The organism is Streptomyces sp. NPDC001922, from assembly GCF_042891165.1.
GTDB lineage: Bacteria > Actinomycetota > Actinomycetes > Streptomycetales > Streptomycetaceae > Streptomyces.
In genome coordinates this window covers 1-113,902 of sequence record NZ_JBIASV010000013.1, presented here as the reverse complement: position 1 = coordinate 113,902, position 113,902 = coordinate 1, and the positions used below count along the sequence as shown (strand labels likewise).

Genomic DNA, 113,902 nt, shown 5'->3' with positions numbered 1-113,902 from the left:
CACGGAGAGCGCGATGCTCTCCCACTCGGGGCTGGCCCAGCGGGCGGTGAGCAGGTTCCTGGGCACCAGATCCTGGCACGGGCACCTCGCCACCGCCAGAAGCCTGTACCGCGATCGCCGCGACGCCATGCTCGACGAGCTGGCCGCTGTCATGCCGGACGGTGTGTCCTGGACGATTCCCGCCGGGGGATTCTTCGTCTGGCTGACCCTGCCGGCCGGACTCGACGCGCGGATGATGATGCCTCACGCGATCGAGGGCGGCGTGGCCTACGTGCCGGGCACCGGGTTCCACACCAGGGGCGGCGAGCGGCACCTGCGACTCTCCTACTCCTACCCCTCCGCCGGCCAGGTCCGGGAGGGAGTGCGACGGCTGTCCGACGTGATCCGGGCCGAGTGGGCCCACGGCGACGCGAGCCGACTGCAGGAAGCGGTGGGTCGATGAGCAGCCGTCGCGCCGCGGTCGACCATCCGTCCGTCACGGTCCGCGAAGCCCGAGACGCCGCCGAGCTGTTCGGTGAGGACGGCTACCAGCCCCGCCCCAGCCGATCGGCCTGCCCCGAAGGCTTCTCCCGGGGCGTCGACGAGGCGCCCCGAGCCACGGTCCTCCGCGGCGCCACACCTCCCGGAGCCGGCCCCGCGACGGCGCCCGGCCTTCAGTTCCCGCGCGCCGGCTCCGACGAGTCCGTGCCCTGCGCCCGGGCCGGACGACGAATGCGACGGTCATGATGCTCAAGCCCTGCCGAGTCCTGCTGCTGACCCACGACGCCGAACTGCTCCGTGCCGTCTCGGATGCCGGGCTCGAGGCCTGGACGCTCCGCCGCACCGGAGCGGACGGCCCGTCCCGGCAACACGGCCCGGTGCCGCCGGAACGGACCTTGACCACTGAGGACCCGGCCCGGACGCTGCGGGACCTGGCCTCGGGCGTCCGCGCCCACCACGGCATCGACTTCGTCATCGGCGGCGACGACGCCCATCCTGCCGTGCTCGACGTCCTGCGGACACTCGTCCCCGGCGGACGGACGGGGGTACGGCCGCCGGACAGGGCCGAGCTGCGGCGGCTCCTCGACGAGGGGCCGGCGCCGTGCCCCGCTCCGGCCGACGACGGCGCGGCGCTGCTGTGCCACGTCGACACGGTGACCGTGGGCGGCATGCACCTCCTTCTGGACATCTCCTGGCCGAACTCCCCGACGGGGTTCGGGGAGTCGGAGCGGGCGGGCGTGCGAGAGGCAGTGCGCCGGGTGCTGGATCTGATCGGGCACGAATCCGGAGGAATGCGAACATGCGTGGCGCTCACCACCACGGGACCCCGTCCGGTGGACCTGTCGGGAACGCCGTTCCTGGTCGCCTCCCTCGCGCCGGGAACGACGCGGTAACAGCCCGGGAACGCCCCCGTGCACTGTGTGATGCGTCAAGAGCGGGCCGGAACCCCGGGCCGCCGATCACAGCCCCTACACCTTCACAGGAGCGAGACATGAGCAAGAACCCGAGTGGGAACCCGGTCCGGACCGCACGCGGCGTCGTCGGCCTGATCGCGGCGCTCATGGTGATGGGGCCGGCGCTCACTGCGGTCGCCGGTCACGACCTGCCCGAGCGCGGCACGGCCGGGACGACGGAGGTGCTCGCCACCAACGCCGGCCCCGCCACGCCCCCCGTCAGCTCCTGACCGCCGTCCGGTGCCCCGCGTCCGCAGCGGACCGTCGGCTCAGGCCGGGACGGTCCGTTCGCTGCGGACACCCATGAACGCATGGAGACGGGCCGCCTCGGCGCGGTACCCGTCGGCGGCCTCCCTGTCGCCCAGGGACTCCGCGACCCGGGCGAGACCGGTGAGGGCGGACGCCTCCTCCGAGCGGAAGCACATCTGTACGGCGACCCGGTGGGCGCGGCGGTGCAGATCCAGGGCTGCCTCGTGGTCCCCCAGCCCGGATCGCAGCTGCCCGATGATGTTCTCCACCTCGACCAGCCGTACCGGTGTCGCTCCGGTACGCGCCAGCTCCAGCGCGCGTACCGCAAAGCCCTCGGCCTGTGCGGTCCTTCCCCGCGCGTGCGCAACCCGGGCGGACAGCGCAAGCACCAATCCGACGTCCCCCGGAGCCGTCCGCAGCTCGCTCAGCTGCCGTGCCTGCGCCAGGTTCTCGTCCGCCTCCTCCAGCTCTCCGAGACCCACCTGAGCGAAGGCCAGATCCGTCAGCGACATGATCAGGTTCCCGTGGTAGCCGATGGACCGGCTGATCTCCAGGGCCCGGCGGGCGGTCACGGCTGCCTCGGCGTACCGGCCCCACTTCTCGTACAGCGTGCTCAGCGTGGACAGGCCCTCCGCCTCGGCCCGGCTGGCGCCCAGCTCCGCGGACCGGGCAACGGCTTCGCTCAGCAGCGTCAGCGCCTCCTCGTACCGGCCGAGCATGAAGGTGAGGAGCCCGATGATCGATTCGCTGTGGGCCTCGATGTGCCGGTCGCCGAGGGCCAGGGCGAGTTCCATGGCCTCCTGCGCGGCCTCCAGGCCGCTCTCGAACCGGCCCACCTTCCAGCATGCCGCCCCCACGTTCGAAAGGGTGACGCAGAGCAGCTGGGGATCGTTCAGCCCCCGGGCGGCGGCCAGAGCGGTCCGGCAGACGTTCCACAGGTCGTCGAACTGTCCGCGCGCGTTCAGGTGAAAACTGAGGTTGCGGGTGAGGCAGACGGTGTGGCGATGGAGGCCGTGCAGCTCAGCCAGGGAGACGGCCGCCAGCAGTCCACCGTGCTCGCGGTCGAACCAGGCCCGAGCCGCCTCGGCGTCCGGCCAGCCGGGCAGACTGCCCTCGTGGGCCGGTATGCCGGTGCGACGCTGCTCACGGCCGGGAAAGAGGATCCGGCAAGCGACGTCCGTCGCCGTGAGGTAGTAGCCGAGCAGCCGCTCCACCGCCGCCGAATCCTGCTCCGCCGTCGACGGGCCGCACAGGCTCCGGGCAAAACTGCGCACCAGATCGTGCAGGGTGTAGATGCCGACCCCCGGTTGCTGCACCAGCCGCATGTCCAGCAGGATCTCCAGGATCGACTCGGCGTCGTGGACGTCGGTGTCGAGGAGGGCGGCCGCCGAGTGGACGTCGATGCCGGTACTGGGGTGGAGTCCGAGGGTGCGGAAGGCCACGCGCTGCTGCGCGGTCAGCGCCATGTAGGACAGGTGCAGCGTCGCGGCGACGCTGCGCTGCGGGGAGCGCAGCTCGTCGAGCCTGCGGGTCTCGTCGCGGAGCCGCTCGGCGAGGTAACGCAGAGTCCACGGGGGACGGTTGCGCAGCCGGGCGGTGGCGATGCGCAGGGCAAGGGGCAGATGGCCGCACAACTCCGCCAGCTCGGCCGCCGACTCGGGTTCGGCCGCGACCCGGTCCGCGCCGAGGGTCGCCGCGAGCAGGGCGGCGCTTTCCCGAGACGTCATCAGGCCGACGGACACCCAGCTGACGCCGTCGAGATCCAGGAGCCGGGAACGACTGGTGATCAGTACCAGGCAGCCCGGGGAGGCGGTCAGCAAGGGGGCCACCTGTTCGGCGTGGGCGGCGTTGTCCAGAAGCAGCAGCAGCCGGCGGCCGGTGACGGTGGCCCGCCACAGGTTGGCTCTGGCCTCCGTATCGCTGGGGATGCGATCGTCGCTGACGCCGAGCGACCGCAGCAGGTAATCGATGGCCGCGCCGGGCGACACCGGGGGCTGCTCACCCGGCGTGAATCCTCGCAGGTCCACATAGAGCTGCCCGTCGGGGAACCGGTCGGCGAGACGGTGGGCGGCCCACACCGCGAGCGAGGTCTTTCCGGAACCGCCCATTCCGTCGACAGCCACAACCCGGGTGGACCGGTCGTCGGCGTCGTCGGCCGTGTCGACACAGCCCAGCAGCTCGGCCAGTTCCTTGTCGCGGCCGGTGAAGTCGGGGAGCAGCTGAGGCAGGGTGCAGACCCCGGACGGCGCGACGGGCGGTCTCTCCTCGACGCCCGCGGAAGGCTGGGGCGGTACCAGCCCGGGATCGTCGCGCAGGATGTCCTGGTGGAGCCTGGCCAGCGGAGGCCCGGGGTCGACGCCGAGCTGGTCGGCGAGGAGCTCGCGGACCCGGGCGTACTCGTTCAGTGCCTCGGCCTTCCGCCCGTTGCGGTACAGGGCGAGCATGAGGTGGCCGTGAAAGGTCTCGCGCAGCGGATGCGCGGAGACGAGGGCTCGGAGATCGGCCACGAGTTCACCGCTGAGGCCGAGCCCCAGACGCAGGTCGAAGAGCTCTTCCGTGGCCACCAGCCGGCGTTCCTCCAGCGCCGTGGCCGCCGACGCAATGACCGAGCCGCCTTGCCCTGACAGGGCCGACCCGTGCCACAGGGCGAGCGCGGCCTCCAATTCCGCGGCGGCTTCCGGCCGCCGCTCCTCGCGGAGAGCCCGGTCGGCGGCCCGGATCCGGTCGTTGAATTCCAGCAGGTCGAGCTGCGCGGCTGTCACGGTGACGCGGTAGCCGCTGCCCTCGGTGGAGATGATGCCGTCGCCGGGCATGCGGCGCCGCAAGTCGGAGACGGCCTTACGGACCTGGTGGGATGCGGTCGCCGGCGGATCGTGCTCCCAGGCGGCCTCGACGAGGCGGGGCATGGGCACGACCAGGCCGGGCTCCAGGAGCAGAACGGACAGCACCCGCTCCTGCACCGCGCCGCCCAACGAAATCCTTTCCCCGTCGGCGGAGGCCTCCAGCGGTCCGAGGATCCGGAAGCGCAGATCTCGCGCTTCGGACATCACTTCTGTTTCCGTGCCCTGTGTATGCATGCCTCGCCCCGTGTGTGGACCGAACAAACCCCCTCGACAGGGGCACTTCAAAGTAAATGCTATTCCCCGTTGATCGGCCGTGACCCTCCGTTCCCGGTATCCGTGCACTCCGGTCACACGCCTACTGCCAGGACAAAGCGCCGCACACGGCGCAGCGACCACAGGACCGGGCCCGGACAGCCTCCGCGCTCAGCCCGTGCCGAACGCCCGCAGCCCCGCCCACAGCGCGACGGTGGCGAGCGCCAGCCCCGCGGGGACGGTCAGCAGGCCGAGCAGGGTGAAGCGGCGCAGGTCGGACTCGGTGCCGTGGTCGCGCAGGATGCGGCGCCACAGCAGGGTCGCGAGGGAGCCCGCATAGGTGAGATTGGGGCCGACGTTGACCCCGATCAGCACGGCGAGCACCGGTCCCGGCCCGCCCGCCGCGGCGACGGGGAGCAGGGCGAGCACCGCGGGCAGGTTGTTGATCAGGTTGGCCAGGAGGGCCGCGACCGCGGCCACGCTCAGCAGCTCGGGGAGGGACGCGCCGTCCGGGAGCACCGCTTCGACGGCGTCGCCCAGGCCGTTGTCGACGACCGCCCGGACCACCACCCCGAGGGCGAGGACGAACAGGCAGAACAGCGGGTCGGCCTCGCCGAGCAGCCGGCGCACGGTGGTCCGCTTCCGCAGCAGCGCGGGCACCGCCAGCGCCAGGGCACCGGCGAGCGCCGCCCACGCCGGGTTCACCCCGGCGAACGACGTCACGACGAAGCCCGCCAGCGTGAGCCCCAGCACCGTCAGGGCGAACACCGGCACCGGCGGCCGGTCCGCCTCCCCCGGCGCCGCGGCGGGCACCGCCAGGTCGGCACGGAAGAACGGGCGGAAGACGGCGTACTCGACGGCGATCGCCGCCAGCCACGGCAGCGCCATCAGCGCGGCGAACCGGGTGAACGACAGCCCGCTGACCGTGAACGCCAGCAGATTGGTCAGGTTGGAGACCGGCAGCAGCAGCGACGCGCTGTTCGAGAGATGGACGGTGGCGTACAGGTGGGGGCGCGCGGGCGCCCCCGCCCGGACGGCGGTCGCGAACACCACCGGGGTGAGCAGCACCACCGTCGCGTCCAGACTGAGCACCGCCGTGACCAGCGAGGCGATCGCGAACACCCCGCCCAGCAGCCGGTGCGGGCGGCCCCGGCAGGCCCGCGCCACCGCGTCCCCGGCCGCGGTGAACAGGCCCTCGTCGGCGCAGAGGTGGGCGAGGACCAGCACCGCGGCGAGGAACCCGACCACCGGCAGCAGGCTGTGCACCTCCTCCCAGGCCTGGGACGGCGACACCGCGCCGAGCGCCACGACCAGCACCGCCGCGGGCACGGCGGCCAGCGCCTCGGGCCTGCTGCCGGGCCGCAGTACGGCGAACGTGAGGACCGCCAGCAGCAGCACGACGGATACGGCCTCGGCGGCGGCGGTGCTCAGGACGGCTCCCGGGGTGTCTCGCCCGGCCCCGGCAAGCGGGGCGAGTGGCGGCTCGGTGGGTGCCCACGGGGTGGCCGGGTGCGGTGCGGGTGCGTACGCGGGGGCGCGCAGGCAGGTGCCGTGAGCCGTCGCCGGGAGTGTGGTGGGCGCGGGTCATCAGGATCGCATCCCGGGCGGGGGGTTCCGCCGGCCGCGTCCGCGGCGGGGTGGTTGCGTCGGATGCGCCCACCGGGTCGTTCCGTCGGCCGCGCCCGCCGGGGTTCCGCCGGACCCCGGCCCCCGGATGCCCCGCCCTCAGCCCCGGTGGGCGAGCACCGTCTCCACCGTGTCGGCCTCCGCGGCCGTCTTGTCCTCGCGGTAGCGCAGCACCCGCGCGAAGCGCAGGGTCACGCCCTCCGGGTAGCGGGTGGACCGCTGGACCCCGTCGAAGGCGATCTCCACGACGAGCTCCGGCCGGACGGTCACCCCCCAGCCGTGGTCGCTCACCGCCAGCTCCCGGAGCCGTTCGGTCTGCCAGTCGAGCAGGGCGTCCGTCAGGCCCTTGAAGGTCTTCCCGAGCATGGCGAACGTGCCGTCCGGCCGCCGCGCGCCGAGGTGCAGATTGGACAGCTTGCCGGTACGGCGGCCGTGCCCCCACTCGGCGGCGAGCACCACCAGGTCGAGGGTGTGGACCGGCTTGACCTTCAGCCAGGAGGCGCCGCGCCGGCCCGCGCTGTAGGCGGAGTCCAGGGCCTTGACGACGACCCCCTCGTGGCCCCGGGCCAGGGTCTCGGCCGTGAACTCCTCCGCCCGGGCGCGGGTGGCCGCGTCCGCCGGGTCCTCCGCCACCAGGCGGCGCACCCGCAGGGGTTCGGGCACCACCCGGGCGAGCTCGGCGTGCCGCTCGGCCGCGGAACGGGCCAGCAGGTCGCGCCCGTCCACGGAGAGCAGGTCGAAGAAGACCGGCGAGAGCGGCAGCGAGGACTGCGCGCCGGGGACGTCCAGCCGGGAGCCGACGCGGCCCGCGGTCTCCTGGAAGGGGCGCGGCCGCCGCTCCGTGTCCAGCGCGATGACCTCGCCGTCGAGCACGACTCGGTCCGCCGCCAGCCGCCGTGCCGCGGCGACGACTTCGGGCAGCCGGCCGGTGATCTCGTCCAGGGTGCGGGTCCAGACGCGGACGCTGTCGCCGTCCCGGTGCACCTGGATCCGGATGCCGTCGAGCTTCTCCTCCACGGCGGACGGGCCGAGCCGGTCCAGGGCCTCGCCGACGTCCCTGGCGGTGCGGGCCAGCATCGGCTGGACGGGGCGGCCCACTTCGAGCCGGAAGGCGCCGAGCGCCTCCGGCCCGCGGTCGAGCAGGGCCGCGGCGACGGCGCCGAGCGATCCGCCGAGCATCACCGCGCGCCGTACGGCGTCCGGCGCCGCCCCGGACGCGGCCGCCAGGGCCTCGACGGCGAGGGCGTCGAGGGCGCCCTGCCGCAGCTCGCCGCTGATCAGTCCGGTGAGGAAGTGCTGTTCCTCCTCGGTGGCGGCGGCCAGCAGTTCACGCACCAGCCGGCGCCGCTCCGCCTGGGCGCCCTGGCCGGACACGGCGGCGATGCGGCCGAACGCCCGGTCGACGGCGGCCACCGGGAGGCCCGCCACCGCCGCGGGCGGCACCGGTTCGCGGAGCGTGCTCCAGCCGACGCCGATCCTGCGCTGCGGCAGCCGGCCGGCGAGATACGTGATCACCACCGGCACCTCGGCGGGCTCCGCCCGGCGGAACAGCCCGGCCAGCAGGGCGGCCTTCTCCGTCCGGGAGGCGGTGGCCGCCACCTCGCGCGAGGTCCGGGCGACATCGGCCAGCAGCATGCGCCCATCCTCCCCCGGGCGGGCCGGTGCCGCAGCGGGATCGCGGCGGGGGCGCGCCCCGCGGTCCGGCCGCGGGTGGACGCGGAAGACGTGTGCCCGGCAGCCCCGGGGGAGCCGCCGACCCGGCACGGGCCCGCCGTCCGTACCGGCACAGCGCCCGGGAGGCACGCGTACGGGCGGAGACCGACGGCCGTACGACGAACCGGTGCCGGCCGCACCCACGAGAGCCGGCACCGTGCACCCGGACGCCCGACGCCCGGTCACTTGGCGTCGGCGTAGCACCCCACCACCGCCGTGGTGAACGGGAACCGCACCGGAGTGTCGCCGAAGGCGATCCGGCCGGCCCGGTCGCCCGCGGCGCGGATGGCCTCGGTCACCGCCTCCGCCTCCTCCGCCGGGCAGTGCACGATCACCTCGTCGTGCTGGAAGAACACCAGTTCGGCGCGGAGACCGGACCGCGCCAGGTCCTGCCGCAGCGTGGCGAGCACGATGAGCGCCCAGTCGGCGGCGCTGCCCTGGACGACGAAGTTACGGGTGAACCGGCCCCGGGCGCGGGCGTCCCGGGAGGCGTACCCGTACGGCGACCCGTCGCCGTCCCGCACCGGGTCCTCCTGGGGCAACCCGGCCTCGCCGTCGTCGCCCGCGGCCGCCGGCGGGCAGGTGCGGCCCAGCCAGGTGCGGACGAGCCGCCCCTCCTCACCGGCCCGCGCCGCGTCGTCGACGTACCCGACGGCGTCCGGGAAACGGCGGCGCAGATCGGCGAGATAGGTCAGGGCGTTGCCGGACGTCTGTCCGTACACCGCGCCGAGCAGGGCGAGTTTGGCCTGGTCCCGGTCGCCGGAGAAGGCCCGGTGGGAGAGCGCGGTGTAGAGGTCTCCGCGGTGGCCGGCGATCTCCATCAGGCCGCGGTCGCGGGAGACCGCGGCGAGCACCCGGGGCTCCATCTGGTCGGCGTCCGCGACCACGAGCCGCCACCCGGGGTCGGCGACGACGGCCCTCCGGATCACCTTGGGAATCTGCAGCGCCCCGCCGCCGTTGGCGGTCCACCGGCCCGAGACGGTGCCGCCGGGCAGGTACTCAGGCCGGAACCGTCCGTCCCGGACCCAGGACTGGAGCCAGGCCCAGCCGTGTGCGGTGTGCAGCCGGTAGAGCTTCTTGTACGTCAGCAGATGCGGCACCGCCGGGTGGTCGATCCGCTCGAGCTCCCAGGCGCGGGTGGAGGACAGGGCGATGCCCTCGCGGGCGAAGGCGCGGATGATGTCGCCGGGCAGGTCGGGGCGGACCCGGACGCCGCCGAACGCCCGTGACACCTCGTCCGCCAGCTCGGCCAGCCGCCGCGGTTCCTGAACTCCCGGGTAGCGCTCGCCCAGCAGCCCGGCCAGCAGCTCTCGGTGCACGTCCGCGCGCCAGGGGATGCCGGCGCGGGTCAGCTCGGTGGCGACGAGGGTGCCGGCGGACTCGGCCGCGGTGAGCAGCCGCAGCCTCCCCGGGTGCGCCGCCTCCCGGTGCCGTCGCTGCTGGTCGGCGTAGACCTCCAGGAGAGCGGTCAGGGGGTCGGTGCCGGGCGGCAGTGGCACCGGGCCCGGCTCGAAGAGCGAGGGCTGCTGCTCCGCGGTCCGTACGGGCGGGTCCGCGGGCACGGGCAGCCGGTGCAACCGGGCCCAGGCGGCGGCGACGGAGCGCGGCTCGCCCCAGTGGCCTTCGTGCCCGGTGAGGAGCGCCTCGGCGGCCTCGACGTCGTAGCAGCGCTCCACCCGGACCCCCGCGTCGAGCAGCCGGGGGTGGAGCGCGGCCGTCGACCGCCAGACCCAGCGGGTGTCCGCGGGCCGGGCGCGCACGGCCGCCGCCGGGTCGGGGGCGGTGACGACGCCGCCCGCGGGGCGGCCCTCGTCGTCGAGCGGCACCATCCGGGCGCCCCCGTCGGCGCCCTCGGCCACCGCCCAGCGCGCCCCCGGAGGGCCGCCGTCCGCCGCCGCTTGCGCGCCGGTCACCGGTGTCTCCCCGCCGTCGGCAGGGCAGCCCGCACCGGGCGGCGGTGCGGCACCGGGCAGGTGCGCGGCACCGGGCGGTCCGCGGCCCCGCGGTGACGGTCGCTGGTCATGCGGCGAGTGTCCCAGGGGGGTCCGACACCGGGGGTACGACGGGCGCTCAGCCGTCAGCCCCTCAGACCCGCCGCACCCGCAGCTCCCTGACCTCCCCCGTGCAGCGCGCCAGATGGGCCGCCTCCGCCTCCAGGCCGTCCGCCGGGACCTCATCGCTCTCCGCGAAGAGCTGCACGTCCACCGTGCCGTCCACGATGTCCCACACCCCGGCGACCCGGCCCCGGTGGACGACCACGGGGGCGATCCAGCCCGCCGTCCGGCTCACGGCCTTGCGGCGGGAGGCGGGGACGACGCGGGGGTCGGCGGTGCCCGGTCCCAGGACGTACTGGTCGAAGCCGGAGAGCAGTCGGACCGCCTTCGACGGCTTGGTGCGGGCCAGGGCGTCCGCGTCCTCGGTGCGGATCCACGCGGGTTCCCCGTCGACGTCGACGGAAGTCAGCAGGTCGCCGGCCGCGGCGAACAGGCTCCGCAGCACCGCCTTCCGCGACAGACCGCGGATCAGCCAGGCGTCGAACGCCTCGGCCGTCGCCGGGCCGTGGGCCCGCAGATAGGCCGGGATCGCGGTGCGGGCCGCCTCCTCGGGCTCGGGGATGCCGCTCCAGCCCGGCACGTGGGAGCGGGGCGTGACGAAGGTGGTCCGGTTCCCCCGGTTCGGTCCGTGGCACAGCCGCCCGGTCCAGGCCAGGGGTTTGAGGACGGTTCCCCAGCCGGAGGTGAGCTGTTCGCGCAGCTCCCCGAAGCCGGGCCGGGCGACGACCGCCTCGGTCAGCTCCTGCCGGGTGAGGGCGTCGTCCCCCAGGATCTCCTCGACGGCGTCGCCCAGCGCCGTCATCTGCGTCGGCGTCACCCCGAAGCTCCGCTGCCAGGAGGGCTTCTCCCAGGTGCGGGCCGCGGCCAGCAGCGACTGGAAGGCGGCCATCTGCTCCGGCAGCAGCAGATGGAGCGTGCCCCGCATGGACCAGGTGCGGACCACCGTGCGGTCCGCGAGCGCCCGCTCCACGGCGCCGGGCCGGGGCGCGCGCCGCCGGGTGCCGATCGCCAGCTCGGCCGCCGAGGCCACCTGGGCCTGCACCCCGGCCAGCCGCCCCACGAGCTGCCGCACCGTCGACGTCGTGCGGGGCTCCAGGCTCTGCTGCCGCAGCCGCCAGGCGAGCACCTGCTCCTGGGTGACCTTCACCGTGCACGCTCCCGGTTCGTCCTCGACGGCACGGACCGGGAGGCCACGGCCCGCGGTACGCCGTCGTCCGGGACCGCCGCCGGCCGCGACCGGCGGACCACTCCCGGCCCGCCTCTCGATCCGCCTCTCGATCCGCCTTTCAGTCTGCCTCGCGGACGGCCGTCCGGGCGTCCGCAACCGGGGCGGGTTCCGGCAGCGCCCGGGAGAAGCGGCGCAGCAGCAGGACCGCGGTGGCGGTGAGGCCGGTGAACAGGCCGAACCAGGTGCCGAGCGTGTCCAGCCCGGCGAGGGTGCCGAGCAGCCAGCCCGCGGGCAGACCGATCAGCCAGTAGCCGACGAGGGTGATCCGGAAGCCGCTCTTGGTGTCGTCGAGGCCCCGGAGGAGCCCGACGCCGATGTTCTGCGCGCAGTCCGCGAACTGCATGACGGCGGCGACGAACAGCAGCCCGGTGGCGATCTCCAGGGCCTTGCCGCCGTCGTCGAGGAAGGGGCGCAGCACCAGTTCCGGCACGGCGACGTAGACCGCCGCGACCACGGCCATCACCCCGGCGCCGCAGATCAGCGCCGTGCGGGCGATCCGGCGGGCGGAGCCGGTGCGCCCCTGGGCCAGCTCCCGGCTCACCCCGAGGGAGGCGGCGTGGGAGAGGCCCACGGAGACCTGGAAGACGATGTAGACGAGCTGGTTGACGGCGGTGTGGGCGGCCAGCGCGGCGCTGCCGAAGGTGCCGACCAGCAGCGCGACCACGGAGAAGAAGCCCGCCTCGGAGCCGTAGGTGGCGGCGATGGGGGTGCCGAGGTTGAGCAGCCTGCGGAGGGTGGCGGGCCGGGCGGTCCCCAGGCGCAGGGTGAGCATCGGGGCCAGCTCCGGGTCGCGCCGCGCGGAGGCGTACAGCGCGACGAAGGAGAGCAGGTAGACGGTGGAGGTGGCGACGCCGATGCCCGGGAGGCCGAGCTCCGGGAACACCCACAGGCCGTGGATGAGCGCCCAGTTGAGGGCGGCGTTGACGGCGACCGAGCCGAGGGTGATGCGCAGCAGGGCCTGCGGGCGGCGCATGCCGACGGTGAACTGCCGGATGGCCTGGAACCACAGGCAGGGGACGAGGCCGGGCGCCAGCGCCAGCAGCACCGGCCGCATCCGGTCGATGACGACCGGGTCCTGGCCGAGGAGCACCACCGCCTCGCCGATCAGCACCATCAGCACCGCGCCAACGACCCCGGCCAGGGTGGCCAGCGCCATGGCGGCCCGGACGAGATCCCGGACCTCCTCGCGGGATTCGTCCGGGTCGCTGTCCTTGCGGGCGGAGGCGGCCGCGACCTGGTTGCCGACGGCGGTGACCAGGCCGACGCCCATGGTGCGCAGCTGGTTGAAGATGACGACGGCGAGGCCGCCGGCCGCCAGGGCCTCCACCCCGAGCAGGCCCATCATCACGGTGTCGGTGGTGGTCAGGGCGACCTGGGCGAGCTGGGTGAGGGCGAGTGGCACGGCCAGGACGGCGAGTTCGCGGCTGTCGCGGCGCAGTGTGGCGAGGGGAGTGGAGGTGGGCATGGCGTTCAGTTCCCGCGGAGTTTGGTGAGCATTTCGTCGACCTCGCGCTCGACGGCGGGATCGATCAGGCTGCGCTGGTTCATCCAGGCGTCGTCGAAGACGGTGTCCAGGTACTTCTCCCCGCCGTCGTTGATCAGAGCGACCATCGTGGTGCCGGGCGGCAGCGAGGGCAGCCGGGTGAGCGCCTCGTGGACGACGCCGCCCGCGGAGCCGCCGATGAGCAGCCCGGTCCGGGCGGCGACCACCCGGGCGGTGGCGAACGCCTCGACGTCCCCGACCTTCACGCCCTCGTCGATGAGGTCGAAGTCGACCAGCGCGCCGATCGTGGCGCCCTCGGGGGTGCCGGTCCCCGACTGGTAGTAGTCGTGCGCGGGCCCGCCGAAGGCGATGGATCCCTTGGGCTCCACGCCGACCGTGGTCACGCCGGGGACCCGTTTCCGCAGCTCGCGTGCGGTGCCGCAGAGCCCGCCGCCGGTGCCGACCGCCCCGACCAGGACGTCGATCCGGCCGTCGAGGGCCTCGTCGAGCTCGTGGGCGACCGGGTAGTACCCGACGGCGTTGGCCGGGTTGTTGTGCTGTTCGGTGAAGACGGCGTTGCCGCTCTCCGCCGCCATGCGCTCCGCCAGCTCCTCGCGGGCGGCGGTGGCGAGCTCCTCGGTGCCGTCGTCCACGACGTACACCAGCTCGGTGCCGAGGGCCTTCATGCCGCGCAGCTTGTCCTGGCAGGCGTGGTGGTCGACGATGGCGGTGAAGCCGTAGCCGCGCTCGGCGGCGATCACGGCCAGTCCGAGGCCGGTGTTGCCGGAGGTGGACTCGATGATCCGGCCGCCCGGCCGGAGTTCGCCGCGTTCCTCGGCGTCGAGCACCATCTCCCGGGCCATCCGGATCTTGGCGGTGCCGGTCGGGTTGTACATCTCCAGCTTCAGCAGCAGCCGGCTGCCGGTCTCGGTGCGGCAGAGCTCGAACAGCGGGGTGTACCCGATGAGGTCGGAGACGCGGCTGACGACGGCGGGCCGGGCGAGCGCACGGCGTTCGGGGGTGGCTGACATGGGGAACTCCCGGGGGGTCAGGAGGACGGGTGCCGGTCGAGACGCCAGCGCGGGCGGTCCCCGCCGCGGTCGATCACGACCTTCGGCGGCAGGGGCAGGTCGTGGAAGGGGGATTCGTTGGAGTCCATCTGGTAGCCGGCGGTGTTGGGATAGACGAGAAGATCGCCGATCGCGGGCCGCGCGGGGAAGCCCACTTTGCGCCAGGTGAGCATGTCGGACTCCAGACAGCTCGCGCCGCCCACACAGGCCGGGAACGGGCCCTGGCCACCGATGCGTTCACTCCTGCCCGCACCGGGCACGAGCACCGGATCGGGCAGGAACTCGCTGTTGAACCACTGCTCGCTGAGGCTCAGGCTGGTGCCGTCCACGGTGACGATGCCGTACTCCCGCTCCTTGACGCCCTGGACGCGGAAGACCGTGCAGCCGGCCCCGTCCAGCAGCGCCCGGCCCGGCTCCAGCAGCAGCCTCACGCCCGCCGCCCGCAGCAGCGCGGCGAGCGGCTCCGACGCCCCGGCGGGCCGGGCGGCCAGCACCGCCCGCAGCGCGTCGGCCCCGGCAGTGGGCGAGTGGTACGGGTAGAAGTCGGCGAAGGTCTTGTCGGCGTGGAAGTGCTCGGGGCGCTGCTCGCGGGTGAAGCGGTCCCAGGCGTCGGCCGGCACATAGTCGACGGCGAAGCCGCCGCCGATGCTGATGCGGTCCGCGGGCAGGCCGAGTTCGCGCGCCCGGCGGCAGTGGCCGAGCAGCTCCCCGGCGAGGTCGGCGCGCGGCTGCACGGCGTATCCGGACAGATGGAAGCTGAAGCCCTCCATCCGCACCGCGCCGGCCGCGTCCCGGCAGCGGAGCAGCGCGGCGGCCAGCTCGCGGTCGTCGAGGCCGAACCGGCTGTCCGGCTGCGCCGGGGGTCGGCGGCGCAGCAGGAGCCGGGCCGGGCGCAGCGCGGCCCCGAGGCCGATGACGCGCTCCAGCTCGTCGGGTGCGTCGACGGCGATCAGGGAGCCCTGGAGGACGGCGGTGCGCAGGAGTTCGCCGGCCTTGGCGGGGCCGGTGACGACGATGTTCTCGCCGCGCACGCCGTGTCCGAGGGCCTCCCGCAGCTCACCGGCGCTGGCCACGTCCACCCCGGTGCCGGAGACCGCGCAGCGCTCGATCCAGGCGGCGGCCTTGTTGGCCTTCTTCGCGTAGTGGAGGTGACCGTCGGTGCCGGCCTCGTCGAGCACGGCCCGGAACGCGGCGGTGTTGGCGTCGAAGCGGTCCGGCAGCAGGACGTGGAACGGCCCGCCGAAGGCGTACGACAGCTCGTGCAGCAGGTCGCCGCCGAGCAGCGCGGTCAGCTGCGGGTCGTCGTGCGCGGGGAGGGAGAGCCCCGCGGCGGCGGTGGTCACTGCCACAGGGCCACCTCCGTGCCCAGGCCCTGGGCGATGGCCAGTTCGGCGAAGCGGTGGCCGAGGGCGATGTCGGTGACGACGAGTCCGCTGTTGTAGGCGAAGATCCGCTCGGCCGGGTCGGTGCGGCCCCGGGCGCGTCCGGCGATCACGGCGGGCAGTTCGGCGTGGACGTCGGGGAAGGCGCCGTCCGCGTCCGCCATGTCGGTGCCGGTGACCTTCATCTGCGCGGCGCTGGTCGCGACGACCCGGTCGGCCCGGTGCAGGGTGGACGGCTGGATGCCGTGCCCGACCAGGACGGTCAGCGCCCCGGGCTTCAGCCAGTCCGCCTCGATGGCGGCGGGCGTGGCGGGGCCGGCGGTGGCGAGGACGATGTCGGCCTCGGCCGCCGCGCCCCGCAGATCGGTGACGACCTCCAGCTCCCGGCCGGGGGCATGGGTTTCGAGCTGTTCGCGGACCGCGCGGATGCCGTCGGGGTGGGTGCCGGAGAGCAGCAGCCGGTCGAGGCCGGGCAGCGTGGTCAGCAGGAACGGCAGCGCGAGCCGCCCCTGCGTGCCGGTGCCCACGACCAGCGCGGTCCGGGCGTCCGGCGGGGCGCACTCGCGGGCCAGCAGCGCGGAGACCGCGGGGGTGCGCAGCGAGCCGATCCGGCCGCAGTCCATCATCGCGACGGGCAGCCCGGTGGTGTCGTCGTAGAGGGTGAGGGACGTGTAGTAGTGCTGCCGGTCGCGGTCGAGCTTCAGCCCGTGCTTGTAGGAGGTCTTGACGGCGACGACCTCGCGGGCGCCGTCGCGGCCGAGCATGGCGTACGCCACCGAACGGCCGTCGTCGGGTTTGACGGTGAGCTTGGGCGGGGTGACCGACGAGCCGTCGGCGAGGGCCCGGTAGGCCTCCTCGACCACGGAGACGACGTCGGTCAGACCTATCTCCAGGCCCGCGATGTCACTGGTGCTGAGGATGCGCAGGGTCCGGTCGGACTGCGGCACGGTGAACTCCTGACGGGAGGACGGCGGTCAGACGGGGGCGACGACGGCGGCCTGGCCGTAGCCGTGTTCGTGCTCTTCGGCGCCCGGGCGGGTACGGCGGCCGGGCACGCGGACCGAGGCCCGCTTGAGCCAGCGGTCGGTGCCGTCGTAGCGGGCGCGGAACGGCACCCGGCCGTGCACCACCACGTCGTTGTCCACGACGAGGATCTCGCCGGGCGACAGGCTCACCGGCACCGAGACCCGGGCCAGTTCCTCCTCCAGCCGGGCGTAGGCGGCGCGGTGCTCCTCCGGCGCGCGCTCGACGGGTGTGTAGGCGGGGTCGAAGCGCAGCGTCAGGCCGTCCTCGGAGCGGTACAGGGTGGGGACCTCCGGCGGCTCCTCGGTGCTGGCCTGCGCCTCCGTGTACGAGTCGTCGGGCAGGATCGGCAGCACGGGGCGGGCCAGCAGGTCGACGTCCCCGTCGGGGAGTTCGGTCCGGCGCACGCTGGCCGCGGTGGTGGCGATGTTGTCGTGGTTGCGCATGCAGCCGAGCATCAGCAGATGGGCGCGGCCGGGGTGGAAGGCGTCCTCGGTGTGCGGGCTGAGCAGCACGGTGCTGCTGGCGCCGGTCTGCTCCGCCTCGTGCCCGGGCGAGGGCACGATGTTGTGGACGAACCGGCCGTCCTGCTGCCCCTCCCAGGCGATCGGGCGGCCCATCACGGTGGCGAGCAGCAGCAGGGTGACGTCCCAGACCGCTCCGGCGTCGCCGGCGGTGGACCAGTGGGCGGGGGTGGGGCCGACCGTGTCGTCCTGCACGGTCAGGCCGCGCAGGACGTAGACCCCGTCGGGGGTGTCGCAGGGGCGGCAGAGCCGACGGATGCGCTCGCTGAGACCGGCGGCGCGTTCCGGCAGGCGTTCGAGGAGTCGGGGTGAGGTCGCGGAGCCGGACTCCGCGAGCAGTGCTTCCGCGGTACGGGTGAGTTCCGCGGCGGAGTCGGCATCCAGCTGACGTACGGGTGCGGCTCCCGTGTCCATGGCGAATCCGTCCGTTCGTTGGGGAGTTTGGGCGGCTGCGGACATGGCAAAGCCCACCTGCGGGGGTGCAGGCGGCGAGGTGGAGGGGAACATCGGCGGTCGACGGCTCGCCAGAACGTACCAATGTGCGAACCAGTTAGGCAAGGCTTGCCTAATATCCGGCGGAGCTGAGCTGATCAGTGTCGCATCAACTTTCCTGCCGTACAAGGAAATTGGACGATCACTTGCATGCTTGCCTGAAATTAGGATAGGCAACCCTCAGTGCACTGATGTACAGCGCGACCAGTGAGCGAGGACAGCGTGGATCTGACGAGGCGACAGATGCTTCTGGCCGGCGGCGGCATCGGTGCGGCGGCGCTGCTGAGCGCCTGCGAGGGCAGCGACCCGGCCCCCGGCGCGGCCGGCAAGGGCTCCGGCACCCCCAAGTCCGGCGGCACCCTCCGGGTCGGCGCGCTCGGCCGGGCCAACGCCATCACCCGTGACCCGCACGGCTCTCAGGCCAACGAGAGCGACTACCTCATCATCAGCCTGATCTACGACACCCTCACCGTGCCCGGCGCGACGACCAACACCGTCGACCGGCTCGCCAAGAGCTGGAAGGCCGACAAGGACCTCAGGACCTGGCGGTTCACCCTCGCCGAGGCCGCCACGTTCCACGACGGCACCCCGGTCACCGCCGAGGACGTCGTCTGGTCGCTGCGCCGGCTGCGCGGCACCCCGTCCGGCGCCTCCCGGCTCCCCGGCATCAAGGCCGAGAACATCCGGGCCGAGGGCAAGCACACCGTCGTCCTGGTCTCCGACTACGCCAACGCCGAACTGCCGCAGCTCACCCGGCTCACCACCTTCGTCCTCAAGAAGGGGACGAAGGAGAAGGAGCTGGCCGGGGCGCCCGGCACCGGACCGTTCAAGCTCGACTGGTTCCGCGGCGGCAGCGCCCGGCTGGTCCGCAACGACGACTGGTACGGCGGCCGGGTCCACCTCGACGCGATCGAGGTGAAGATCTTCGAGAGCCCGCAGGCGATGGCGAGCGCCCTGCTCGCCGGCCAGATCGACCTGGCCTCCAACGCCGGGGCCGTCGCCGCCCGCACCGCCGAGTCCCGCAAGGACATCACCGTCGTGCGCCGCCCCGACGACATGGCGATGCCCATCGTCATGCGCACCGCCGACGGCCCGTTCGCCGACCCGAAGGTGCGGGAGGCGCTGCGGCTCGCCGTCGACCGCAAGGCCATGGTCAAACAGGTGCTCAGCGGCTACGGCCGGGTGGCCAACGACGTCATGGGCACCGGCGACCCGGCCTACGCCAAGGACCTCCCGCAGCGCACCCGCGACCTCGCGAAGGCCAAGAAGCTGCTGAAGGAGGCGGACTTCGACCTCGGGAAGACCTACGTCCTGCACACCACCGAGGACGTGCCCGGCCTCGCCGAGACCGCGACGCTCTTCGCCTCCCAGGTGCGCGAGGCCGGGGTGAAGGTGAAGGTCGTGAAGCAGGAGTCGGCCGCGTTCTGGGACAAGACCTGGCTCAAGGGCGACCTGTACACGACCTACTGGGGCACCAACGACTCGGTGGTCTTCTTCGCCAGCAAGACCATGTACTCCGAGGCCGGCACCAACGAAGCGGGCTGGGACGACAAGGAGTTCGACGCCGCCTACAAGAAGGCCGTGCGCACCGCCGACGCACGCGACCGGGCGAAGGTCCTGCACGAACTCCAGGAGATCCAGCACGAGCGGTCCGGCTATCTGCTGTGGGGCGTGGCCGACGGCATCGACCTCGCCGCGCCCGCCGTCCGCGACCTGCCGAAGCTGCCCGGCTACGGCCGGGTCCAGCTCGAGCGGACATGGCTGGACCGCTGAGCGCCGACGCACCGGCCGGCGGCGCGGCCCTGCCGCCCCGCCCGGCCGGCCGGATCCTCGCGGGCGCCGCGCTGCGCTTCGGCGGACTCCTGGCGCGGCGGGCCCTGCTGCTCGCCGCGCTGCTCGCCGCGGTCTTCGCCGCCGTGGAACTGCTGCCCGGCGACGCCGCCGACGCGACCTCGGAACGCGGGGAGACCGCCGCCGACACCACCCGGCGGCGGGCGCTCCTCGGCCTGGACCGGCCGGTCGCCGAGCGCTTCCTCGACTGGATGACCGCGCTGCCCACCGGCGACCTCGGCACGTCCGCGCGCGGCGAGCGGGTCGCCGACCTGCTCGCCGGGCCGTTCCCCAACACCCTGCTGCTGGGCGGCCTGGCCCTGCTGCTCACCGTCGCCGTGTCGGTGGGGCTCGGCTGCTGGGCCGCGCTGCGGCCGGGCGGCGCGGTGGACCGCACGGTCTCCGCCACCGCCACCGGCATCCTCGCGCTGCCGGAGTTCGTGGTCGCGGTCGCCCTGGTGCTGGTCTTCGCCCTGTGGACGGGACTGCTGCCGGCCGTGACCACCGCGGACGCCGACGGGTCGCCCGCCACCGCCGCGATGCTGGTGCTGCCGGTCCTCGCGCTCGCCGTGCCGCAGATCGGCTGGAACACCCGGATCGTCCGCGCCGCCCTCGCCGACGAGGCGAAGGCCCCGCACGTGGAGACCGCCGTCCTGGACGGCCTGGCCCCGCGCCGGGTCCTCGTCCACCACCTGCTGCCGGGCGCCCTGCCCGCCATCGCCACCGGCTTCGCCACCTCGACGGGCATGCTGCTCGGCGGCGCCGTGGTGGTGGAGACGGTCTTCAACTACCCCGGGATCGGCGCCGTCCTGGCCGGCGCCGTCGGCGACCGGGACACCCCGGTCATCGCCGGTGTGGTGATGGTGACCGGCGCGGTGATCACCTGTGTACTGCTGCTCGCCGATCTGGTGCGGGCCCGAGCGGCCGGAGGACGCATATGACGGGGGAGTCCCGGGACGGGAGCCGGGCGGCGGCCGTGGATCCATCGGTCCCGGACGGGCCGGGGCCGGACGAGGCGGCTGCGGACGGGCCGGTCACGGACGGGTCGGTTGTGGACGGGCCGGCCACGGATGGGCTAGCCACGGAAGGGCCGGTCGCGGAGGGGGCGTTCACGGACGGGCCGTTCAAGGGCGGGCCGTTCGAGGGCGGGCCGGTGCCGCGCCCCGGCCGCGGGGCCGTCCGCCGTACCGTGCTGCGCACCGTCCCCGCCGTCCTGCTCACGGCTGTCGCCGTCGCGGGCCCGTGGCTAGCGCCGCACGCCACCGACCGGCCGGTCACCGCCCCGTACGCGCCGCCCGGCACCGACGGGGCGCTCCTCGGCGGCGACCAGCTCGGCCGGGACATCCTCAGCCGGCTGCTCGCCGGCGGCCGGGAACTGATCGGCACCTCCCTCGTCGTCGCCCTCCTGGTGACCGGGCTCGCGGCACTGCTCGGCACGGCCGGCGCCCTGCGCCCCGCCCTCGGGCGCGCCGTCGAGCGCACCGCCGACGTGCTGATGCTGCTGCCGGCCGTCCTCGGCATCCTGCTCATCACCCTGTCCTGGCCGGACGGCGGACGCAGCGCGGTGATCACCGCGGCGGTGGCGCTCGGCGTCCCGTACGCGGTGCGGCTCGTGGCCGGTGCGGCCGCGCCCGTCGCCGCCACCGGCTACGTCGAGGCGGCCGTGGCCGGCGGCGAACGGCTGTGGCACCTGGTGATCCGCGATGTGCTGCCCAACCTCCGCGCCACCCTGCTGGTGCTCTTCGGGCTCCGCTTCGTCGCCGCCGTCTACCTCGTCGCCACCGCCGGCTTCCTCCAGGTCGGCCCGCAGCCCCCGGCCGCCGACTGGGCCCTGATGATCCGGGAGAACGCCCCCGGGATCCTGCTCAACCCCTGGGCCGTCGTGGCCCCCAGCATCGCCATCGGACTCCTCGCGATGAGCGTCAACCTCGCCGCCGACGCCCTGGCGCCGCGGACCGGACGGAAGGCGGTGCCGGTCCTGTGACCCGTGGCGAGGCCGTGGACCTGACCGCGGAACCGGGGACGGCGGACGGCGCTCCGGACGTCGCCGTCGACGTCAGCGGGCTGACCGTGACCGCCGACAGCGGCGGCGTCCTGCTCACCGACGGCACCCTGCAGGCCCCGCCCGGCCGGGTGGTGGCGCTCACCGGCCCCTCGGGCTGCGGAAAGACCACCCTGCTGCGCGCCGTCGCCGGAGCCCTGCCCGCGGGGACGGCCCGGACGGCGGGCACCGTGCGGGTGCTCGGCCGGGACGTCCTGGACTGCTCCCCGGACCGGCTGCGCGACCTGCGCCGGCACCACATCGCCTACCTGGGGCAGGACCCGGCCTCGGGGCTCAACCCCCGGATGCGGGTGGGCGGGCTGCTCGCCGAGACCGCCCGGGACACCACCCGCCCCGCGCTGCTCGCCCTGCTCGACGAGGTGCGGCTGCCGGCCGTGCCGCAACTCCTCCGGCGCCGCCCGCGCGAGCTGTCCGGCGGCCAGCAGCGCCGGGTGGCCCTGGCCCGCGCGATCGGCCGCCGCCCACGGGTCCTGCTGCTCGACGAGCCGACCGCGGGCCTCGACGCCGCCCTCCGCGACGAGATCGCCGTGACCCTGCGCCGGCTGGCCGCCGACCACCGCCTCGCGGTGGTGCTCTCCTGCCACGACCCGGAGCTGGTCGGGCAGTTGGCGGACGACGTGGTGGAACTGGCGCCGCCGCCCGCCCGGACCGCGCTGCCCCGCACCGCGACAGCCTCCGCCGGGGGGCCGGGGGGTGTGGTGCCCTCGGCGGTCCCGTCCTCCGCAGCCGCCCCCGAAGCCTCCCCGGCCTCCTCCACCGACGCACCGTCCCTTGAGGCCTCGTCCTCTCACGTCCCGTCCTCCCAAGCCCCATCCGCCGAGTCCGCGTCGTCCGCGGCGTCCGCAGGCCCGGAGCCGACGCGTCGCGGCCTGTCCGCCCGCGGCCTGACGGCGCATCTGGGCGCCCGCCGGACCCCGGTGCTGCACGGGGTGGACCTGGAGGTGCCGCCCGGCGCGTCCGTGGGCGTGGTCGGTGCCTCCGGTGCGGGCAAGACGACCCTGCTGCGCACGCTCGTCGGGCTCCAGCGGGCGTCCGGCGGCTCCGTCCTGCTGGACGGCGACGAGCTGCCCGCGGGCGCCCGCGCCCGCACCCGGGAACAGCGCCGCCGCATCCAGCTCGTGCCCCAGGACCCGATGGGCGCGCTCAACCCCGCGGTCACGGTGTCGTCCGCCCTGGCCCGCCCGCTGCGGCTGCACCGGCGCTGCGAGCGCCGGGCCGTCCCGGGCCGGGTCGCCGAGCTGCTGGAACGGGTCGGCCTCGGGCCCGAGCACGCCCGCCGGCTGCCGCACGAGCTCTCCGGCGGGCAGCGCCAGCGGGTGTCGATCGCCCGCGCGCTGGCCGCCGAGCCGGACGTCCTGGTCTGCGACGAGGTGACCTCGGCGCTCGACCGGGACACCGCGGACGCGGTGATGGACCTCCTGGTCGGGCTGCGCGCCCAGGGGCTGGCCCTGGTACTGGTCAGCCACGACCTGCGCCTGGTGGCGGAGCGGACCGGCACGGTGCTGGTGCTGCACGACGGCCGGGTGATCGAGAGCGGCCCGACGGCCCGGGTGCTGGAGGATTCGGGGACGCGGGCGGCGGCGGGCGGCTGACGGCAGCCGGAGCGGCGGCGGGCGGCTGACCGGGGTCGGGGGCTGCTGACGGGACCCCGGCCCCGGCCGACGGGGCGACGGGCCGACGGGGCGACGCCCGTCCGCACCGGCCCGGGAGAGGCGGGTTCAAGCGTTCCCTCGCCAGGATCAGTGGCCTCTCGCCGGGATCAGCCGCCTCTCGCCAGGGATCAGCGGCTCCTCGCCGGGGAACAGCGGCCCCTCGCCGGGGATGGCGCGACAGCCCTTAGCCTGTGCCGGGTGGGCAGAGAGCGGCAGGACACACAGGGACCGGACCGGATCGTCGAGGACGTCCTCGGGCGGGTGCTCTACGCGTCCGCACCGGACGCCGACGACGCGGTGGAGGCCGGGGCCTCGCTGCTCGCCGCGGACGCCGGACAGTGGCCGGCGGTCGGCCGGGTCCTGCTGCGCCGCGCGGAGCAGCTCGTGCGGCAGGCCTGGGAGCGGGGCTGGCAGCCGGCGGACGTGGTGCGCATGGCCCGGCGCACGGCCCCCGACGACGCCCGGCCGACGCGGCTCGCCGTCGACCTGATCGCGGCCGAGGCACGGCGCTACGCCCCCGGCGCACTGGACCCCCGCTGGGAAGGACAGCTGCGGGAGCTCGGCGCCGAGGCGTGGTGGACCGCCGACGACCGCTTCCTGACGGAGCTCGGCGGCCGGGAGGCCATGGACCGTTTCCCGCTGGCCGAGGCACTGCTGGACGTGCTGCGGCTGCTCTTCGGGCTGCCGGCGATCGAACCGGTCGGCCCGGTGCCCGGCACCTCCGGCCGCCGGGCCACCGCGACCGCACCCGCGTCCGCCGCACCGTCCGGCACCGCCGGCGAGCCGAAGATGCTGGGCCGGATCCGGGCGCTGCTGGCCAAGGCGGAGGCCACCGACTACCCGGAGGAGGCGGAGGCGCTCACCGGCAAGGCCCAGCAGCTGATGGCGCGGCACAGCATCGACGAGGCGCTGCTCGCGGCGGGTGCCGGGGCCGGCCCGGAGGGCGCCCCCGAAGCCGTCCGGATCGGTGTCGACCGGCCCTACGAGTCGACCGGGGCGATGCTGCTGGACGCCGTCGCCGAGGCCAACCGCTGCCGTGCGGTGTGGAACGAGGACCTGGGATTCTCGACGGTGGTCGGCTTCGCGACCGACCTGGAATCCGTCGAGCTGCTGTACACCTCGCTGCTCGTGCAGGCCACGGCGGCCATGACCCGGGCCGAGGCGGGCCAGCGCACCGCCGGACGGAAACGGACCAAGACCTTCCGGCAGTCGTTCCTGCTCGGCTACGCGAACCGGATACGCCAGCGGCTCAGCGCCGCGACCGAACGCACCGTGGCCGAGTCCGCCACCGAACTCGGTGAGCGGCTGCTCCCGGTGCTCGCCGCCCGGGACGTCGCGGTCGCGGGGGCGGCCGAGCAGATGTTCCCGGTCACCACCCGCCACTCCGTCCGGGGAGCCCGGGACGTGCAGGGCTGGCACGAGGGCACCGCGGCGGCGGACCGGGCCTCCCTCGGCGGGCGCTGACGGGACGTCGCTAGGCAACGCCCGCGGCCCACCCCGGGGTTCCCCGCCATCTCAGGCCCGCGCCGGCTCCCGTCCTCACCTCAGGCCGGGCCTCGCCCCCGTACCGTCCACAGCCGGCCGCCCTCAACTCCGCCCCGCCCTCAACTCCGTCCCGCCCTCAGCTCCGTACCGGCTTCGGCGGCGGGACGAACTGCAGCGTGAGCGTGGCCGGCGGCTCCGCCTCCCCGGGCCCGCCCGCGGCGACCCAGGAGAGGATGTCGTCGGTGCAGTCGTCGTCCATGGCGAAGCCGATCCAGGTGGCCCGGCCGCCCTTGCGCCGCCCCTCGGCGGACGGCTGCACGACCACGATGTTCGCCTGGGCGCAGGGCCCCAGGCAGTCCGTGGTGCGCACCGACAGCCGGCCGCCGGACTCCGCGGCCGCCGCCTCCAGGCGCGCCAGTTGCCACCGGTGGTCGGCCGTGGGGTGCTTGCGCTCGTTGCCGCAGCAGCACCCCCGGCAGACGACGACGGTGCAGGGGCGGGCGGCGTAGGCCCGAACGGGAACTCCGGAGCGCGTCACAGGGACCGATCGTACGGCCCGGCCCCGCCCGGCCACCGGGGGCGTCCGCACACTCCGGCCATGATCGGCGAACCGCCGGAACGGCGGCGAACCGCCCGGAACGGACGGACCGCGGCGCACCGGCCCCCGGTGCCCCCGCGGTCCGCCGTCCGGCTACCAGCTGGCCTTGCGGACTCCCGGCAGGAAGCCGGCGTGCGCCTGTTCACGCATCCGCACCCGGGAGAGGCCGAAGGCCCGCAGGTGGCCGCGGGGCCGTCCGTCGACGGAGTCGCGGTTGCGGACCCGGGTGGCGCTGGCGTCGCGCGGCTGGCGGCGCAGCTCGCGCTGGGCGGCGAAGCGTTCCTGCTCCGGGGTCTCCGGGTTGCGGATGACCGCCTTCAGCAGCGCCCGCCGGGCGGCGTACCGGGCGACGACCGCCCGGCGCTTCTCGTTCTTCGCGATCTTGCTCTGCTTCGCCATTCAGATCCGCTCCCCACGGGCCCGGATGCGGGCCACGGCCTTCTCGATGCCGAGGGTGTCCACCGCCTTGATGCCCTTGGCGCTCAGGGTGAGCCGGACGTGCCGGCCCTCGCTGGGCAGCCAGTAGCGCTTGCGCTGGATGTTCGGGTCGAACCGCCGCCGGGTGCGGCGGTGGGAGTGGGAGACGTGGTTGCCGAAGCCCGGCTTGCGGCCGGTCAGCTGGCAGTGGGCGGACACAGCTCAGAACCTCCTAATGAAAATGGAAACCATTTCTGTATAGTAGACCCCATGGCCCGCAACGAACTACGCCCGGTGATCAAACTCCGGTCCACCGCCGGCACCGGGCACACCTATGTGACCCGCAAGAACCGCCGCAACAACCCCGACCGGCTGGAGCTGCGCAAGTACGACCCGGTCGCCGGCCGGCACGTCACCTACCGCGAAGAGCGCTGAGGAGGAGCGAGATGAAGCCCGGCATACACCCCCCGTACCACCCCGTCGTCTTCCGTGACAGCGCGGCGGACTTCGCCTTCCTCACCCGGTCGACGGCGACCAGCGACAAGACCGTCGAGTGGGAGGACGGCAACACCTACCCGGTGATCGACGTCGAGATCTCCTCGGCGAGCCACCCCTTCTACACGGGCAAGGTGCGCGTCCTGGACACCGCCGGCCGCGTCGAGCGGTTCGAGCGCCGCTACGGCAAGCGCGGGGACCGCTGATGGCGGCCCGCGACGGGCGGCTGCCGGTGGTGCTGGTCGGCGGACTCCACACGGAGGCCCGCAAGGCCGCCGTGGACCGGCTGCTGCACGCGGTGCCCGGCAGCGTGGCGCTCCACCACGACCTCGCGACCGCCGGGGCCGGCACCGTCCGGCGCACGGTCCGGGACAGCGGCGGGGTGCTCGGCACCGGCGAGGCCCCGCTGGTCAACGACTGCGCCTGCTGCGCCCTGAGGGAGGATCTGGTCCCCGAGCTGGAGCGGCTCTCCGACAGTGGGCTGTGCCGGCTGGCGGTCGTCGAGCTGTGGGACTCCGTCGAGCCCAAGGCCATGGCCGAAGTGGTCGCCGCGCACAGCGGCGAGGCGCTGCGGCTCACCCAGGTGATCACGGTGGTGGACCCGGCGCTGCTCGTGCCGTATCTGAGCTGCGGCGACGACCTCGCCGAGGTGGGGCTCGCGGCGGCGGCGAGCGACCGGCGCACGGTGGCCGACACCTGGGCCCGGCAGCTCGAATATCCGCCGGTGCTCGTCGTCGCACCCGCCGGCGACGGTCCGGACGGAGCCGCGGAGGGGACGGATCCGGCGGACCTCTCGCTGCTGGCCCAGCTCCACCCCACCGCCCGTCGGGTGCCGGTGGACTCCGCGGAGCTGGCAGACGTCGCGTTCGCGGGCTTCGACGTGGAGGCGGCGGCCGCCCGTCAGTACCCGGCCTGTGCGCTGCTGCCCCAGGAGGCCGACGAGCACGGCGTCACCACCGCGGTGTGGCACCGCACCCGGCCCTTCCACCCGGAGCGGCTCTACGCCGCGCTGGAGGACCTGACCTGCGCGGCGGCCCGCAGCCGGGGCCGGTTCTGGCTCGCCGACCGGCCCGACACCCTGCTCTCCTGGGACGCCGCGGGCGGCGCGCTCTGCGTCGAGGACACCGGCCCCTGGCTGGCCTCGCTCCCCGACGCCGCCTGGGAGATGGTGCCGCCCGTGCGGCGGGCGGCGGCGGCGCTGGACTGGGACCCCGACCACGGGGACCGCGCCCAGCACCTCGTCTTCACCTCGCCCGGACTCGACCGCGACGGACTGCTCGAACTCCTGGAGTCCTGCCTGCTCACCGACGCCGAATACGCGGCGGGGCAGGAGGCGTGGAAGCAGCTCCCGCCGGCATTCGACTCGTTGCTCGACCCCGTTTCCTGACCCGCCGTGCCGGTTCCGGGGAACACCCTCCGCCGCGGAACACCGCCCTCCCGCGGGGAGGTCCGCACCCCGGAAAGCAACCGTCCCCCACCTGAGGAAAGGCCCGTATCCGATGTCCCGCCGTCCCGAAGCCCGCCGTCCCGAATCCCGCAGGAATGCGAAGCCCCGTCCGAACCCCCTGGACGCGGCCGGCATCACGTACATCGACTACAAGGACACCGATCTGCTGCGGAAGTTCATCTCCGACCGGGGGAAGATCCGCAGCCGCCGGGTGACCCGTGTCACGGCGCAGCAGCAACGGCAGCTCGCCCGTGCCGTCAAGAACGCCCGCGAGATGGCGCTGCTGCCGTACTCCACCGGGAAATAGCCGCCGGACGCACCCTGTGCAGCGTCTCCGACAACCCCTTGTGCACGTGCATATGCTCATGCAGGGGCACATGAACCAGGTTATGATCCGGGGAAATTGCCTCTGCGTCCCGGGAGCGTCCTGTGCACCACCCGTACAACGGTATGGCGGCAAAGGACCTGCACGGAGTCGTCTGGCTGAAGAGCCGGCACAGCAACTCCCAGGGCGCCTGCGTGGAGATGGCCAAACTGCCGGACGGCGGGGTGGCGGTGCGCAATTCGCGTTTCCCCGACGGGCCCGCGCTCATCTACACCCCCGCCGAGGTGGACGCGCTGCTGCGCGGGGTCAAGGACGGGGAGTTCGACCACCTCGCCGCGGAGTGACCCGCGTAGACCTCGCACGGAATGTGGCGTTCAGACGGCCAGGGCGTTCCGCCGGGCCGTCGCCGGGAGGTGGAACATCGCCCAGACCACCTTGCCGTGCAGGGTGCCCGCGAGCGGGTGCCAGCCCCAGCTGTCACTGAACGCCTCGACGAGGTACAGCCCGCGCCCCGACTCCGCGGAGCAGTCCGGATCGTCGGCGGAGATCTCGCCGGCGACCGGGCTCGTCTCGCTCGGGTCCCGCACGGCGCAGACCAGGCGGGACGTCCAGCGCATCAGATGCAGCCGGACGGCGGGTTCGGGCGCCGCCGGACCACTGCCCGGGAGGGCGTGCCGGAGGGCGTTGGTGACCAGTTCCGACACCACGAGCGCCACGTCGTCGAAGCAGTCGCTCAGCTCCCACCGGCCGAGCGCGGCCTCGGTGAACCGCCGGGCCCCGCTGACCGATTCGTAGGCGCCGGTCAGTGCGCAGGACACCGAACTCGACACGGACACGGGGTCGATGGGAGGGAGGCCCTGCCGTAACGGCGCGAACATGGTCGATCCTTGGGTCCCCATGCGAGGCACTCCTGGCCCTATAGGAATCGGTCAAGGCGGCGTGCTGGTGCTCCTGCACCATGGTTCCCAAAGCACACGGCAGATGCAAGGGCAAATGCACGTGCACGTAGAGAAGTTGGGGGGACAGAGGCGGTTTTTTCCGCATTCCTCCCCACGGCTGGATCCAGAGCCTCTGCGGGCAACTTCCCGTCTGTGTAACCGGATGCATACGCAACGGAGCCCGGAGGTGGCAGACTGCGCCCGTTGACGGTCGCAGTGCATCACCAACGGAGACAGGCAGTCGGGACATGGGCACAGTGCAGCCGGATAGGGGGCACCTCCCAGCAGTGGCTGGCGGAGGAGCAGGCGGGGCAGGCGGATCGAGCGGCTCCATGGTGCGCCGCATCCTGCTCGGGTCCCAGCTCAGGAGGCTCCGGGAATCCCGCGGCGTCACACGGGAGGCCGCCGGGTACTCGATCCGCGCGTCCGAATCGAAGATCAGCCGCATGGAGTTGGGCCGGGTGAGCTTCAAGGCACGGGACGTCGAGGATCTGCTCACCCTCTACGGGGTCGTCGACGGCGCGGAGCGCGAGGCGCTCCTCGGACTGGCCCGCGAGGCCAACGTGGCGGGCTGGTGGCACAGTTACGGCGACGTGCTGCCGGGCTGGTTCCAGACCTACGTCGGCCTGGAGGGTGCGGCGTCGAGCATCCGCAGCTACGAGGTGCAGTTCGTGCACGGGCTGCTGCAGACCGAGGAGTACGTCCACGCGGTCGTGACCCGCGGCCAGCCGGAGGCGACCCGCAGCGAGGTCGAACGGCGGGTCGCGCTGCGCCTGGAGCGGCAGAAGCTGCTGGTCTCCGAGCGCGGTCCGGAGTTCCACGTGGTGCTCGACGAGGCCGCCCTGCACCGCCCCTACGGCGGCAGCGCGGTCATGCGCGGCCAGCTGCGGCACCTCGCCGAGATCTCCGAGCGGCCGAACGTGAGGCTGCAGGTCATGCCGTTCGCCTTCGGCGGGCACGCGGCCGAGAGCGGGGCGTTCACCCTGCTCCGCTTTCCCGAGTCCGACCTCCCCGACGTCGTCTACCTGGAGCAGCTCACCAGCGCGCTCTACCTCGACAAGCGGGACGAAGTCGCCCAGTACGAGCGGGCGATGGAGCGGCTGCACGAGGACGCCCTGAGCCCGGCGGAGAGCCGGGACGTGTTGTCGGCCATGGTCCATCGCGTGTGACTCGTCAGTACGATGACAAGCCATCAGGAGAGTGCGTACGCCCGGGGCGTCCGACCAGCGCCCCGCCTCCAGACAGGGATGGCATGTCCTACTTCACAGAGTTGGCCCACCAGTACATAGACGGCGAGTGGAAGTCCGGCAGCGGCTCCTGGGACATCATCGACTTCAATCCGTACGACGGGGAGAAACTGGCCTCCGTCACCGTGGCCACGGTGGACGAGGTCGACCAGGCCTATCGGGCGGCGGAGCGCGCACAGCGCGACTGGGCCGCCACCAACCCCTATGCGCGCCGGCTCGTCTTCGAGCGTGCGCTGCGGATCATCCAGGACCGCGAGCAGGAGATCACCGAGGCGATCATCGCGGAGCTGGGCGGCACCCGGCTGAAGGCGGCCTTCGAGCTGCACCTCGCCCAGGAGTTCCTCCGGGAGGCGATCCAGCTGGCCCTGCGCCCCGAGGGCCGGATCCTCCCGTCCCCGGTCGACGGCAAGGAGAACCGGGTCTACCGGCTCCCGGTCGGCGTGGTCGGGGTCATCAGCCCGTTCAACTTCCCCTTCCTGCTGTCCGTCAAGTCCGTGGCGCCCGCGCTGGCGCTCGGCAACGCGGTGGTCCTCAAGCCGCACCAGAACACCCCGGTCGTCGGCGGCGGGCTGGTGGCCAAGGTCTTCGAGGAGGCGGGCCTGCCGGCCGGCGTGCTGAACGTCGTCATCACCGACATAGCGGAGATAGGCGACGCGCTCATCGAACACCCCGTGCCGAAGGTCATCTCCTTCACCGGCTCGGACAAGGTGGGCCGGCACGTCGCGTCGGTCTGCGCCGCCAACTTCAAGCACGCCGTGCTGGAGCTGGGCGGGAACAGCGCGCTGATCGTGCTGGACGACGCCGACCTGGACTACGCGGTGGACGCCGCGGTGTTCAGCCGGTTCGTGCACCAGGGACAGGTGTGCATGGCGGCCAACCGGGTGCTGGTGGACCGCCGCGTGGAGCGGGAGTTCACCGAGAAGTTCGTCGCCAAGGTGCGGACCCTGAAGGTCGGCGACCCGGCAGACCCGGAGACCCACATCGGCCCGCTGATCAACTCCTCGCAGGCCGAGGCGATATCGACGCTGGTCGAGCAGACGGTGGAGGCCGGGGCCACCGCCCTGGTGCGCGGCACCACGGAGGGCAACCTGGTGGCGCCGTCCGTGCTGACCGGGCTGGCGGCCGACGCGCCCGTGCTCAGCCAGGAGATCTTCGGCCCGGTGGCCCTCGTGGTGCCGTTCGACGGGGAGGACGAGGCGGTACGGATCGCCAACGACACCCCGTACGGGCTGAGCGGGGCCGTGCACACGGGCGATGTGGAGCGGGGGGTGCGGCTCGCCCAGCGGATCGAGACCGGCATGATCCACATCAATGACAGCACGGTCCACGACGAGCCGATCGTGGCGTTCGGCGGCGAGAAGCAGTCCGGCCTCGGACGGCTGAACGGCGAGTCGATGGTGGAGGCGTTCACCACCCAGAAGTGGATCTCCATCCAGCACGGCCGGAGCGGGTTCCCGTTCTGAGGCATGCGGGGGCTTCGGGGCCTCCTGCGGGGGCTTAGAGGTCCGAGGACGCCCGGGACTCCGGCCCCGGAAGCCCGCTAATGGTGGAACGCCGTGGCGACGGACGGGGGCCGCTTGCTCGGCTCCGACTGTTTCCGCAGGTCGGGGAGGATCCGGAGGAGGTCCTCCAGGAAGAGGTCGGCGAGGTCCGCGGTGAAGCCGTTGCGGCACACCACCCGGAGCACGGACAGATCCTCCCGGTGGGGCGGGAAGGTGTAGGCGGGCACCAGCCAGCCTGCCTCCCGCATCCGCCGGGACACGTCGAAGACGTCGAAGTGCCGGTTGTCCGCGGCCGTGGTGAAGGCGAAGACCGGGAGTTCGTCGCCGCGGGTCAGCAGCTGGAAGTCGCCGATGGCCTCGATCCGTTCGGACAGCGACCGGGCGACGTCCCGCGACGTCTGCTGCACCACCCGGAAGCCCTCGCGGCCCAGCCGCATGAAGGTGTAGTACTGCGCGGCGACCTGCGCCCCCGGCCGGGAGAAGTTGAGCGCGAAGGTGGGCATGTCGCCGCCCAGGTAGTTCACCCGGAAGATCAGCTCCTCCGGCAGGGTGTCGGCCGTCCGCCAGAGCGCCCAGCCGACGCCCGGGTAGACCAGTCCGTACTTGTGGCCCGAGGTGTTGATGGAGCAGACGCGGGGCTGCCGGAAGTCCCAGACCAGCTCCGGGTCGAGGAAGGGGGCGATCATCCCGCCCGAGGCCCCGTCCACATGGACGGGCACGTCCAGCCCGGTGCGTTCCCGGAGCGCGTCGAGCGCCGCGCACAATTCCGCCACGGGCTCGTAGGACCCGTCGAAGGTCGAGCCGAGGACGGCCACGACGCCGATGGTGTTCTCGTCGCAGAGGTCCGCCGCTGCCTGCGGGTCGATGTGGAAGCGGTCGCCCTCCATGGGGACCTGCCGCGGCTCGACCTCCCAGAAGTTGCAGAACTTGTCCCAGCACACCTGGACGTTGATGCCCATCACCAGGTTGGGCCGGGCGCGGCCCGGATAGCGGTCGGCGTTGCGCCGTGCCCAGCGGCGTTTGAGGGCCATCCCGGCGAGCATGCACGCCTCGCTCGACCCGGTGGTGGAGCAGCCGATGGTGGTGCTCGGGTCGGGGGCGTGCCAGAGGTCGGCGAGCATGGCGACGCAGCGCCGCTCCAGCTCGGCGGTGCGGGGGTACTCGTCCTTGTCGATCATGTTCTTGTCGCGGCACTTGGACATCAGCAGCCCGGCCTGGTGGTCCATCCACGTGGTCACGAAGGTGGCCAGGTTGAGCCGTGCGTTGCCGTCGAGCATCAGCTCGTCGTGGACGAGCTGGTAGGCGATGTCGGCGGACATCGGACCGTCCGGCAGCCGGTGGCGCGGGGGCGCCGCGACCATTCCGCCGGCCGGATCGGCGGGCCCGAAGAAGGGGTTGACCGACAGCGCGCCCCGCTCGCTCTCCGCGGGGTCGGGACCGTTGTGCAGCGACATGGCGAAGGTGCCCTTTCGCGGTGCCTCCATCTGTCGCGACCTTATGGCCGACGGGGCCGCGCCGCCCGCCCGGCCGGTCCGGATGCGCACGGCCGGTCCCGTCGGCGCACCGGGTGCCGTCAGCGCACCGGGAGCTCCTCAGCGCACCGGTGTCCCGTCAGCGCACCGGGGTGCCGTCGTCGTGCAGCTGCATCAGCGGGCGGCCGGAGACGATCAGCCACGCGGGCAGCGAGGCCAGGCAGAGCACCGGCAGAACGGCGATGTCCGACGCGAGGACGGCAGCCGTGAAGAGGCTCAGCCAGCCCTGCCGGGTGATCGCCATGAGAATCCCCAGCACGCCGCAGACCACCGCGAGGGCGAGGTGCACCTGCGGGACGACGGCATGGGCGCACAGCCCCAGCGAGACCCCGGCGAACACCGAGGGAAAGATCCGTCCGCCGCGGAAGCCACTGGCGGCGGCGACGGTGAGCGCGGCGACCTTGACCACCGCCATCAGGGCGAATCCCCCCGCCGACCAGCCGTCCGGATCGGCCGTCAGCTCCTTGACCTGCTCCAGCCCCTTGAACAGCGTGAGATGTCCGCCCAGGGCACCGAGCAGCCCCAGCACCACCCCGCCCGACGCCGTCATCGCCACCGGATGCCGCAGCCGCCGGAAGGCCCGGTGCACCCAGGGGAACGCGTACACGGCCGCCATGGCGAGGACCGCTCCGGCGGAGGCGATCACCATGGCGCCCAGCAGATCGCTGTACTCGGTGTCCGAGTAGTCCGGGAGGTTCAACTGGAAGGCCGGGTCGGCGACCAGCGCGGTCGTGATGGCACCCGCCCCGCCGGCGACCAGCGGCGCGAACAGCTGGTCCCAGAGCGAGACTCCGGGGCCGTCTCCCGGCCCCTGTCCCGGCGGTCCGGGGGCCGGGCGGCCGACGAGGCTCTCGGTGACGATCAGCGCCGCCGCGACCGGCGTGCCGAAGAGCGCGCCGACCGTCCCGGCGGCGGCCAGCGCCACCCACAGGTCGGCGGGGGAGTGCGGGAACGCCTTGGTCCCGAGCCAGAACGCCAGCGCGATGTTGGCCGCGGTGATCGGGTTCTCCGGTCCGAGGCTGACTCCGCCCGCCAGCGCCAGAACGGAGGCGAGCAGCAGTCCGGGGACCACCCGCGGCGGGATCGGGGGGTCGACGAGTCCGGTGGTGGCCGGGTCGTGCCCCGCGTGCCCCGGCACCTTCCACACCACCAGGCCCACGGCCAGCCCGGTGGCGGTGAGGACCGCGACCATCCACCCCGTCGACCAGCGCCCGACGCCCAGCGCCTCGGGCAGGGTCGTCCAGAGCAGATCCTCCAGGACTTCGGCGAGTTCGCTGATGCCCAGCAGCACCAGGGCGGCGGCCACCCCGACCACGAGTGCCGGAAGGGTCAGCGGCAGCAGGGCTCGTGGGCCGACGGGACTGCGCTGGGCGGCGGCTTCCGGTACCACGGGCACACCATAGCCGTGCATATCGGTACGGATCGGAACGAAACTCGGGGCTTGCACCTCACGCGACGTGAGGCAGCAGGCTGTGGAGCGCACAGAGAAGGGAGCGGACGGCATGAGCTATTCCGTGGGACAGGTCGCCGGTTTCGCCGGGGTCACGGTGCGCACCCTGCACCACTACGACGAGATCGGGCTGCTCTCCCCGAGCGCCCGCAGCCGTGCGGGGCACCGGCGGTACGACGACGCCGACCTCGGCCGGCTGCAGCAGATCCTGTTCTACCGGGAGCTCGGCTTCCCGCTCGACGAGGTCGCGGCCCTGCTCGACGACCCGGGGGTGGACCCGCAGGAACACCTGCGGCGTCAGCACGGACTGCTGTCCGCCCGGATCGCTCGGCTGCAGGCGATGGCCGCGGCCGTCGAACACGCCATGGAGGCAGGAAAGATGGGCATCACTCTCACCCCCGAGGAGAGGTTCGAGGTCTTCGGGGACCAGGACCCGGAGCAGTACGCGGACGAGGTCCAGCGGCGCTGGGGCGACACCGACGCCTACCGGGAGTCGCAGCGCCGGGCCGCCTCCTACACCAAGGAGGACTGGCTGCGGATCAAGGCCGAGGGAGAGGAGAACACCGCCGCGTTCGTCGCCCTCATCGAAGCGGGCACGGCGCCGGACTCCGAGGCGGCGATGGACCTCGCGGAGGAGCACCGGCAGCAGATCGGCCGGAACTTCTACGCGTGCGACCACGCATTCCACACGTGCCTCGGTGAGATGTACGTCGCCGACCAGCGGTTCACCGAGTCGCTCGACGGCATCAAGCCGGGTCTCGCGGGCTATCTGCGGGACGCGATTCTCGCCAACGCGGCGCGGCACACCTGACGGGCGCGGACCCCGGCAGCGCGCGCCGGGGTCCGCGCCCGGCGGGACCCTGCCGGGCTTTCCTCCGGCCGCCGGGTGGCGGACATCACCCGGCCCTGCCCGGGCCCCGGCCCGCCGGCGCACCGGTGCCGGTGCTGCTGACGGTGCCGTGACCGCCGGACGCGGGGATGCCGCCGGACGCGGGGCTGCCGCCGGCCGCCGGGCGGCCGGCGGAGCCGCGTCAGGACTGCGGGGCCAGTACCACCGCGGTGCCGTAGGCGCAGACCTCGGTGCCCACGTCTGCGGCTTCCGCCACATCGAACCGCATCATCAGCACCGCGTTCCCGCCGCGGGCCCGGGCCTGTTCCACGAGCCGTTCCATGGCCTGGTTCCGGGTCTCGACCAGGGTCTTGGTGAGCCCCCGCAGCTCGCCGCCGATCATCGACTTCAGACCGGCTCCGATCTGGCTGCCCAGGTGGCGCGAGCGCACCGTCAGGCCGAAGACCTCGCCGATGACCTGCTGAACGTGGTAACCCGGCACGTCGTTGGTCGTCACCACCAGAACGTCGGCCTGGGCGCCCTGGCCGCCTCCGAACTCCTCGATGCCCATCACAGTCACCTCCTGCGGAAAGGATCGGACGCGGGGGCGGGGGACGCACCCGGAGGGCGGTCCGTTGCGCTGTCCGGCGGTACCGGCCGGGCGGGCGCGGGGCGTCGGCCGGGGCCCCGGGGCAGGGGCTGCCGGGTGCGGTGGCCGGTCCTGGAACCGGAGCGCCGTCGCTCGCGTTGATAGCTTGGGACTGCCGCACCGCATCATCGGCAGCCACCGCCTATCCCTGTGCCCGGGCCCCGCTTGAGCCTGCGCCCTCGACCCAGGAGCCTGTCAACCGTGACCACCCTCGCGCTCGGCCCCAGCTGGCTGGACCCGGACTTCCTGATCCAGACGTTCGGCCTGCTCGGTGTGCTGACGATCGTCTTCGCCGAGTCCGGCCTGCTCATCGGCTTCTTCCTGCCGGGTGACTCGCTGCTCTTCACCACCGGTCTGCTGGTGGTCACCGACAAGCTGGACAAGCCGCTCTGGCTGGTGTGCGTGCTCATCGTCGCCGCCGCGGTCCTCGGCGACCAGGTCGGCTATCTCTTCGGGCGGAAGGTCGGCCCCGCGCTCTTCCGGCGGCCCGACTCGAAGCTCTTCAAGCAGGAGAACGTCGAGAAGGCCCACGAGTTCTTCGAGAAGCACGGTCCGAAGTCGCTGATTCTGGCCCGCTTCGTCCCGATCATCCGTACCTTCACGCCGATCATCGCCGGTGTGAGCCGGATGAACTACCGCTCGTTCATCATCTTCAACATCATCGGCGGAGCCCTCTGGGGCGCCGGCGTCACCCTGCTGGGCGCGGCGCTCGGCCAGATCGACTTCGTGCACCAGCACATCGAGATGATCCTGGTCGGGATCGTGCTGCTCTCGGTGGTCCCGATCGTGATCGAGTACCTCCGGGCCCGCGGCCAGTCCAAGAAGGCCGCGGCGGCCGCCCCGCAGGAGCAGTCGGACACCGGCCAGTCCCCGGCCCCGCGCGGCCGTCACGCCAAGCGCTGACCCGCCCGGTGGCGCCGCCAGTGCGGCGCCACCGGCCCGGCGCACCCGCGCGCCGGACCTCGTACGTCAGACCCGGTACGTCGGAGCCCGTACGTCGGACCCCGTACGTCAGAACCCGCGCGTCCGCTTCGCGGCCCGGCGCGCCGAGGCGTCCGCCGCACCCGGGATCTTGATGGCGAGCCGGGCGATCTCACCACCCAGGTTCACCCCGATCGCGATGGCCAGCGCCAGCGCCGCCGCCTTGGTCAGCGAGGCCAGACCCGAGTCGAGGCCGCCCTGGGCGAGGTTCAGCAGCCCGAAGTAGATGGCGCTACCGGGGAGCAGCGGTCCGATCGCCGCCGTGACGTACGGCAGCGCCGAGGCGTACCGGTAGCGCGACAGCAGCTGGCCGAAGAGGCCGACCAGCCCCGCCGCCACCGTCGTCGAGGCGACCTGGTTCACCCCGACCTCGACGGCCAGCGCCCCGTAGATGATCCAGGCGACGCCGCCGTTGAGCGTGGCGATCAGCACGGTGTGACGTTCCTGCTGGAGCAGGATCGCGAAGGCGAGGGCCAGCAGCATCGCCGCGAGGATCTGGGTCACGGGCCGGTTGGGCACGTCCAGGGCCTCTTCCGGATTCAGCCTCGCCCCCAGCCGGACACCGCCGTAGAGCACGGTCAGCACGCCGCAGACGATGCCGACCACCAGGTAGGCGACCTCCAGCAGACGGGCGGAGGCGGTGATGTAATAGCCCGTCAGCCCGTCCTGCACACCGGCGACCAGCGCCCGTCCCGGGATCAGCGCGAAGAGCCCACCGGTGATGACGGCCGAGGCCTGTACTTCGGCGTGGGCGAGGCTCAGCGCGATCCCCATCGCGGCGGGCGGCATCGCCGCCGCGACGAACTGGTAGAACTCCGGCAGCCCGCGCCCCGAGGCCAGCCACGCCAGCCGGTCACCGAGCATGGCCCCGGCGGCCGCCGCCAGGAAGACCAGCCAGCTACCGCCGACGAGGGTGCTCGCCGCACCCGCCAGCGCCCCGCCGGCCAGGGTCAGCGCCCACCCCGGGTAGGGGTGCCGGTTACGCCGTATCTCGGCCAGCCGCCGGTACGCCTCTTCCAGGCTTATCTCGACGTCGTCCGCGCAGATGTCGTCGACCAGCCGGAAGACCGCGGCCAGTCGGGTGTAGTCGGTGCCCCGCCGCCGGACGGTGCGGCTGGCCGTCACCGGGTCGTCGACCAGCGAGGGCTGGTAGGTGACGGACAGCAGGGTGAAGGTGACGGTCGGCTCGCAGCGGTCGAGGCCGTAGGCGTGCGCGACGCCGAACATCGCGGCCTCGACGTCCTCCGCGCCCTCGCCGCCCGCGAGCAGCAGTTCGCCGATACGGAGCGTCAGGTCGAGGACGCGCGGAACGGCCGGGCCGGTCTCGTCCTCGACCTTCTCCGCCCGCTCCGGCACCGGCCGGTCGGCGATCGGCATGCGCAGCATCGTGCGCATCCGGTCCTGCCAGGGCGTCTCCTTGGTCAGCCGGACCATCGGGATGCCGTGCGGCGGGGTGAACGCCGGGAACGCGGACTGCGGGCGGGCGTGCGTGCCCGTCTGCGTCTGTGACCTGGGCGGGGCGAACGCCGAGCCCTCGGGCTCCGCGTGGTGCTCCTGCGCCAGCCCGCTGGGCACCGCGAACTCGGATGTCGGATGCTCTTCCTCCGGAAGCGGCGGCAGCGGCACGCCCTCCGGCGGTGTGAAGGCGCTGTGCGCCTCGTCCGACTGCGGCTTGCGGTCCTCCTGGGCATCCGCCTCAGGTGTGCCACCGCTCCGCTTCGGGTCCCCGACCACGTCGTTCCGCTCCTCCTCGCCTCTCTTTCCGGTGCCTCACCGGCCACGATGCCGCATGCCCGGCTGTGCTGCCCGCCATGTCCCCGTGCAGCGGCGGGCGGTGCGCCCCTCAGGGTGCACCGCCCGCAGCCGTACGGTAAAAGAGCCCTCAGTGACTCAGTGCTGGCCGCCCTGGGCCTCGAGCCGCTTGATGGAGGCCTCGACCTCGGCCTCGGCCTCACCGCGGCCGACCCAGTTGGCGCCCTCGACGGACTTGCCGGGCTCCAGGTCCTTGTACACCTCGAAGAAGTGCTGGATCTCCAGGCGGTCGAACTCCGACACGTGGTGGATGTCGCGGAGGTGCTCCACCCGGGGGTCGGACGCCGGAACGCAGAGCAGCTTGTCGTCGCCGCCGGCCTCGTCGGTCATCCGGAACATGCCGATGGCACGGCACTTGATGAGGCAGCCCGGGAAGGTCGGCTCGTCGAGAATGACCAGCGCGTCCAGCGGGTCGCCGTCCTCGCCGAGAGTGTTCTCCACGAAGCCGTAGTCGGCCGGGTAGCTGGTCGATGTGAAGAGTCGACGGTCCAGGCGGATGCGACCGGTCTCGTGGTCCACCTCGTACTTGTTCCGCGAACCCTTCGGGATCTCGATGGTGACGTCGAACTCCACGGGTGGCTCCTCCATGATCAGCACATACTTCGGGTGATTAAGTGTCCCTCACGCAGGTGTGTGATGGCGAAAGGGGCTGGTCCGAGGTGCCCGAGGCCGGATCGTGGCAGTTCAGATGGGTGGTCGAACGATGGCGGGCGCATCCGGCCTGGCATCTTCCGGCCGCATCCGCGCTGGTGGGAGTGGCCGTGGCGGCCGCTGCCGTGACCGCGGCCGGTCCCTGGGACTCCGGTCAGCGTACGGCCGAGCGGCAGCGTGCGGAGGCCCGGAGCCCGACGCGTGGCGAGCATCACGGCGAGCGGTCCGGCGGGCGGTCCGGCCGCGCCGCGGGTACGGTCCCGCGGGCCGCCACGGTCCTCGCCCCGCTGGGCGCCGCCGCCGGCCCCACCCAGTCCCCGGACCCGGTGCCCCCGCCCACCCGTGACGGCCTCACGGACTCCCTCGGTCCGCTGCTCAAGGACCCTGCGCTCGGTCCGCTGCGCAGCGCGTCCGTGGTGGACGCCGCCACCGGCAAGCAGCTCTACGGCTCCGACGCCGGCACCGCGGCCCTCCCGGCGTCCACCATCAAGATCGCGACCGCGGTGGCGGCGCTGGACGCGCTCGGACCCGACCACCGCATCGAGACGACCGTCGTCACCGGGGCCGCGGACGACGAGATCGTGCTGGTCGGCGGCGGCGACCCGACCCTCACGGCCCGCAAGCCCCTGGGCGTGGACAAGCCGGCCGCGCTGCGCACCCTCGCCCGGGACACCGCCCGCGCGCTGAAGGACCGCGGCCGCACCGAGGTCACCGTCGGCTACGACACCTCCCGCTACAGCGGCCCGGACGTGCACCCGATCGGCCCCGGCAACGAGAACATCGCCGCCGTCACCCCGCTGATGGCCGACGAGGGCAGGCTCGACGACAGCGCCGGCGGCCCGGCCCCGCGCAGCGCCGACCCGGCCGCGGACGCGGCCCGGACCTTCGCCCGGCTGCTCCGTGACCGGGGCATCGACACCAAGGGCGATCCGCACACCGTCACCGCGGGCCACAAGGCCGAGCGACTGGCCGTGGTGCGGTCCTTCCCCCTCTCGACGCTGGTCGAGCGGATGCTCACCACCAGCGACAACGACATCGCCGAGGCCCTGGCCCGGCAGACCGCGATCGCGGTCGAGGAGCCGGTGAGCTTCGAGGGCGGCGGCCGCGCGGTCACGCGGCGGCTCGAGAAGCTCGGCCTGCCCCTGAAGGGCGCGAAGTTCACCGACGGCAGCGGGCTGAGCCGCAAGAACGAGGTCACCGCGGACCTCCTCGCCCAGCTGCTGGTCCGCGCCGCGGACCCGGCCCGCCCCGAACTGCGGCCGGTCCTCACCGGGCTCCCCGTGGCCGGGTTCACCGGGACGCTGCGCGGCCGCTACGCCGACGCGCCCGCGGGCACGGGGGTCGTCCGGGCCAAGACGGGGACCCTGACGGGTGTGAACACCCTCGCGGGGACGGTGGTGGACGCCGACGGGCGGCTGCTGGCGTTCGCGTTCATGACCACGGACGCGGCCGACCCCCACGGGGCCCAGGCGGCCCTGGACCGGCTGGCCTCGGCGGTCGCCAACTGCGGCTGCCGCTGACCTGGCCCCGCCCCGGGGTCCCCCGTGGGCGGCCCGGGGCGTCCACAACCCTCACCGCAACCGCTGTGCAGCACGTACCGTGAAGTCATGACGAGCATCGGTGGTGCGGAGATGGTCGACTGGAACCTCGCGGTGGCGACGGCGACCCGGCTCGTACGGCCGGGACCCGAGGTGACCCGGGACGAGGCGCGGGCCGTCGTCGCCGAACTGCGGCGGCACGCCAAGTCCTCCGAGGAGCACGTGCGGGCGTTCACCGGGCTGGCGCAGCCGGACTCGGCGCCGCACGACACCCCGGTCCTCGTGGTGGACCGGGCCGGCTGGGTGAAGGCCAACGTCGCCGGGTTCCGCGAGGTCCTCAAGCCGCTGCTGGAGAAGATGCAGGACCGGCGCGGCGGTTCGGCCGGCGGTTCGGTCCTCGGCGCGGTCGGCGGCAAGGTGACCGGTGTCGAGCTGGGGATGCTGCTGTCGTTCCTCGCCTCCCGCGTCCTCGGCCAGTACGAGACGTTCGCCCCCGTCGGCCGGGACCTGCCGGGCGCGGAGAACGGCGCCGGCCGGCTGCTGCTGGTCGCGCCCAACATCGTCCATGTGGAGCGGGAGCTCGACGTGGCGCCGCACGACTTCCGCCTCTGGGTCTGCCTCCACGAGGAGACCCACCGCACCCAGTTCACCGCCGTGCCCTGGCTGCGCGACCACATAGAGGGTGAGATCCAGTCGTTCCTCGGCGAGACCGAGATCGACCCGAACACGCTGCTGGAGCGGCTCCGGGAGGCGGTGCAGTCGCTCACCGGCAACCGGCCGGAGGGCGCGGACGACGACGGCGCCCACAGCCTGGTCGAACTGGTGCAGACGCCTGCCCAGCGCGAGATCCTGTCCCGTCTCACCGCCGTGATGTCCCTGCTGGAGGGGCACGCGGACTTCGTGATGGACGGGGTGGGGCCGCAGGTCGTGCCGTCGGTGGCGGAGATCCGGGAGAAGTTCCAGAAGCGGCGGGCGAGCGGGGCCGGCCGGCTGGACCTGGCGCTGCGCAAGCTGCTCGGTCTCGACGCCAAGCTCCGGCAGTACCGTGACGGGGAGCGGTTCGTCCGGGCCGTGGTGAGCCAGGTCGGGATGGACGGCTTCAACCGGGTCTGGACCTCGCCGAACACCCTCCCGACCAAGTCGGAGATCGCCAAACCGGCGGACTGGGTCGCGCGGGTGCACCGGAAGGCCGAGTCGTGAGAGCGGGGCGGCCCGCCGGGTGAGCCCCGCCCGGTAATCACCCGTCCGAGGGACCGTGAGTGATGGGTGGGCGTGCGATGCTCGGGTATCGGCTCGTCTCTGTCACCATCTACATACTCAGCGTGATGAAAAGCCGTGACTGAACCCCGTACGACCCCCCGTACGGCCCCGGCCCCGAGGAAGTGAACCGGACATGGGTCCCCATCCAGCGGTCGCAGCGATACGCCTGGCGGTCCGCCGCGTACTCCACGACGTCCTCACCGACCACCCGCCGGGCGAGCAGCGGCCCGGTCCGCTCGTCCTCGCCGCCTGCAGTGGTGGCGCGGACTCCATGGCGCTCGCCTCCGCCCTCGCCTTCGAGGCCCCCAAACTGGGCATCCGGGCCGGTGGCGTCACCGTCGACCACGGTCTGCAGCCCGGCTCCGATCTGCGCGCCGCCGAAGTCGCCACCCGGATGCGGGCGCTCCGTCTGGACCCCGTCGAATCGGTCGCGGTGCACGTCGGGCGGGGCGGCGGCCCCGAGGCCGCGGCCCGGGACGCCCGTTACGCCGCCCTCGACGCCGCCGCCGAGCGGCACGGGGCCGTCGCGATCCTGCTCGGCCACACCCGTGACGACCAGGCCGAAACCGTGCTCCTCGGCCTGGCCCGGGGCTCCGGCACCCGGTCGCTGTCCGGCATGGCGGCCGTCTCCGGCGCCGGCGGCCGTTACCGTCGCCCCTTCCTCCAGCTCGACCGGCAGACCGCCCGGAAGGCCTGCCTCGTCCAGGCGCTGCCGGTCTGGGACGACCCGCACAACACCGACCCCGCGTACACCCGCTCGCGGCTCCGCCACGAGGGGCTGCCCGCGCTGGAGAAGTCCCTGGGCAAAGGGGTGATCGAGGCGCTGGCCCGGACGGCGCAGCTCTCCCGGGACGACGCCGACGCCCTCGACGGCTGGGCCGCCGAGGTGGAGCAGACGGTGCGGGCGGAGGGCGGGGACGGCTTCGCCGCCCTGGACACCGCCAAGCTCTACGCGCTGCCGCCCGCGGTCCGCCGCCGGGTGTTGCGGCGTGCGGCCATCTCCGCGGGCGCGCCGCCCGGCTCTCTCTTCGCCCGGCACATCGAGGAAGTGGACCGGCTGATCACCGGCTGGCGCGGTCAGGGAGCGATCAACCTCCCCGGCCGGGTCGAGGTCCGACGGCGGTGTGGCAGTCTGGTGATTCGGCGGCGCGACGAGGCCGCCGCCGACCACTGAGCCGACCTTCGGCCGCACACCGGGGCGTACGGGCCGCAGGCCCCCCGCACCCTGACGGACCGAGACGAACCGAGAGTGACCAGGGTGGACGACAAGGACATGGGCACCGACCTCCAGTCGGTGCTCATCACCAAGGAAGAGATCGACGCGAAGCTCGCAGAGCTGGCCGCGAAGATCGACGCGGAGTACGCGGGCAAGGACCTGCTCATCGTCGGTGTCCTCAAGGGCGCGGTGATGGTGATGGCGGACCTCGCCCGGGCTCTGTCGACCCCGGTCACGATGGACTGGATGGCGGTGTCCTCCTACGGGGCCGGCACCAAGTCCTCCGGCGTGGTCCGGATCCTCAAGGACCTGGACACCGACATCGCCGGCCGGGACGTCCTGATCGTCGAGGACATCATCGACTCCGGGCTGACGCTGTCCTGGCTGCTGTCGAACCTCAGCTCCCGCGGCCCGGCGTCGCTCAACGTCTGCACGCTGCTCCGCAAGCCGGACGCGGCCAAGGTCGCCATCGACGTCAAGTACGTCGGCTTCGACATCCCCAACGAATTCGTCGTGGGCTACGGCCTCGACTACGCGGAGAAGTACCGCAACCTTCCCTTCGTGGGGACCCTCGCGCCGCACGTCTACGGCGGCTGACCGGCGGCTCCGGCGGCGGGGCACCGTGGGGAACCCGTCGCGGTTTCCCGCCGTTGGAGCATGGGAAGGCCGTTTTGTTAACCGTCCTGGGCAGCGTCGGGGGACAATGCTGGGGTACGGTCCGAAGGTCAGTCTTTAAAGGTCGAGTAATACACCGTACGCACGCGCAGCCCGCCTGAGGCTGACGTGCCTCACTGTGGCAGGAGGGACGGGGCGCCCGCGCCCCGTATGGATGGACGTGAAGCGCTACTTCCGTGGGCCGGTCATGTGGATCGTGCTGGCCGTCCTCGCCGTGGTCGTGTTGATGCAGGTCGTCGGCTCGTCCGGCGGCTACAAGACGGTGGACACCGGCCAGGTCGTCAAGGCGATCGCCGACAACAAGGTCCAGTCCGCCGAGCTGACGACCGGCGACGAGAACAAGATCAAGGTCGAGCTCAAGGACGGCACCAAGGTCGAGGGCAGCACCAAGCTGCAGGCCAGCTACATCGGTGACCAGGGTTCCCAGCTCGCTCAGACGCTGCAGGCTCAGACCAACGACAGCGACAAGAACACGCTGCCCGACGGCTACACCGTGTCCCCGTCGAAGCAGAACCCGTTCGTCGGCGTTCTGCTCTCGCTGCTGCCGTTCGTCCTGATCGTCGTCGTCTTCCTGTTCCTGATGAACCAGATGCAGGGCGGCGGCTCCCGGGTCATGAACTTCGGGAAGTCCAAGGCCAAGCTGATCACCAAGGACACTCCGAAGACGACGTTCACCGATGTGGCGGGCGCCGACGAGGCCGTCGAGGAGCTCCACGAGATCAAGGAGTTCCTGCAGGAGCCGGCCAAGTTCCAGGCCGTCGGGGCGAAGATCCCCAAGGGCGTCCTGCTGTACGGCCCGCCCGGTACCGGCAAGACGCTCCTCGCGCGCGCCGTCGCGGGCGAGGCGGGTGTCCCGTTCTACTCGATCTCCGGTTCCGACTTCGTCGAGATGTTCGTCGGTGTCGGTGCCTCCCGGGTCCGCGACCTGTTCGAGCAGGCCAAGGCCAACGCCCCGGCGATCGTCTTCGTCGACGAGATCGACGCCGTCGGCCGGCACCGCGGCGCGGGCCTCGGCGGCGGGCACGACGAGCGTGAGCAGACCCTGAACCAGCTCCTCGTCGAGATGGACGGCTTCGACGTGAAGGGCGGCGTCATCCTGATCGCCGCCACCAACCGGCCGGACATCCTCGACCCGGCGCTGCTGCGCCCGGGCCGCTTCGACCGGCAGATCGCCGTCGACCGCCCGGACATGCAGGGCCGGCTGGAGATCCTCAAGGTTCACCAGAAGGGCAAGCCGGTCGCGCCGGACGTCGACCTCGGCGCCGTCGCCCGTCGCACCCCCGGCTTCACCGGTGCGGACCTGTCGAACGTCCTCAACGAGGCCGCGCTGCTCACCGCGCGCAGCGACAGGAAGCTGATCGACAACCACTTCCTCGACGAGGCGATCGACCGTGTCGTGGCCGGACCGCAGAAGCGGACCCGGATCATGAGCGACAAGGAGAAGAAGATCACCGCGTACCACGAGGGCGGTCACGCCCTGGTCGCGGCGGCTTCTCCGAACAGCGACCCGGTACACAAGATCACGATCTTGTCCCGCGGCCGTGCGCTCGGCTACACGATGGTCCTGCCGGACGAGGACAAGTACTCCACCACGCGCAACGAGATGCTCGACCAGCTCGCGTACATGCTGGGCGGCCGCGCGGCGGAGGAGCTCGTCTTCCACGACCCGACCACGGGCGCCGCGAACGACATCGAGAAGGCCACCACCACGGCCCGCGCGATGGTCACGCAGTACGGCATGACCGAGCGGCTCGGTGCGATCAAGTTCGGCTCCGACAACTCCGAGCCCTTCCTGGGCCGCGAGATGTCGCACCAGCGCGACTACTCCGAGGAGGTCGCCGCGCTGGTGGACGAGGAGGTCAAGAAGCTCATCGAGACGGCGCACAACGAGGCCTGGGAGATCCTGGTCGAGAACCGCGACGTCCTGGACAACCTCGTCCTGCAGCTGCTGGAGAAGGAGACGCTCGGCAAGGAGGAGATCGCGGAGGTCTTCTCCACGGTCGTGAAGCGCCCGGCCCGTCCGGCGTGGACCGGCTCCTCCCGGCGCACCCCGTCCACCCGGCCGCCGGTCCTCTCCCCCAAGGAGCTGACCATGGCCAACGGCGCCCAGCCCGGTACCACCCCGTCCAAGGTCTCCACGGACAAGGTGGACCTCCCGGAGGAGCCCGGCTCCGAGAGCTGACGGGCGGCCTCCGAGCCCGGAATGAATGCCGCGCTCCCTCGGGTTCTAACCTGAGGGGGCGCGGCTTTCTGCTGCGCGCTGCGGATACGTGAAGGATCGAGGCACACATGACCGACCCGGTGACGCTGGACGGCCAGGGCCCCATCGGCGAGTTCGACGAGAAGCGCGCCGAGAACGCCGTCCGGGAGCTGCTCATCGCGGTCGGCGAGGACCCGGACCGCGAAGGCCTGCTCGAGACCCCGGCCCGGGTGGCGCGCGCCTACCGGGAGATCTTCGGCGGCCTCTGGCAGGTGGCCGAGGACGTGCTGACGACCACGTTCGACATAGGCCACGACGAGCTGGTCCTGGTGAAGGACATCGAGGTGTACAGCACCTGCGAGCACCATCTGGTGCCGTTCCACGGGGTCGCGCACGTCGGCTACATCCCGTCCACCGACGGGAAGATCACCGGGCTGTCCAAGCTGGCCCGGCTGGTGGACGTCTACGCTCGCCGGCCGCAGGTGCAGGAGCGGCTGACCACGCAGGTCGCCGACTCCCTGATGCAGATCCTGGAGCCGCGCGGCGTGATCGTGGTGATCGAGTGCGAGCACATGTGCATGTCGATGCGCGGCATCCGCAAGCCCGGGGCGAAGACCACCACCTCCGCGGTCCGCGGCCAGCTCCGCGACCCGGCCACCCGCTCCGAGGCGATGAGCCTGATCATGGCCTAGACGGCCCTTCGGCGCTGGACATCGGCCTGCGGGGCGGTGCCCGGCCTGCGGCGTCCATGGCCCCGGACGTCGGTCCGGCACCGGCCCGGGACCGGCTCGGGGTGCGTCGTGGGGCGGGGAACGTGCCGGTCCGCCCCAGGAGGCCGCTCAGCGGCCGTCTCCGGGCCGCGAAGCCCTCGCGGCGGTCAGAGGCGAGTGCCGGTGTGCACCGGGCCGGTGCCGGGGTCAGGCGGCCGGGGCCTTCGGGGGGCCGTTGTCCTCGTCCTCCGGCAGCCGGCACACCCGCTCCAGGAAGAGCGCCGCGACGACCACGGCGACCCCGGTGACGACCGAGAGCCCCGCGTAGATCGCCTGGTCGCGCCGCGGGCCCGCGTCCAGGCCGTCGATCAGCAGAAAGACGAACGCCCCGGCGTAGACCCCGGCCACCAGCGACGCCACCAGCGCGCTGGCCTGGCCGAAGACCACGGCGCGGGCGGCCACCATCGGGTCCACGCCCTTGGCGTCGGGACGCCGCTCCCGCTGGGCTTTGAGCCGGGCCCGCAGCGCCAGGGCCGTCGCCGCGAGCACCGCGGCGATCACCCCCAGCACGATCGGGGCCGCGACCGGCACTCTCGGCAGCGTGCCGAAGGTGTCCCAGAGCCGCGATCCGGCCCATGACAGCACTCCGGCCACGGCGAACAGTCCGAACAGCACCCGGACCCGCAGCTGCTTCACTTGGCCTGGCCTTCCCTCGCGATGGCGTCCCTGCCCGTACCCGAGGAGCCTAACGACTACTCGGGGAGGCGGAGTTCCAGGTCGGCGCGGGCGTCCACCCCGGTGCGGCCGACGCCGTCCAGCAGCTCCGCGACCGCCCCGCGGCCGGGCACCTCGGCCTCCGGTTCCACGTCGTGCCAGGGGACGAGGACGAAGGCGCGCTCGTGCACCCGCGGGTGCGGCAGGGTCAGCACCGGGTCGTCGGAGACGACGTCCTGGTACGCCACGATGTCGACGTCGATGGTCCGGGGGCCCCAGCGCTCGTCGCGGACCCGCTCGAAGGCCTCCTCGATGGCGTGTCCGCGCTCCAGCAGGGAGGACGGCGGCAGGGTGGTCTTGATCAGCACCACGGCGTTGAAGTACGAGGGCTGGGACTGCGGCTCGACGCCCCACGGCTCGGTCTCGTAGACGGGGGAGACCGCCTTGACCCGGATGCCCGGGGTGTCCTCCAGCGCGTCGACCGCACCCTGCAGGGTCTCCAGCCGGTTGCCCAGGTTGCTCCCGAGCGAGATCACCGCGCGTTTCGGGTTGCTGAGCGTCGTGTCGGCGGCGTCCACCTGCTGGACGACCGAGGCGGGCACGGGCTGCACGGTCGGGTCGCTGGTGCTCATGCTCATACTCGGCTCCGTGTGATCGTGATGGTCACGTCGTCGAACGGGACAGCGATCGGGGCGTCCGGCTTGTGGACGCACACCTCGACCTCCTGCACCGTCTCGTGCTGGAGACACTGCTGGGCGATCCGTTCCGCCAGTGTCTCGATCAGGTCGACCGGCTCGCCCGTCACGACGCCCACGACGTCCTCCGCCACCACTCCGTAGTGCACGGTGCGGGTCAGGTCGTCGTCGGCAGCCGCCGGGCGGGTGTCCAGGCCCAGCACCACGTCCACGACGAAGATCTGGCCCTTCTCGCGCTCCTCGGGGAACACCCCGTGGTGGCCGAGGCCTTTCAGGCCGCGCAGTGCGACACGGTCCACACGGATCACTCCTGCCGGTCAACGGATGTACGGGTCGGCGGCGGCCCACGGCACGCCACTCGCCCCCGAATCTACCTGCGAACCAGGGGTGCGCTCGCCCATGGGGGCTATGGACTTCGGCCCGTCCGGCTGGTAGCAGGGGCTGGGCCCGCGCGTCTGCCAAGGGCCTCCTGCCCACCCCTACCCGTCCACCGCGTGGCTCGAACGAGTGGCGTGTCACCGGGCGCTGACGTTCAGCGTCCGGCCGTGGGTTCCTCGCCGTCGCCGTCCTCGTCGCCCTGGGTGTCGGCCAGGACCGGTGACCCGTGGTGCGACCAGATCTTCCAGCCGTCCACTGTGCGTCGGAACACATTCGTGGCGACCACCAGCTGCCCGACCAGCGGGCCGAGCTCGCCGTCCTCCTCCGCGGGGCCGCCGCTGAGGATGTTCTCGGTGCAGGTCACCAGCGCGGTGTCGTCCTCGACCGCCACTTCGACATCGGTGAGGAAGAACTGGATGTACTCGGTGTTCGCCATGATCACCGCATAGGAGCGGAGCACCTCGCTGTGGCCGCGCAGCACGGGCCAGCCCGGGTGCACACAGCTCACGTCCCCCTCCAGCCACAGACCGGACAGGGCTTCGAAATCTCCCTGCTCCATGGCCTCGTAGAGGGCGGTGTTGGCCAGCTCGACCTGTTCGCGGTCCGTCCGGGCCGCGCTCACCCGGTCGCCCCGGTGCGCTCCGCGCCCTCGACGGCGCGGGCCACCCGCACCGCGTCCGCGGTGGCCCGTACCTCGTGCACCCGGACGGCCCAGGCGCCCTCGCGGGCCGCTATCGCCGAGACGGCGGCGGTGGCCGCGTCCCGCTCCCGGGCGGGCGGCGGGCTGCCGTCACCCCCGGAGAGCACCTGTCCGAGGAACCGTTTGCGCGACGCCGCGACCAGCAGCGGACGGCCCAGGCCGCGCAGCTCGCGCAGCCGGGCGACCAGGGCCAGGTCGTGCTCGGCGTGCTTGGCGAAGCCCAGTCCCGGGTCGATCACCACGCGCTCGGCGGCGACCCCGCCGGCGACCACGGCGTCCAGCCGCTCGCGCAGCTCGGCCAGGACCTCGCCGACGACGTCCCGGTAGACGGCGCGGCTGTTCATGTCGGCGCTGAACCCGCGCCAGTGCATCACCACGAACGGCACCCCGGCCGCCGCGACCACCGGCACCATCGCGGGGTCCGCGAGACCGCCGCTCACATCGTTGACCAGCACGGCTCCGGCGGCGACGGCCTGTTCGGCGACCGACGCGCGCATGGTGTCCACGGAGACGACGACGCCCTCGGCGGACAGGTCCCGGACCACCGGGATCACCCGGCGCAGTTCCTCGTCCTCGTCGACCCGGCTGGCTCCCGGGCGGGTCGACTCGCCGCCGACGTCGACCAGGTCGGCGCCCTCGGCCGCCAGACCGAGGCCGCGCTTGACCGCGGCGGCGGTGTCGAACCAGCGACCGCCGTCGGAGAACGAGTCGGGCGTGACGTTCACCACGCCCATGACCGCACAGCGGTCCCACTCCGGAAGACCGGCCACGCGGCCCCGCAACGTACTCATGCCCCCAGCGTAGAGCGCACGGCCTGCTCCGGTACCCGTCGGGGGCAGGGCTTCCGCCCGGCGGAGACGGTCCAGGGGCTGTCGTCCGGAACGGGCAGGAGCCGGGAGCGGTGCCGGGCACCGGGAGCCCGGCCTGAACCGGACGACAGCACTCAGGCGGCCTGCGGCTCGCGTTCCGCCGTCGGCGCCGTGGACAGATGGGCGCAGGGGCGCGCCCGGCGGGAGCCGGGGCGGCGGGTGAAGGGCCGCGGCAGGGCCAGGGTGACGAAGCCCTCGGCCTGCATCGCGGCGAAGCCGATCCGCGGCAGGTCGCGGGTGTTGCGGAAGACCAGGAAGCGGGGCTCCCAGGACGGCCGGAACTTCGCGTTGAACTTGTACAGCGACTCGATCTGGAACCAGCGGGAGAGGAACACCAGCAGTCCGCGCCAGCCGCGCAGTACCGGTCCGGCACCCAGCCGCTCGCCCCGGGCGAGCGCCGAGCGGAACATGGCGAAGTTCAGGGACACCCGCTTCACCCCGAGGCCGGAGGCGGCCTGCAGGGCGGCCACGATCAGCAGCTCGTTCATCCCGGGGTCGGCCGAGCGGTCGCGGCGCATCAGGTCCAGCGACATCCCGTGGTCGCCCCACGGGACGAAGTGGAGGACGGCCTTCAGGTCGCCGTACGGGCCGGGCTCGCCGTCCTCGCCGGTCTTGTGGGCGGTGGCGATGACGCAGTCGCCGTCGGCCGGGTCGCCGATCCGGCCGAGTGCCATGGAGAAGCCGCGCTCGGTGTCGGTGCCGCGCCAGTCGGCGGCGGCCCGCTGGATCCGCCCCAGCTCCTCCGGGCAGAGGTCGGCGACCCGCCGCACGCGGGTCTCGTAGCCGTTGCGCTCGATCCGCTTCACCATCTGCCGGACGTTGCGCATGGCCCGTCCGGTCAGGGTGAAGTCGGCGACCTCGACCACGGCTTCGTCGCCGAGCTCCAGGGCGTCCAGGCCGGTCTCCCGGGTCCAGACCTCGCCGCCGGTCTCGCTGCACCCCATGACGGCCGGGGTCCAGGAGTGCACCCGGGCGTGCTCCATGAAGCGTTCGATGGCCCCGGGCCAGGCCTCGACGTCGCCGATCGGGTCGCCGCTGGCCAGCATCACGCCGGAGACCACCCGGTAGCAGACGGCCGCCTTGCCGCTGGGGGAGAAGACCACGCCCTTGTCCCGGCGGAGGGCGAAGTGGCCCAGGGAGTCCCGGCCGCCGTGGAGTTCCAGCAGGCTCCGCAGGCGGGTCTCGTCGTCGTCGGTGAGCCGGGCGGCCGGGTTCTCCGGGCGCAGGGCGAGGTAGCTGGTGGTGACGGCGGTGAGCAGGCCGAGCGCGCCGAGCGAGTAGCCGACCGTCCAGGAGACCCCGCCGGTGTAGCCGACCGGGCCCTCGAAGCCGAACAGGCCGTACAGGACGTGCTCCAGGCGTTCGGTGAAGCCGGGCTCGCCGACGACCCGGCCGGGGTGGGAACTGACGATCAGCATGCCGAGGCCGACGCTGCCGGAGCCGAGCAGGGCGAAGTTGGCCAGGGCCTTCCAGCGGCTCCTCGGGTCCGGGAGCGCGGCGAACTCCCGGCGGTGGCGCAGCAGCAGGGCGAGCAGCGCGAGCGAGAGGAGCGTGCCGCAGACCGAGTGGCGGTAGACGTACTGGGCGACCGCGCCGACGGGCAGCAGGACGACGGCCGCGACCCAGGCGCGCCGCTTGCGCCGTTTGAGGGCGTGGGCCAGGAGGAGGAGCAGGACGCCCGCGCAGATCGCCATGGCCGCGGTGAACGGGCCCAGGGTGCCGGGCAGGACTTCGGCGGCGGCGTGCATCCGGCTGTGCCGGAAGCGGGGGAAGACTCCGGCGGCGATGTCGAGCAGGCCCAGGAGCGTGCAGGCGGTGCCGATGAGGCCGGGCACCTTCTCGGGGCGGGGTCCGCGCAGCACCCGGCGCACCCGTTCGAACAGCGCCGGAACCTCTTCGGATTTTTCGCCATCTATCCTGACAGACATCGCTTCCCGTTAGCTCCGTCGAGAACTCTTGCGGCCGTTGGTCGCGCCTCCCGGACAAGGTGCGTCCCCTAGGACGCCGGCATCCGGGCCCGGGTTCCCCCTCCCGGACGTTCTGTCCGAATGGGGCCCTTATCGCACCTCCGGGGAGGCACTGCCGCCGCGACACGGATGCCGGGTCGCCTTCGAGAAAGCTTCATATGGCCCTCACCAGCAAGAGGCTTCTGATGCTGGCCGTCGTCGTGGCGGTTTCGGTGTTCACCGTGACCGTCTGGTTATGGCCACGGCTCGCGCGGCGCAGCGTACCTGCCGTGCTGGGCCGGATCGGCATTCTGCTCGGTACGCAGCTGTCGATCCTGGCGGCGGGGGGTGTGGCGGCCAACCTGTATTTCGGGTTTTACAGCTCATGGGCGGATCTACTGGGCACCGAACGGGAGATGGGCGTCGTCGTCGATCACGGCGGGCCGGGGGCGGGGCGCCTGGTGGTGCAGGGCACCCGGGGCGTGGGGCTGCCGGACGGCGCCAATCCGGGAAAATCCGGCCGGGTCGACCGGGTGACGATGACGGGCGAGAGCACCGGAATCACGGCATCCGCGTATGTGTATCTGCCTCCGCAGTATTTCCGGTCCGGATACGCCGGCCGGAAATTCCCGGCTGCTCTGGTGCTGACCGGTTTTCCCGGGACCGAGGAGAGCCTCATCACCCGGCTCCGGTATCCGCAGACGGCCACCCGGCTGATCGAACGGGGCACGATGCGGCCCACCGTCCTGATCCTGGCCCGTCCGACCGTCGCGCCGCCCCGGGACACCGAGTGCATGGACGTGCCCGGCGGGCCGCAGGCCGAGACCTTCTTCACCGAGGACCTGCGCCGGGCGGTCGTGGAGCACTACCGAGTCGGCGGGCGGGCCCGGAACTGGGGTGTCATCGGCAACTCCACCGGGGGGTACTGCGCGCTGAAGATGGCGCTGCGCCACCCCCGTGCCTTCTCGGCCGCGGTGGGGCTCTCCAACGTGTACCGGGCTCCCTCCGACGCGACCACCGGGGATCTCTTCGGCGGCAGCAGGAGGCTGGAGCGGGAGAACGACCTGCTGTGGCGGCTGGCGAACCGGCCGATGCCGCCGGTCTCCGTGCTGCTGGGCACCAGCCGGACCGGGGAGGACAACTACGCCGACGCCCGGGCGTTCATCGCGCGGGCGAAGCCGCCGCTGCGGGTGTCGTCGATCGTCCTGGAATCCGGCGGGCACAACTTCAGCACCTGGGGCCGGGAGGTGCCTCCGGCGCTCGACTGGCTGACGCACCGTCTCCGGGTGCCCGGGCCCGGGGACTGACCGGGGCCGGTGACCGACTGGGGCCGGGGCCGGGGCCGGGGCCGGGTCCCGGGGGAGCCGTCGTCCGTCGGCGCTCCGGGGCCGGCCGCCCGGAGCGGCCGCCCGGTGCTCCGCGGCGGCCGGGTCAGGCGCCGCCCACGGTCTCCAGGTCCACCTCGGCCCGGGGGATGGCGTTCGCGTCCGCGTCGATCGAGCGGCGGAGCGCCTCGTGGAGGCGGGCCGGGGTGAGGACGCCGAGGAAGCGGTCGCCCTCCAGGACCGCGATCCAGCCCGCGTCGTGCTGGAGCATGGTGCTGAACGCCTGCTTCAGGGAGGCGCCGACGGGCAGCCAGGCATCCATCCGGCGGGCGTGTTCGCGGACCGTGCCCGTCCCTCCCGAGGCCGCCGCCTCCCGGGAGAGCCAGCCGTGCAGGCCGTCGGAGTCGTCCAGCACCACGGCCCAGCGTGCGCCGTCCGCCGTCAGCCGGGCGGCGGCCGCGGTCAGCGGGTCGTCGAGGTGGACGACCGGCGGCTGTTCGAGGTCCCCCGGCTCGATGGTGGTGACCGACAGCCGCTTCAGGCCCCGGTCGGCGCCGACGAAGTCGGCCACGTACGGCGTCGCGGGGGCGCCCAGCACGGCGGCCGGCGGGGCGAACTGTTCGATCCGGCCCTGGCCGTAGACCGCGATGCGGTCGCCCAGCCGTACGGCCTCCTCGATGTCGTGCGTCACGAAGAGGACGGTCTTGCGGACGGTCGCCTGGAGCTTCAGGAACTCGTTCTGCAGGTGCTCGCGCACCACCGGGTCGACCGCGCCGAACGGTTCGTCCATCAGGAGGACGGGCGGGTCCGCGGCGAGCGCGCGGGCCACGCCGACGCGCTGGCGCTGGCCGCCGGAGAGCTGGTCCGGGTAGCGGTCGCCGTAGACGGACGGGTCGAGGCCGACCAGGTCGAGCAGTTCGGCCGCGCGCCTGCGGCCCTCCTTGCGGGGCCGGCCGAGCAGGTGCGGCACGGTGGCGGTGTTGTCCAGCACCGTTTTGTGCGGGAACAGCCCGACCTGCTGGATGACGTAGCCGATCCGGCGGCGCAGCCGCACCGGGTCGACGGTCGCGATGTCCTCGCCGTCCAGCAGGATGCGGCCCGCGGTGGGCTCGATCAGCCGGTTCACCATCTTCATGGTGGTGGTCTTGCCGCAGCCGGACGGTCCGACGAGCGTGACCAACTCCCCCTCGGCGACCTCGAAGGACAGGTCGTCGACGGCGGTGGTGCCGTCGTCGTAGCGCTTGGTGACGTGCTCGAAGCGGATCATGGCTCCCCATTGTGGCCGGTCAGGGCGCGGTTCTTGTGAAGAACACATTGCGGCGGTGTGGGTGTTCTCACCGATTGTCAGCCCTTGGGGATAGGGTCGCCAGGCGTTGTCACGGCGAGCGAGGGAAAGGGGGCGCGCATGAGTGCGCGGAGCTGTCTGGCGGCCAATGACTGGATATGCGGCGAATACCTCCGTTCGCGGAGCGAGGAGCTGGTGGACGCCACGCTCCAGCACGTCGGAATCGCCCTCGCGTCGGTCGCCCTCGGTCTGCTGATCGCCTTCCCGCTGGCCCTGCTCGCCCGGCGGCGGGCCTTCGCGGGGCCGGTGCTGGCGCTGACGACGGTGCTGTACACCGTGCCGTCGCTGGCGATGTTCGCCCTGCTGATGCCGGTGTTCGGAGTCTCGGCCTCGGTCGTGGTGACGGGCCTGGTGCTCTACTCCCTGACCGTTCTGGTGCGGAACATCCTGGCGGGACTGGCGGCGGTGCCGGCGGAGACGCGGGAGGCGGCCCGGGGGATGGGCTACGGGCCGGGCCGGCTGCTGTTCGGCGTGGAGCTGCCGCTCGCGCTGCCCGCGCTGATGGCGGGGGTGCGCATCGCCACCGTCTCCGCGGTGTCGCTGACCACGGTCGGGGCGATCGTCGGGTACGGCGGGCTGGGCAATCTCATCTACGAGGGCATGGGCAGCAACTTCCGGGCCCAGGTGCTGACCGCGTCCGCCCTGTGCGTGGCGCTGGCGGTGCTGGCGGACGTCCTGCTGCTCGGCCTGCAGCGGCTGCTCACCCCGTGGACATCCGGCCGCGGGCGCCCGCGCGGCCGCATACGCACCGCCACCGCACCGGCCACCGCCCGCCCGGCGAAGGCGGGCTGAGCGCATGGGGGCGATGGCGGAGGCCTGGACCTGGCTGACGACGGCCACGCACTGGGCGGGGGAGAACGGCGCGGGGCACCGGCTGTCCGAGCACCTCTTCCTGACGGCGGTCTGCCTGGGGCTGGCCTGCGCCGTGGCGCTGCCGGTCGCGCTCTGGCTCGGCCACATCGGCCGCGGCGGTGCGCTGGCGGTCAACCTCTCCAACGCGGGCCGGGCGGTTCCGACGTTCGCCGTGCTGGTGCTGCTGACGCTCACCCCGCTCGGCCGGTACGGCGATGTGCCGACGATCATCGCGCTGGTGCTGTTCGCCGTGCCGCCGCTGCTGACCAACGCCTACGTCGGGATGCGGGAGGCGGACCGCGACGTGGTGGAGGCGGCGCGCGGCATGGGGATGTCCGGCCTGCAGCTGCTGGTCCGGGTCGAACTCCCGCTGGCCTTCGCCCTGATCATGACCGGGGTGCGCTCCGCGGCGGTGCAGGTGGTCGCCACGGCGACGCTGGCGGCGCTGCCGGGCGGCGGCGGGCTGGGCCGCATCATCACCGCGGGCTTCAACACCTACGACACCCCCCAGGTGGTGGCCGGGGCGATCCTGGTCGCCGCGCTGGCCCTGCTCGTCGAGGCGCTGCTGGCGCTCGGGCAGTGGCTCTTCGACCCGATGAGGCGGCGGCGCACCGCCGCCCCGGCCAAGGCCGTGGACACGACGACCCGTTGGAGGGTGGACGCATGAGCCCCGAGAACCCCGAGAGCACGGCCCCGGGAGCGGTGCGCGGCGCGCGAGCGGCGGGCGCGGTGCTGGCCGCCGCGGCGCTGACGGCCGCGCTGGCCGGGTGCGGCGGCAAGAGCCTGGAGAGCCAGGGCGGCTCCGGGGGCGGCAAGGGGGCCGTGGTCGTCGGCTCGGCCGGTTTCACCGAGTCCACGATCCTGGCCGAGCTCTACGTCCGGCTGCTCGACGACGCCGGTTACCACGCCTCGGTCACCACGCTGAAGAACCGCGAACTGTACGAACCGGCCCTGGAGAAGGGCGACATCGACGTGGTGCCGGAGTACGCGGCCACGCTCGCCGAATTCCTCAACGCGAAGGAGAACGGCCCGAAGGCGAAGCCGATCGCGTCCAGCGACGCGGACCGGACCGTCGCGGCGCTGAAGAAGGTCGCCGCCGAACGCGGACTGAAGGTTCTGCCGCACGGCGCGGCCACCGATCAGAACGCCTTTGCGGTGGCCGCGGAATTCGCCCGCGAGCACCACCTCAAAACCCTCTCCGACCTGGGGGAAGCAAAGCTGGAGGTCAAACTCGCCGCCGGTGACGAGTGCGACGAGCGGCCGTTCTGCCGGCCGGGTCTGGAGAAGACGTACGGCATCGACATCACCGGAGTGGATCCGAAGGGCGTCAGCAGCCCGGCCTCGAAGCAGGCGGTCAAGGACGGCACGCACCAGATGATGCTGACCACGACCACCGACGCCACCCTGGACGACTTCGGCCTGGTGCTGCTGAAGGACGACAAGCGGCTGCAGAACGCCGAGAACCTCCTGCCCGTCGTCAACGCCGAACAGGCCGGGGGCAAGGGCATCGCCTCCGCGCTCGGAAAGCTCACCCGGACGCTGACGACCGCCGATCTGATCGAACTCAACCGGAAGGTCGACGCGGAGCGGCAGAAGCCGAAGGACGTCGCCGCCGAGTACCTGGAGCGGAAAGGGCTGCTGGGGAAGTAGGGGGAGTGGTGCCGGGATATGAGGGGAAGTAAGCGGAACGGGTTGCCGGGGAGGTAACCGGCCGAAAACAGATGGGCGGGCGGGTCCCCATACAGACCGCACGCACGGTAAGTTTCTGGCCATGCCACGTGGACGTCACCGCCATTCACCACCCCTGCACCGGCTTCTTCCCCCGACGTCGATCGCTGCTGCATCCGTTGTCTGTGCTGCCGGCGCCTGGCTGATAGGCGACGCTGTCGCGCTCCGTGTGCTGGTGGCGGGTACGGCCGCCCTCGGCATCGGCTGTGCGGCCCTGACACGGCAGTGGGACCGGGTCGCCGGCAAGCGGGTCGCCGAACTCACCGCGGCACGGGTCCGTGACGAGTGGCGCACCGACGAGCGGATCGCCGAGCTGGAGATGGAACTCGAGGAGTCGCGCGAGCTGCGCAGCGGCCTCGAGGGCAAGCTCCGGTCCAAGCGCGCCGAACTCGCCCGGCTGCGCAACGAGCACGCCGAACTCCTGCGCCGCTACGCCACGGCCGAGACCGAGCGGGCCAGCGCCCTGGAGGGCCGTCGGCAGCTGGCTCTGGAGGCCGCGGATCCGGCGAAGGCGCTGTCCGCCGACTCCTCCGACCTGGATGCGAACGGCGCGCCCACGCCCAGCACTTATCTGAAGGCCGACCGCGCACTGTCCGAACTCCTCCGCAACGGGGCCCGGCAGCAGGCGCAGCGCACCGTCGCGGCCGCCCGCCGGCGTGATCTCGCCGAGCGGCGGGAGGCGGAGGAGCCCACGGGGAAGCACGCGGCGGCCGCCGGGACCTCCTCCCGTACGGCCGCCACCGACGACACCGCGGTGGAGAAGGACCGGCAGCACAAGGTGCCCACGGCCTCCGCGGTCGTGCCGCACGCACCGCTCCGCCGCCCGGCCGCGCCCGGCGTCGGCGGCTTCGACTTCTTCGGGACCCAGGCGCTGGACCAGGTCGTCCCGGCCCCCGCCGAGGACCGGCGCCCGGGACCGGCCGCCGCACCGGCCCCCGACGAGGACCTCGCCGATGTCGTCGGCGCCGAGGCGTTCGCCGAGCACGAGGCGAACCGGGCGGAGGAGGCGAAGGCGGCCGACGCCGAGGAGGCCGAAGCGTCGGGGACGTCGCCGGCCGACGTCCGCGCGGAAGACGCGGACGGTGCTGGTGCGGACGGTGCCGATGCGGACGGAGCCCGGCCGGGAACCGCCGCGGACGGTGTCGAGGAGCCGGCCGAGGGCACGGACGGGGCGGGGAACACGTCCGGTGCCACGGGTGAGTCGGGCGAGGTCATCGACCTCACCGAGTACGACGAGACCGAGCAGATCGACATCCGGCGGCTGCGGCGGGTCCGCACCTCCTGATCCGGCGGGTCAGGACGTCCTGATTCCGGAGAGCCGACGTCGGCGCCGGTGTCCCGTACCCATGGGTGTGAGGACACCGGCGCCGACGTTTATGCCGGTCGTCACTTGTCGATGTCGCCGACGACGAAGAACAGCGAGCCGAGGATCGCGACCATGTCGGCCACCAGCGTCCCGGGCAGCAGCTCGGTCAGCGCCTGGATGTTGTTGTACGACGCCGAGCGCAGCTTCAGCCGGTACGGCGTCTTCTCGCCCTTCGACACCAGGTAGTAGCCGTTGATCCCCAGCGGGTTCTCGGTCCACGCGTAGGTGTGGCCCTCCGGGGCCTTCAGCACCTTCGGCAGCCGCTGGTTGATCGGCCCCTGCGGCAGCTCCTCGATCCGGTCGAGACAGGCCTCGGCGAGCTCCAGCGAGTTGTGGGTCTGGTCCAGCAGGCACTCGAAGCGCGCCAGGCAGTCGCCCTCGGTGCGGGTGGCGACCCGCAGGACGTCCCGCAGCTCCCCGTAGGCGAGGTACGGCTCGTCGCGCCGCAGGTCGAAGTCGACGCCGGAGCCGCGGGCGATCGGTCCGCTCACCCCGTAGGCGTGCACCGTCTGCGGGGTCAGCACGCCGACCCCGCGGGTCCGGCCCCGGAAGATCTCGTTGCCGAGGACCAGCCGGTCGAAGACGTCCATCCGCGAGCGGCAGGCGGCGACCGCGTGCCGGGCCCGGCCCAGCCAGCCGGCCGGGAGGTCCTCCTTGAGCCCGCCGACCCGGTTGAACATGTAGTGCATGCGCCCGCCGGAGATCTCCTCCATGACGTGCTGCAACTCCTCGCGCTCGGTGAACGCGTGGAAGATCGGGGTGATTCCGCCCAGTTCGAGCGGATACGAGCCGAGGAACATCAGGTGGTTGAGCACCCGGTTCAGCTCGGCGAGCAGCGTACGGGTCCAGACGGCGCGCTCCGGCACCTCCATGCCCAGCATCCGCTCGACGGCCAGGACGACGCCCAGCTCGTTGGAGAAGGCCGACAGCCAGTCGTGACGGTTGGCGAGCATGATGATCTGGCGGTAGTCGCGCGCCTCGAACAGCTTCTCCGCACCGCGGTGCATGTAGCCGATCACCGGTTCGGCGTGCTGGATCCGTTCGCCGTCGAGCACCAGCCGCAGGCGCAGCACCCCGTGCGTGGACGGGTGCTGCGGCCCGATGTTGAGCACCATGTCCGTGCTCTCCGCCGCACCGCCGATCCCGACTGTCGTCTCCGTCATGGGAACAGTCTCGCAGCTCCCCCGGCGGCCTACGCTGGTGGCCATGGATACGGGGACGGGGCCCGTACCGGAACCGGGGACGGAGCGGACATGGGCGGGGACAGCGGAAGAAACACCACGGGGGACGGCGGCGGGACCGCCGTCGGGGACCTCGGCGGCGACGCCGGCACGGGGGAGACCAGGGCCGGTGACACCGGCACCGGGGAGAGCGGTGTAGGGGAGACCGGCGTCGGGGCGCCCGGTGGAGATGCGCTCGGCGGAGACGCGGCCGGGGATGCCCATGGGGACGCCGTCGGGGACGGCGAGCCCGGCACCGGAGCGGGCTGGACCGGCCTGCCGCGAGCTCTGCTGACGATGCGGCGGCTGATGCTGGTGGGAACGCTGGTGCCGCTCGCGGTCGCCGCCGCGGCGGTGCTGCTGCCGCTGGCCGGCCCCGGCTGGGCCGCGCTCGCCGCACTCCCGCTGCTGGCCCTCACCGCCTGGGGCTGGAGGCTGCTGGAACGCAACTGGCGCTCCTGGCGCTATGCGGAGCGCGCCGACGACCTGCTGCTCAGCCGCGGGGTGCTGTGGCGGGAGACGACGGTCGTCCCGTACGGGCGGATGCAGCTCGTCGAGGTCATGTCGGGGCCGCTGGCGCGGCGCTTCGGGCTGGCGAGCGTGCAGCTGCACACCGCGGCCGCCGCGAGCGACGCCCGGATCCCGGGGGTGCTCCCCGAGGAGGCGTCGCGGCTGCGGGAGCGCCTCACGGAGCTCGGCCAGGCCCGATCGGCGGGGCTGTGAGCGGGGCGGAGGCGGTACCGCCGGAGGCCGCCCCTTCGCCGGAGACTGTCCCTCCATCGGAGACTGTCCCTCCATCGGAGACTGCCCCTCCATCGGAGGCCGCGCCTCCGGCGGAGGGCGGGGTGGAGCGGCGGCTGCACCCCGTCACCCCGCTGCGCCGCGCCTGGGCGCCGTTCGCGGTCGCGGCCGGTGTCGCCGTCCACGACCTGGACCAGGCCCGGCGGTGGATCACCGGGCTCTCCGTCGAACTGACGCTGCTGGGGCTCGCCGTGCTGGTGCCGGTGGCCGGCGCGTACGGCTTCCTGTCCTGGTGGTTCACCCACTTCTCGGTCACCGACACCGAGCTGCGCATCCGTACCGGGCTGATCTTCCGGCGGGTGGCGCACATCCGGCTGGACCGGCTCCAGGCGGTCGACGTCACCCAGCCGCTGTTCGCCCGCTTCCTGGGCGTGGCCAAGCTCAAGCTCGACGTGATCGGCACCGAGGACAAGGACGAGCTGGCGTTCCTGAGCGAGCGGGACGCCCGGGCGCTCCGCGCCGAACTGCTGGCGCGCGCCGCCGGTATCGCCCCGGAGGCGGTGCACGCGGCCGGTGAGGCCCCGGTACGGCAGCTGGTCCGGGTCGACCCCAAGGATCTCGCCGTGTCGCTGCTGCTGATGGTGAGCACCTGGGGAGCGCTCGTCGCCGTGGTGGCCGGCCCGCCGCTGGTGTGGCTGCTGAGCGGCAGCATCTGGGTGGCCATAGCGACCGGGCTGCCGTTCCTGGGCGGGGTGTGGGCGGGCAGCGCCGGACGCTACATCGCCGAGTACGACTGGACGGTCGGGGAGTCGCCGGACGGGCTGCGGCTCGACCACGGGCTGCTCGACCGCGAGCACGAGACGGTGCCGCCGGGCCGGGTGCAGACCGTGCGGATCGTCGAGCCCCTGCTGTGGCGGCGCCGCGGCTGGGTCCGGGTCGAACTGGACGTGGCCGGTTCCAAGAACGGCGTTCTGCTGCCGGTCGCCGACCGGGCGGCCGCCGCCCGGATCGTCGGCCGGGTGCTGCCGGGCGTCGACGTGGCAGCGGTGACCGCCGCGCTGGAGCCGGCGCCGTCACGGGCCCGGTGGTGCGTCCCGGCGTGGTGGCGGGGCTACGGCTTCACCGTCGACGCGACGGTCTTCGCCGCCCGCCACGGGCTGCTCGGCCGCTCGCTCGCCCTCGTCCCGCACGCGAAGGTGCAGAGCGTCCGGCGCACCCAGGGGCCGTGGGAGCGGTGGCGCGGGCTCGCGGACGTGGTGGTGGACACCGGCGCCGGCAAGTCCGTGACGGCCCGGCTCCGCGACGCCGACGAGGCCACCCGGATCCTGTCCGCCCAGGCGGACCGCTCCCGCACCGGCCGCCGCGAGGCGCTGCCCGAGCGCTGGATGACGGGCGGCCGGGCGTAACGGAGGGCCGGCCGGGGTGCCGGCCGCCGGCTCCGGGGCCGTTTCCGGGGGCCGCTGACCGGTCCGGAGGGCGCCGCGGCGGTCCAACCGACCGCAGAAGGGAGCCGGCGGCCGGCCGCGGGGGCGCGCCTCGCGCCGGGGGTGTCAGCGGGCGACCGGCTGGATCAGCCAGCCGAACGCGCCCAGCCCGGAGGGGTCGGTGAGCTCGGCCGCCTCGCCCGCCGAGCTCAGCGCCCTGACGTAGGCGCCGGGGTCGGTGGACGCGAGCGCCAGGGGCGGCCGGCGGCCGTCCACCCCGAGGGCGTGCAGCGCGTCCCGCTGGGTGAGCAGGGACGGGCCGCCGCTGAGCAGCGCGGTGCCGTCGAGTGCGCCCGACTCCGCCGCTGCGCCGGACTCCGCCACCGCAGTGCCCGCCACCGCAGTGCCCGCCACCGTGGCGCCGGCCGCCGCGCAGGCGTCGAGGGCCACATGGGCCGTGATGTCGCAGGAGCCGTCCGGGACCGGGCGGACCTCGCGGCCGTCGCGGAAGCCGGTCAGGGTGCCGAAGAGCGGCCGGTCCTCCCGGGTGTGGGCGTAGTCGACGGCGACGGCCAGTCCGCGCCGCAGACAGCCGACGGCTCGCGCCCAGGCCTCGTCCCGGGGCGCACCGATCTCCGCCCGCAGCCCCGGTTCGGCCCGGAGCGCGGGGGTGCCCGTGGACCCCGCCCCGGCCCCCGGCTCCGCGCCCGCCGGCCCCGTCCCCGCCGGCCCTGCGCCCGTCGGCTCCGCGCCCACCGGCTCCGGCTCCGTCCCGTTTCCCGCCCCGTTCTCCGACGCCGCCCACGACGCGGGTACGCCCCCCGTCCGGGACCCCGTCCCGACCCCCGCCCCGAACCCCGCCCCGAACCCCGTCCCGACCCCCGCGTCCGATTCCGCTTCCGCCCCCGTGCCGTCGGCCGTTCCGTTCCCCGCGTCCGGTTCCGCTTTCCCGGCCGACGGCCACCAGCGCGTCAGCCAGGCGGCGTCCGCACCGGTGACGGCCTCGCCCGGGGACTCCTCCCCGTCCGCCGCGACGAGGACCCGGCGCAGCACTCCGTCCGGCCCGGCCTCGGCCACCTCCAGCGGCACGTTGTCCAGCCACTCGTTCGCGAACACCAGTCCGGTGACGGAGCCGGGCTCCGGCAGCTCGTCGTGCCAGGCGATGCGGGGGTCGAGCCCCGCCGGCCGGGCCGCGCGCTCCACGGCGTACGGCCGCAGCCGCGCGCGGAGCTCCGGGGACACCTGCGCCAGCACCCCCTCCAGCAGTTCGCCGCGGCCGGCCCCGACGTCCACCAGGGCCAGCGCGTCCGGCCGGCCGAGCGCCTCGTCGACCCGCCGCAGCAGCTCGGCCACGGCCGAGGCGAAGAGCGGGGAGGCGTGCACCGAGGTGCGGAAGTGCGCGGCCGGGCGCTCCCGGACGAAGAAGCCCTCCGGCCCGTACAGCGCCGTACCGGCCGCCTCCCGCCATCCCCGCCACCGCCGCGTGTCGTTCACCACGTCCCCCACCGTAGAGGTGTCCGCGCAGGCCACCGCACGGGGCGGGCACCGCCCTCCACCCCGGGGCATACGCCGAACCCATCCACCTTGCGGAGTACGCGTCCGCTCAGTAATCGGCCCTCCGGTTGACCCCGGCACGTACCCGGCGTGCCTACGCTGGGTGACGTGCAGCGCCTCTATGACTTCCTCCGCCGACACCCGACCGGGGTGGACACCTTCTGGGCCCTCCCCGTGATCGGGCTCAGCGGTCTGTGGCTGGCGGAGGACACGTTCGACGCGACCCCGCGCTTCGTCGCGGTCCTGACGGTCCTCGCCCTCGGCACGGTGATCGCACTGCGCCGCCGCGCCCCGGAGAAGATGCTGCTGCTGGCCACGGCGACGGGCGTCGCGCAGCTGATCTTCGGGATCGAGCAGAACCTGAGCGACTTCGGGATGCTGGTCATCATCTACACCGTGGCCGCCAACGGCGCCCGCTGGGCGTCCCGCTTCGCGCTGGTCGGCGGCCTGCTGGCGCCCACCCTCGCGCTGACGCGCTGGCCGGACGACTTCCCCGGCGCATCGCGGATCGTCGGCATCGTCTTCCTCACGGTTCCGTTCGCGCTGGCCTGGGTGCTCGGGGACTCCATCCGGACCCGGCGGGCGTACTACGCGCAGCTGGAGGAGCGCGCCGCCCGGCTGGAGAAGGAGCGCGAGGCGCAGTCGAAGATGGCCGTCGCCGCCGAGCGGGCCCGGATCGCCCGCGAGCTGCACGACGTGGTGGCCCACAACGTCTCGGTGATGGTGGTCCAGGCCGACGGCGCCGCCTACGTCCTGGACGCCGCCCCCGACCAGGCGAAACAGGCGCTGGCCACGATCTCCGGCACCGGCCGCCAAGCGCTCGCGGAGATGCGCCGGCTGCTCGGCGTGCTGCGCACCGGCGAGCCCGGCGAGGGGCGCGACTACGTGCCGCAGCCCGACGTCGGCCAGCTCGACGAGCTCATCGAGCAGGTCCGGGGGGCCGGGCTCGCCGTGGACTTCACGGTCGAGGGCAGCCCCCGCCCGCTGCCCAGCGGTGTCGAGCTGACCGCGTACCGGATCGTGCAGGAGGCGCTCACCAACACCCGCAAGCACGGCGGCCCCGAGGCGGGCGCCACCGTCCGCCTCACCTACGGGGACGCCGAACTGGACCTGCTCGTCGAGGACGACGGGCGGGGCGCCCAGCAGGAGCTGTACCAGGAGGGCGGTGCCGACGGTCTCGGCCACGGACTGATCGGTATGCGGGAGCGGGTCGGTATGGTCGGCGGGCGGCTCGACGCCGGCCCGCGGCCCGGCGGGGGTTTCCGGATCAGCGCGGTGCTGCCGATGAAACCTGCCCACTGACCCGCGGCGGGACGACGGGAGCCGGGCGCTGATCGCCGATCGGCCCGCACCCGTACCCCTTGCCGTATGCATCCGTCCGGGACCCGGACCCGTATCCGTATCCGTGCGGCCACCGAACCGGGAGCCGTGCCACCCGCCCGCCGAGAACCCGCCGAGAACCCGCCGGGAACCTGCCGAGAAAAGGAAACCGCAGATGTCGATCCGCGTGATGCTCGTCGACGACCAGGTGCTGCTGCGCACCGGGTTCCGCATGGTGCTGCAGGCGCAGCCCGACATGGAGGTCGTCGCCGAGGCCGGGGACGGCGCCGAAGCCCTGGAGGTCCTCCGTACCCAGTCGGTGGACGTCGTGCTGATGGACGTCCGCATGCCGCGGATGGACGGGGTGGAGTCGACCCGGCGCATCTGCGCGGGGGCCGGACACGGCGGCTCGTCCACTCCCCGGGTGCTGATTCTGACCACCTTCGACCTCGACGAGTACGCCTTCTCCGCGCTGAAGGTCGGGGCGAGCGGCTTCATGCTCAAGGACGTGCCGCCGAACGAGCTGCTGGCCGCGATCCGCGCGGTGCACAGCGGTGACGCGGTCGTCGCGCCGAGCACCACCCGCAGGCTGCTGGACCGGTTCAGCCCGATGCTGCCGAGCGCCGGTTCCGAACCGGCCGCGGCCGAACTCCAGCGGCTCACCGACCGGGAGCGCGAGGTCATGCTGCTCGTGGCGCAGGGGCTGTCGAACGGGGAGATCGCCGGCCGGCTCGTCCTCTCGGAGGCGACCGTCAAGACGCATGTGGGACGCATCCTGGCGAAGCTGGGGCTGCGGGACCGGGTGCAGGCGGTGGTGCTGGCCTACGAGACGGGGCTGGTCCGCGCGGGCAGCGGGGGCGGGCAGTAGGGACCGGCTCCCGGGGTACGCCGCCCGGCCGGATCGGTCCGCAGTCCCTCAGCTGGGCCCGGCCTCCCCGGTCAGCGCAGCACGCTCTCCAGGAAGTCCGTGCCCAGCCGGGCCACCACGGGCAGATCCAGCTCGTACAGGACGTACCGGCCGCGGCGGCGCGTGGCCAGCAGCCCGGCCTTCTTCAGGACCGCCAGGTGCCGGGAGACCTCGGGCGCGGAGAGGTCGTAGGCGAAGGCGAGTTCGCCCGTCGTGTGGGCGCCGCGGGCCAGGGTGCGGCACAGGCGCATCCGGACCGGGTGCGCCACGGCGTCCAGCCGCCGGCCGACCGTCTCCGGGGAGAGCGCCCGCGGTTCCTCGTCCCCGTGCGTGGCGACCGGGTAGTGGACGACGGGCCGCCACCCCGGGGCGTGCACCACGATGAGGTGGGGCCGGCCGAAGACGGTCGGCAGGAAGGTGAGCCCGTCCGTGGTGGACGTCGCCGCGTCCTGGAGCTTGTCGACCAGGATGCGGGAGCGCGCGGCGTCCAGGGTGACCGCGGGCGATACGGCCGCCAGCGCCGCGGCGAGGCCCTGCCGGGCCAGCAGTTGGGTCTTGTGCCGGGCGTCCGCGGCGAGCCCGACCCGTACCTGCTGCCAGACGTCGGCGAAGAACGCCTGCTCGCAGTCCTCCAACAGCCTGCGCAGCCAGGCCCGTACGGCCGGTGGATCGGTCAGCAGCCGGTCGGCGAAGGCCGACTGGAGCGGGCCGCGTGCGGAGGCCAGGGCCCGTACCCGCTCCCGGTCGGCGCTGTCGCTCAGCGGCTGCGGACGGCGCCGGCCGTACCCGCGCGAGCAGGTGATCTCCAACGCGGCGTGCACAAACGTCTCGTCGTCGAGCCGGTCCAGCGTGTCGAGGTCCTCGGCCAGGGTGTCGCCCGGCGCGTTCGGCAGCAGGATGTCCGCCCGGGTGGAGCGCCACAGGAACTCCGCTTCGACCAGCCGGTCGGCGAGGTCCGGGGGCAGCGCGGCGGCGATCGCGGTGAGCCGGCCGTGCCGGTCGGAATGGTGCCCGGGCTCGGCGAGGGCGTGCAGGACCGCGGACAGTTCGGCCAGCGGGGACGGCGTGAACACGATCCGCTCGGGAGGCAGCCCCGCTATGCCGATGGTCAGACTCATGCCCTCATCGTGCCCGGCCGCGCGGGCGCCGGCCGCATCGATTGACGATGCCCGTCAATCGGCGTGCGGGACGGCGCGGGGCGCGCCCAGGGTGGTGGAACACCCTCGGCCCGCCGACTCCGGCGTGCGGCCGGGCCGTTCTCCCCGTCCCGCAGGACGGGGGCACCCGTCGACGCGGAGGATTCCCGTGAGCATCACCCAGCAGTACGCACTCGACCTCTACCGGGCCGCCCGGCGGGGCGAGACGGCGCCGCCCGCACCCGGCGCCGCCGAGGCACGCGCTCTGCACGCCTTCCGCGAGGTCCGGCGCTTCCGGGCGGCCGTCGAACGGGCCCTGGGCCGAACGGATCCGACGGGCCCGGAGCGCGCTCGCGCCGTGGAACGTACGGGTGGGGACACGGGGGATGCCGCGGGGCGAACCGGCCGCCCGGACGGCAGAGGCGACACCGTCGGCACCACCCGGCCGCGGTCCTCATCGTGACCGCGGCGGCTCCCCCGCGCCGGACGGGATCCGCGCCAGGAACTCCGCGACCGCCGTCGTCACGTCCGACGGCCGCCACGCCAGACCGGGAGCGGTGACGGTCACCTCCGTCATCGCGGTGCCCGGCACCGGTGCCTCGTCCCAGGTCCGGAAGAGCGCCGTGCCGGTCTCCTCCGCCTGCCGCACCGCGGCCTCGGTCAGTACGTCGGCCGGGTGCGGGAGCCACACCTGGAACTGGTGGGTGTGCGGGGGGTCCGGATGCAGCCGGAACCAGGGCACCCCCGCGCCGGCCAGCGCGTCCGCCAGAGCGCGGGCGACGACCCGGGCGTGCGCCACGTACGCGGGCAGCCGCGGCAGTTCCCGGTCCAGTCCGACGAGCGCCGCGAGCGCGGCCGGCCACTGCTGGAACGGCACGCCGCCGTACCGGTGGCGCCAGGCCCTGGCCTCGTCGACCAGGGGCGCCGGGCCGGCCAGGGCGGCACCGGAGAGGCCGCCCAGGGACTTGTAGAAGGAGACGTACACGCTGTCGGCGAGCGCGGCGATCTCCGGGAGCGTGCGCCCGAAGTGCGGGGTGCACTCCCAGAGCCGTGCGCCGTCGAAGTGCACCACTGCATCGCGTTCCCGGGCCGCCTCCACCACGGCCGTCAGCTCCTCCCAGGCGGGCAGCACGAAGCCCGCGTCGCGCAGCGGCAGCTCCAGCATCAGGGCGCCGAACGGCTCGTCCAGCTCCCGCACCTCGTCGGCGGTCGGCAGCCGGGGCCGGGTGGTCGGATGGACCGCGCGCAGCCCCGCGACCGCGGACAGCGCGCCCCGCTCCCACCGCTCGGGGTGCGCGAGCGGATGGAGCGCCACGGTGGTGTTGCCGGTGCGCCCGGCCCAGCAGCGGAGAGCGACCTGCTGCGCCATGGTGCCGGTCGGGAAGAACGCCGCGTCCTCGGTGCCCAGCAGCTCGGCGACCCGGCGCTCCAGGGCGGCGGTGACGCCGTCCCCGTAGACGTCGGTCCAGTCGTCCAGGACGTACGCGGTGGGGGCCTCGGCGGCCAGCCGCGCCAGCCGCTCGGCGATGGTCTCCGCGGCCACGCCGTCCGAGAGCTTCCGCTCCGCGCGGTGCCAGGCGGTGAGCCTGCGCCGGAGTGCCGCGTCGGAGCGGTCCCCGTGGGCGGGCTCTCCGTGGGCGGGCTCCCCGGCGGCGCGCTCGTGGGCCGTGGCCGACGCGGACGCCTCCGCCGCTGCCGCTCCGTGTGGCATGCCCGGGCCATGGTCCGTCGTGGGGGCGAGGTCCCCGGTCTCGTCCGTCATACGGCCGATGATGGCGCACCCCGGTCCCGCGAGCGCCGGAATTCCCGGCGGCCCGGCCCGGCCCGCACCGGCCGGCACCGGCCGGACGGCCGGTCCCGCCGCGCACCACGACCGGCCTCCGGCCCCCCGCCCGCCGGTTGTCCACAGGCCGTGGACGGCGCGGAAAGGCGGCGGAAGTACTCGCGTAGCATGGCCAGGACACGTCCGGTACCCCTGGCGGACTGGAACGGAAGGCCGTCCCCGCGTGAACGCACCCCATCATCCAGAGCCCAAGGACCGCCCCGCGCGACTGACCGTCGGCGTTGTCGGGGCGGGCCGCGTGGGGCCCGCGCTCGCCGCGTCCCTGCAGCTCGCCGGGCACCGCCCGGTGGCCGTCTCCGCCGTCTCCGACGCCTCGGTGCGCCGGGCCGGGGCGCTCCTCCCGGACGTTCCGGTCGTGGAGCCCGCACAGGTGCTGCGGGATGCCGAGCTGGTCCTCCTCACCGTGCCCGACGACGCCCTCCCCGGCCTCGTCGAGGGCCTCGCGGAGACCGGTGCGGTGCGGCCCGGCCAGCTGCTGGTGCACACCTCCGGCCGGTACGGCACCGCCGTGCTGGAGCCGGCCCTGCGCGCCGGAGCCCTGCCGCTCGCCCTGCACCCGGCCATGACCTTCACCGGCACCGCGGTCGACGTGCAGCGGCTCGCCGGCTGCTCCTTCGGGGTCACCGCCCCGGAGGAACTGCGGCTGGCCGCCGAGGCCCTGGTCATCGAGATGGGCGGCGAGCCCGAGTGGATCGAGGAGGCGGCCCGCCCGCTCTACCACGCGGCACTCGCCCTCGGCGCCAACCACCTGGTCACCCTGGTCGCCCAGGCCATGGAGCTGCTGCGGACCGCGGGGGTGAGCGCCCCCGACCGGATGCTGGGCCCGCTCCTAGGCGCCGCCCTCGACAACGCCCTGCGCTCCGGTGACGCCGCGCTCACCGGGCCGGTGGCCCGCGGCGACGCGGGCACGGTCGCGGCGCACGTCGAGGAGCTGCGCCGGCATGCGCCCCAGGCCGTCGCCGGGTATCTGGCGATGGCCCGTACGACCGCGGACCGCGCGCTCGCGCACGGTCTGCTGAAGCCGGAGCTGGCGGAGGACCTGCTGGGTGTCCTCTCGGACGGAGGTCGCTGACGATGTTCGGCAAGCGCACCGCGGTGAAGGAGCGCCAGGTCCATCTGGTGCGGACCCGCCGTGAACTCGAGGACGTCGAGGACGACCACTTCGAGGACAACACCCGCACGGTCGTGGTGATGACGATGGGCGCCCTGCACGAGGGGCACGCCACGCTCATCCGGGAGGCGCGGCGCCGGGCCGGCCAGGCCGGGATGGTCGTCGTCACCGTCTTCGTCAACCCCCTGCAGTTCGGCCCGAACGAGGACTTCGACCGCTATCCGCGCACCCTCGACGCCGATCTGGAGGTGTGCCGGGTGGCCGGTGCGGACGTGGTGTTCGCACCCACCGTCGACGCCGTATACCCGCACGGGCGGCCGCAGATCGGGATCACCGCGGGCCCCATGGGGGAGCGGTGGGAGGGCGCCACCCGCCCCGGTCACTTCGACGGCATGCTGACCGTGGTGCACCGGCTGCTCAGCATCACCGCCGCCGACCACGCGATGTTCGGGGAGAAGGACGCCCAGCAACTGGCCCTGATCCGGCGCATGGTGCTCGACCTGGAGCTGGACCAGGACGTGGAGATCGTCGCCGTTCCCACCGTGCGCGAGGAGGACGGCCTCGCGCTCTCCAGCCGCAACCGCTACCTCTCGGCGGAGGAGCGCGGGACGGCGCTCGCGCTGTCCCGGGCGCTGTTCGCCGCGCGGGACGCCGGCCGGCGCGCCGCGGTCGGCGCCGACGGTTCCGACGGCGGACCGGGCCCCTACGGTTCCGGCCCCGACGGCTCCGGACCCGGCAGCTCCACATCGGATGGTTCCGCATCGGACGGTTCCGGCCCGGGCCGCTCCGGCCCCGGCCGTGCGGAGGACGGTTCCGAACGGGCCCGGGCCACCGGGCACGGCGCCGAAGCCCCGGGCGCCCCGGCCGTCGTGGCCGGCCCGGAGGCGGTGCGCGCCGCGGGAGCCGCTGTGCTGGAGGAGGCGGCGCGGTTCAGCCCACCGCTCGAACTCGACTACCTGGCACTGCTCGACGCCGCCGACTTCACCGAGGTCCCGCCGGACTTCCGGGGAGAGGCCGTGCTGGCGGTGGCGGCCCGGGTCGGCACCACGCGCCTGATCGACAACGTCCGTCTGTGGTTCGAGGGGACCCCAGTCGGGAGAGACCGCGAGTCCGGGAGCGACCGATGACCGCTGATCACATAGGTCCGCCGCCCGGCGCGCCCGGCACCCCGGACCCCACGTCCGGCACCCCGGACCCCGCGCCCGGCACCCCGGACCCCGCGCCCGCCACCCCGCACACCGTGCCCGGCGAGGCCCCGGCGTCCGGCGCGCCCGGACGCGGCCCCGCCGCGGGGGCGCACCCGCTCACCCTGCACGCCCCCGCCCCGGGCTGGGCCGTCGAGGCCGATGTGGTCGTCGTCGGCTCCGGTGTCGCCGGGCTCACCGCGGCGCTCCGCTGCGCCGCCGCCGGCCGGCGGACCGTCGTCGTCACCAAGGCCCGGCTGGACGACGGTTCCACCCGCTGGGCCCAGGGCGGCATCGCCGCCGCGCTCGGCGAGGGGGACACCCCCGAGCAGCACCTCGACGACACGCTCGTGGCCGGCGCGGGCCTCTGCGACGAGAGCGCCGTACGCACCCTGGTCACCGAAGGCCCCGACGCCGTACGCCGGTTGATCGCCACCGGCGCGCACTTCGACACCTCCGCCGAGACCGGACGGATCGAACTCACCCGGGAGGGCGGCCACCACCGCCGCCGGATCGCACACGCCGGCGGGGACGCGACCGGCGCGGAGATCTCCCGGGCCCTGGTCGCCGCGGTGCGGGAGGCCGGAGCCGACGGCGGAGGCCCGGGCACGATCGAGACCGTCGAGAACGCCCTGGTCCTGGACCTGCTCACGGACGCCGAGGGCCGCACCGCCGGGGTCAGCCTGCACGTCATGGGGGAGGGGCAGCGCGACGGTGTCGGTGCCGTCCACGCCCCCGCCGTCGTGCTCGCCACCGGCGGCATGGGCCAGGTCTTCTCCGCCACCACCAACCCCGGCGTCTCCACCGGCGACGGCGTCGCCCTCGCGCTGCGCGCCGGAGCCGAGATCAGCGACCTGGAGTTCGTGCAGTTCCACCCCACGGTCCTCTACCTGGGCGCGGACGCCGAGGGACAGCAGCCGCTGGTCTCCGAGGCCGTCCGCGGCGAGGGCGCGCACCTCGTCGACGCGGACGGCGTCCGCTTCATGCAGGGGCAGCACGAGCTGGCCGAGCTGGCACCGCGCGACATCGTCGCCAAGGGCATCATGCGGCGCATGCAGGAGGAGGGCGCCGAGCACATGTACCTCGACGCCCGCCACTTCGGCGCCACGATGTGGGAGAACCGCTTCCCGACGATCCTGGCCGCCTGCCGGGCGCACGGCATCGACCCGGTGACCGCCCCGATCCCGGTGGCGCCCGCCGCGCACTACGCGTCCGGCGGGGTCCGCACCGATCTGCACGGGCGGACGACGGTTCCCGGGCTCTACGCGTGCGGCGAGGTCGCCTGCACCGGGGTGCACGGGGCGAACCGGCTGGCGTCCAACTCCCTGCTCGAAGGCCTGGTGTTCGCCGAGCGCATCGCCGCCGACATCGTCTCCTCCGACATCGTCTCCGGCGGCGCCGGCTCCGCGGAGCCCGCCGTCACCGGGTCCGGCTCCACGGAGTCCGGTTCCGCCTCCCCCGACGGCTCGTACGAGGCCGCGTCCGCCGGCGAGGCCGTCACCCCTCTCCTCGCCCCCGAGTCCCGGTTCACGATCCAGCGGATCATGACCACCGGGGCGGGGGTCCTCCGCAGCGCCGAGAGCCTCGCCGCGGCCGCCGTCGCCCTGGAGGCCCTGCACACCGAGGCCGTCGCGGACCTGGCCCGGAACGGCAAGACCGCCGAGCCCTGTGTCGAGACCTGGGAGGCCACCAACCTCCTCCTGGTCTCCCGGGTCCTGGTCGCCATGGCCCGGACACGCGAGGAGACCCGGGGCTGCCACTGGCGCGAGGACCACCCCGGCCGGGACGACGCGCACTGGCGCCGTCACCTCGCCGCCCGCCTCACCCCGTCCGCCGAGCTGGTGATCACTGCCACCGGGACGGCAGACTTCCCGCCGGTGACCCTGCCCGGCCGAACTCCCGCGGCAGACACCGCCCCCGCGGCCCCCGCCGCCGCACCGGACCGATCCACCCACTCCTCGAGGGAGTCCTCATCGTGAGCACCGCCGACGACCGTTCACAGCCCGTGGAGCTTCCCCTGCTCCAGGTCGGGGGGCCGGCCGCCGGTTCCGACGGAGGGGGCGGCTGCGGCGACGGCTGCGGCTGCGGCGGCGACGACTACGAGCTGGACCCGCTGGAGTGCGGCCTCGACCCGGGGCTGGCGAAACTGCTCGCCGACGCGGGCCTGGACCCCGTCCAGGTGGAGGACATCGCCCACCTGGCGATCGACGAGGACCTCGACCAGGGCGTGGACGTGACGACCGTCGCCACCATCCCCGAGGACGCCGTCGCGGTCGGCGACTTCACCGCGCGCGAAGCCGGCACGGTCGCCGGCCTGCGGATCGCCGAGGCGGTGCTCTCGGTCGTCTGCACCGACGAGTTCGAGGTGGAGCGGCACGTCGAGGACGGCGAGCGCGTGGTGGCCGGCCAGAAGCTGCTGTCCGTCCGCACCCGCACCCGCGACCTCCTCACCGGTGAGCGCAGCGCCCTCAACCTGATGTGCCGGCTCTCCGGCATCGCCACCGCCACCCGGGAGTGGGCCGACCTGCTCCAGGGCACCGGCGCGGCGGTCCGCGACACCCGGAAGACCACCCCCGGCCTGCGGGCCCTGGAGAAGTACGCGGTGCGCTGCGGCGGCGGCGTCAACCACCGGATGTCGCTCTCCGACGCCGCGCTGATCAAGGACAACCACGTCGTCGCCGCGGGCGGTGTCGCGGCGGCCTTCACCGCGGTGCGCAGCGAGTTCCCCGGCGTGCCGATCGAGGTCGAGGTGGACCGCCTGGACCAGATCGAGCCCGTCCTCCGCGAGGGCGCGGACCTCATCCTGCTCGACAACTTCTCCCCGGAGCAGACCCGGGAGGCCGTCGCCCTGGTGGCCGGCCGGGCCCGCCTGGAGTCCTCGGGCCGGCTCACCCTCGCCACCGCCCGCGGCTACGCCGAGACCGGGGTCGACTACCTGGCCGTCGGCTCGCTCACCCACTCCTCGCCGATCCTCGACATCGGCCTGGACCTCCGTGAGGAACAGGGCTGATGCTGCTCACCATCGACGTCGGCAACACCCACACCGTCCTCGGCCTGTTCGACGGTGAGGAGATCGTCGAGCACTGGCGGGTCTCCACCGAGGCGCGCCGCACCGCCGACGAACACGCCGTCCTGCTCCAGGGCCTGATGGGCATGCACCCGCTGCTCGGCGACGAACTGGGCGACGGCATCGACGGCATCGCCATCTGCTCGACCGTCCCCTCCGTCCTGCACGAGCTGCGCGAGGTCACCCGCCGCTACTACGGCGATGTCCCCGCCGTCCTGGTGGAGCCGGGCGTCAAGACCGGTGTCCCGATCCTGATGGACAACCCGAAGGAGGTCGGCGCCGACCGGATCATCAACGCCCTGGCGGCCGTCGAGCTCTACGGCGGTCCGTGCGTGGTCGTCGACTTCGGAACGGCCACGACGTTCGACGCGGTCTCGGCGCGCGGCGAGTACGTGGGCGGTGTGATCTCGCCCGGCATCGAGATCTCCGTCGACGCCCTGGGCATGCGCGGCGCCCAGCTCCGCAAGATCGAACTGGCCCGGCCGCGCAGCGTGATCGGCAAGAACACGGTCGAGGCGATGCAGTCCGGCATCCTCTACGGGTTCGCCGGGCAGGTCGACGGCGTGGTGGAGCGCATGGCCCGGGAACTGGCCGACGACCCGGACGAGGTGACCGTGATCGCCACCGGCGGGCTCGCACCGATGGTCCTCGGGGAGTCCTCGGTCATCGACGAGCACGAGCCCTGGCTGACGCTGATCGGCCTGCGCCTGGTCTACCAGCGGAACGTGGCCCGGGGCTGACCCGGCCTCCGGCGCGGACCCGCGCCGCCCGCGCCGCCCGCCAGAGGTCCCACTGCCCCGCACCACCCCGGCGCCGCCGTCACGATGGACCGTCACGATGGCGCCGATCTCCGTACGGTCCCGGCCGTTCCGGGGTCGTTTTCCGGCCGGGCGCAACCATCCGTCCCCCTCACCGGTCTTGCCTGGGACCACGGATGAGCAGAACGGGATGGGTGGGGAATATGGGGCACCGAGGAACGACGGCACGGGTGGGGACGGCCGGAGCCGTCCTCGCACTGGCGACCGGTCTCGGCGCGGGACCGGCGCTGGCCGTCGATCCCACGCTGCTGATCCAGGCGCCCGCCCGGTACTACACCTTCGCGGCGGACCAGGGTCCGCAGGGCGGCGCCCTCTTCCTCCTCCACCTCAACCTGGAGCGGGTGGAGGGCGAGGAGCCGCTCGCCAAGGACGTGAAGCTGACCATCGACGCCTCCGGCCTGAAGGGCAAGGCGGACGTCCGGTCGGCCAACAGCGGCTGCACGGCCAAGGATCTGGTCTTCACCTGCACGTACAGCTCGATCGACGGCAAGACCAGCGTCCAGCCCTTCTCCATCCGGGGCGCGAAGGGCGTGAAGCCCGGCTTCGGTGGCACGGTGCAGTACTCCGCAACCGCCTCCAACGCCCCGGCCGTGAAGGCCGCGACGAAGGTCTTCATCGACCGCCCGGACCTCGTCGAGCGCAAGCACGCCCCGCTGAAGGACGTCGCCCCCGGCTCGACGGTCGAGCTGACCCCGGCCGTCGCCAACCACGGCCGACTGCCCGCCGAGAAGGGCGTCGGCTTCAAGCTGTACGGCTCCGACGGCGTCAGGATCGCCCGGGAGCACAGCAACTGCCACTACAAGTCCTGGGCGGACACCTCCGCGTACTGCGTGTTCGACACCCCGCTGGAGCCCGGCGCGGCCCTCGAGTTCGGCAAGCCGCTGCGCTACACCGCCGCCGAGGACCTGATGTACGGCAGCGTGGGCTACCACGCGTGGGTGAACGGCGCCGACGACCCCTGGGAGAACGAGCAGCCCGGCGAGTACGACCGGACGGGCGACGGCGCCCCGCTCACCCTGAAGAAGGCCGAGGACACCGGCTTCCAGGGCTACGGCGGCCACGCCGACGTCACCACCACCCAGCACGCCGACTACCAGGCGGTCACCGGCACGGTGAAGGGCAAGGTCGGGCAGACCGTGCCGGTCACCCTGGGCGCGCGGAACGCCGGCCCCGGCTCCATGGACCTCTCCGACGCCCGCGGCCACGGCGCGGGCACCTACGAGGTCACCCCGCCGCGGGGCACCACGATCACCTCGATCCCCTTCCCCGGCGAGGACGACGACTGGGCCTGCTCGCGCCGGAACGAGGGCAGCCGGACGTACGTCTGCAACCTCGACGAGACCTTCGGCAAGGGGGAGCAGGAGTCGCTCGTCTTCAACATCCGCATCGACAAGAAGGTGAAGGGGGCCGAGGGCAAGGTGGTCGTCCGGGACCGCGACGACCACCCGGCGCGCGACCCCCGCCCGGAGAACGACACCGCCGCCGTCCCGGTGAAGATCACCGGCGGCAAGGGCACCGGCGGAACGGGCACCGGCGGCCCGACGGGCGGCCGCGGCGAGGGCGGCGACAGCTCCGGGCCCCGCACCCACGGCGGCACCTCGGAGACGGGGAGCACGACGACCGGCGGCTCCGGCACCACGACGTCGGGCGGGTCGCTGGCCAGTACCGGTGCGCACGGCGTCACCCTGGCGGCCGTCGGCTCGCTGGTGGCGCTCGCCGTCGGCGTCGGGGCGGTCCTGTTCGCCCGCCGCCGCGGCAACGGCTCCGGCACGCACTGACCACACCCGCGCCCGGCACGCACCGGCCACCCCTGTAGCCCGGCACGCACCGGCCACACCTGAGCCCGACGGGCCCGGGACCGCCTCCGCACCCGGAGGCCGTCCCGGGCCCCGGCAGTTGCCCGCCCGGCGCCGTCCCGGACCGCTCGTCACCGGGTTCCGGACGCGCTGCCGGGCCGACACCCCCGGCAGTGTGCGCTATGGGAAATTTGTCCGCTTAGCACTTAAAGTCGGCTCATGCCCACGCCCTACGGTTCCCGCGGTGCCATGGCGTTCAGCGCAGCAGAGTTGTGCGTCCTGCGCCGCGCCCTCGCCATCGCCCTGCAGCCCGCCTCCGACTCCTTCGGGCCCGACCGGGAGGAGGAGGTGCAGAAGCTGTTCCGTCTCGCCGGGGCCGTGGACGAGGCGGTCCGCGAGGGCGGCAGGCTGCGTGCCTTCCTCCTCGCCGACCTGGCCCGCTCCCGCGCCGCCCTCCCCGGCGCCGCCACCGCGTACCTGACGCAGCTGCGGGAGGTGCTGGCCGACGGCCACCTCCCGGGCGCCGAGGATCTCGCCGCCCTCCGCGGGCTCTGCGCGGAACCGGCCGGGGAGGCCGAGCGGGAACGCCGGCGTGTGCTGTTGCACCGGTGCGAAGTGCTGGCCGAACGCGCGCTCCGCTCCCGGCTGGTCCGGCAGGCGCAGTCCGCGCCCGCACCGCTCCCGGCCCGGCCGGTGGTGCTGCCCGGCGGGCGGGCCGCCGACGAACCGTCCGAGCCGAAGCCCGAGCCGCGGCCCGGCCCCAAGGCGGAACCCCCGGCCGACCCGAAGGCGGAACCCGGGGCCAAGCCGGAGAAAAGCCCACGTGAACCGGGACCGGAGGAGCGCAGGAGCCGTCCGGTGCCCACCCCGGCCGAGGTGTTCCCGCCGCGCCGCCGGCGGCAGGGGCCGCCCTCCGAGGGGCTCCGGCAATTGGCCGCGGGCTGACTGGCTACTCTGGAGGCATGGAATACATCTCCGCGCTTCTGCCCTCCGTGGTGATGGCCATTGCCTTCATCGCACTCGTCGTCACGATGGTGAAGAGTCAGGGCGGTGCGAACAAGTCCAAGGAGGACGCGGCGGTCGACGCGGCACTCGCCCGCGAGACGAACGCCGCACAGACGCAGCGCACCGGCGAGGCGCGGGCCTGACCCTCCGCGGAGACAACAGGCGCACCGCAGCGACAACAGGCGTACGACCGGGAACACCCGTCCCGGTCGTACGCCTTTTTGCTGAGGAAATCAACCGGCATTCAGGACATCTGCCACTATTATTCCAATGTGCCTCGACGATTGGGTGACCTGGAAGACGCGGTGATGACGCGGGTGTGGCAGTGGAACCGCCCGGTCACCGTTCGGGAAGTCCTTGAAGACCTTCAGCAGGAACGCTCGATCGCCTACACGACGGTCATGACCGTAATGGACAACCTGTATCAGAAGGGCTGGGTGCGGCGGGAAGCAGAAGGCCGCGCCTATCGATATGAGGCGGTCTCCACCCGCGCCGCGTACTCGGCCGCACTCATGAACGAGGCCTGGTCCACGAGTGACAACCCCGCAGCCGCTCTCGTCGCCTTCTTCGGCATGATGTCCGCGGAACAGCGGGAAGCGCTGCGCGATGCCATGCGCGTCGTACAACTCGACGATCCCGATGGCACCCCGGGAGACGCGGAGCGATAGCGTCCGCACATGTCCCCAGTATCAAAAGAGGTCACTGTCCGCCGGGCCAGAACGAGCGATGTACCCGCGCTGCGCCGCCTCCTCGACGGCTACGTACGCGATGGGATCCTGCTCGACAAAGCGATGGTGACCCTTTACGAGGACATCCAGGAGTTCTGGGTGGCCGAGCGCGACGAGGACGCCGAAGTCATCGGCTGCGGCGCGCTCCACGTGATGTGGGAAGACCTCGCGGAGGTGCGCACGCTGGCCGTCGACCGGGCCCTGAAGGGCACCGGAGTGGGGCACCACCTGCTCGCCAAGCTGCTGCAGACCGCGCGCTGGCTCGGCGTGCGGCGCATTTTCTGCCTCACCTTCGAAGTCGACTTCTTCGGGAAGCATGGGTTCGTCGAGATCGGGGAGACGCCGGTGGACGGCGATGTGTACAGCGAGCTGCTGCGTTCCTATGACGAGGGTGTGGCCGAGTTCCTCGGTCTCGAACGGGTGAAGCCGAACACCCTCGGCAACAGCCGGATGCTTCTGCATCTGTGAACGACGGCGCTCTATGTCCGAAACGCGTACGTTTCCCGTCGTGAAGGCAGCTGAACCTCACCCGGGGGTTTGTGTTTTTCCGGAAAAGGCGGTTTCCTTTCCGCGTACTGCTTTTTCGATGAAAGGAAATCCAGTGGCACAGAAGGTTCAGGTCCTTCTTGTCGACGACCTCGACGGTGGCGAGGCGGACGAGACCGTGACGTTCGCGCTGGACGGCAAGACCTACGAGATCGACCTCACCACCGCCAACGCGGACAAGCTCCGCGGGCTGCTGGAGCCCTACGCCAAGAGCGGCCGTCGCACCGGTGGCCGTGCCGCCGCCGGCCGGAGCAAGGCCCGCTCCTCCTCCGGTGGCAGCCAGGACACCGCGAAGATCCGCGCCTGGGCGAAGGAGAACGGCTACGAGGTCAACGACCGCGGTCGGGTCCCCGCCACCGTGCGCGAGGCGTACGAGAAGGCGAACGGCTGAGCGCTCGCAGCGCGCAGCAACCGGGCCCGGTGGCACTCCGTCGCCGCAGCGCCCGCCAGCTGTACGAGATCGGGAGCGCCCGGGCCGCCGCCCCCGCTGCCCAGGGCCGCGGTGGGCAGCGTCCGCTCCACCGCACTCCCCGGCTCGGGAGGCCGCAGCCACACCGGAACGCTCCGGCACCCGGCGGCCTCCCGCCAGCCCGTCGGGAGCGGGGCCGGGATGCGGTCGCCGCGGCCGCGGGCGACCGGGTCCAGAGGCACGCCGCCCCACTCCGGCCGGTCGGGCAGCTCCGGCAGCCGGTCCGCGCCGCCCGCGGCGATCAGCAGGTGCCTCCTGAGCCCCTGCACGGGGACCGGCCCGGTGCGCGGCACCCGTCGAAGCACCGCGGAACCGGCGTCCGCGGGCAGTTCGAGGGCGTCGAACCGCTCCCCGAGGGGCAGCTCCACGCAGGCGCCGCCGGTGGTCTCCCGGCCCAGCCGGTCCCGGTACCACCGCCGTACGGCGTCGCCGGCCCGCCCGGCGACGGTGCGGACGGCGTCGGCCCGCCCGGCGACGGCACGGACGGCCGGCGGGGACGGGGCACGGAGCGGGCCATGCCCGGAGCGACTGGCGGAACGCCATGGGGTTACGCACAGTTGGCGGCCGGGTACTCAACGTGGTAGAGGCGGGGGCGTGTGGAGGCGTACGGGCGCGTAAGGATGTTCGCCCGTAGCGGATGGAACCGGCCCACGCCGCATGGAGTGTCAGTGCGTGCGGGTAAGAACTTCCCTAGTGGGAGGGGCGACGCGCAGGTCCGGCCGGGATGGCGTTCGCCATCGGCGTAGCGTCATGGTGGGTATCCGCCTGGCCTGCGGGAACATCGTCTCGCACCATCGGGTTGGAGCTGTTGTCGGCTGTTCGGGGCAGGAGGCCAAGGACGGTGTCGGCAGTTGGAATGAGCTGTCCCCCGTAGCGGGACTAGCATGCGGAAGGACAGGGAGGGGATCGTCCCCGATCTTTCTGACCGCTCTGAGGAGCGATTAACGATGTTCGAGAGGTTCACCGACCGTGCGCGGCGGGTTGTCGTCCTGGCTCAGGAAGAAGCCCGGATGCTCAACCACAACTACATCGGCACCGAGCACATCCTCCTGGGCCTGATCCACGAGGGTGAGGGTGTCGCCGCTAAGGCCCTGGAGAGCCTCGGGATTTCGCTCGAGGCGGTCCGGCAGCAGGTGGAGGAGATCATCGGGCAGGGCCAGCAGGCTCCGTCCGGGCACATCCCCTTCACCCCCCGTGCCAAGAAGGTCCTGGAGCTGTCGCTCCGCGAGGCCCTCCAGCTCGGCCACAACTACATCGGCACGGAGCACATCCTGCTCGGCCTGATCCGCGAGGGCGAGGGCGTCGCAGCCCAGGTCCTCGTGAAGCTGGGCGCCGATCTGAACCGGGTGCGGCAGCAGGTCATCCAGCTGCTCTCCGGGTACCAGGGCAAGGAAGCCGCCACCGCCGGCGGCCCGGCCGAGGGCACCCCCTCGACCTCCCTCGTGCTGGACCAGTTCGGCCGCAACCTGACGCAGGCCGCCCGCGAATCCAAGCTCGACCCGGTCATCGGGCGCGAGAAGGAGATCGAGCGGGTCATGCAGGTGCTCTCCCGCCGTACCAAGAACAACCCGGTGCTCATCGGCGAGCCCGGCGTCGGCAAGACGGCGGTCGTCGAGGGCCTGGCCCAGGCCATCGTCAAGGGCGAGGTGCCCGAGACCCTCAAGGACAAGCACCTCTACACCCTCGACCTGGGTGCCCTGGTCGCCGGCTCCCGCTACCGCGGTGACTTCGAGGAGCGCCTGAAGAAGGTGCTCAAGGAGATCCGCACCCGCGGCGACATCATCCTGTTCATCGACGAGCTCCACACCCTGGTGGGTGCGGGTGCCGCCGAGGGCGCGATCGACGCCGCCAGCATCCTCAAGCCGATGCTGGCCCGCGGTGAGCTGCAGACCATCGGTGCGACCACGCTCGACGAGTACCGCAAGCACCTGGAGAAGGACGCGGCGCTGGAGCGCCGTTTCCAGCCGATCCAGGTCGCGGAGCCGTCGCTGCCGCACACCATCGAGATCCTGAAGGGCCTCCGGGACCGCTACGAGGCGCACCACCGCGTCTCGATCACGGACTCGGCCCTCGTGGCGGCCGCCACCCTGGCCGACCGCTACATCTCCGACCGCTTCCTGCCGGACAAGGCGATCGACCTGATCGACGAGGCCGGCTCCCGGATGCGCATCCGCCGGATGACCGCTCCGCCGGACCTGCGCGAGTTCGACGAGAAGATCGCCGACGTGCGCCGGGACAAGGAGTCGGCCATCGACTCCCAGGACTTCGAGAAGGCGGCCTCTCTCCGCGACAAGGAGAAGCAGCTGCTCTCGGCGAAGGCCAAGCGGGAGAAGGAGTGGAAGGCCGGCGACATGGACGTCGTCGCCGAGGTGGACGAGGAGCTGATCGCCGAGGTCCTGGCGACGGCCACCGGCATCCCGGTCTTCAAGCTCACCGAGGAGGAGTCCTCGCGGCTGCTGCGCATGGAGGACGAGCTCCACAAGCGCGTCATCGGCCAGAAGGACGCCATCAAGGCCCTGTCGCAGGCGATCCGCCGTACGCGTGCCGGTCTGAAGGACCCGAAGCGCCCGGGTGGCTCGTTCATCTTCGCCGGTCCGTCCGGTGTCGGTAAGACCGAGCTGTCCAAGACGCTGGCGGAGTTCCTCTTCGGCGACGAGGACGCGCTGATCCAGCTCGACATGTCGGAGTTCAGCGAGAAGCACACCGTCTCGCGGCTCTTCGGCTCGCCTCCCGGCTACGTCGGCTACGAGGAGGGCGGCCAGCTCACCGAGAAGGTGCGCCGCAAGCCGTTCTCGGTCGTGCTGTTCGACGAGGTCGAGAAGGCCCACCCGGACATCTTCAACTCGCTGCTGCAGATCCTGGAGGACGGTCGCCTGACCGACTCCCAGGGCCGGGTCGTGGACTTCAAGAACACGGTCATCATCATGACGACCAACCTCGGCACCCGGGACATCTCCAAGGGCTTCAACCTGGGCTTCGCCGCCACGGGTGACGTCAAGACCGGCTACGAGCGGATGAAGGCCAAGGTCAACGACGAGCTCAAGCAGCACTTCCGGCCGGAGTTCCTGAACCGTGTCGACGACACGGTGGTGTTCCACCAGCTGACCGAGGAAGACATCATCCAGATCGTCGACCTCATGCTCACCAAGGTGGACGAGCGGCTCAAGGACCGCGACATGGGCATCGAGCTCAGCGGCGCCGCCAAGTCGCTCCTGGCCAAGCGGGGCTACGACCCGATCCTGGGCGCCCGGCCGCTGCGCCGGACGATCCAGCGGGAGATCGAGGACGTGCTGTCGGAGAAGATCCTCTTCGGCGAGCTGCGCCCCGGTCACATCGTGGTCGTCGACATCGAGGGCGAGGGTGACGACAAGAAGTTCACCTTCCGCGGCGAGGAGAAGTCGGCTCTGCCGGACGTTCCTCCGATCGAGTCGGCGGCGGGTGGCTCGGGTCCGAACCTGAGCAAGGACGCGTAGGTCCTGCCGACGGCCGCTCCGGCGGCTGCGATACGACGAGGGCCGGCCCCGAACCGTGATCACGGTTCGGGGCCGGCCCTTTTTGCTGTGCCCGGCAGGCGGTCGGTGCGGGGACTCAGTCCCGTGGGCGGGGGGTGACGGTGAGGCGCACGCCGGGCAGGCCGGGCGGGCCGTCGGCCGGGCGGACGTGGTCCAGGGCTAGGCGCCGGAGGTGTTCCAGTTCGGCCAGTCCGGACAAATCGACCGTTGGCATCGGGTTCAGCGGGCTGCCCAACCCGAGTGTGCGCAGTCCGGGGAAGACCGTGGGGAGCGTGGCAAGCAGGTCGTCCAGTACGTCCTCCGGGACCCGGATGTTCGGCAGGTACAGCGCTCGTAGGCCGGGGAGCGTGAAGCCCTCGGGAAAGCGGAGCGGGGCCGCGGAGTCGGTGCAGCCGAATCCGAGGGTGGTCAGCGCGGGCAGCCGGGACAGCTCCTCCCAGTGGGCCGGGCCGAAGCGCCGCGTCATGTTCAGGCGCAGGGAGCGGAGGCCAGGCCAGGCGGAGATCCCGAGAACGGCGTCATCGACGGGCTCGCCGAGGTAGAGGGAATCGAGTGGCGCATCGGCCGGCAACGCGGCGAGCCCTTCCCGCGGCAGCGGATCGTAGAGGTGCAGCGAGAGCAGGGCGGACAACTCGGAGAGACCGGCGAGTGTCTCGGAAGCCGGGACGTCGTTCAGCAACAAGGAGTACACCGGGGAGCCCGCGAGCGGGGACAGGTCGGTGATTCCCGGGCAGGACCGCAGCATCACGGTGCTCAGCTCCGTGCACTCCCGCAGCGGGGCGAGGTCCGTGATCACCGCGTTGGACTCGATCCGCAGGTGGGTGAGCCGGGACGGGTCCACCACGTCCAGCAGCTCCCGGGCTTCGAAGTCGCCCCTGACCATCAGCCGGGAGCAGCGGTCCAGCGACCGCAGGATGCGAAGTTCCTCCCGCGAGGTGGCGACGAAATCCAGGCCGTCCGGGTCCAGGTGGCGCAGGACCTCCTCCGCGTACCGCTCGGTGTCGAAGCGCTGCCAGGTCCAGGCCAGCTGGGAGCGTACGCCGAGGGACGGGTGGTGCCGGAAGCGCTTCAGGAGCGGGATCGCGGCGTCCGTGCCGAGCTGTGAAGCCGCGCTGACCACGTGCACCGCCTCGTCCTCCGGCAGGGCGTCCGGGCCGGGCAGCAGCTCCAGGACGACCGGCCCGGCCTCGGCGAGGGCTCGGGCCTCCTCGACGCTGCGGGGCGGGATGATCCGGGCGGCCCGCTGCTCCACCTCCGTGCGCACGGCGGGATCCAGCTCGGTGGCGTGTTCCAGGCAGGCCATGGCGAGGAGGTGGACGCGGGACCGCTCGGCGGCGTCCGTCGCCCGGTCGCCGCGGGCGAGGAGCTGGGTCAGGAGGTCCGCCCGTTCGCGGGGGCGGGCGTGGGCCACGGACATCCGGATGACGTCCTCCCACTGGGCGTCCGTGGCGTTGTTGATCAGCAGGCCGATGTCCCAGGCCTCCACGGCGGCCCTGGCCCCCAGGTAGTCCTGGAACGTGCGGTGCACGAAGTCCACGGTTCCGGTGGCCGGCTCGCGCAGCAGTCCGCTCCGGACCAGGAGGTGGCCGAAGATCCGGTCGGCGTCGCCCTGGGCGGCGGCGGCCGGTACCGCGGGCAGGGCGTCGGCGATGACGCGCCGGGCGTGGTCGCGCTCCAGCTCGGTGCGGCCGTTGCGGATGAGCCAGTAGGCGAGCCGCTGGAGGAGCTGGATCTGCGGCTCCTCGCTCAGCTCGACGCTGTCCGGGCCGTGCATGTCCCGTTCGCGGTCGCGGCGGGACAGCAGCATGGAGAGGGCGGCGTCGTAGAGCTCCTTGCGCCCGCGGGGCAGGTGGCCGCGCCGGTCCCGGTGCAGCGCGCACAGCAGGCCGCACATCAGGGGGTTCGTGGCCAGCCGGGCCAGGTCCTGCTTGGTCTCCACGGCGGTCAGCAGTGCCTGTTCGTAGCCGTCCAGGCGCCCGGTGTCATCGGTGTCGAGGCGGGCGGCGGCGTGCCAGCGCCGGATGAAGGCCGAGACGTCCCCGCGGCTCATGGGCGCCAGGGTCAGCTCGGTGAAGTCCTCGTCGGCGAGCCAGCCCTCGCGGACGGCGGACGGGCGGGAGGTGAGCAGCCACAGGTTGCCGGGGAAGGCGGTGAGCAGGTCCCGCAGCCAGTCGCGGGTGCGCGTCCGGTGCCGCTCCGGGATCTCGTCCAGGCCGTCGACCAGCAGCAGTCCCCGGCCCTCGGTCAGCACCCGGTCGGCCCAGCCGGCCGGCTGGGCTCCGGCGACCGGGCAGTTCACGGCGGAGAGCAGCCGGTCGGGGGCGGGCAGGCCGGCACCGTCACGGATCAGGGAGCGCAGCGGGAGGACGAACGGGATGCGGTCGCGGAGCCGGGACGGCGTCGCCGCGTCGTCCTGCCGGGCCGCGGAGACCGCCAGCCACTGGACCAGGGTGGTCTTGCCGGAGCCCGCGACGCCGCGCAGGAAGACCCGGTCGTGCCCGGAGAAGGCCTGGTCGGCCGGGAGCCGGGAGACGGGCGCCAGGACGTCGTGCAGGCCGCTCGGGGCCGCCTGAGGGCCGTCGGCACCGGTGCCCGCCATCGTGGCGGCACCGCCCGTCGTCGCGGCCGCCTCCAGGCTGAGGTAGGCCGCGTCCAGGGGCCAGCGGTCCGGGGAGTCGGACAGGTCGATGCCGTAGATCGTGAGCCGGCCGTGCTTCTGTGCCAGATGGGCCCGATAGCGGGCCTCGAAGGCCGCGTCCTCGCCGCCGCGGCGCGGGGTGCGGGCGATCAGCTCGTCGACCCGGGAGAGGACCGTGCGCAGCTCCTGGCTCTGCTCCACCAGGGTGCGGGCGACGAAGGCCGACCGCTGGGTGAAGAAGTGCAGGATGTGCAGGCAGGCGGTGTCGAGCAGGGCGTCGTGCAGGGCCGTGGCGTCGGACGAGAGGTCGGCGACGCCGCGGGCGTTCGCCCGCCGGAGCGTCCGCGCCAGGGCGGCGGGCCCGAGGCGCACCGCCTGGACGTCGTCCATGGCGAGGTCGCCGAGGCCGTGCAGCGTCCGGGCGAGGGTGTGGACGACGGCCTCCCGGTCCCCGTCCGCCGCCCGCTCGTGCGGCCCCGCGGACCGCTGACCCCGCTCGACCAGCTCCGAGGCCAGCCGCAGCAGGTCCCGCTCGGTGAGGGCGCGCTTCTCGCCCCGGAAGGAGACCAGGCCGGAGACCCGGACCGGCCGGTCGACCAGGCCACCGCCCGCCCCCTCGGCCACGAACAGCTTCTTGATCAGCGGTGCGACGGCGCTCGACGCGAGTCGGGCGCCGATGGCTGCGGGATCCACGTCCCAGGCCCCCCGGCGGTGGTGTGGCGTGCCCGCGGTCGTCGGCGCGCACGGGCTGTCGGAGGGACAGCCTAAGGCGCGGAGGCCGACGGGGGCTTTGGTCCCGAAACGGACCTGCAAAAGACCCGCGGAAATACCTATGGATCTTATATGCGGGTGACGTGTCCCACGTGGTCCGGCTCACTTACGAGAAACAATAGGAGAAGGGATTTGGGGGAGATCGGGACCAAGGTCCCGGGACTCACGACTCCGGAGGGCAGAAAGGCCCTTCTCCTTCATATTGCAAGGTCATCGCAGCGGAGAGTGGGTGAGTTCCAGGGATTCTGCGCCAGGCGCCGTGGTCTGTGCGGGTCGGAAGGCCTCCGGTGCTGGTCAGGGCGGAGATGGAGGGGGTGGAACGGGGCTCTGGGGCCATACGGTCGACGGTAGTAGAAAGGCCGCTTGTCGCCCTCGGAATGGCGGGTTACCAAGGATGAGCGATTTCCGGAAAGCCCCCGGGATTCATTCACTTCTTGGAGGAAAGCCGTATGCGTAAGCACACCCAGACCGCCACCGCGAACAAGTCCGTCCTGCGTCGTCGTGCCGCTGTTCTGGCCGCGGGCATGGGGGCCTCGGTCGCGCTGGGCTCCGGGGTGGCGCTCGCCTCTGCGGACGCCTCCGCCCCGCAGAACGACGTCTTCGCGACCAAGACCGCCGGTTCCCTCTCGCAGGCCGTGCAGGCCCAGGCCGACGGCCAGCACAAGGCCGCCGAGAAGGACGCCGCCAAGGCGAAGGCCAAGGCCGCCGCCAAGGCCGAGGCCAAGAAGCGCGCCGCCGAGAAGGCCGCCGCGGACCGCAAGAAGCGCGCCGCCAAGCTCGCCAACCCGGCCACCTGGGTGAAGCCGGTGGACCACTACACCAAGGGTTCGACCTTCGGTCTGGGCGGCAGCCACTGGGCCCACAAGCACTCCGGCCAGGACTTCGTCGTGCCCACCGGCACCTCGGTGAAGGCCGCGCACAGCGGCACCGTGGTCGAGGCCGGCTGGGGCGGCTCGTACGGCAACAACATCGTGATCAAGCACGGCAACAAGACGTACACCCAGTACGGTCACCTCTCGAAGCTCGGTGTGAGCGCCGGCCAGACCGTGAAGACCGGCCAGGAGATCGGCAAGTCCGGCAGCACCGGTAACTCGACCGGCCCGCACCTGCACTTCGAGACCCGGACCGCTCCGGTCTACGGCTTCGCCGTCGAGCCGATCAAGTTCCTGAAGAGCCACGGCGTCCACGCCTGACGCTCCCGGTGCCGGCCCCGCCGCGGGCCGGTGACCCACGGTGCCGCCGCCCGCGACGGGTGGCGGCACCGCTGCGTCGTGACCCGCCGGACCGGCCGGGCGGGGCTACCGGCCCGGTTCCTCGGCGTGATGGGCGGCGGTCACCAGTTCCAGGGCGACCTCCAGGACGGCGTCGCGCTTCTCGTCGGGGTCACCCTCGATCTCCTTCAGCGCGAACATCCCGGCGTGGATCGTGAAGAGCGCGCTGATGCAGCGGACCTGGTCGGTCAGGGGTGCGTCCGTGTCCTTGACCAGGTCGAGCATCGAGACCAGCCGTTCCTTGAAGCCCTCCCCGATGCTCAGCTCCCGCACGCTGGCCTGGTTCTCCTGGATGAAGCGGAAGAGCGGGGCCGCGTCGTGCAGGGCCGCGCTGTAGCGGTGGACGATCTGCTGCTTGGTCTCCAGGGTGCGGGGCTGCCGGCGGGCCCACTCGATCAGTTCGTCCAGCGGCTTGCTCAGGTCCTCGAAGATGCCGAGGACGATGTCCTCCTTCGTCTTGAAGTGGTAGTAGAGCGCGGCCTTGGTGACGTCGAGCTGCTCGGCGATCTCGCGCAGGGAGGTCTTCTCGTACCCCTGCTCGGCGAAGAGCTCCAGGGCGACGTCCTGGATGCGCTGCCGGGTGTCGCCCCGGCGCGGCCGGCCTGTGCTGCCCATCTCTTCTCCTGCGCTCGCCCGGGCCGCGGGCCCGGAGAAACTTACTTGACGCCCGGCAAGTAGCGGGTTACCTTCCGAGTGTAGTCAACTTGCCGGGCGGCAAGTAAGTGCATCTCAGGGGGAGTGGTACCCATGGCCCAGGTTCAGGCACCGGGAGCGGCGCCGCCGCAGGCGGACGCACCGCGCAACGTGCGGGTCGTCCTGCTGGCGCTCATGATCGCGATGCTGCTGGCGATGCTCGACAACATGATCGTCGGCACCGCGATGCCCACGATCGTGGGCGAGCTCGGCGGGCTGAGCCATCTCTCCTGGGTCGTGACGGCCTACACCCTGGCCACCGCCGCCTCGACTCCCATCTGGGGCAAGCTCGGCGACATGTACGGGCGCAAGGGCATGTTCCTCGCGTCGATCGTCACCTTCCTCGCCGGTTCGGCCCTCTCCGGGATGGCCCAGACCATGGGGCAGCTGATCGGCTTCCGGGCGCTCCAGGGCCTGGGCGCCGGCGGTCTGATCGTCGGCGTGATGGCGATCATCGGCGAGCTGATACCGCCGCGGGAGCGCGGCAAGTACCAGGGCATGATGGCCGGCGTGATGGCCCTCGCCACCATCGGCGGCCCCCTGATCGGCGGCACCATCACCGACCACCTCGGCTGGCGCTGGAGCTTCTACATCAACCTGCCGCTCGGCGTGGTGGCCCTGGCCATGGTCACGGCGGTGCTGCACCTGCCGAAGAAGAAGGCGCAGGGGCGCATCGACTACGCGGGCGCGGTGCTGCTCACCGTCGGCATCAGCGCGCTCGTGCTGATCACCACCTGGGGCGGCAACGAGTACGCCTGGGGCTCGGTGCAGATCGTCGGGCTCGGCGTGACCGGAGTCGCCGCCATCGCGGCCTTCCTCGTCGTCGAGCGGCGCGTGGAGCAGCCGGTGCTGCCGCTGCACATCTTCCGCAGCGCCAACTTCACGCTGATCACGCTGATCGGCTTCTTCGTGGGCTTCGTGATGTTCGGCGCGGTGGTCTTCCTGCCGCTCTACCAGCAGACGGTGCAGGGTGCCTCCGCGACCAGCTCGGGACTGCTGCTCCTGCCGATGCTGCTCTCGATGACGGCCGTCTCGCTGATCGCGGGCCGGGTGACCACCTCGACCGGCAAGTACAAGATCTTCCCGATCGTGGGCGGCGCGCTGGTGACCACCGGGCTGTTCCTGCTGTCCTTGATGGACACCGGGACCAGCCGGTTCACCTCGGCCGTCTACATGGCGGTGCTCGGCGCCGGCCTGGGCTTCCTGATGCAGATCACCATGCTGGTCGCGCAGAACAGCGTCGCGATGAAGGACATCGGCGTGGGCTCCTCGTCCGCGACGCTGTTCCGGACGCTCGGCGGCTCGTTCGGCGTCGCGATCTTCGGTGCCCTCTTCACCCACCAGGTGTCGGAGACCATGGCCGCGCGGGTCGGCGCGCGGGGCGCCGCGGTCACCTCGTCCTCCGCGCAGCTCGACCCGAAGAGCCTGGCCCAGCTGCCCGCGGGGATCAAGGACGCCTATCTGCACGGGGTCGCCTCCGGCACCCACCACATCTTCCTCTGGGGCGCGGCGATCAGCCTGGTCTCCTTCGTGGCCGCCTTCTTCGTCAAGGAGGTCCCGCTGCGCGGGGCCGCCGGGCCGGCGGAGCGGAGCGCGAGCGAGGACGCGCCGGCGCCGCAGGTGGCCGTCGGCGAAACCGTCTGAGGCGTCCGCACGGACGGCCCCGGCGCACGGCCGCAACGCCCGCGGCCCCCGGCACGATGCCGGGGCCGCGGGCGTTCGGGTGCCGGGCGCGGGTGCCCTGCCGGGGCTCGTGTGGGCCGGGGCGCGCCCGGGCCCGGCCCGGTCCGGTTCGGGGGCGACCGGACGGGTCCGCCCCGGCAGCCGGGCGCTACTCCGGCAGCGTGATCACCGGGATGCTGCCGGTCTCCGTGGGCGCGGACTCCGGCAGCCACAGCACCGCCACCGCCCCGCCGTCCTGCTCCCGGCCCTCGGGCAGCGCCCCGTCCGGTTCCCGGTCCGCCGGCGGCACCCCGCCGTCCTGCGGAATCGCGTTGCGGAAGGTCAGCCGGGCGCCCAGCACCCGCGCCTGGCCGGCGGCGATGGTCAGCCCCAGGCCGTGGCCCGTGCCGGACCGGTCGGTGCTGCCGGTGCGGAACCGGCTCGGCCCCTCCGCCAGCAGCTCCGCCGGGAAGCCCGGTCCGTGGTCGCGGACCTTGAGCACCCGCCCGTCCACCGTGACCTCCACCGGCGTCCTCCCGTGCTTGGCGGCGTTGGCGAGGAGGTTGCCGAGGATGCGTTCCAGCCGCCGCGGGTCGGTGTGCACGTACGCGTTCCGGTCGACCCGCACCGTGGCGTCCGGGGCCAGCACCCGCACCCGGCGCTCGACGAACTCGCCGAGCGCGATCTCCTGCAGCTCGGCCCGCTCGGCGGCGGTCTCCAGCCGGGCCACCTCCAGCACGTCCTCGACCAGGGTGCGCATCGCCTGCGCCCGGTCCCGTACGAGTTCGGTGGGCCGGCCCGGGGGCAGCAGCTCCGCCGCCGTGAGCAGGCCCGTCACCGGCGTGCGCAGCTCGTGCGCGATGTCCGCGGTGACGCGCCGTTCGGCCTCCAGCCGCTGCTGGAGCGCGTCGGCCATGGCGTCCACCGCCCGCGCCAGGTCGTCCGTCTCGTCCCGCACCCGGCCGCCGATCGCGTCCCGGATCCGGACGCCCGTGTCGCCCTCGGTGATCTTCCCGGCCGCGGTGGCCGCCTTCCGCAGCCGGCGGGAGAGCTGCCCGCCGATGAGCACGCCCAGCGCGCAGCCGCCGAGCACCACCGAGGCCGAGCCGACGACCAGGGCCCGGTCGAGGTCGGTGAGGACGGCGTAGCGGTCCTCGAAGCGGGTGTGGATGGAGAGCACCCGGCCGTTGGCCAGCGGTACCGCCGCCCAGACCTCGGGGGCGTCGCCCTGGTCGTCGTCGAGATAGGTGGCCCGCTTGCCGGTGAGCACGACGGCCCGCAGCGACGGGGGCAGCGCCGGGTCGTCGATCTTCGCGAACGGTGGGAGCCCCTTCGTCTTGTAGACGCTCTGCACCCACTTGATGCGCTCGTCCTGCATGTCACGGCTGCTGTCGAGCATCGAGACACGGGCCGCGTTGTGCACCACCAGGCTGAGCGCGATGGCTCCCAGCGAGCTGACGGCGGCGATGGCGATGATGAGTTTCCAGCGGAGACCGGTCCGCAGGGCGAAGCGTCGCACGCGGTCAGCCCTTGAGCTTGTAGCCGAAGCCGCGGACCGTCTCGATCCGGTCCTGGCCGATCTTGGCCCGCAGCCGCTGCACATGGACGTCCACCACCCGAGTGTCGCCGCCCCACCCGTAGTCCCAGACCCGTTCCAGCAGCTTGTCGCGGGAGAGGACGGTCCCCGGCGCGCTGGAGAACTCCAGCAGCAGCCGCATCTCCGTCGGGGTCAGGCCGACCGGTTCGCCCCGCTTGAACACCGCCATGCCCTCGGTGTCGACCTCCAGGTCGCCGAAGGTCCGCAGCCCGCCCTCGGACTGCGCGTCGTCGCCCGCGCCGGACCCGCCCGCGTGGCCGAAGCGGCGCATCACCGCCCGGATCCGGGCCACCAGCACCGCCCCGTCGAACGGCTTGGTCACATAGTCGTCGGCGCCCGCCTCCAGACCGAGGACCACGTCGATCGAGTCCGCCCGCGCCGACAGCATGATCACGGGGACGGCCGACTCGTCCCGGATCCGGCGGCACAGGCTCACCCCGTCCAGGCCGGGCACCATCACGTCCAGCAACGCGATGTCCGGCCGGTCGGCACGGAACTTCTCCAGCCCCGTCAGTCCGTCCGGTACGGCGGTGACGTGGAACCCGTCGCGCTCCAGCGCGAGCTGGGTCGCCTCACGGATGACGTCGTCGTCCTCGACGAAGAGCACATGGGTATCGGCCATTGCCTGCTCTCAGCCCTCCGGATCCTTGGTCGGGTCGGCGCCCTTCACGGACTTGCTGAACTCGCTGCGGGTCCCCCGGATCTGGGTGAACCTGCCGTGGGCCCAGCGGTAGGTGGTGATGTTCTCGCCCGACGGCTCCGACACCGAGTCACCGGGCGCGTACGTCTGCTGGGTGACCTCCAGATTCCCCTGGGAGATCACCGCGTAGACCGGCGGCTGCTCGTTGGCGAAAACATTCTCGTACTTCTTGCGCGCCACGTTCTCCCGGTACACGTACGACCCGATGCCGATCGCGTCGCCGCAGGTCAGGACGTTGATGACCACATCGGGCGCGCTGTTGCGGGTGATGTCCCCGTAACTCACGTCCACCGGGTACTCGCCGGCGCACGGCTTGAGGCCCTTGCGGATCTGGTCGCTGACCTTCGGGTCGTTCTTGAGCATCTTCACGGCGTCGACCCGCGACGGCGCGCTGGGGGACGGGGAGGGGGTGGCCGGAACCACCTTGGTCGAGCCCGCCTGCGCCGGGCCCTCGGTGCGGACGCCCTCGCCGCCCGTGCCACAGCCGGCCAGCAACAGGCCGACGGCGGCCGCGCCCGCGACCGCCGCACCGGACCTGATGAAACAGGCCGTTGTGCTGTGGGTGTTGTCAGCCCTGGTCAAGCGGCGCACCGCTCGCGCCCCCGCTCGGTGCGTTCCAGTTCCTGTGCGTCCAGCTCCCGGCTCTCCAGCTCCTGGCGCAGCCGGGCCAGCGCCCGGTGCAGCGTGCTCTTCACGGTTCCGGTCGACATGCCCAGGGCCGCCGCCGTCTCCTCCGTGCTCATCTGCTCCCAGTGTCGCAGCACCACGACGCTGCGCTGCTTCGGGGCGAGGACCTTCAGCACGTCCATCAGCAGAGCGCGGTCGGCGCGCTGCTCGGTGCCGTCGTCCACGCTGGGCTCGGGCAGCTGCTCGGTGGGCACCTCGTCCAGCTTCCGCGCCCGCCACCACTCGGTCCGGGTGTTGATCATGACGCGCCGAAGGTACGCGTCGGCCAGGGACTTGTCGGCTATGCCGTCCCAGCGGCCGAAGGTACGGGCGAGAGCGGTCTGGAGCAGGTCCTGGGCGTCCACCGGGTCCGGTACGAGACGCCGGGCGCTCCGCAGCAGTGCCTCCTGCCGGGTCCTGACGTACTCCTCGAATCCCAGGACCTCGCCGACCTCACTGCTTGCCATCTCCGACCGCCTCCGTTCCCCGGTTTCCCGCCCCCGTCGCGCCGGACTTCCCGGCACAGCCAGAAAATTACGGAGGCGCTGTAACGGAGCCGTGCGCTCCGGCCCTCGGGATACGCACGGCTACCCGTCGGTTGTGTAACGGCGGGGAGGAAAGGGACGCAGAGTACGGGCGGGACGGTCCGGGGTCAGGCGTGCGGGAGGCGGTACTCCCCGCCGTCGAGCGGCTCCACGAGCCCGTCGGCGACCAGCCCGTCCAGGGCACGGGCGCGCTGCACCGGCTCGTCCCAGACGGCGTCGAGCGCCGACTGCGGCACCGGGCCGGCGGATTCCCGCAGCACGGCCAGCAGTTTGCCCCGCACCTGGCGGTCGGTGCCCGCGTAGGTCTGGCCGCGGCGCGGCGGTCCGTCGTGCGCGGGCGAGCCGGCGAGCCGCCAGGCGCAGTGCGCGGCGATCGGGCAGCGGTGGCAGTCGGGGGTGCGGGCGGTGCAGACCAGCGCGCCGAGCTCCATGGTGGCGGCGGCCCACGCGGCGGCGGTCGGCTCGTCGTCGGGGAGCAGGGCACGGGCGAGATGGCGCTCGGCGGCCGTGGTGGCGGTCGGCGGGTACTGGGCGCCGGTCACGGCGCGGGCGAACACCCGGCGGACATTGGTGTCCAGGACGGCGTGCCGCTGCCCGTACGCGAAGGAGGCCACCGCCGCCGCGGTGTACTCGCCGACCCCGGGCAGCGCGAGGAGCTTCGCGTGGTCGTGCGGTACGTCGCCGCCGTGCCGTTCCGTTATCGCGGCGGCCGCCGCGTGCAGCCGCAGGGCACGGCGCGGGTAGCCGAGCCGGCCCCAGGCGCGGACGGCCTCGCCCGGCGGCTCGGCGGCCAGGTCGGCAGGCCGCGGCCAGCGGGCGAGCCACTGCTCGTACACGGGGAGGACCCGGCTGACGGGGGTCTGCTGGAGCATGAACTCGCTGACCATGACGCCCCAGGGGCCGGCTTCGGGACGGCGCCAGGGGAGGTCGCGGGCATGCGTCTCGAACCAGTCGATGACCGGGGTGTGCAAGGCGGCGGGAGCATCGGTGAGGGGCGTGGTCGTAGTCATGGCAGTTCCGATCCTGACATGGCTCCGCCCGGCGCGGGACGTTCCGCGCCGGGCGGCGGCCGCCTCGGGAGGGTGGCGCCGCGCGTCAGCGCGCTACGGAGGCCACGGGGCCGGTCCCGGCCCGTCGGCGTGTTGTCCGCACGACGGGGACCGGAGCGGGCGCGGCGGCCCGGTGGCGGCGGGAGGAGCCGGGGTGCACGGTGACGGCGTTCCCCTTCCCGGATGGTCACGGACGGTGCCCGGACCGCCCGTTCGGTCGCGGTGCGTGACGGCCGCCGCGCCGGCCGCACGGCGGTCCGGGACCCGCGGCGGGACTCCGTGATGATGATCCGGAAAAGACGACGGAATGGCGGCGGGTACTGGCCGGTCAACGGGGCGATCTCTCGTACAGTTTGCGCGTGGGATCTCTGCGCAATCCGGTCGGGCCGCTTCCCTCCTCCATCTACTGGCGACGGAGGGCAGTTGCGCTGTGCGTGGTCGCGCTGCTCGCCCTCCTGGTGCTGTGGGCCGTCGGCTCCGGCGGCTCGGGGGGCCAGGACGACCGGGGGCAGGGCCGGGACGGCGGCGGTCCCGCGTCGTCGATCGGTCCCGGCCCCTCCTCGTCCGGTCCGGCCGTCACCGAACGGCCCGGCGGCCGCGACGAGTCGACGGGCGGCGGCAGCGGCTCCGCGGGCGCGAGCGGCGGGCCGGGTGGCGGAGCCGGCGGTTCCGCGACGGCGGGCGCCGGCGACGACGGCCAGGGACAGGGCGGCGCGGCGACGGGTGCGGGCGGCAGCGGCGGAGCCGGCGTCCCGGCCGGTACGGGCCTCCCCGACTGCACGCGCGACGTGGTGAAGTTGAGCGTGCGCAGCGTCAAGAACTCCTACGCCCCGGACGAGAAGCCCGAGTTCGAGATCGTCGCGAAGAACTCCTCCGCACAGTCCTGCAAGGTGACGTTCGGTGAGAAGGCCGCGGTCATGACCATCACCTTCTCGGACGACGACGATCCGCTCTGGGCCTCGGACGACTGCGCGAAGAAGAGCCGCCGGATGCAGCTGGCGGTCCCCGCCGAGGGGGAGGCCACGCGCGACGTCGAGTGGGACCGCCGGCCCAGTGAGCCCAAGTGCGCCACGCCGTCGGCGGGTTCGGCGAAGCCGGGCACCTACCTGGTGGAGGTGAAGGGCGCCGGGCTGCCGACCGCCCAGGTCTCCTTCTCCCTCGCCAAGGACTGACCGCAGCTCCGGCGCCGCGGCCCCCGCCGTCCGGGGACGACGGGGCCGGTGGACGGGGGCGGTACTACACGTACCGCTCGAGGATCGAGGACTCGGCCAGCCGGGACAGGCCCTCGCGGACGGAGCGGGCCCGGGCCTCGCCCACACCCTCCACCGTCTGCAGGTCGTCGACGCTGGCCGCCAACAGCTTCTGCAGGCCGCCGAAGTACTCGACCAGCCGCTCGATGACGGTGTTCGGCAGCCGGGGCACCTTGGCGAGCAGCCGGTAGCCGCGCGGGGAGACCGCGGAGTCCAGCGCCTCGGGCGAGCCGCTGTACCCCAGCGCCCGCGCCACCGTGGGCAGCTCCAGCAGCTCCGCGTGGCTGAGCGCGTCCAGCTCGGTCATCGCCTCGGGCACCGTGCGGGAGCGCCGGGCCGTCGGCTCGGGCACGTAGTCGCGGGCCACCAGCTCGCGCTCCGGCTCCACTCCCGCGATCAACTCGTCCAGCTGGAGCGAGAGGAGCCGGCCGTCGGTGCCCAGCTCCACGACGTACTCGGCGATCTCCGTGGCGATGCGCCGCACCATTTCCAGGCGCTGAGCCACCGCCGAGACGTCCCGGACCGTCACCAGGTCCTCGATCTCCAGCGCCGAGAGCGTGCCCGCCACCTCGTCGAGCCGGAGCTTGTAGCGCTCCAGGGTGGCCAGGGCCTGGTTGGCGCGGGAGAGGATCGCCGCGGAGTCCTCCAGGACGCGGCGCTGCCCGCCGACGTACAGCGCGATCAGCCGCATCGACTGGCTGACGGAGACCACCGGGAAGCCCGCCTGGATGGAGACGCGCTGTGCGGTGCGGTGCCGGGTGCCCGTCTCCTCGGTGGCGATCGAGGCGTCCGGGACCAGCTGCACACCCGCACGGACGATCTTGGTGATGTCCTTGTCGAGGATCAGCGCGCCGTCCAGCTTGCACAGCTCGCGCAGCCGGGTCGCGCTGAATTCGACATCGAGCACGAAGCCGCCGGTGCACATCGCCTCGACCGACTTGTCCATGCCGAGGACGATGAGGCCGCCGGTGTTGCCCCGCAGGACGCGTTCGAGCCCGTCGCGCAGCGCCGTGCCGGGCGCGACCGCGCTCAGCGAGGCTCGCATCAGGCCATCGGCGCCGGAGCTCCCGCCGGACTTCCCGGGAGCTGCCGTCCGGTCGCTGGCTGCCACTGCACTCCTCCGGTCGCAGGATTGGGGGGCCCGGGTGCGTACGTACGGGCGAGACCAGGGCAAAGTCTACCGGCGGCCGGACTACTTATGTGGTGCCTCCTCCTTCGGGGCCTCACGGCGCGTGCGCCGGGGCAGAACGCGGAGCGCGTCACCCATGTCCGCCACCTCCGTGACCCGCATCCCGGCCGGGACCTTTCCCGGGTCGGCGGGTACCAGCGCGTGGGTGAAGCCGAGCCGGGCCGCCTCGGCCAGCCGCCGCTGCACCCCGGTGACCCGGCGCACCTCGCCCGCCAGGCCGACCTCGCCGATCGCGACCAGGTTCTTCGGCAGCGGTGTGTCGCTCGCGGCGCTGGCCAGGGCGAGCGCCACAGCCAGATCGGCGGCCGGTTCGGACAGCTTCACCCCGCCGACCGTGGCGCTGTAGATGTCCCGCTTGCCGAGCTGGGAGATCTTGCCCCGCTGCTCCAGGACGGCCAGCATCATCGAGACCCGGGAGGTCTCCAGGCCCGAGGTGGTCCGCCGCGGCGAGGGGATCTGCGAGTCGACGGTGAGCGCCTGCACCTCGGCGACGAGGGGGCGGCGGCCCTCCAGGGTGACGGTGAGACAGGTCCCGGGCACCGGCTCGTCCCGGCGGGTCAGGAAGAGGCCCGACGGGTCGGCGAGGCCGGTGATGCCCTCGTCGTGCAGCTCGAAGCAGCCCACCTCGTCCGTCGCGCCGTAGCGGTTCTTCACGCCCCGGACCAGGCGCAGCCGGGCGTGCCGGTCGCCCTCGAAGTGCAGCACCACGTCCACCAGATGCTCCAGCAGCCGCGGGCCGGCGATGGCGCCGTCCTTGGTCACATGGCCCACCAGGAGGGTGGACATGCCGCGCTCCTTGGAGGCGCGGATCAGCGCACCGGCGACCTCCCGGACCTGGGCCATGCCGCCGGGCGCCCCGTCGATCTCGGGGGAGGCGACGGTCTGCACGGAGTCCAGGACGAGCAGGGACGGCTTGACGCTGTCGAGATGGCCGAGGACGGCGGAGAGGTCGGTCTCGGCGGCGAGGTAGAGGTGGTCGTTGAGCGCCCCGATCCGGTCGGCGCGCAGCCGGACCTGGCTCGCCGACTCCTCGCCGGTGACGTAGAGGGTGCGCTGCTCGTCGGAGGCGGCCTTCGCGGCGACGTCCAGGAGCAGCGTGGACTTGCCGACGCCCGGCTCTCCGGCCAGCAGCACGACGGCGCCGGGGACGAGCCCGCCGCCCAGCACCCGGTCCAGTTCGGCCACTCCCGTGCTGCGGGCGGTGGCCTGGCGGCCGTCGACCTGGCCGATCGGCAGCGCGGCCGAGGTGACGCGGCCGGGCGCGGTGGTACGGACCGCGGGCGCGCCGCCGAACTCCTCGACCGTGCCCCACGCCTGGCACTCCGGGCAGCGGCCGAGCCACTTGGCGGTGGTCCAGCCGCACTCGGTGCAGCGGTAGGAGGGGCGGTCCTTGGCGGACGAACGGGAGGTGCGGGCAGCCATGCCGTTCACCGTAGCGGTGGGGTCCGACACCGGGGTGCGGGGTGGCGGAGTACGGCGTGCGGGGTGGCCGGGTGCCCGGGTGCCGGGAGCCGTGGCGCAGGGAGCGGTGGCGCCCCGAGTGCGCCGCGCGGGGAGGGCGGAGCGGGCCGGGTGAACGGGCCGGGCCGGGCGGTCCCATGCGCCGAATCCTCCGCGCGCGATGGCTTATAGCAGAGGCGCGGCCGTGCAAGAGGAGTGCGTGTCCCCCTTTGAGTGACATGGTCACCCGATGGGGTTAAATCTGCCCAAGTGGTCCGAGCGGCCCGCCATCATCCGCCTACCGTCGCCGGATGATGAGCAGCAGGCGCGGAAAGTTCACGCACACCACCGGCGCACACCGGGCGCAACGCCGTGCGCAGAGCTCCGCGCAGGGTGCCTCGGACAGTGGCTCCACGAGCGGCGGCACCTCCGGCAGCGGCGCCCCCGGTGGCGGCTCCACGGGTGGCGGCTCCACGGGCAGTCCGGGGTCCGTCTCGGCTCCGGAGCCGGGGTCCGTTTCCGCTCCGGAAGCGGAGCACCCCGCCCCGGGGCCCGCGTCCGAGCGGCACCCGCAGCAGCTCACCGCCCGCTACGAGCCCCATCTGGACGGCCTGTTCACCTACTGCCTGTCCGTGCTCTGCGAACACGAGGCGGCGACCACCGTACTCGGCGACGTCATGGCGCTCGCCCGGACGCAGGACGGGCGCCGGCCGGCCGACGGCACGCAGTACCGGCCCTGGCTCTACGCCCTCGCCCGCTGGGCCTGTCTGCAACGGCTCGCCGAGCAGCGCCGGACGGGCGGCACACCGGCCCCGGCGCCCCTCCCGGAAGCACCGCGGCCGGGCGTCCAGTCATCGGGCACCCGGCCATCGGGTATCCGGCAGCCGGGCGGCGCGCGGCCGGGTGCCCCGCAGCCCGGTGGCCCAGGGCCGGGCGCCTCCGCCCCGAAGTCCGCTGCCAAGCCCGCCGCCCCGAAGCCCTCTGCTCCTTCTGCCGCTAAGCCTCCCGCCCCGGAGCCCGCTGTTCCCTCTGCCGCGAAGTCCTCGGCCCCGGGCCCCGCCGCCCCGAAGGCATCCGGCCCGCAGCCGTCGGCCCCGAAAGAGTCGGCCCCGAAAGCGTCGGCCCCGAAAGTGGCCGCCTCGAAAGTGCCGGCCTCGAAAGGGGGCGCGCCGAAGTCCCCCGCCCCGCCGGCGCGGAGGCCCGCCCCCTCCGCTTCCGGGAGCCAGGCGCCGCCCGGCACTCCTGAACCATCCGGTGCTCCCGGATCATCCGGTGCCGCCGAGCCGTCCGGCACCGCCGAGCCGGCCGAGGCCGCCGCCTCCCGGCACCGCCGGGAACTCGCCGCTCTCGCCTGGCCGGAGGCCGCGGGCACCACGCCGGAGCAGCGGGAGGCGCTCGAACTCGCGGTCCGGCACCAGCTGCCGCCGGACGAGGTCGCCGCCGTCCTCGGGCTGGAGCCCGACGCCGCCCGCGCGCTGCTGTCGAGCGCCGCCTGCGAAGTGGAGCGGACCCGTGCCGCGCTCGTCGTCGTGGAGCGCGGAAAGTGCCCCGTCGTCGCCCGGCTCACCGGGGACAGCCAGGTGCTGCTCGGGGCCGCGCTCCGCCGGGAGCTCGTACGGCATGTCGACGACTGCCCCGACTGCCGGCGCACCGCCGAGCGCGCGACCGCGCGCGGCCCCTGGCCCGGCAGCACCGCCGAGCCCGGCACCCTGCCGGTGCTCCAGGCGCCACGCGCCGCCGCCTACGCCGCCATGGCGCGCACCCGCCGCGGTGGCCGGGCCATCGGGCGGACCGGGCCGCGCTTCCACCGCAGCGGGTTCCCGATGGACCCCAAGGACCGGGTCGCCCGGCGCCGCCGGATGCGCAGCCGGGCGGTGACGACGGCCGTGGTCGCGGCCGTGGTCGCCGCGCCGGTGCTCGCGCTGTGGGCGGCGTACCAGCAGGCGCCGGTCACCGGCGAGGGCCGGGAGACGGGCTCGGTGACCGCGGCCGATGCGGGTCCCGGCGGGCTCTCCGGCCACCCGTACGAGGAGGCGGGCAACGCCGAGGCGGGGCCGGAGCCCGGGTTCCGTACGGGCGGCCGGTCCCCGGACGTGTCGGTGGAGGTCGTGGACAAGAACGGCAGACGGCACTCCGCCGGGCACCGCGGCCGGGGGACGCCGACGGCCCGTGCCTCCTGGTCGTCCCTGCCGTCCGGGACCACCCGGACGGGCAGCGGGTCCCTGGCACCCCCGGGCGGGCCGGCGGCGAAGGGGCCGGGGCGGCTGACGGTCGCCGCGCAGCCGAGCGGCGGTACGACGCTGATCACGATGACCGCGTCGGGCGGCTCGCCGGTGCGCTGGTCCGCCTCGGCGGACGCCCCCTGGCTGCGCCTGAGCCTGACGGCGGGCCTGCTGCACCCCGGGGAGTCGGTGACGATCACCGCGGTGGTGGACCACGACCGGGAGCCGGCCGGGCCCTGGACGGCGCGGGTGTCGGTGGCTCCCGCCGGAGCGGTGGTGGCCATCGAGGGCCGCGGGGCGACTCCCGGGCCGACGACGACCCCGCCGCCGTCCGAGCCGTCCCCGACACCGACCCCACCGGGGCCGTCGGCGCCCGAGGAGCCGTCGGGGAGCAGCGGCACCCCGTCACGGAGCGGCAGTGCCACCGCCGTCCCGTCGGAGTGACGGCCGTCCGGACGGTGCGGATTCCCGCCGTCGCCATCCTCCGGACCGATGCCTTCCCGTCGTCACGTCCGGGGAACGGTACGGACGCCCGCCGTCGCGTCGCCAGGACCGGTACGGACCCCTGCCCCACACCGCCACGGCCCGGCCCGGACCCGTACCGTCACACCGCCCGGGCCGCCCCGGAGCCGTGCGGCGTCAGGCCGGGTCCGCCGGGTGCGGGGCCATCGGGAGCTGGGCGGCCAGCCGCTGCTCGCAGAGTTCGACCAGCCGGTCGTAGGCGCCCTTGCCCATCAGCTCGGTGAGTTCCGGCCGGTAGGAGACGTACACCGGGTCGCCCGCGCCGTGCGCCGAGGTGGCCGACGTGCACCACCAGTGCAGATCGTGGCCGCCGCTGCCCCAGCCGCGCCGGTCGTACTCGCCGATCGAGATCACCAGCACCTGGGTGTCGTCGGGCCGGTCGACCCACTCGTACGTCCGCCGGACCGGCAGCTGCCAGCACACGTCCGGCTTGGTCTCCAGCGGTTCGCGTCCCTCGCGCAGCGCCAGGATGTGCAGCGAGCAGCCCTCGCCGCCCGGGAAGCCCGGCCGGTTCTGGAAGATGCAGGAGCCCTTCCAGCGGCGGGTCTGGCGCTCCCCGTCCTCGTCCTCCTCGACCCAGCCGGAGGCGGTGCCGATGTCATGGAACTGCCAGATGTCCGGCGTCAGGCGGGCCGCGTGCCCGGCCACCCGCTGCTCGTCCTCCTCGTCGGAGAAGTGCGCGCCCAGCGTGCAGCAGCCGTCGGCCGCCCGCCCCGCCTGGATGCCCTGGCAGCCCTGGCCGAAGATGCAGTTCCAGCGGGAGGTCAGCCAGGTCAGATCGCAGCGGAAGAGCTGCTCGTCGTCCTCCGGGTCCGGGAACTCGACCCAGGCGCGTGTGAAGTCCAGCCCCACCTCGTCGTCCGGAGGGGTGGGGCCGGTGGCATCGGCCATTTCGTCCGGCTTGGCCTTTTTCGTCTTACCCACGTCACCAGCGTAAGCGTGCGGAGGCGCGTTCATGACCCGTCACGCGCCGCAGTAGCGTGCACCGTATGAGACTCGGTGTCCTCGACGTGGGTTCGAATACGGTTCATCTGCTCGTGGTGGACGCGCACCCGGGCGCGCGCCCGCTCCCCGCCCACTCCCACAAGGCGGAGCTGCGGCTCGCCGAACTCCTCGACGAGGACGGCGCGATCGGCGAGCACGGCGTCGACCGGCTGATCGCCACGATCTCCGACGCGCTCCAGGCGGCCGAGGACAAGGGCGTCGAAGCGGTGCTGCCGTTCGCCACCTCCGCCGTCCGTGAGGCGACCAACGCCGAGGCCGTCATCGCCCGGGTCACCGAGGAGACCGGGGTCGACCTGGCCGTGCTGACCGGGGACGAGGAGGCCCGGCTCACCTTCCTGGCCGCGCGGCGCTGGTTCGGCTGGTCGGCCGGACGGCTGCTGGTCCTGGACATCGGCGGCGGCTCGCTGGAGATCGCCTACGGGCTCGACGAGGAGCCGGACCGCGAGGCGTCGCTGCCGCTGGGCGCCGGCCGGCTCACCGGCTCCTGGCTGCCGGGCGACCCGCCGGAGCCGACCGACGTCAAGGCGCTCCGGCGGCACATCCGGGCCGAGATCGCCAGGATCGTGCACGAGTTCACCCGGTTCGGCCCGCCGGACCACGTCGTCGCCACCTCCAAGACCTTCAAGCAGCTGGCGCGGATCGCCGGAGCGGCCCGGTCCGCCGAGGGGCTCTACGTCGAGCGGGTGCTGACCCGGAAGGCGCTGGAGGAGTGGGTTCCGCGGCTCTCCGCCATGACCGTGGAGGAGCGCTCCGAGCTGCCCGGGGTGTCCGAGGGCCGGGCCTCCCAGCTGCTCGCCGGGGCGCTCGTGGCGGAGGCCGCGATGGACCTGTTCGGAGTGGAGGAGCTGGAGATCTGCCCCTGGGCGCTGCGCGAGGGCGTCATCCTCCGGCGGCTGGACCACCTGCCTCCGGGGTGACCCGGGTCTCTCCGCCGATCGCGGGGTGGCCCGGTAATCCGTCCCCCGCACGCCGTACGCTGTCTCCCGTGGCTCAACCAGCGGTGCGCATCCCGGAAGCGAAGGTCGCCCTGTCGACCGCGTCCGTGTACCCGGAGTCCACGGCGACCGCTTTCGAGATCGCCGGGCGCCTGGGCTACGACGGTGTCGAGATCATGGTCTGGACCGATCCGGTCAGTCAGGACATCGGCGCGCTGCGCCGGCTCTCCGACTACCACGGGGTGCCGATCCTGGCCGTGCACGCGCCCTGTCTGCTGATCACCCAGCGGGTGTGGTCCACCGACCCGTGGGTGAAGCTCCAGCGGGCCAGGTCGGCCGCGGAGCAGCTGGGCGCCTCCACGGTCGTCGTGCACCCGCCGTTCCGGTGGCAGCGCAACTACGCCCGGGACTTCGTGAACGGAATCTGGCGGATGGCGGACGAGACGGACGTCCGGTTCGCGGTCGAGAACATGTATCCCTGGCGCTACCGGGACCGCGAAATGCTCGCCTACGCCCCGGACTGGGACGTCACCAAGGACGACTACCGGCACTTCACGGTCGATCTGTCGCACACGGCGACGGCGCGCAACGACGCGCTGGACATGGTCGACCGGATGGGCGACCGGCTCGCCCACATCCACCTCGCGGACGGCAACGGCTCCAACAAGGACGAGCACCTGGTGCCGGGGCGCGGCAGCCAGCCCTGTGCCGCGCTGCTGGAACGATTGGCCGGGAGCGGATTCACCGGCCATGTCGTGGTCGAGGTCAACACCCGGCGGGCGATGTCGGCCGCCGAGCGGGAGGCGGACCTGGCGGAGGCGCTGGCCTTCACCCGGCTGCACCTGGCCTCGTCGGCGCGGGCCGGCCGGAAGTGAACGGCGCCGGGCCGGGCGGTCCGCCGGCCGAGGGCGCGGCGGACGCGCCGAAGCCCCGCAGGCGCGGCAGGCCGAGCCGGACGGACGCCGGTGACGGCCCCGGAACCAGGGACCGGATCCTGGCCGCGGCCCGGGCGGAGTTCGCGGCGAGCGGGTACGACAAGACCTCCGTCCGGAGCATCGCCAAGTCCGCCGGGGTCGACTCGGCCCTCGTCCACCACTACTTCGGCACCAAGCAGCAGATCTTCGCCGCTGCCATCGAGGTGTCGTTCGAGCCCGCGATGAGCGTGCCCGATGTGCTGGCCGAGGGGACCGAGGGCATCGGGGAGCGGCTCGCCCGCTACTTCTTCGGGATCTGGGAGAACCCGGCGACCCGGGCCCCGCTGCTGGCGGTCATCCGCTCCGCGCTCACCCACGACGCGGCGGCGAGCGTGCTGCGCGGGTTCGTGCTGCGCCGGCTGCTGGGGCGGGTCGCGGGGGAGCTCGCCGTTCCGGACCCGGAGCTCCGCGCCGAGCTGGCGGCGTCGCAGATGGTCGGGATCGCGATCCTGCGGTACGTGGTCAAGGTCGAACCGCTCGCCTCCGCGGACATCGAGGAGATCATCGACAAGGTCGCCCCGACGCTGCAGCGCTATCTCACCGAGGACTGACCCGCCGGGTCGCGGGCCCGCCGGGGCGCGGGACGCCGGCGGTACTCGGGGCGCGCGCCGGTGCCGTAGCGGTTCCCGTACCGTCCGCGGCCGGACGGGGCACCTCATCCCGTGGCGGAGGTCCCCGGGAGGGTGAGACGGGCGTCCCGCATTGCGGACAAGCTGTCCGGATCCTGGCCTCGGGGCGTACCCTCGTAAGGTCCCGGCGGCGTCGCCGGGCGGCCGGACGCCGAAGCGCGTGAGCGCCGCAGACCGGAGAACCCCCAGAGGGAGTGACCACCCGTGCCAGAGCTGAGGTCCCGCACCGTCACCCACGGACGCAACATGGCGGGCGCCCGTGCCCTTCTTCGCGCCGCCGGCGTAGCGCGCGAGGACTTCGGCAAGCCCATCATCGCGGTGGCCAACAGCTTCACCGAGTTCGTGCCGGGCCACACCCACCTGCAGCCGGTCGGCCGGATCGTCTCCGAGGCGATCCAGGAGGCCGGCGGCGTTCCGCGGGAGTTCAACACCATCGCGGTGGACGACGGCATCGCCATGGGCCACGGCGGGATGCTCTACTCCCTGCCCTCCCGGGACCTGATCGCCGACTCCGTCGAGTACATGACGGAGGCGCACTGCGCCGACGCGCTGATCTGCATCTCCAACTGCGACAAGATCACTCCGGGCATGCTGATGGCCGCCATGCGCCTCAACATCCCGACGGTCTTCGTCTCCGGCGGCCCGATGGAGTCCGGCACGGCGACGCTGGTCGACGGCACCGTCCGCAAGCTCGACCTGATCTCCGCCATCGCCGACTCGGCGAACGACGCGGTCTCGGACCAGGACATGGCGCTCATCGAGGAGAACGCCTGTCCCACCTGCGGTTCGTGTTCCGGCATGTTCACCGCGAACTCGATGAACTGCCTCACCGAGGCGATCGGCCTGTCGCTCCCCGGCAACGGCTCCGTGCTGGCCACCCACACCGCCCGCAAGGCGCTGTACCAGGCCGCGGGCCGCACGGTCGTCGACATCACCCGGCGCTACTACGAGCAGGACGACGAGACGGTGCTGCCGCGCACCGTCGGCTCCCGGGCCGCGTTCGAGAACGCCATGGCGCTGGACATCGCCATGGGCGGCTCGACCAACACGATCCTCCACCTGCTCGCGGCCGCCCAGGAGGCCGGGCTGGACTTCGGCATGCCCGACATCGACGCCCTGTCGCGCCGCATGCCGTGCCTGTCCAAGGTGGCGCCGAACGGCACGTACTACATGGAGGACGTCCACCGGGCCGGCGGCATCCCCGCGATCCTCGGCGAGCTCTACCGGGCGGGCCTGCTCAACGAGGCCGTGCACACCGTGCACAGCAGCTCCCTCGACGACTGGCTGAAGACCTGGGACATCCGCGGCGGTTCGCCGTCCGCGGAGGCCGTCGAGATGTTCCACGCGGCGCCCGGCTGCGTCCGTTCCGCGACCGCCTTCTCGCAGTCCGAGCGGTGGGACACGCTCGACACCGACGCCGCAGGCGGCTGCATCCGCGACATCGAGCACGCCTACTCCACCGAGGGCGGCCTCGCCATCCTGCACGGCAACCTCGCCGAGGACGGCTGTGTCGTGAAGACCGCCGGCGTCGACGAGTCCATCTGGACCTTCGAGGGCCCGGCCGTGGTGTGCGAGTCCCAGGAGGAGGCCGTCGACGCGATCCTGAACAAGCGGGTGAAGGAGGGCGACGTCGTCGTCATCCGCTACGAGGGACCGCAGGGCGGACCGGGCATGCAGGAGATGCTCTACCCCACCTCCTTCCTCAAGGGCCGCGGCCTGGGCAAGAAGTGCGCACTCATCACCGACGGCCGGTTCTCCGGCGGCACGTCCGGCCTGTCGATCGGCCACGCCTCCCCCGAGGCGGCGTCCGGCGGCACGATCGCGCTCGTCGAGGACGGCGACCTGATCCGGATCGACATCCCGGGCCGCGCCATCGAGCTCGAGGTCTCCGAGGAGGAGCTGGCCGCCCGCCGCGCCGCCCTGCTGGAGAAGGTCGGCGGCTACCGCCCGGCCAACCGCGAGCGCAAGGTCTCCCAGGCCCTGCGCGCCTACGCGGCGATGGCGACCAGCGCGGACAAGGGCGCGGTGCGGGACGTGAGCAAGCTCGGCTGACGGGCGGGCCGCCCGGTGACGGGGCTCCCGGGCACCGGGCCCGTACCGCCGGGCTCCGGCCGGGCCGGGCCATAATCGACGGCATGAGTGAGACGCAGCAGCCCGCCGCCCCCCGGCCCGAGCCGATCCGGTTCTTCGGGACGACCTGGGTGCACCACGACGGGACCTACGTGCTGCGGCGCGTCGGCGTCGCCGCCGGCGCGCTGGTGGCGGCCGCGGCCGGTGCCTTCGTGCTGCGCCTCGGATACGAGGGGCTGAGCATCGCCGCGGTCGGCGGCTTCGTCAGCATGCTGGTGGTCGTGATGTTCGCGGCGTGCAACGCGCTCGCCTTCCGGCGTGCCTGGGAGGGCTTCACCCGCCGTCCGGACCCGGCCACCGACGCGTCCGTGGAACGCTCCCTGCAGAGCGTCCGCATGATCGGTTTCATCGGCGTGCTGCTCGCCTGGTTCTGCCGCGCCTTTGTCGAGGCCCCGGGGGAGAAGCTGCACCGCGCCGAGTACGAGCGGGAGTGCGAGCTGCACGAGCGCCGGCGCGCGGCGCGCGCGGGCAACCCGGCCGCCCGCGGCTCGGCGAAGCGGCGCAAGCGCGGCTGATCCGGCGGATGTCCCGGCGACGCCGTTCCGCCCGCGGCCGGGTGTCTCCGAGTGCCCCGCCCCTCCGGATTGCCCCAAGGCGGGGAAGGCGTTCCCCTCACGGTGACGAGGCCCGCGCCGGCCGGCCCTCCCCGTACAGCCAGGCCGCGAACAGCCCGCCCAGATCCCTGCCCGCCTCCCTCTCGCAGAACGCGATGAAGTCGTGGGAGTCGGCGTTCCGGTGCCGGTACGTCGTCGCCCACCCCTTGAGGATCCGGAAGAACGTCCGGTCGCCGACCGCCCTCCGCAGCTCGTGGAGCACCATCGCGCCGCGCTCGTAGACCGGGTCGTCCGAGATGTTCTCCGCCGTGCCCGGGTCGCCGGGCGGGAACTCCCACAGCGGGTCGTCCTCCCCCTTGGCGTACATCTTGTCGAAGGTCCGCTGCGCCGAGTCCCCGCCGTGCTGCTCGGTCCACAGCCACTCCGCGTAGGTGGCGAAGCCCTCGTTGAGCCACATGTCGCGCCAGGTCTTCGGCGTCACCGAATTGCCGAACCACTGGTGCGCCAGCTCGTGGAGGACCGTCAGGCGGTCCGGGGCGTCCGGATAGACGGGCTTGGTCTGGACCTCCAGCGCGTAGTCCACGTCCCTTGGCCCGTGGTCCACGATCGCGCCCGCGGAGGAGAAGGGGTACGGGCCGAACAGCCCGCTCTCCCACTCCAGCATCTCCGCCATCCCGCTCAGCGGCCCGGCGCTCCGCTTCGCCACCCGCGGGTCCACGGCGACCAGCAGCGGCAGCCCGCTCCGCGTCGTCGACCGGGTCACCTCGAACTTTCCGACCGTGGCGGTGGCGAGGTAGCTGGCCATCGGCTCGCCGCTGTGCCAGCGGAACGTGGTGCGGCCGGCGCGGGTCCGGCTGTCCCGGAGCTCCCCGTTGGCCAGGGCGGTCCAGCCCTCGGGGACGGTGAGCTCGAAGTCGTAGGCGGCCTTGTCGCCGGGGTGGTTGTTGCCCGGGAACCAGGTCATGGAGCCGGTGGGCTCGCCCACCACCAGGGCCCCGTCGTCCGTCGGCACCCAGCCCTCGGTCGAGCCGTCGGGGTCGACGAGCGCCCGCGGCGTGCCGTCGTAGTCGACCGTCGTACGGAAGACCGCGCCCTTGCGCACCGGACTCTCCGGCCGGACGACCAGCTTGTCCGTGGTGCGCCGCGCCGTGGCCCGCCGGCCGTCGACGGTCACCTCGCGGACGGTCAGTCCGGCCAGGTCCAGGCTGAAACTGCGCAGCTCGGCCGTGGCCGTGGCGGTGATGCCGGCCGTCCCGTCGAGCCTGCCGCGCTCCACGTCGTAGTCCAGCCGGAGCGCGTAGTGCCCGACGTCGTAGCCGCGGTTCCCCAGCCGGGGAAAGATCGGATCCCCGACGCCGTCGGCGCCGGTGGCGGTGGTCTGCCCCGTTCCGGTGGCGCACGCGGACAGTGCCAGGCAGGCGAGCAGTGCCAGGAGCGTGCCGAGCGGGGCCGCGCCCCGTCGGGCGGCGGCCGGTGAACGGGCCGGCGAGGAACCTTCCACGGATCACCCGATCTCTCGTCACCGGATCTCTCGATCCCCGGGGACGCGGATGCGCGGGATGCGCCGGTGCCGACCCTACGGCCCCGGCGCCGGGCGGCACGGGAAGGCGCGGTCCGAACGGCACGCCGGGACGGCGGCCGTCGCCCCGGGCGGACGGGGGCCGGCTGAGCCCTGCCGCGCCGCGCCGTCTTCCCGTGCCGCACTGCACTGCGCCGCACCACGCCGGGTCGAGGCGGGACGAGCGGGTCGGTCATGCCGGGACGAGCGGGGCGGTTATGCCGGGATCAGCGGGCGGTCATGCCGGGACCAGCGGGCCGGCCGAGACCGGCAGGCGCACGAAGCACGCCGGAGCAAACGATTCCGCGCCCTCCCGGCCCCTTGACGCGTGCCACCCCCGGCAGCATTATTCATCGCATGATGAATAAATCCGGGGAGCCCGCCATCCGGGCCCGCGGCCTCAGCGTCGTCCGCGGCGGCCGCACCGTCCTCGACACCCTCGACTTCGACATCCCCCGCGGCGGGGTCACCGGCCTGCTCGGCCCCAGCGGCTGCGGCAAGTCGACCCTGATGCGCGCCGTCGCCGGCACCCAGGCCAAGGTCACCGGCACCCTCGACGTCCTCGGCCACCCGGCCGGCGCCGCCCCGCTGCGCTCGCGCGTCGGCTACGTCACGCAGGCCCCGTCCGTCTACGCCGACCTCACCGCCCGTCAGAACCTCGACTACTACGCCGCCGTGCTCGACCCCCGCCAGGGCCGTACCGAGCGGCGCGCCGAGGTCGACCGGACGCTCGCCGAGGTCGACCTCGGCGACCACGCCGACGCCCTGGCCGGCGCCCTCTCCGGCGGACAGCGCTCCCGCGTCTCCCTCGCCGTGGCGCTGCTCGGCCGCCCCGAACTCCTCGTGCTGGACGAGCCGACCGTCGGCCTGGACCCCGTCCTCCGCCGCGACCTCTGGAACCTCTTCCACCGGCTTGCCGAGGAGCGCGGCACGAGTCTGCTGATCTCCTCCCACGTCATGGACGAGGCCGAGCGCTGCGGCCGGCTCCTGCTGATGCGGGCCGGCCGGATCCTCGCCGACGACACCCCGGAGGCGCTGCGCGCCCGGACGGGCACCGCGACCGTCGAGGACGCCTTCCTGCGCCTGGTCGACGCCGCGCGGCAGCGGGACGAGGCCGGAGCCACGGACACCGGCCCGGCCCCGGCCGTCCCGGCCGCCGCCGGCAGCGCCCCGGCCGCCGGCCCCACGACCACCGGAAGGGAACAGCGGTGAACCTCGCCCGCACACTCGCCACCGCCCGCCGCGTCCTGCGGCAACTCGGCCACGACCGGCGCACCATCGCCCTGCTGCTGCTCGTCCCCTGCCTGCTGCTGGGGCTCCTGCGCTACGTCTTCGACGCCGACCCGCGGTCCTTCGACGGCATCGGCGCCTCGCTGCTCGGGATCTTCCCGCTGGTGACGATGTTCCTGGTCACCTCGATCGCCACCCTGCGCGAACGCACCTCCGGCACCCTGGAGCGCCTGCTCTCCATGCCGCTGGGCAAGGGCGATCTCATCGTCGGCTACGCGCTCGCCTTCGGACTGCTGGCCGTGGTGCAGGCGTCCCTCGCCACGGCGCTCGCCGTCTGGGCCCTCGACCTCGACATCGCGGGCTCGCCCTGGCTCCTGCTCGTCGTCGCCCTGCTGGACGCCCTGCTCGGCACCGCACTCGGACTGTTCGTCAGCGCCTTCGCGGCCAGCGAGTTCCAGGCGGTGCAGTTCATGCCCGCGGTGATCTTCCCCCAGCTCCTGCTGTGCGGCCTCTTCGCACCCCGGGACACCATGCAGCCCGTGCTGGAGGCCGTCTCCGACGTGCTGCCCATGTCCTACGCCGTGGACGGCATGAACGAGGTGCTCCGCCACTCCTCGGTGACCGGTGACTTCGTCCGCGACGCGGCGGTCGTGGCGGGCAGCGCGCTGCTGGTGCTCGCCCTGGGCGCGGCCACGCTCCGCCGGCGCACCGTCTGATCCTCCCCGGCCACCCGATCCTCCCCGCCCAGCCGCTCCGACCGCCCCACCTGATCCCACCGCTCCACCTGCTTCGCCCGCCCGACGGGATCCGACGACGGCCCGGCGGGCGCGGCTCCGGGCCGACCCGTGGCGGCCGGGCCCGCCCCGCCCGGCAGGGCGTAACGGTGGGTCGGCCAAGCCCCGCGGCCCCACCGGTCACGCCCGCCCACAGCACACCCCCGCCCTTCCCACAGGGTGGTACGACCCGGCACCGGCCCGCGACCGGTGCCAGGATGGAGCCCGCACCACCCGCGCGTCCGCATCCGTGCCCGAGGGCGCGCGGCAACCCGTATCCCCGATGAGGTGAACGCCCCCATGACGCAGAAGGTCGCCGTCCTCGGCACCGGCAAGATCGGCGAGGCCCTGCTCAGCGGAATGATCCGCGGCGGCTGGTCCCCGTCCGACCTGCTGGTGACCGCACGCCGTCCGGAACGCGCCGAAGAGCTCCGCAGCCGCTACGGCGTGGAGTCCGTCTCGAACCCGGAGGCGGCGAAGCAGGCCGACACCCTCATCCTCACCGTGAAGCCCCAGGACATGGGGGTGCTGCTCGACGAGCTCGTGCCGCACGTCCCGTCCGACCGGCTGGTCATCAGCGGCGCCGCGGGCATCCCCACCGGCTTCTTCGAGGAGCGGCTCGCCCCCGGCACGCCCGTGGTCCGCGTCATGACCAACACCCCCGCCCTGGTGGACGAGGCCATGTCCGTCATCTCGGCGGGCAGCCACGCCACCGCGGAACACCTCGCCCACGCCGAGGAGATCTTCGGCGGCGTCGGGAAGACCCTGCGCGTCCCCGAGGCCCAGCAGGACGCGGCCACCGCCCTCTCCGGCTCGGGGCCCGCGTACTTCTACTTCCTGGTCGAGGCCATGACGGACGCGGGCATCCTGCTCGGCCTGCCCCGGGACAAGGCCCACGACCTGATCGTCCAGGCGGCGATCGGCGCCGCCGTGATGCTCCGGGACAGCGGGGAGCACCCGGTCAAGCTCCGCGAGGCGGTGACCTCGCCGGCGGGCACCACCATCAACGCGATCCGCGAGCTCGAACGGCACGGCGTCCGCGCCGCGCTGCTCTCCGCCCTGGAGGCGGCCCGCGACCGGAGCCGCGAACTCGCCTCCGGCAACGGCTGAACCAGCCCCCGGCCCCACCCCTGCCCCGTACCCCGCCGACCGGGTACGGGGCAGGGGGCATGGGGCGGACGGGCACGGGCGGCAGCGGCGGGGGAACAACCGAGCACCGCCGCCGGACACACCGACCCGGCCACGGCACCGTCGCCGCCCGCGGGCACGCGAGCCCGTACGGCAGGGCGCCCCGGTTCCCCGGCCAACCGAGCCCGGTGCTCCGGTTCCCCGGTCACCGGGCTCGTGCGCCGCGGGGAGGGGGATCCTCAGGCCGCGGGCAGCAGCCCCATCGCCCGGTAGGCCGCGTCCACGGTCGCCCGGGACCGGCCCCGCGCCCGCTCGGCTCCGTCCTTCAGCACCCCGTCCACGTACCCGGGGTCGGCGCTCAGCTCCGCGTGCCGCTCCTGCAGGGGACGCAGCACCTCCACCACGGCCTCCGCGACGGCCTTCTTCAAGGTGCCGTACGAGGCGAACTCCCCGGCCAGGTCCTCCGGCCGGCCGCCCGTGCAGGCGGCCAGCACATCCAGCAGATTCGCCAGGCCGGGACGCGTCTCCCGGTCGTACACGACCTCGCTCCCGGAGTCCGTCACCGCACGCATCACCTTCCGTCGCACCGTGTCGGGCTCGTCGAGCAGATAGACGATGCCCGACGCTTCGGCGTGCGACTTGCCCATCTTGGCGGTGGGGTCACGCAGGTCCATGACCCGGGCCGCGACCGCGGGGCGCGTGGCCCGGGGCACGGTGAACACCCGCCCGTACCGGTCGTTGAACCGCCGGGCCAGCACCCGTGTCAGCTCGACGTGCTGCACCTGGTCGTCGCCGACCGGGACCTCGTCGGCCCCATGGGCCAGGATGTCCGCCGCCATCAGCACGGGGTAGGTCAGCAGCGACAGCCTGACCCCGCTCTCCCCGGCCCGCTCGCGGGCGGCCTTCTCCTTGTACTGGATCATCCGTCGCAGCTCCCCGTCGGTGGCGGTGCACTCCAGGAGATAGGCGAGCCGGGTGTGTTCGTCGACATGGCTCTGGACGAACAGCGTGCACAGCTCGGGGTCGAGCCCCGCGGCGAGGAAGAGCGTCGCGGCCTGCCGGCTCAGCCGCCGGACCCGGGCCGGGTCGTGGTCCACGGTCAGCGCGTGCAGATCGACCACACAGAAGAGGGCGTCGGTCCGGTGCTGGTCCACCTCGGCCCAACGCCGGATGGCCCCCAGGTAGTTGCCCAGCGTCAGATGTCCGGTGGGCTTGACCCCGCTGAAGACCCGTGTGCGTGTCATCTCTGTCGTCTCCCGTTGTCTCGGGACCGCCGCCCGCCGGGGCCGGTGCGTGACGCAGAGTGCGGAAAACGCGAACGGCCGCCGGAAGCGGCGGCCGTGTGTCGGTGCATGCGCAGATCGGCCGCCGTCAGGCGGCCCACCACAGTTGGGTGTGCGCACGCGTCATGCGCCCGACTGTACGGCGGTGCGCGGAGCTCCGCCACAGGTTTGTGAGGCCCAGGGGGGTCGTGTAGTGTTCCTCGGGTTGCCACGGAGCCGTAACGGTTCCGGAGCAGCCACTCGAGCCGCACCGGCGGCAAACCACTCAGCACGATCTCCCAGCGGGGACGATTTCGGCATGCCGGAATCAGATCCG

General features: G+C 73.3%; 100 protein-coding genes (1 of these 100 cut by a window edge). 57 read left to right on the top strand and 43 right to left on the bottom strand.

Annotated elements, in window-relative coordinates; translation table 11 throughout:
• The 3 genes from ACFYYR_RS24210 to ACFYYR_RS24200 all read left to right on the top strand — a co-directional run.
• A protein-coding gene (locus ACFYYR_RS24210; RefSeq protein ID WP_388857228.1) for a PLP-dependent aminotransferase family protein crosses the window boundary here: on the top strand, positions 1-442 show its 3' portion. Its footprint begins 833 nt before the window's first position; the window shows 442 of its 1,275 coding nt (coding positions 834-1,275); the start codon falls outside the window, past its left edge; its stop codon occupies positions 440-442.
• Positions 443-722: 280 nt separating this feature from the next.
• Positions 723-1,373 (top strand): hypothetical protein, encoded by a 651-nt coding sequence (locus tag ACFYYR_RS24205; RefSeq protein WP_388857225.1) that lies wholly within the window; start codon positions 723-725, stop codon positions 1,371-1,373.
• Between the two features lie 98 nt (positions 1,374-1,471).
• Positions 1,472-1,663: a hypothetical protein gene (locus ACFYYR_RS24200; protein ID WP_388857222.1), complete on the top strand. Its 192-nt coding sequence runs from the start codon at positions 1,472-1,474 to the stop codon at positions 1,661-1,663.
• 39 nt (positions 1,664-1,702) lie between these two features.
• Here the strand turns inward: ACFYYR_RS24200 and ACFYYR_RS24195 are convergent, their stop codons facing one another.
• The 10 genes from ACFYYR_RS24195 to ACFYYR_RS24150 form a co-directional block, all read right to left on the bottom strand.
• Positions 1,703-4,759, bottom strand: a complete 3,057-nt coding sequence (locus ACFYYR_RS24195) for a BTAD domain-containing putative transcriptional regulator (protein ID WP_388857219.1) — start codon at positions 4,757-4,759, stop codon at positions 1,703-1,705.
• Positions 4,760-4,948: 189 nt separating this feature from the next.
• Positions 4,949-6,208, bottom strand: coding sequence for an SLC13 family permease (locus tag ACFYYR_RS24190; protein ID WP_388857603.1), 1,260 nt, complete (start codon positions 6,206-6,208; stop codon positions 4,949-4,951).
• Positions 6,209-6,502: 294 nt separating this feature from the next.
• Complete coding sequence (locus tag ACFYYR_RS24185) at positions 6,503-8,038, bottom strand: ATP-dependent DNA ligase (RefSeq protein WP_388857216.1); 1,536 nt, start codon at positions 8,036-8,038, stop codon at positions 6,503-6,505.
• Positions 8,039-8,298: 260 nt separating this feature from the next.
• A complete protein-coding gene (locus ACFYYR_RS24180) occupies positions 8,299-10,029 on the bottom strand; it encodes a bifunctional 3'-5' exonuclease/DNA polymerase (RefSeq protein ID WP_388857213.1) in 1,731 nt (576 codons plus the stop codon).
• Positions 10,030-10,201: 172 nt separating this feature from the next.
• The gene (locus ACFYYR_RS24175; RefSeq protein WP_388857211.1) at positions 10,202-11,317 is read right to left on the bottom strand and encodes a winged helix DNA-binding domain-containing protein; all 1,116 of its coding nucleotides are present in this window, start codon (positions 11,315-11,317) and stop codon (positions 10,202-10,204) included.
• Positions 11,318-11,456: 139 nt separating this feature from the next.
• Entirely contained in the window at positions 11,457-12,863 is a 1,407-nt protein-coding gene (locus ACFYYR_RS24170; protein WP_388857208.1) for an MATE family efflux transporter, read from the bottom strand.
• A 5-nt stretch (positions 12,864-12,868) separates the two neighbouring features.
• Positions 12,869-13,912, bottom strand: a complete 1,044-nt coding sequence (locus ACFYYR_RS24165) for a cysteine synthase family protein (RefSeq protein ID WP_388857205.1) — start codon at positions 13,910-13,912, stop codon at positions 12,869-12,871.
• 17 nt (positions 13,913-13,929) lie between these two features.
• Positions 13,930-15,300, bottom strand: a complete 1,371-nt coding sequence (locus tag ACFYYR_RS24160) for a Y4yA family PLP-dependent enzyme (protein ID WP_388857202.1) — start codon at positions 15,298-15,300, stop codon at positions 13,930-13,932.
• The gene (locus ACFYYR_RS24155) at positions 15,291-16,280 is read right to left on the bottom strand and encodes an ornithine cyclodeaminase family protein (protein ID WP_388857199.1); all 990 of its coding nucleotides are present in this window, start codon (positions 16,278-16,280) and stop codon (positions 15,291-15,293) included. The genes ACFYYR_RS24160 and ACFYYR_RS24155 overlap by 10 nt, the downstream gene beginning before the upstream one ends.
• Positions 16,281-16,307: 27 nt before the next feature.
• Positions 16,308-17,294, bottom strand: coding sequence for a TauD/TfdA family dioxygenase (locus ACFYYR_RS24150; RefSeq protein WP_388857196.1), 987 nt, complete (start codon positions 17,292-17,294; stop codon positions 16,308-16,310).
• A gap of 321 nt (positions 17,295-17,615) precedes the next feature.
• Between ACFYYR_RS24150 and ACFYYR_RS24145 the strand changes: the two genes are divergently transcribed.
• The 5 genes from ACFYYR_RS24145 (at position 17,616) to ACFYYR_RS24125 (ending at position 24,380) form a co-directional block, all read left to right on the top strand.
• Entirely contained in the window at positions 17,616-19,145 is a 1,530-nt protein-coding gene (locus tag ACFYYR_RS24145) for an ABC transporter substrate-binding protein (protein WP_388857600.1), read from the top strand.
• The gene (locus tag ACFYYR_RS24140; RefSeq protein ID WP_388857192.1) at positions 19,130-20,143 is read left to right on the top strand and encodes an ABC transporter permease; all 1,014 of its coding nucleotides are present in this window, start codon (positions 19,130-19,132) and stop codon (positions 20,141-20,143) included. The genes ACFYYR_RS24145 and ACFYYR_RS24140 overlap by 16 nt, the downstream gene beginning before the upstream one ends.
• Positions 20,140-21,186, top strand: a complete 1,047-nt coding sequence (locus tag ACFYYR_RS24135) for an ABC transporter permease (protein WP_388857189.1) — start codon at positions 20,140-20,142, stop codon at positions 21,184-21,186. The genes ACFYYR_RS24140 and ACFYYR_RS24135 overlap by 4 nt, the downstream gene beginning before the upstream one ends.
• Positions 21,183-22,856, top strand: coding sequence for an ABC transporter ATP-binding protein (locus ACFYYR_RS24130; RefSeq protein ID WP_388857187.1), 1,674 nt, complete (start codon positions 21,183-21,185; stop codon positions 22,854-22,856). The genes ACFYYR_RS24135 and ACFYYR_RS24130 overlap by 4 nt, the downstream gene beginning before the upstream one ends.
• Before the next feature lie 297 nt (positions 22,857-23,153).
• Positions 23,154-24,380 (top strand): DUF2786 domain-containing protein, encoded by a 1,227-nt coding sequence (locus tag ACFYYR_RS24125; RefSeq protein ID WP_388857597.1) that lies wholly within the window; start codon positions 23,154-23,156, stop codon positions 24,378-24,380.
• A gap of 157 nt (positions 24,381-24,537) precedes the next feature.
• On the opposite strand, the gene ACFYYR_RS24120 is transcribed toward ACFYYR_RS24125, so the two are convergent.
• From ACFYYR_RS24120 to rpmB, 3 genes are all read right to left on the bottom strand, one after another.
• Positions 24,538-24,939, bottom strand: a complete 402-nt coding sequence (locus ACFYYR_RS24120; protein WP_388857184.1) for a (2Fe-2S) ferredoxin domain-containing protein — start codon at positions 24,937-24,939, stop codon at positions 24,538-24,540.
• Between the two features lie 153 nt (positions 24,940-25,092).
• Positions 25,093-25,398 (bottom strand): 30S ribosomal protein S14, encoded by a 306-nt coding sequence (rpsN, locus tag ACFYYR_RS24115; RefSeq protein WP_351508834.1) that lies wholly within the window; start codon positions 25,396-25,398, stop codon positions 25,093-25,095.
• Entirely contained in the window at positions 25,399-25,635 is a 237-nt protein-coding gene (gene rpmB / locus ACFYYR_RS24110) for a 50S ribosomal protein L28 (protein ID WP_351508832.1), read from the bottom strand. It lies immediately after the preceding gene.
• Positions 25,636-25,686: 51 nt separating this feature from the next.
• Between rpmB and rpmG the strand changes: the two genes are divergently transcribed.
• From rpmG to ACFYYR_RS24085, 5 genes are all read left to right on the top strand, one after another.
• Positions 25,687-25,851 carry a 50S ribosomal protein L33 gene (gene rpmG / locus ACFYYR_RS24105; RefSeq protein WP_388857179.1) on the top strand — a complete coding sequence of 55 codons (165 nt, stop codon included), beginning with the start codon at positions 25,687-25,689 and terminating at the stop codon, positions 25,849-25,851.
• Positions 25,852-25,862: 11 nt separating this feature from the next.
• Positions 25,863-26,117 carry a type B 50S ribosomal protein L31 gene (locus tag ACFYYR_RS24100; RefSeq protein WP_388857175.1) on the top strand — a complete coding sequence of 85 codons (255 nt, stop codon included), beginning with the start codon at positions 25,863-25,865 and terminating at the stop codon, positions 26,115-26,117.
• Positions 26,117-27,298 (top strand): GTP-binding protein, encoded by a 1,182-nt coding sequence (locus tag ACFYYR_RS24095; protein ID WP_388857172.1) that lies wholly within the window; start codon positions 26,117-26,119, stop codon positions 27,296-27,298. The genes ACFYYR_RS24100 and ACFYYR_RS24095 overlap by 1 nt, the downstream gene beginning before the upstream one ends.
• A 112-nt stretch (positions 27,299-27,410) precedes the next feature.
• Positions 27,411-27,665: a 30S ribosomal protein S18 gene (gene rpsR, locus ACFYYR_RS24090; protein ID WP_388857169.1), complete on the top strand. Its 255-nt coding sequence runs from the start codon at positions 27,411-27,413 to the stop codon at positions 27,663-27,665.
• A 122-nt stretch (positions 27,666-27,787) separates the two neighbouring features.
• Entirely contained in the window at positions 27,788-28,027 is a 240-nt protein-coding gene (locus ACFYYR_RS24085; protein WP_351508823.1) for a DUF397 domain-containing protein, read from the top strand.
• A 30-nt stretch (positions 28,028-28,057) separates the two neighbouring features.
• On the opposite strand, the gene ACFYYR_RS24080 is transcribed toward ACFYYR_RS24085, so the two are convergent.
• Complete coding sequence (locus ACFYYR_RS24080; protein WP_388857166.1) at positions 28,058-28,582, bottom strand: ATP-binding protein; 525 nt, start codon at positions 28,580-28,582, stop codon at positions 28,058-28,060.
• Between the two features lie 371 nt (positions 28,583-28,953).
• On the opposite strand from ACFYYR_RS24080, the gene ACFYYR_RS24075 reads away from it, so the two are divergent.
• Positions 28,954-29,790, top strand: coding sequence for a helix-turn-helix domain-containing protein (locus tag ACFYYR_RS24075; RefSeq protein ID WP_388857163.1), 837 nt, complete (start codon positions 28,954-28,956; stop codon positions 29,788-29,790).
• 83 nt (positions 29,791-29,873) lie between these two features.
• Positions 29,874-31,331: an aldehyde dehydrogenase family protein gene (locus tag ACFYYR_RS24070; RefSeq protein WP_388857160.1), complete on the top strand. Its 1,458-nt coding sequence runs from the start codon at positions 29,874-29,876 to the stop codon at positions 31,329-31,331.
• Positions 31,332-31,408: 77 nt separating this feature from the next.
• Here ACFYYR_RS24070 and ACFYYR_RS24065 read toward each other — a convergent pair whose 3' ends face one another.
• Both ACFYYR_RS24065 and ACFYYR_RS24060 read right to left on the bottom strand, forming a co-directional pair.
• Entirely contained in the window at positions 31,409-32,824 is a 1,416-nt protein-coding gene (locus ACFYYR_RS24065) for a glutamate decarboxylase (protein ID WP_388857595.1), read from the bottom strand.
• A 157-nt stretch (positions 32,825-32,981) separates the two neighbouring features.
• Positions 32,982-34,313 (bottom strand): ion channel protein, encoded by a 1,332-nt coding sequence (locus ACFYYR_RS24060; RefSeq protein ID WP_388857157.1) that lies wholly within the window; start codon positions 34,311-34,313, stop codon positions 32,982-32,984.
• A gap of 91 nt (positions 34,314-34,404) precedes the next feature.
• On the opposite strand from ACFYYR_RS24060, the gene ACFYYR_RS24055 reads away from it, so the two are divergent.
• The gene (locus ACFYYR_RS24055; RefSeq protein WP_388857154.1) at positions 34,405-35,163 is read left to right on the top strand and encodes a MerR family transcriptional regulator; all 759 of its coding nucleotides are present in this window, start codon (positions 34,405-34,407) and stop codon (positions 35,161-35,163) included.
• Between the two features lie 220 nt (positions 35,164-35,383).
• On the opposite strand, the gene ACFYYR_RS24050 is transcribed toward ACFYYR_RS24055, so the two are convergent.
• On the bottom strand, positions 35,384-35,752 hold the full coding sequence (locus ACFYYR_RS24050; RefSeq protein WP_388857151.1) for a YbjQ family protein: 369 nt from the start codon (positions 35,750-35,752) through the stop codon (positions 35,384-35,386).
• Between the two features lie 279 nt (positions 35,753-36,031).
• Here ACFYYR_RS24050 and ACFYYR_RS24045 point away from each other — a divergent pair, with 279 nt between their 5' ends.
• Positions 36,032-36,733, top strand: a complete 702-nt coding sequence (locus ACFYYR_RS24045) for a DedA family protein (protein WP_388857148.1) — start codon at positions 36,032-36,034, stop codon at positions 36,731-36,733.
• Between the two features lie 108 nt (positions 36,734-36,841).
• Here the strand turns inward: ACFYYR_RS24045 and ACFYYR_RS24040 are convergent, their stop codons facing one another.
• Both ACFYYR_RS24040 and ACFYYR_RS24035 read right to left on the bottom strand, forming a co-directional pair.
• Positions 36,842-38,545, bottom strand: a complete 1,704-nt coding sequence (locus ACFYYR_RS24040) for a threonine/serine exporter family protein (RefSeq protein WP_388857145.1) — start codon at positions 38,543-38,545, stop codon at positions 36,842-36,844.
• 156 nt (positions 38,546-38,701) lie between these two features.
• The gene (locus ACFYYR_RS24035; protein WP_351508924.1) at positions 38,702-39,196 is read right to left on the bottom strand and encodes an inorganic diphosphatase; all 495 of its coding nucleotides are present in this window, start codon (positions 39,194-39,196) and stop codon (positions 38,702-38,704) included.
• Positions 39,197-39,237: 41 nt separating this feature from the next.
• Here ACFYYR_RS24035 and dacB point away from each other — a divergent pair, with 41 nt between their 5' ends.
• The 6 genes from dacB (at position 39,238) to folE (ending at position 46,855) form a co-directional block, all read left to right on the top strand.
• Positions 39,238-40,794 carry a D-alanyl-D-alanine carboxypeptidase/D-alanyl-D-alanine-endopeptidase gene (gene dacB, locus ACFYYR_RS24030; protein ID WP_388857142.1) on the top strand — a complete coding sequence of 519 codons (1,557 nt, stop codon included), beginning with the start codon at positions 39,238-39,240 and terminating at the stop codon, positions 40,792-40,794.
• Between the two features lie 87 nt (positions 40,795-40,881).
• A complete protein-coding gene (locus ACFYYR_RS24025; RefSeq protein ID WP_388857139.1) occupies positions 40,882-42,012 on the top strand; it encodes a zinc-dependent metalloprotease in 1,131 nt (376 codons plus the stop codon).
• Between the two features lie 193 nt (positions 42,013-42,205).
• Positions 42,206-43,246: a tRNA lysidine(34) synthetase TilS gene (gene tilS / locus ACFYYR_RS24020; RefSeq protein WP_388857136.1), complete on the top strand. Its 1,041-nt coding sequence runs from the start codon at positions 42,206-42,208 to the stop codon at positions 43,244-43,246.
• A 99-nt stretch (positions 43,247-43,345) separates the two neighbouring features.
• A complete protein-coding gene (hpt, locus tag ACFYYR_RS24015; RefSeq protein WP_388857592.1) occupies positions 43,346-43,885 on the top strand; it encodes a hypoxanthine phosphoribosyltransferase in 540 nt (179 codons plus the stop codon).
• Positions 43,886-44,117: 232 nt separating this feature from the next.
• A complete protein-coding gene (gene ftsH, locus ACFYYR_RS24010) occupies positions 44,118-46,145 on the top strand; it encodes an ATP-dependent zinc metalloprotease FtsH (protein WP_388857133.1) in 2,028 nt (675 codons plus the stop codon).
• 107 nt (positions 46,146-46,252) lie between these two features.
• The gene (gene folE, locus ACFYYR_RS24005) at positions 46,253-46,855 is read left to right on the top strand and encodes a GTP cyclohydrolase I FolE (protein WP_388857130.1); all 603 of its coding nucleotides are present in this window, start codon (positions 46,253-46,255) and stop codon (positions 46,853-46,855) included.
• Positions 46,856-47,080: 225 nt separating this feature from the next.
• On the opposite strand, the gene ACFYYR_RS24000 is transcribed toward folE, so the two are convergent.
• The 6 genes from ACFYYR_RS24000 to ACFYYR_RS23975 form a co-directional block, all read right to left on the bottom strand.
• Positions 47,081-47,569: a DUF3180 domain-containing protein gene (locus ACFYYR_RS24000; protein ID WP_351508802.1), complete on the bottom strand. Its 489-nt coding sequence runs from the start codon at positions 47,567-47,569 to the stop codon at positions 47,081-47,083.
• Positions 47,570-47,625: 56 nt separating this feature from the next.
• On the bottom strand, positions 47,626-48,219 hold the full coding sequence (gene folK, locus ACFYYR_RS23995; protein ID WP_388857589.1) for a 2-amino-4-hydroxy-6-hydroxymethyldihydropteridine diphosphokinase: 594 nt from the start codon (positions 48,217-48,219) through the stop codon (positions 47,626-47,628).
• Between the two features lie 2 nt (positions 48,220-48,221).
• Entirely contained in the window at positions 48,222-48,581 is a 360-nt protein-coding gene (gene folB, locus ACFYYR_RS23990; protein ID WP_388857127.1) for a dihydroneopterin aldolase, read from the bottom strand.
• Positions 48,582-48,814: 233 nt separating this feature from the next.
• Positions 48,815-49,282 (bottom strand): nuclear transport factor 2 family protein, encoded by a 468-nt coding sequence (locus ACFYYR_RS23985; RefSeq protein ID WP_351508798.1) that lies wholly within the window; start codon positions 49,280-49,282, stop codon positions 48,815-48,817.
• The gene (folP, locus tag ACFYYR_RS23980) at positions 49,279-50,151 is read right to left on the bottom strand and encodes a dihydropteroate synthase (RefSeq protein ID WP_388857124.1); all 873 of its coding nucleotides are present in this window, start codon (positions 50,149-50,151) and stop codon (positions 49,279-49,281) included. Before folP ends, ACFYYR_RS23985 begins: the two co-directional genes overlap by 4 nt.
• Positions 50,152-50,303: 152 nt before the next feature.
• Entirely contained in the window at positions 50,304-52,157 is a 1,854-nt protein-coding gene (locus tag ACFYYR_RS23975) for a phosphatidylglycerol lysyltransferase domain-containing protein (protein ID WP_388857121.1), read from the bottom strand.
• A 197-nt stretch (positions 52,158-52,354) separates the two neighbouring features.
• On the opposite strand from ACFYYR_RS23975, the gene ACFYYR_RS23970 reads away from it, so the two are divergent.
• Positions 52,355-53,482 carry an alpha/beta hydrolase gene (locus ACFYYR_RS23970; RefSeq protein WP_388857118.1) on the top strand — a complete coding sequence of 376 codons (1,128 nt, stop codon included), beginning with the start codon at positions 52,355-52,357 and terminating at the stop codon, positions 53,480-53,482.
• A gap of 124 nt (positions 53,483-53,606) precedes the next feature.
• On the opposite strand, the gene ACFYYR_RS23965 is transcribed toward ACFYYR_RS23970, so the two are convergent.
• Positions 53,607-54,767, bottom strand: a complete 1,161-nt coding sequence (locus ACFYYR_RS23965) for an ABC transporter ATP-binding protein (protein WP_388857115.1) — start codon at positions 54,765-54,767, stop codon at positions 53,607-53,609.
• A 138-nt stretch (positions 54,768-54,905) separates the two neighbouring features.
• Here ACFYYR_RS23965 and ACFYYR_RS23960 point away from each other — a divergent pair, with 138 nt between their 5' ends.
• From ACFYYR_RS23960 to ACFYYR_RS23945, 4 genes are all read left to right on the top strand, one after another.
• A complete protein-coding gene (locus tag ACFYYR_RS23960; protein WP_388857112.1) occupies positions 54,906-55,637 on the top strand; it encodes an ABC transporter permease in 732 nt (243 codons plus the stop codon).
• 4 nt (positions 55,638-55,641) lie between these two features.
• Positions 55,642-56,364 carry an ABC transporter permease gene (locus ACFYYR_RS23955; protein WP_388857109.1) on the top strand — a complete coding sequence of 241 codons (723 nt, stop codon included), beginning with the start codon at positions 55,642-55,644 and terminating at the stop codon, positions 56,362-56,364.
• Positions 56,361-57,347 carry an ABC transporter substrate-binding protein gene (locus ACFYYR_RS23950; protein WP_388857106.1) on the top strand — a complete coding sequence of 329 codons (987 nt, stop codon included), beginning with the start codon at positions 56,361-56,363 and terminating at the stop codon, positions 57,345-57,347. The genes ACFYYR_RS23955 and ACFYYR_RS23950 overlap by 4 nt, the downstream gene beginning before the upstream one ends.
• Positions 57,348-57,468: 121 nt before the next feature.
• Positions 57,469-58,710, top strand: coding sequence for a hypothetical protein (locus tag ACFYYR_RS23945; RefSeq protein ID WP_388857103.1), 1,242 nt, complete (start codon positions 57,469-57,471; stop codon positions 58,708-58,710).
• 101 nt (positions 58,711-58,811) lie between these two features.
• Here ACFYYR_RS23945 and ACFYYR_RS23940 read toward each other — a convergent pair whose 3' ends face one another.
• Positions 58,812-59,954: an NADH-quinone oxidoreductase subunit D gene (locus ACFYYR_RS23940; RefSeq protein ID WP_388857100.1), complete on the bottom strand. Its 1,143-nt coding sequence runs from the start codon at positions 59,952-59,954 to the stop codon at positions 58,812-58,814.
• Between the two features lie 354 nt (positions 59,955-60,308).
• Between ACFYYR_RS23940 and ACFYYR_RS23935 the strand changes: the two genes are divergently transcribed.
• Positions 60,309-60,734 carry a PH domain-containing protein gene (locus tag ACFYYR_RS23935; RefSeq protein WP_388857586.1) on the top strand — a complete coding sequence of 142 codons (426 nt, stop codon included), beginning with the start codon at positions 60,309-60,311 and terminating at the stop codon, positions 60,732-60,734.
• Positions 60,735-60,856: 122 nt separating this feature from the next.
• Positions 60,857-62,158, top strand: a complete 1,302-nt coding sequence (locus ACFYYR_RS23930; protein ID WP_388857097.1) for a PH domain-containing protein — start codon at positions 60,857-60,859, stop codon at positions 62,156-62,158.
• A gap of 144 nt (positions 62,159-62,302) precedes the next feature.
• Here the strand turns inward: ACFYYR_RS23930 and ACFYYR_RS23925 are convergent, their stop codons facing one another.
• The gene (locus tag ACFYYR_RS23925; RefSeq protein WP_388857094.1) at positions 62,303-63,673 is read right to left on the bottom strand and encodes an SAM-dependent methyltransferase; all 1,371 of its coding nucleotides are present in this window, start codon (positions 63,671-63,673) and stop codon (positions 62,303-62,305) included.
• Positions 63,674-63,838: 165 nt separating this feature from the next.
• Between ACFYYR_RS23925 and ACFYYR_RS23920 the strand changes: the two genes are divergently transcribed.
• Together ACFYYR_RS23920 and ACFYYR_RS23915 are read left to right on the top strand one after the other, a co-directional pair.
• The gene (locus ACFYYR_RS23920) at positions 63,839-65,032 is read left to right on the top strand and encodes a sensor histidine kinase (RefSeq protein ID WP_388857091.1); all 1,194 of its coding nucleotides are present in this window, start codon (positions 63,839-63,841) and stop codon (positions 65,030-65,032) included.
• A gap of 193 nt (positions 65,033-65,225) precedes the next feature.
• The gene (locus ACFYYR_RS23915) at positions 65,226-65,918 is read left to right on the top strand and encodes a response regulator (RefSeq protein WP_388857088.1); all 693 of its coding nucleotides are present in this window, start codon (positions 65,226-65,228) and stop codon (positions 65,916-65,918) included.
• A 71-nt stretch (positions 65,919-65,989) separates the two neighbouring features.
• Here the strand turns inward: ACFYYR_RS23915 and ACFYYR_RS23910 are convergent, their stop codons facing one another.
• Complete coding sequence (locus ACFYYR_RS23910; protein WP_388857085.1) at positions 65,990-67,075, bottom strand: DUF5937 family protein; 1,086 nt, start codon at positions 67,073-67,075, stop codon at positions 65,990-65,992.
• 187 nt (positions 67,076-67,262) lie between these two features.
• Between ACFYYR_RS23910 and ACFYYR_RS23905 the strand changes: the two genes are divergently transcribed.
• A complete protein-coding gene (locus tag ACFYYR_RS23905) occupies positions 67,263-67,556 on the top strand; it encodes a hypothetical protein (protein ID WP_388857082.1) in 294 nt (97 codons plus the stop codon).
• Here the strand turns inward: ACFYYR_RS23905 and ACFYYR_RS23900 are convergent.
• Positions 67,548-68,855, bottom strand: a complete 1,308-nt coding sequence (locus tag ACFYYR_RS23900) for a threonine aldolase family protein (protein ID WP_388857079.1) — start codon at positions 68,853-68,855, stop codon at positions 67,548-67,550. The genes ACFYYR_RS23905 and ACFYYR_RS23900 overlap by 9 nt on opposite strands.
• 244 nt (positions 68,856-69,099) lie before the next feature.
• Between ACFYYR_RS23900 and ACFYYR_RS23895 the strand changes: the two genes are divergently transcribed.
• The 11 genes from ACFYYR_RS23895 (at position 69,100) to ACFYYR_RS23845 (ending at position 79,582) form a co-directional block, all read left to right on the top strand.
• Positions 69,100-70,008 (top strand): Rossmann-like and DUF2520 domain-containing protein, encoded by a 909-nt coding sequence (locus ACFYYR_RS23895; protein WP_388857076.1) that lies wholly within the window; start codon positions 69,100-69,102, stop codon positions 70,006-70,008.
• Between the two features lie 2 nt (positions 70,009-70,010).
• A complete protein-coding gene (panC, locus tag ACFYYR_RS23890) occupies positions 70,011-71,174 on the top strand; it encodes a pantoate--beta-alanine ligase (RefSeq protein WP_388857073.1) in 1,164 nt (387 codons plus the stop codon).
• Positions 71,171-73,210 carry an L-aspartate oxidase gene (locus ACFYYR_RS23885; RefSeq protein WP_388857070.1) on the top strand — a complete coding sequence of 680 codons (2,040 nt, stop codon included), beginning with the start codon at positions 71,171-71,173 and terminating at the stop codon, positions 73,208-73,210. The genes panC and ACFYYR_RS23885 overlap by 4 nt, the downstream gene beginning before the upstream one ends.
• Positions 73,204-74,241, top strand: a complete 1,038-nt coding sequence (nadC, locus tag ACFYYR_RS23880) for a carboxylating nicotinate-nucleotide diphosphorylase (RefSeq protein WP_388857583.1) — start codon at positions 73,204-73,206, stop codon at positions 74,239-74,241. Before ACFYYR_RS23885 ends, nadC begins: the two co-directional genes overlap by 7 nt.
• On the top strand, positions 74,241-75,038 hold the full coding sequence (locus ACFYYR_RS23875) for a type III pantothenate kinase (protein WP_388857067.1): 798 nt from the start codon (positions 74,241-74,243) through the stop codon (positions 75,036-75,038). The genes nadC and ACFYYR_RS23875 overlap by 1 nt, the downstream gene beginning before the upstream one ends.
• Before the next feature lie 248 nt (positions 75,039-75,286).
• Positions 75,287-76,894, top strand: coding sequence for a hypothetical protein (locus ACFYYR_RS23870; protein ID WP_388857064.1), 1,608 nt, complete (start codon positions 75,287-75,289; stop codon positions 76,892-76,894).
• 237 nt (positions 76,895-77,131) lie between these two features.
• Positions 77,132-77,857 (top strand): hypothetical protein, encoded by a 726-nt coding sequence (locus ACFYYR_RS23865; protein ID WP_388857061.1) that lies wholly within the window; start codon positions 77,132-77,134, stop codon positions 77,855-77,857.
• Positions 77,858-77,874: 17 nt separating this feature from the next.
• Positions 77,875-78,060: a hypothetical protein gene (locus ACFYYR_RS23860; RefSeq protein ID WP_388857058.1), complete on the top strand. Its 186-nt coding sequence runs from the start codon at positions 77,875-77,877 to the stop codon at positions 78,058-78,060.
• 129 nt (positions 78,061-78,189) lie between these two features.
• Positions 78,190-78,585 carry a BlaI/MecI/CopY family transcriptional regulator gene (locus ACFYYR_RS23855; protein ID WP_351508751.1) on the top strand — a complete coding sequence of 132 codons (396 nt, stop codon included), beginning with the start codon at positions 78,190-78,192 and terminating at the stop codon, positions 78,583-78,585.
• 9 nt (positions 78,586-78,594) lie between these two features.
• Positions 78,595-79,113, top strand: a complete 519-nt coding sequence (locus tag ACFYYR_RS23850) for an amino-acid N-acetyltransferase (RefSeq protein ID WP_351508749.1) — start codon at positions 78,595-78,597, stop codon at positions 79,111-79,113.
• Between the two features lie 133 nt (positions 79,114-79,246).
• Entirely contained in the window at positions 79,247-79,582 is a 336-nt protein-coding gene (locus ACFYYR_RS23845) for an Lsr2 family protein (protein WP_388857054.1), read from the top strand.
• Here ACFYYR_RS23845 and ACFYYR_RS23840 read toward each other — a convergent pair.
• Entirely contained in the window at positions 79,513-80,028 is a 516-nt protein-coding gene (locus ACFYYR_RS23840) for an SCO3374 family protein (protein ID WP_388857051.1), read from the bottom strand. The two genes, ACFYYR_RS23845 and ACFYYR_RS23840, sit on opposite strands and share 70 nt — an antisense overlap.
• Positions 80,029-80,607: 579 nt before the next feature.
• Here ACFYYR_RS23840 and ACFYYR_RS23835 point away from each other — a divergent pair.
• The gene (locus ACFYYR_RS23835) at positions 80,608-83,133 is read left to right on the top strand and encodes an ATP-dependent Clp protease ATP-binding subunit (RefSeq protein WP_388857048.1); all 2,526 of its coding nucleotides are present in this window, start codon (positions 80,608-80,610) and stop codon (positions 83,131-83,133) included.
• A gap of 115 nt (positions 83,134-83,248) precedes the next feature.
• On the opposite strand, the gene ACFYYR_RS23830 is transcribed toward ACFYYR_RS23835, so the two are convergent.
• Positions 83,249-86,503, bottom strand: coding sequence for an NACHT domain-containing protein (locus ACFYYR_RS23830; protein ID WP_388857045.1), 3,255 nt, complete (start codon positions 86,501-86,503; stop codon positions 83,249-83,251).
• Positions 86,504-87,030: 527 nt separating this feature from the next.
• Between ACFYYR_RS23830 and ACFYYR_RS23825 the strand changes: the two genes are divergently transcribed.
• Positions 87,031-87,774: a M23 family metallopeptidase gene (locus ACFYYR_RS23825; protein WP_388857041.1), complete on the top strand. Its 744-nt coding sequence runs from the start codon at positions 87,031-87,033 to the stop codon at positions 87,772-87,774.
• 105 nt (positions 87,775-87,879) lie between these two features.
• On the opposite strand, the gene ACFYYR_RS23820 is transcribed toward ACFYYR_RS23825, so the two are convergent.
• Positions 87,880-88,467, bottom strand: coding sequence for a TetR/AcrR family transcriptional regulator (locus ACFYYR_RS23820; protein WP_388857038.1), 588 nt, complete (start codon positions 88,465-88,467; stop codon positions 87,880-87,882).
• A gap of 132 nt (positions 88,468-88,599) precedes the next feature.
• On the opposite strand from ACFYYR_RS23820, the gene ACFYYR_RS23815 reads away from it, so the two are divergent.
• Positions 88,600-90,189 carry an MDR family MFS transporter gene (locus ACFYYR_RS23815; RefSeq protein WP_388857035.1) on the top strand — a complete coding sequence of 530 codons (1,590 nt, stop codon included), beginning with the start codon at positions 88,600-88,602 and terminating at the stop codon, positions 90,187-90,189.
• Between the two features lie 187 nt (positions 90,190-90,376).
• Here ACFYYR_RS23815 and cseC read toward each other — a convergent pair whose 3' ends face one another.
• The 5 genes from cseC to ACFYYR_RS23790 all read right to left on the bottom strand — a co-directional run bounded on the left by cseC (position 90,377) and on the right by ACFYYR_RS23790 (position 94,725).
• Positions 90,377-91,726, bottom strand: a complete 1,350-nt coding sequence (gene cseC, locus ACFYYR_RS23810) for a two-component system sensor histidine kinase CseC (protein WP_388857032.1) — start codon at positions 91,724-91,726, stop codon at positions 90,377-90,379.
• A gap of 4 nt (positions 91,727-91,730) precedes the next feature.
• Positions 91,731-92,426, bottom strand: a complete 696-nt coding sequence (gene cseB, locus ACFYYR_RS23805; RefSeq protein WP_388857029.1) for a two-component system response regulator CseB — start codon at positions 92,424-92,426, stop codon at positions 91,731-91,733.
• A gap of 9 nt (positions 92,427-92,435) precedes the next feature.
• Entirely contained in the window at positions 92,436-93,086 is a 651-nt protein-coding gene (locus tag ACFYYR_RS23800; protein WP_388857026.1) for a hypothetical protein, read from the bottom strand.
• Positions 93,083-93,637, bottom strand: coding sequence for a SigE family RNA polymerase sigma factor (locus ACFYYR_RS23795; RefSeq protein ID WP_351508729.1), 555 nt, complete (start codon positions 93,635-93,637; stop codon positions 93,083-93,085). Before ACFYYR_RS23795 ends, ACFYYR_RS23800 begins: the two co-directional genes overlap by 4 nt.
• A 185-nt stretch (positions 93,638-93,822) precedes the next feature.
• Positions 93,823-94,725: an A/G-specific adenine glycosylase gene (locus tag ACFYYR_RS23790; RefSeq protein ID WP_388857022.1), complete on the bottom strand. Its 903-nt coding sequence runs from the start codon at positions 94,723-94,725 to the stop codon at positions 93,823-93,825.
• 398 nt (positions 94,726-95,123) lie between these two features.
• Here ACFYYR_RS23790 and ACFYYR_RS23785 point away from each other — a divergent pair, with 398 nt between their 5' ends.
• Positions 95,124-95,936: a hypothetical protein gene (locus ACFYYR_RS23785; RefSeq protein ID WP_388857020.1), complete on the top strand. Its 813-nt coding sequence runs from the start codon at positions 95,124-95,126 to the stop codon at positions 95,934-95,936.
• Between the two features lie 64 nt (positions 95,937-96,000).
• Here the strand turns inward: ACFYYR_RS23785 and disA are convergent, their stop codons facing one another.
• Both disA and radA read right to left on the bottom strand, forming a co-directional pair.
• On the bottom strand, positions 96,001-97,125 hold the full coding sequence (gene disA, locus ACFYYR_RS23780; RefSeq protein WP_388857017.1) for a DNA integrity scanning diadenylate cyclase DisA: 1,125 nt from the start codon (positions 97,123-97,125) through the stop codon (positions 96,001-96,003).
• Positions 97,126-97,206: 81 nt separating this feature from the next.
• A complete protein-coding gene (gene radA / locus ACFYYR_RS23775) occupies positions 97,207-98,625 on the bottom strand; it encodes a DNA repair protein RadA (protein ID WP_388857014.1) in 1,419 nt (472 codons plus the stop codon).
• A gap of 1,163 nt (positions 98,626-99,788) precedes the next feature.
• Between radA and ACFYYR_RS23770 the strand changes: the two genes are divergently transcribed.
• Complete coding sequence (locus tag ACFYYR_RS23770) at positions 99,789-101,309, top strand: sigma-70 family RNA polymerase sigma factor (protein ID WP_388857580.1); 1,521 nt, start codon at positions 99,789-99,791, stop codon at positions 101,307-101,309.
• A gap of 195 nt (positions 101,310-101,504) precedes the next feature.
• Here ACFYYR_RS23770 and ACFYYR_RS23765 read toward each other — a convergent pair whose 3' ends face one another.
• Complete coding sequence (locus ACFYYR_RS23765) at positions 101,505-102,311, bottom strand: hypothetical protein (RefSeq protein ID WP_388857011.1); 807 nt, start codon at positions 102,309-102,311, stop codon at positions 101,505-101,507.
• Positions 102,312-102,376: 65 nt separating this feature from the next.
• Between ACFYYR_RS23765 and ACFYYR_RS23760 the strand changes: the two genes are divergently transcribed.
• From ACFYYR_RS23760 to ACFYYR_RS23740, 5 genes are all read left to right on the top strand, one after another.
• Positions 102,377-103,309 (top strand): Ppx/GppA family phosphatase, encoded by a 933-nt coding sequence (locus tag ACFYYR_RS23760; RefSeq protein ID WP_388857008.1) that lies wholly within the window; start codon positions 102,377-102,379, stop codon positions 103,307-103,309.
• A gap of 68 nt (positions 103,310-103,377) precedes the next feature.
• The gene (locus ACFYYR_RS23755; protein WP_351508716.1) at positions 103,378-104,202 is read left to right on the top strand and encodes a sugar phosphate isomerase/epimerase; all 825 of its coding nucleotides are present in this window, start codon (positions 103,378-103,380) and stop codon (positions 104,200-104,202) included.
• Positions 104,199-104,852, top strand: a complete 654-nt coding sequence (locus ACFYYR_RS23750) for a TetR family transcriptional regulator (protein ID WP_388857005.1) — start codon at positions 104,199-104,201, stop codon at positions 104,850-104,852. Before ACFYYR_RS23755 ends, ACFYYR_RS23750 begins: the two co-directional genes overlap by 4 nt.
• A gap of 282 nt (positions 104,853-105,134) precedes the next feature.
• Entirely contained in the window at positions 105,135-106,982 is a 1,848-nt protein-coding gene (ilvD, locus tag ACFYYR_RS23745) for a dihydroxy-acid dehydratase (protein ID WP_388857002.1), read from the top strand.
• Between the two features lie 83 nt (positions 106,983-107,065).
• On the top strand, positions 107,066-107,575 hold the full coding sequence (locus ACFYYR_RS23740; RefSeq protein WP_388856999.1) for a hypothetical protein: 510 nt from the start codon (positions 107,066-107,068) through the stop codon (positions 107,573-107,575).
• Between the two features lie 97 nt (positions 107,576-107,672).
• On the opposite strand, the gene ACFYYR_RS23735 is transcribed toward ACFYYR_RS23740, so the two are convergent.
• Positions 107,673-109,115 (bottom strand): M1 family metallopeptidase, encoded by a 1,443-nt coding sequence (locus ACFYYR_RS23735; protein ID WP_388856996.1) that lies wholly within the window; start codon positions 109,113-109,115, stop codon positions 107,673-107,675.
• A 414-nt stretch (positions 109,116-109,529) separates the two neighbouring features.
• On the opposite strand from ACFYYR_RS23735, the gene ACFYYR_RS23730 reads away from it, so the two are divergent.
• The 3 genes from ACFYYR_RS23730 to proC all read left to right on the top strand — a co-directional run bounded on the left by ACFYYR_RS23730 (position 109,530) and on the right by proC (position 112,285).
• Positions 109,530-110,384: an ABC transporter ATP-binding protein gene (locus ACFYYR_RS23730; RefSeq protein ID WP_388856993.1), complete on the top strand. Its 855-nt coding sequence runs from the start codon at positions 109,530-109,532 to the stop codon at positions 110,382-110,384.
• On the top strand, positions 110,381-111,118 hold the full coding sequence (locus ACFYYR_RS23725) for an ABC transporter permease (protein WP_388856990.1): 738 nt from the start codon (positions 110,381-110,383) through the stop codon (positions 111,116-111,118). Before ACFYYR_RS23730 ends, ACFYYR_RS23725 begins: the two co-directional genes overlap by 4 nt.
• 357 nt (positions 111,119-111,475) lie before the next feature.
• Positions 111,476-112,285 carry a pyrroline-5-carboxylate reductase gene (proC, locus tag ACFYYR_RS23720; RefSeq protein ID WP_388856987.1) on the top strand — a complete coding sequence of 270 codons (810 nt, stop codon included), beginning with the start codon at positions 111,476-111,478 and terminating at the stop codon, positions 112,283-112,285.
• A gap of 257 nt (positions 112,286-112,542) precedes the next feature.
• Here the strand turns inward: proC and trpS are convergent, their stop codons facing one another.
• Positions 112,543-113,547 carry a tryptophan--tRNA ligase gene (gene trpS / locus ACFYYR_RS23715; RefSeq protein WP_388856984.1) on the bottom strand — a complete coding sequence of 335 codons (1,005 nt, stop codon included), beginning with the start codon at positions 113,545-113,547 and terminating at the stop codon, positions 112,543-112,545.
• Positions 113,548-113,902 lie beyond the last annotated feature (355 nt).

Excerpts from the sequence above, each read along its gene's own strand:
- ACFYYR_RS24065 (WP_388857595.1), bottom strand. The coding sequence starts at position 32,824 with ATGTCGCTGCACAACGGTCCCGACCCCGCGGAGAGCGAGCGGGGCGCG.
- ACFYYR_RS24025 (WP_388857139.1), top strand. The coding sequence starts at position 40,882 with ATGACGAGCATCGGTGGTGCGGAGATGGTCGACTGGAACCTCGCGGTG.
- ACFYYR_RS24095 (WP_388857172.1), top strand. The coding sequence starts at position 26,117 with ATGGCGGCCCGCGACGGGCGGCTGCCGGTGGTGCTGGTCGGCGGACTC.
- rpmG (WP_388857179.1), top strand. The coding sequence starts at position 25,687 with ATGGCCCGCAACGAACTACGCCCGGTGATCAAACTCCGGTCCACCGCC.
- rpsN (WP_351508834.1), bottom strand. The coding sequence starts at position 25,398 with ATGGCGAAGCAGAGCAAGATCGCGAAGAACGAGAAGCGCCGGGCGGTC.
- ACFYYR_RS24145 (WP_388857600.1), top strand. The coding sequence starts at position 17,616 with ATGCTTCTGGCCGGCGGCGGCATCGGTGCGGCGGCGCTGCTGAGCGCC.
- ACFYYR_RS24140 (WP_388857192.1), top strand. The coding sequence starts at position 19,130 with ATGGCTGGACCGCTGAGCGCCGACGCACCGGCCGGCGGCGCGGCCCTG.
- ACFYYR_RS24165 (WP_388857205.1), bottom strand. The coding sequence starts at position 13,912 with ATGTCAGCCACCCCCGAACGCCGTGCGCTCGCCCGGCCCGCCGTCGTC.
- ACFYYR_RS24080 (WP_388857166.1), bottom strand. The coding sequence starts at position 28,582 with ATGGGGACCCAAGGATCGACCATGTTCGCGCCGTTACGGCAGGGCCTC.
- ACFYYR_RS24075 (WP_388857163.1), top strand. The coding sequence starts at position 28,954 with ATGGTGCGCCGCATCCTGCTCGGGTCCCAGCTCAGGAGGCTCCGGGAA.
- ACFYYR_RS23835 (WP_388857048.1), top strand. The coding sequence starts at position 80,608 with ATGTTCGAGAGGTTCACCGACCGTGCGCGGCGGGTTGTCGTCCTGGCT.
- ACFYYR_RS23970 (WP_388857118.1), top strand. The coding sequence starts at position 52,355 with ATGGCCCTCACCAGCAAGAGGCTTCTGATGCTGGCCGTCGTCGTGGCG.
- hpt (WP_388857592.1), top strand. The coding sequence starts at position 43,346 with ATGGGCACCGACCTCCAGTCGGTGCTCATCACCAAGGAAGAGATCGAC.
- ACFYYR_RS23945 (WP_388857103.1), top strand. The coding sequence starts at position 57,469 with ATGCCACGTGGACGTCACCGCCATTCACCACCCCTGCACCGGCTTCTT.
- folP (WP_388857124.1), bottom strand. The coding sequence starts at position 50,151 with ATGAGTACGTTGCGGGGCCGCGTGGCCGGTCTTCCGGAGTGGGACCGC.
- ACFYYR_RS23915 (WP_388857088.1), top strand. The coding sequence starts at position 65,226 with ATGTCGATCCGCGTGATGCTCGTCGACGACCAGGTGCTGCTGCGCACC.
- ACFYYR_RS23815 (WP_388857035.1), top strand. The coding sequence starts at position 88,600 with ATGGCCCAGGTTCAGGCACCGGGAGCGGCGCCGCCGCAGGCGGACGCA.
- ACFYYR_RS23820 (WP_388857038.1), bottom strand. The coding sequence starts at position 88,467 with ATGGGCAGCACAGGCCGGCCGCGCCGGGGCGACACCCGGCAGCGCATC.
- ACFYYR_RS23940 (WP_388857100.1), bottom strand. The coding sequence starts at position 59,954 with ATGACGGAGACGACAGTCGGGATCGGCGGTGCGGCGGAGAGCACGGAC.
- ACFYYR_RS24070 (WP_388857160.1), top strand. The coding sequence starts at position 29,874 with ATGTCCTACTTCACAGAGTTGGCCCACCAGTACATAGACGGCGAGTGG.
- ACFYYR_RS24200 (WP_388857222.1), top strand. The coding sequence starts at position 1,472 with ATGAGCAAGAACCCGAGTGGGAACCCGGTCCGGACCGCACGCGGCGTC.
- ACFYYR_RS23790 (WP_388857022.1), bottom strand. The coding sequence starts at position 94,725 with ATGACTACGACCACGCCCCTCACCGATGCTCCCGCCGCCTTGCACACC.
- ACFYYR_RS24135 (WP_388857189.1), top strand. The coding sequence starts at position 20,140 with ATGACGGGGGAGTCCCGGGACGGGAGCCGGGCGGCGGCCGTGGATCCA.
- cseB (WP_388857029.1), bottom strand. The coding sequence starts at position 92,426 with ATGGCCGATACCCATGTGCTCTTCGTCGAGGACGACGACGTCATCCGT.
- ACFYYR_RS23955 (WP_388857109.1), top strand. The coding sequence starts at position 55,642 with ATGGGGGCGATGGCGGAGGCCTGGACCTGGCTGACGACGGCCACGCAC.
- folK (WP_388857589.1), bottom strand. The coding sequence starts at position 48,219 with ATGAGCACCAGCGACCCGACCGTGCAGCCCGTGCCCGCCTCGGTCGTC.
- radA (WP_388857014.1), bottom strand. The coding sequence starts at position 98,625 with ATGGCTGCCCGCACCTCCCGTTCGTCCGCCAAGGACCGCCCCTCCTAC.
- ACFYYR_RS23975 (WP_388857121.1), bottom strand. The coding sequence starts at position 52,157 with ATGTCTGTCAGGATAGATGGCGAAAAATCCGAAGAGGTTCCGGCGCTG.
- proC (WP_388856987.1), top strand. The coding sequence starts at position 111,476 with ATGACGCAGAAGGTCGCCGTCCTCGGCACCGGCAAGATCGGCGAGGCC.
- ACFYYR_RS24205 (WP_388857225.1), top strand. The coding sequence starts at position 723 with ATGATGCTCAAGCCCTGCCGAGTCCTGCTGCTGACCCACGACGCCGAA.
- ftsH (WP_388857133.1), top strand. The coding sequence starts at position 44,118 with ATGGACGTGAAGCGCTACTTCCGTGGGCCGGTCATGTGGATCGTGCTG.
- ACFYYR_RS23860 (WP_388857058.1), top strand. The coding sequence starts at position 77,875 with ATGGAATACATCTCCGCGCTTCTGCCCTCCGTGGTGATGGCCATTGCC.
- ACFYYR_RS23825 (WP_388857041.1), top strand. The coding sequence starts at position 87,031 with ATGCGTAAGCACACCCAGACCGCCACCGCGAACAAGTCCGTCCTGCGT.
- ACFYYR_RS24100 (WP_388857175.1), top strand. The coding sequence starts at position 25,863 with ATGAAGCCCGGCATACACCCCCCGTACCACCCCGTCGTCTTCCGTGAC.
- ACFYYR_RS23950 (WP_388857106.1), top strand. The coding sequence starts at position 56,361 with ATGAGCCCCGAGAACCCCGAGAGCACGGCCCCGGGAGCGGTGCGCGGC.
- ACFYYR_RS23875 (WP_388857067.1), top strand. The coding sequence starts at position 74,241 with ATGCTGCTCACCATCGACGTCGGCAACACCCACACCGTCCTCGGCCTG.
- panC (WP_388857073.1), top strand. The coding sequence starts at position 70,011 with ATGTTCGGCAAGCGCACCGCGGTGAAGGAGCGCCAGGTCCATCTGGTG.
- ACFYYR_RS23960 (WP_388857112.1), top strand. The coding sequence starts at position 54,906 with ATGAGTGCGCGGAGCTGTCTGGCGGCCAATGACTGGATATGCGGCGAA.
- ACFYYR_RS23760 (WP_388857008.1), top strand. The coding sequence starts at position 102,377 with ATGAGACTCGGTGTCCTCGACGTGGGTTCGAATACGGTTCATCTGCTC.
- ACFYYR_RS23885 (WP_388857070.1), top strand. The coding sequence starts at position 71,171 with ATGACCGCTGATCACATAGGTCCGCCGCCCGGCGCGCCCGGCACCCCG.
- ACFYYR_RS24050 (WP_388857151.1), bottom strand. The coding sequence starts at position 35,752 with ATGGGCATCGAGGAGTTCGGAGGCGGCCAGGGCGCCCAGGCCGACGTT.
- ACFYYR_RS24150 (WP_388857196.1), bottom strand. The coding sequence starts at position 17,294 with ATGGACACGGGAGCCGCACCCGTACGTCAGCTGGATGCCGACTCCGCC.
- ACFYYR_RS24060 (WP_388857157.1), bottom strand. The coding sequence starts at position 34,313 with ATGCACGGCTATGGTGTGCCCGTGGTACCGGAAGCCGCCGCCCAGCGC.
- folE (WP_388857130.1), top strand. The coding sequence starts at position 46,253 with ATGACCGACCCGGTGACGCTGGACGGCCAGGGCCCCATCGGCGAGTTC.
- rpsR (WP_388857169.1), top strand. The coding sequence starts at position 27,411 with ATGTCCCGCCGTCCCGAAGCCCGCCGTCCCGAATCCCGCAGGAATGCG.
- ACFYYR_RS23910 (WP_388857085.1), bottom strand. The coding sequence starts at position 67,075 with ATGAGTCTGACCATCGGCATAGCGGGGCTGCCTCCCGAGCGGATCGTG.
- ACFYYR_RS24170 (WP_388857208.1), bottom strand. The coding sequence starts at position 12,863 with ATGCCCACCTCCACTCCCCTCGCCACACTGCGCCGCGACAGCCGCGAA.
- ACFYYR_RS23740 (WP_388856999.1), top strand. The coding sequence starts at position 107,066 with ATGAGTGAGACGCAGCAGCCCGCCGCCCCCCGGCCCGAGCCGATCCGG.
- ACFYYR_RS24195 (WP_388857219.1), bottom strand. The coding sequence starts at position 4,759 with ATGCATACACAGGGCACGGAAACAGAAGTGATGTCCGAAGCGCGAGAT.
- trpS (WP_388856984.1), bottom strand. The coding sequence starts at position 113,547 with ATGACACGCACACGGGTCTTCAGCGGGGTCAAGCCCACCGGACATCTG.
- ACFYYR_RS23865 (WP_388857061.1), top strand. The coding sequence starts at position 77,132 with ATGCCCACGCCCTACGGTTCCCGCGGTGCCATGGCGTTCAGCGCAGCA.
- ACFYYR_RS23850 (WP_351508749.1), top strand. The coding sequence starts at position 78,595 with ATGTCCCCAGTATCAAAAGAGGTCACTGTCCGCCGGGCCAGAACGAGC.
- ACFYYR_RS23900 (WP_388857079.1), bottom strand. The coding sequence starts at position 68,855 with ATGACGGACGAGACCGGGGACCTCGCCCCCACGACGGACCATGGCCCG.
- ACFYYR_RS24185 (WP_388857216.1), bottom strand. The coding sequence starts at position 8,038 with ATGCTGCTGGCCGATGTCGCCCGGACCTCGCGCGAGGTGGCGGCCACC.
- ACFYYR_RS23935 (WP_388857586.1), top strand. The coding sequence starts at position 60,309 with ATGCGGCGGCTGATGCTGGTGGGAACGCTGGTGCCGCTCGCGGTCGCC.
- ACFYYR_RS24055 (WP_388857154.1), top strand. The coding sequence starts at position 34,405 with ATGAGCTATTCCGTGGGACAGGTCGCCGGTTTCGCCGGGGTCACGGTG.
- ACFYYR_RS23795 (WP_351508729.1), bottom strand. The coding sequence starts at position 93,637 with ATGGCAAGCAGTGAGGTCGGCGAGGTCCTGGGATTCGAGGAGTACGTC.
- tilS (WP_388857136.1), top strand. The coding sequence starts at position 42,206 with ATGGGTCCCCATCCAGCGGTCGCAGCGATACGCCTGGCGGTCCGCCGC.
- ACFYYR_RS23730 (WP_388856993.1), top strand. The coding sequence starts at position 109,530 with ATGATGAATAAATCCGGGGAGCCCGCCATCCGGGCCCGCGGCCTCAGC.
- ACFYYR_RS23965 (WP_388857115.1), bottom strand. The coding sequence starts at position 54,767 with ATGATCCGCTTCGAGCACGTCACCAAGCGCTACGACGACGGCACCACC.